Source organism: Synechococcus sp. CBW1002 (assembly GCF_015840915.1).
GTDB lineage: Bacteria > Cyanobacteriota > Cyanobacteriia > PCC-6307 > Cyanobiaceae > CBW1002.
The window spans coordinates 2,519,561-2,627,911 of sequence record NZ_CP060398.1 but is presented as its reverse complement, the minus strand read 5'-3'; the positions used below and the strand labels follow the sequence as shown (position 1 = coordinate 2,627,911).

Here is a 108,351-nt window from a genome sequence, read left to right as displayed (position 1 = left end):
ATTTTCCAGCAGTACGACGACCTCGATGCGCAATCACTCTTTGTCAAGCTCGGCATCAGCGATCGGCTCATCAATGAGTTCTTGCGTCCCACCTTGCTGGTTGGTTTGTTCAAGCCACCCGAAGAGCTTTCGGCCGCGGTCACCATGGAGCTCCTCTATTACTACGCCCTGGCCCATCAAGACTCCTTTGATGTCCGTTGGATCAAGTCGAAAAGCATCGCCGAACATCTGTTTGCGCCTCTGAGTCGAAGGCTGATCTCCCGCCATCATCTGCAGGTCCTTGGGGGAACGTTGGTGAGACGGGTGACGATGTCGTCTGACACGCGGCGTGTCAGCTCGGTTGAGGTTAAGAACGTGGCAACCAATACAGTTCGGGTGATTGACGAGGTGGATGCTGTGGTCTTGGCCGTTGGTGCAAAAGGGCTCAAGTCTCTGATGGCTCAATCTCCTGAACTCAGCAAGGCAGCACCAGAGCTTGTTAGCGCTGCTTCGCTTGGTTCCATCGATGTCGTGTCAGCACGTCTATGGCTGGATCGTTATGTTCCAATCGCTTACCCAGCCAACGTTTTTTCCCGCTTCGAATCACTGAAGGGCTCTGGGGGCACTTTTTTCATGCTGGATCAGCTGCACAAGGATGCGCAACAGGTTCTCTGGGGTGATGAGCAGCCCCAGGGCTCAGTGGTCGCCAGCGACTTTTACAACGCATCGGCTATCGCAGCGATGAGCGATCAAGAGATCATCGATCGGCTCACGCGTGACCTGCTCCCCATCGCTCATCCTGAATTCACCAATGCCAGGGTGGTTGATTCCGAGGTGCGGCGCTATCCGGGCTCGGTGTCGCTCTTTTCTCCGGGCAGTTTCAGAAAACGGCCACCCTTGGAAACCTCAGTGGAGTCGATCGTCTGTGCTGGCGACTGGGTGCGGATGGGCGACAAAGAACATGGAGCCAAGGGTCTGTGTCAGGAACGAGCCTATGTGTGCGGACTGGAGGCAGGGAACTCCCTGATCAGGCGCAAGATTGTCAATGGTGCCGATCACACGCATCCCGTTCTCCCTATTCGGGCAGACGAGCCACAAGTGGTTCTAGGCCGTGCTCTCAACAAGCTCGTGATGGATCCAATCGAAGCCCTTGGTCTGAAACTGCCGTGGTTCAACTCCTAACGAGTGCTGGACTGACGGCCGACCGCATTCAGGGCCCTCTCGCTGGGGGTGCCCCGCTCGTGCAGCATCGGCTCGATGCGGAAGTTGAGGTCACTCACAATCTTGTATTGCCGCCTGGGTTCCCGTGTCCACACCAGCACGGCGGCGGTCTCCAGGGAGCTCCAATGGGGCAAAACGTCTGAAATCGGGCCTTCTGAGTCGCTGAAACGCTGAAAACCAGTTCGAACGGAGCGCGATCAAGCTCTCTCAGGAAGACAAAACGCGGCATTTCAGCCGGTTTTTCCGCAAACTCTTGATCCGCCGACACCGTATTCAAGAAAGCGGCCGCTCCCCTGACTAAGGCGAGGCCTTGCGCTTGTGTCTCGCATGTCCCGCCTTCGTCTCGGGTGCTGGCGGCACGATGAGCATGCTCCCGGGGCGCCCCCGGCCCCGGCCGGCAGGGAGTCTGCCTGATTGGTGGCTCAGCCTTCGTCACCAACCAAGGGTCATTGTCGAAGGCCCCGTCGTCGTTGGGAACTCTGCGCAAGCCAGTTGGCATCCGCTGACCTGTGCAGGATTGAATCTTGCCACCACGCCACCCACTGGCCAGCGTGGCGACAGGCCAGTGGGTGCCTGGGTGCGATCACTTGGACCGGATATGCGACCCGGATGAGCAAAACATCCGCCGATGCCGGCAAGGGCCGTCAAGGCTCCCCGAGCGCATCGGCCACGGCCTGTTGGAACACCACTTCCTCGGGCGTGATGCCCGTCCAACGCTCAAAAATCTGCATGGCCAGCTGGACCAGCATCTCCACCCCGTCGACAATCGGACAGCCGCGCTCCCGGGCGGTGGCCAGGAAGGGAGTGAGACGCGGATTGGTGATCACATCCACCACTGTGCAGGAGCGATCGACCGAATCCCAGAGCAGCGGCACCGGCTCCCGCTGGGGCGCGCAACCGAGATGGGTGGCATTCATCAGCATGGTGGTGCCCGGCGGCAGGGCCACCTCGCCCTGCCAGGGCTGCCAGTCGGTGGGGACGCCGGAGGCCCTGCGCACCAGCTCAGCCACTTCACGCCCCTGTTCCTCACGGCGGGTGACCAGGGTGAGATGGGCTGCGCCAGCCCAGGCGAGTTCCACAGCCATCGCGCGACCAGCACCACCGGCTCCCAGCATCACCACCCGAGCTCCCTGCAGCGGAGAGACCTTCTCGATCGCCTTGACCAGCCCCTTGCCATCATTGTTATGGCCGATCAGACGGCCCGATTCGATGGTGAGGTAGTTGGCGGCACCGATGGCGCGCACATCGTCGTCGACCTCATCCAGCAGTGGAATCACCGCCACCTTGTAGGGAACCGTGATCCCGATACCCCGATAGCCCAGGGGGCGCAGCGCCGCCACCGCCAGGGCGAGATCCTGCACGTTGCCGATGTCACTCTTCAAAAACTGCCAGTTGAGGCCGTAGTGGGCGTAGACGGCATCGAACATCCGGTCGATCGGGTTTTCCGCCACCGGGTGGCCGAGCATCCCGGTGATCTGTTTCTGGGCTGGGATCATCAACCGCAGGCAAAGAATCCCATCTTGGCCGAACCTGGACATCGCGGCCTGGGCCCCTGCCGCATCATCCTGATGGCACGGCCACTCGGCGGCGGCATGATGCATCGGGCCGATCGGTTGATCAGCCCATCAAGGCAGATCCTGGATCATGCAATCGATGCCAAGTGTCTGCAATGGTTTGACGCGAGAACACGTTCAACGGATGGTCCAGGGATACATTCTTCGAGGCCCGATGGTGACCTCAGTCAACGTTTCTCTGGCCATGGACCCCGACCACGCGACCGTTCAGACTTCCCTGCCCTGGTTGGAGGACGACGACCGGGCCCGCATCGCCGCTGCCCTTCGCTACATGGGCAGGGATCTGCAGCATCGCTCCTACGCGGTGAACTCGGAGCGGCGTGAGCTGCTCTGGCAGGAGATGGACCGTTGCCTCGAACTGGCTGAGCGGATCGACCCTCAGCCCAAGTTGGCGGATCTGGCGAAACCTGGTGAACCGGCGGCTCAGAGACAGAAGGGCAGCAGGTTGGTGTGGCAGGCGGCATAGCCATCCACCAGGGGACCCAGACCGATCTGGTGAACGATGCTGAAGCCCGTGAGACCCTCCACCACCACACCGATCAACAGACCGAGCATGGCGGCGCGGCCGTTGAACAGCTCCACCTTCTTCAGCTGCTCGACGTGGGCCTCGCGGGTCGACTCGGACGAAGCCTAGGACACGGCGGCGGAGCTGTTCATGGCAAAAGGTTGCGTTCTGTAAAGAACCGTAACACGGTGGTTAAGGAAGCGGCGAGCACCTGGGTGGTCGTGTCGTGTGCGTGCTTGCTACCACTGCGGCAATCGCCCCGATCGGCCCTCCATGAATCGAACGCTTCGCTGGGTCGTGGCCGGCGTGCTCGCCGCCGCCCTGCTGCTGGTGGCGGTTGTGGCCCTTCCGTTCGCAGACTGGTTGCCTGGCGGCACCGTCGCCGATGTGCCGACATCGCAGGTGGTGAACGGTTCGGCCTTCAACCGCCTGTTCCCCGAACCGGAGACCGGGGAACAGTTGGTGTTCACGCAGGAGAAGCGAGGGTTCGCCCAGGCCCGTCTGCGCCAGGGAGATGAGCTCAGGGCCCTGCTCTCGATTTCCGATGTGATCACAGCCCCCGATGCCAGGGCCAAGTTCTCCGCCAGCCGTGCCGTGATCAAGGGCTGGCCACTTGTCGAGCAGGGTTCCCAGGCCAGTGCGCTGCTGGTGGCCGATCGCTTTCAGGTGAAGGTGATCGGCCAGGGGGTCGGCATGGATCCCCAGCAACGTCATGCGGTGCTTGAGGCCTTTGATCTGACCGGTCTTGCGGCCCTCAAGCCTGCCCTCACCGGCGCGGTTCCTCTGCGCCTGCTCCTCGCCAGGGCCGAGGTGAGCGCATGAGCGGCACGGTTCTGGAGCGGCTCGAGCGCCTGCCGCGCCGTGGTCTCACTGTGCTGGCCCTGAAGGGGGTCAGCACCCTGGTGCCGGGGACGTGGCACAACATCACCAGTGCCGATGCGCTGATTGCCGATGTGCTCGGCGATGACGACCCGGCGTTGATCGCGTCCGTGCGACGCCGCGCCGATGCGCTGAGCCGTGCCCGTCATGAGGGTTACGGACGTGCCCTCAGCCTCTACGACGCGGTGAACCGCTCCCAGAAGGCCGCCGGCGGGCTGCGCATCGCCGCCAATCTGGGTGGCGCCCTGCCACTGGTGAAACGGCTCGCGTCTCTGACTCCTCCTTCAGAGAAGCTGCAGGCGGTGGATCTGGCCCTCAAGGTCTCGGCAGAGATGCTCGCCTTCACCCAGGCAAATGGCCTGCCCGGCGACAGCTTTGCCGAATTCGCGGCGTCCCTGCGGGACTACGGCACTGAAGCGCGGGTCCGGATGGCCGCGATGATCTGCTTCGATGCCCTGCTTCCCCTCGGTGATCAGGCTCTCCAGGGGCTGGATGGTCTGTTGGGCCAGGTGGGATCCAGCGATCTCCGCCAGTGGCCGGCCTATCGGCGCATGGCCGCTCTGCTGCCCGGCCGGGGCGATCAGGCACACCTTGGTTTTCTACGTCGCGGCGTGGAGCCATGGCTCGACTGGTCCGAAGGGCTGGTCAGGCAGCTGGGGCTGACGGGACAGCGCGCCGTCCATGCCCTCGAGGGGGCGATCGGCCCCTGGCAAGGGGGCTTCGATCAGCTGGCCGTGTTCCTCGATGCCTTCACCGACACCTACTCGCACACCGGGGTGCAGGCGGTGGCCAGGCGCCTGGTGGAGCGGGCCGCCGCCGAAATCTGAGCTGGATGGAACTGATCTCCCGATGTCCGGTCGGTGCCAGCTGATCCGATGGCTCCCAGTCCAGACCCTGTGCCTGCTCCAGGACGGGGAGCCCGCGTCGATGGCGGGGCCAACTGCCTGGCCCCGCGCCCTGAGGATCAGTCGGTTCCGATCCTTGCCCAGGGCGACACCACCGACAAGCGCGAACGCACTGCCAGCGGGAACACCAGCAGCGCCCAGGCCCCCAGCAGGATCAGCTGGGCGGCGAGCGGGAGCGGCCGGGCGGTGATGGCCACCAAGCCACCGAGATAAAGGAACCACCACAGCCCCTGGAGCAGGTTGAGCGGGGCGTGGGGCTGCTCGTCGGTTTGTTCGCCGGTCTGCACAGCCCCATGGTGTTGCCCAGGCTGCCGGCCCTGGAGGGCCAGCCACACAAAGCCGATCGCCGGCAGCAGCACGATCAGCACGGCACCGCGCAGGGAGGTGGTGCCGCACCAGCTGATCGCCCAGGTAGCCAGCACGAAGGCCAGCGGGCACCAGAGCCCGGCGCAGGGAAGTCGGTAGGGCCGAAAGGTGGCCGGGAGCTGGATGCGCAGGGCGGCCAGGCTGACCGGGCCCATGGCCAGGGCAATCACCAGGGTGGCCGTGAGAAGACTCACCACGTTCTGCCACCCGGGCCCGATCAGCAGCATGCCGATGCCCAGGATGAGAGAGATCAGCAGAGCCACCGACGGCACGGCCTGGCGATTGATCCGGCCGAGCACGTTGGGCAGCAGACCGCAGCGCCCCATCATCCAGCCCACCCGAGAGGCGGCCCCCATGTAGGCCATGGCGGTGGCCGTGGGTGACACCACTGCATCCAGAAGCAGCAGTCGGCCGACCCAGCCCAGGCCCAAGCCAAGGGCCAGGGCCACCAGCGGTCCGCCGTGGGCGCTGAGGCGGAGCGCGGCCCAACCGGCGGAGAGCTGGTCGGGGGGCACCGCGACGAGAAAGGCCAGTTGCAGCATCAGGTAAATCAACAGGGAGATCCCCAGTCCCAGGGCCATCGCAACCGGCACGGTGCGCTGCGGTTGGCGGGCTTCTCCGGCCAGGTCCATGGCCGTGCGAAAGCCCAGCAATGAGAACAGAATCCCGCCGCTGCTGATCGCCCGCACCATGCCCTCCAGGGTGGCCCCCGCCGGCTGGGCCACGGGTACCAGGTTGGTCCAGTGGCCGGACCTCAGCATCAGGGTGATCGAGACGACCAGGGGGACCACCAGCTTCCAGCTGGTGAGGCCGTCGATCCAGCGGGCCAGCCAGCCCACTCCGGCCAGGTTGATCCAGGCCAGCACGACCAGGAGCAGGCTGGCCAGGGCCAGGCCGGCGCCGCTGAGCACCTGGCCGGCACCCTCGTCGGCGGTGAGCCAGGGAGCACTGCTGGCGAGGTACTGCATCACCGCCATCACCTCGATGCTGGGGAGAGCCAGATAGGAGACCCAGGCGCACCAGCCGCCGATGAAGCCGGCGGTGCGGCCGTGACTGAGCAAGGGGATCTGGGCGAGGGCCCCGGAACTGGTCACCAGGGCCCCGAGCTCTGCAAACACCAGGGCCAGGGCAAAGGCCAGGAGTCCCCCCAGCAGCCAGGCGCCGAGGGCGGCCGGTCCGGAGAAGCGCGCGGCATAGAACGGGGCGAACAGCCAGCCAGACCCAATGGTGCTGGTGACCACGGCCAGAGTCATCGAGCGGAGACCGAGCTGGCGGGAGAGGCCGGTATCGCTCATCGACGGGAGGGGAGCAGCTTGGCTGCGGTCATCCTGCAGGCGGACTGGACTCCACGCGGTTCAGATGTGGCCCCATGGACACAATCTCCACAGCCCCGAGAAGATCATCCGCAGATTGCACACATCAGAGCAGTTCCTCAACCAGAGTCAGTCCCTCAACGTTGGGCGATGGGATCAGAGTGATAGTCCGGTCTGCTTGATGCAACCGGTGATTCTTGTCTGAATCCATGCAGAGACCCAGCCGCAGAGCTTTCAGGCAAGCGTCCGGCAGCAGGTAACGCCTGGGAACGTCTCAGGTTGCGTTGTGTGGGTGACGATCGACACGGCCATGGACGTGCCCTGGAGAAGGAGATCTTCCCGGAAGACGACCCCGGTGATCAGAGCATGGAGGTGGGCTTCAGAGCCTTGAATGCGCCGATCCAGGCATCATGCAAGCGGTCGCGCTTCCCAGCGCCGGACAACGATCCGAGGATCCATGAAGTTAGGCTGAAGCATGGTTTGGCCACTGCCAGGTTGATGGCGAACCATCACAGCCGAGCTTCAACGCGTCCTCCGCACTCCGCAGGTTCTGATTGATCGATGACAAGCTTCCCTCTGGCGATGCAAGCGTTGGCTCTTTTGGGTTGCCTGGCACCCATCGCCCTGGCCACATCGGCGGCTGAAGCAGCGCCTGAGCCGCTTCGGTTCGTCTTGATTCCGAAAGTGACCCATCCCTGGTTTGAGGCCGTGCGAGAGGGTGCCGAAGCGGCCGCCCGCATGATCGAACAACAGACCGATACCACTGCGGTCATCGAGTATCGCCCCCCGCCAGGGCGGAGGTCGGCCTACAGGCCTCGATCCTCCAGGCGGCAATTCACTCCAAACCCAGCGGCATCACGATTGATCTGCTGGATGCAGATCGGCTCAGCTCCCTGCTGAAGCAAGCCCAGCTCCAGGGCATTCCTGTGACTGTGTTCGACTCGGAACTCCCGGCTGATCTGGGGATCACGAGCATTGGCAATGATTTCTGCGTGCAGGCGAGCATCGCTGCCGAGCGCCTGGTCAAGCTGCTCGGAGGTCAGGGGGAGGTGGCCATCATGCAAGGCGTGCCCACAGCGCCGAACCATGCCATCCGCGTCGAATGCCACCGGAAGGTGTTTGCGCGCCATCCCGGCATCACGGTTGTGGCATCACCCATCGATGGCGACAACATCGCCACCGCCGAACAGATGGCTACGGCAACGATGCGCCGTCACCCCCGCCTGAAGGGCTGGGTCGTGTCCGATGCCGGCGGCGGCATCGGCATCGGTCGTGCCATCCAGGCACTGGGCAAAACGGGCGAGGTCCGGGTGGTCGGTCTGGATGACCTGCCTGAACTTGTCCAGCTGATCAGGAGCGGGGTGGTGGATTCCACCGCTGCCACCAAACCCCGTTCGCAGGGTTACTGGTCGGTGCTTAGCCTCTGGCAGCAGGGTCTGGGTGCTCCACCGATCCAGCGGATCGACACCGGAATCGCCGTGCAGGGCTCGGCGACGAACCATCGATAGGAAGGATGATCTCCGTTTCAGGGGTCGTTGCCTTCCCCTGCCAGGAGGGTGAGCAGCAGCGATTGCCAGCGGCCAAGGCCGATCCTGCCCTCCACCACCGGCAGGAAGCTGATTGCCCAGCGTCAGGGCAATCAGGTGGACGTGGGAATTGCGCGGTTCATCCGACGGCATACCCGGGCGCAGGTGGAGATGGTTGTGGAGCCAGGGGCGCTCTGGTGCTGCCAGCTCAAGAGAGAAACGCTCGATGTCAGCCAGCAAGCGCTCCTCGTTCTCGTTGAGGGCCAGAGCAGTGGTGGTGTGCTGTCCCGTGGCGACCAGCAGGCCGTCGCTGATCCCACTGCGATCGATCAGAGCCTGCAGGTCCGTCGTGATGTCATGGCAGCAGAAGGAGCCGGCCGTCTGCAGATGGAGGCGGTGATGCAAGTGCTGGGCCATCGGCGAGGTGGGGCGGACATCGATGACCATCAAAACGACCGACGTGCAGACCGCCAGCTCCAACGTCCTGCCTGCTCTCAGCTGGCGTGACTTCCATCCTCCGGAGCCTCCATGGCTTCCTGTAGCGGCTCATTGATCAAAGCAATATAGAAGGAAGCTGATTGTTCCTCCCAGATGAGCGATCGGATGCTCCTTATGCTCCATCGAGCCTGGGGATGGGGTTCCCCATCCAGCGCGGGCTGGCCCTGGGTGGAACCGTGGCCCAGCCCCTGCTGGGAACTCAAGCGTTGGTGTTTCTCTCGCCCCGCCTGAGGCTGTTCGCTCGTGCCGACATCGGCGGTTTCGGAGTCAACAACGCCGTTGATGACTCCTGGAATGCCCAAGCCGGCTTCGGTTACGCCATCGGCAACCCGACCGAGCTGAATCTCTCCTGGCGCCATCTGGAGCTTGGCGGCAGCAACGATGGCCTTCAAGATAATTCCTACAATATCAACGAGAACGGCCTTGAAGTTGGCCTGAAGTTCTTCCTTTAGGCAGCCCTCACCCCTCGATCACAGACGGATCAGCCATGGCCTGAATCGAACGTCGCCAAACCAGATAGGGAAGGATGGTGATCATCATCAGCACTCCGTAGACCCCCGAGGGAAGGCTGTAGGCCGATAGCCCCATCTCCGGACCGGAGCCCCCCACCAACAGGGCTCCCACCGCGATCCCCACCGTGCCGTTCTGGAAGCCGCTTTCGATGGCAACAGCGCTCACCTGACTGGCGGGAAGGCGAAGGATCTGGGCCACTGCCGTACCGATGGCCAGCATCCCCAGGTTGAGCAACAGCAACACCGGACCAAGTGAAGTGAGGTTGGCGACCAGCGTCTGCCATTCGCTGAGAATCGTGATCGCCAGGATCAGCACAAACAGGCCGTTGGCCATCTGTTCGCAGGGGCGCTCCCAGCGCTGGGTCAGCGCCTGCCTCCGCTGACGCAGGAGCACCCCCAGCAGCACAGGCAGGGTGGTCATCACAAACATCTTCAGGCCCAGTCCGGTGATGCTCACGGCCGGGAGGGCCGTGCCCATCAGGGCACGCCCTCCCACCGTGAGGATGAGGGGCAGGGTGATGGTGGTGATCAGGCTGGCCAGGGCTGTGAAGGAGATCGACAGGGCCACATCACCTCGCGCCAGGCGGGTCATGACGTTGGACGTGATTCCCCCCGGACAACAGGCCAGCACGAGCACCCCCACGCCCAGTTCGCCTGGCAGGCTGAACAAACGGATCAGCAGAAAGGCCACCAACGGCAGCAGGACAACCTGACAAAGCACCCCCGCCAGCAGCGGATGGGGCCGACGCAGAGAAAAACCGAAGTCGGCTGGAGTCAGGGACATCCCCAGCGTCAACATGATGAAGGCAAGCGCCAGGGGAAGGGCAACTGTGAACATGCCGGCAACAGAAGTGGGGGCATTCTGATGTGGCCCCTCTCTCAGACCACACCTGTTCATTCCGGCAGCGAGCCGCTGAGGTGTGGCGACCGGCTCAGTTGTCGATGAACACCGAATGGGCCGTCCTCACGACCCGTGGATCGGGCTCACCGACGACGTCGTGATCTTTGTGCTCGTAGTCCAGGGCGTGGAGGACGCTGCGGATGGCGCCGAGACGGGCCCGGCGCTTCTCGTTCGAGTTGACGATCGTCCATGGCGCCACGAGGGTGTCGGTGGCGAGCAGCATCTCGTTGCGCGCTTCGGTGTACGCGTCGTACTTCTCCACACTGACCTCATCGATGGGCGAGATCTTCCACTGCTTGAGCGGATCTTCGCGCCGGTCGTCGAAACGCAGCTTCTACCTGGCCTGCGACACGGTGAACCACATCTTGAAGAGCAGAATCCCACTACTGACGAGTGACTGTTCAAAGGGAGGAACCTGGCGCAGAAACAGGGCGTGCTCCTGCGGTGTGCAGAAGCCCATCACCTTCTCGACGCCGGCCCGATTGTACCACGACCGGTCGAACATCGTGATGTCGCCGGCTGACGGCAGGTGCGGCACGTAGCGCTGGAAGTACCACTGGGTCAGTTCGGCATCGTTGGGCCTCGGCAGCGCCACATGTTCACTGCCGTGAGGATTCTGATGTTCGCGGAAGCGCTTGATCGATCCACCCTTGCCCGCCGCATCGCGACCTTCGAACAGGAGCACCACGCGCAGTCCGACAGCCTTGATGTGACGCTGCGCCTTGAGCAGTTCGATCTGGAGTGCTTCAAGGTCTCGTCTGTAGTACGTCTTGTCAATCGATTCGCCGTAGGGGCGATCGTTCTGCATCTCCTCGATCGTTGCGACGGGGGATGGGCGGTGCTTCTTGCTCATGGGCCTGCCTGAACCGGGCGGAGCGGTCTATGCCCACCACCAACGGTAGCTCCGACAAGCAAACATCACATCACTTCGCCTGTTCCCACGCACCCAGATGGGCCCGCATCGTTGAACAGGAGGCCCACTTGCGGCGCATCGGATGCATGCCGAGCCACACCACCTGCACATCCGGCTTCTGAGCCCATTCGCGCACACGGGCCTTGAAGGCCGCCTTAGCGTTGGTGGTCATCCAATCCGGTCCACCTTCTCCAGCTCATCGCACTCGACATCCATGGTGAAGGCGACCTGCTGGCGCAGCTCGTGCAGGGCGTTATCGCTTCGTTTCCGTTCAGGCAGGCGACAAGATCGTTCTTGATCCTGGTGCTCACGGCATCTGGATTGGTGACCTTTGCATCGAGCAGCGAGCGGCTTGCGCCATCGACGCGCGCGCCGGCAGCTCAAGTGCCACTCCGCCGAGGGCGGCGAAATAGGGGCTGGATGCGTGCGGCTGCCCAGGCAGTGTGGTCGATGCCATCATCGCGAGAGGCTGTTGCACTGCCCGACGCGCCAGGCTGGGGGAATCGCCTGCTGCCGGGGACAGCTCCACGCCGATGTGTTTCTCCAGCAGCGCCAGCTTTGTGGTGGCGGCCACCCTCTTGCCCCTGGGGGTGGCCTCCGTGCGCTACTGCCGGCGCCACCAGCGCGGCGATCTGATGCCCCTGGCCCTCTCGCCCCTGTTCTTCTCGACGCAACAGGCCCTCGAGGGTGTGGTCTGGCTTGGCCTGGCGCCCGGTGGCCCCGACGGTCTCGTGCACTCCGCCGCGCTCGCTTATCTGTTCTTCGCCTATGCCTTCTGGCTGGCCTGGTTTCCCTGGTGCGTGTTGCGTCTGAACCGGCAGGAGCCCCCTGGCCTGCGGCGACGCCTGCTGCAGATCCTTCTGATGCTGGGCCTGCTGCTGGGTGCAGGCCTCTGGTTGCCCCTGCTGCTGAATGGTTCCGTGTTCCAACCCGCCGTGGTGCACGGATCGCTCAACTACACCACCACTCTGTTGGCCAATGGCTGGATCAACCTGGGCTTCGGCAGCAGCGTGTATGGCCTGCTGATCACCGCACCGTTGCTGCTCAGCGGCTCGGGTCGGCTGCGCTGGTTCGCTGGCGGCATTCTCGGCGCCTTTCTGATCACCCACCTGGCCTACGGCTACGCCTTCACCTCGGTGTGGTGCTTCTTCAGCGCGGTGCTGTCAGGGTCGCTGCCCTGGATCCTCAGGGATCCGAAGCCCGTGGAGCATCCCAGCCACGCCTAGCTTGCAAGTTTCTGCGCGGCTGGGTAGCGGTTGGTGGGATCAGGCCTGGTCGCGGCGAGGCTCTGCCGAACCCATGGCGTGGAGCTCCATCACCTGCTCGGGTCTGAGGTTGAAATCCAGGGCACCGTTGCTGGTGGGGACCGCCAGATGGAGGGGCAGCGCCTCACTGGGCCGTGGCACCAAGGCATCCAGATCGAACTGGGCCGATCCGCTCGGAATCGTCGAGCCGTTCTTGGGAACCATCTCTTCGCTGCGATTGGGCAGGCTCCACTCCTGACCCATCGAATCGCTCAACACGAGTTCAGCCTTGTGATCCAGGCTCGTTTTGGCATCGAGAGCGCTGAAGCGGATGCGCATGCCGGAGGGGTACTCCGGGAAGGGCTGCTCAAAGACCTGGGCCGTGAGGCGATGGCCCGCCCGATCGCTGAGCGACCAGCTGCTGTCCGTCGCCAGTGCTGGGGCAGCTCCCACCATGAACGCCAGCAGCAGCGGCAGAACACTCAGCGCCCAACGGGCCAGACGGGCTCGAACACGGATCCTGGAAGACATGGCTTTAAAGGCATAAAGGCTTATTAACACTAATACAGCTGCGACGCCGAGTCGTCGCTTTCCGCAGAACGGCATGGGGGCGCCGCGCAAAGCCGGAGACCCCATCCAGGGCACCGCCGAGCTCGCATCGAGACAGCAGCGCCAGCCAGGCCGGCGCACCCGGGGCCGCAAGCGCCGTAATACCCACAGCCCAGGCCCAAAGAAAGGCTTGCCTCTTCCTCTTTATGCGGCTACTGTCATAGAAGTGAGCACCACACCGCCATGGCCGTCGCCACTGCCCCCTCCATCTCCCTGGTCGCCGCGGCCGGAGGTGGATCCCTGCTGTTCCGCCAGCTGTTCGATGCCGACACCGGCACCTTCACCTATCTGCTGGCGGATGTCCCCAGCCGCCAGGGGGTTCTGATCGATTCGGTCTACGAGCAGCACGCCCGTGATCTCTCCTTGATCCGCGAACTGGGCATCGAACTCGTCGCCTCGATCGATACCCACGCCCACGCCGACCACGTCACCGGCAGCTGGCTGATGCATGACGCCACCGGCTGCGCCATCGCCCTGTCCGCCGCGGCCCGTGCCGACAACGTCACCCTGCCGCTCAACCATGGCGACCGTGTGACCTTCGGGGGGCGTTCCGTCGAGATCCGCAGCACCCCCGGCCATACCAATGGCTGCATCACCGTGGTGCTCGACGACCACTCCATGGCGTTCACCGGCGATGCGCTGTTGGTGCGCGGCTGCGGCCGATGCGATTTCCAGCAGGGCAACGCCCATACCCTCTGGAACTCGATCAAAGAGCAGATTTTCACTCTGCCGGAGAGCTGCCTGCTCTATCCCGGCCACGATTACAACGGCCGCAGCGTCAGCTCGGTCGTGGAGGAGAAGGCCTTCAACGCACGGCTGGGTGGCGACGCCACCGAGCGGGATTTCGTGGGCCACATGGAGAACATGAAACTCCCCCATCCCCACAAGATCGCCGAGGCACTGCCGGGCAACATGCGCTCCGGCAAACCCCGCGAGACCAGCCCCAAGGCCACCTGGGCGCCCCTGGCCCGCAGCTATGCCGGGCTGCCCGAACTCACCCCCACCTGGGTGGTCGCCCACCAGAGCGATCTCACCCTGCTCGACGTGCGCTCCGCCGAGGAATTCAACGGCCCCGATGGTCGGGTGGCCGGCAGCCTGCTGATCCCCCTGCCGGATCTCGAAGCCCAGGCCTCCAGCATCCCCACCGATCGCCCCGTGGTGGTGGTCTGCCATTCGGGCAGCCGCTCCGCCCTGGCCACCCAGCAACTGCTCAAGGCCGGCCGCTGGCAGGTGGCCAACCTGCGCGGCGGCCTCAGTCGCTGGGCGGCTGAGGGCTACCCCCTGGAAGGCGTCAAAGCCTGAAGACGGATCCAGCGGCAACGGTCATCCGCTCAACACGCCTGTCCTCTCCCAGAAGCATGGCGTCGACCAAGACCATCACGACTCCCAAGACACCTAGTACCCGCAAAGCCACCACCACGATGACCACCACCAAGGCCATGTCCAGCCACAGCCCGATCACAGCCCATGAGCTGGCCGACCAACTGGCCGCCCGGGATGTCACGGTGATCGACGTGCGTGAACCGATGGAATACGTCGGCGGCCATATCGCCGGCAGCCTCAACATTCCCCTGTCGCGCATCACGGAGGCCGACCTGCCCCAGGGGCCGCTCGTGCTGGTCTGTCAGAGCGGAAACCGCAGTGCCAAGGCTCTGGCCCTGCTGCAGCAGCTGGGCCGGCAGCACCCCCTCACCGATCTGCCTGGCGGTGTGCCCGCCTGGCAGCAAGCCGGCTTCCCGGTGCGCAAGCTCAAGGGAGCGCCCCTGCCCCTGATGCGCCAGGTGCAGATCGCCGCAGGCACGCTGGTGCTGCTGGGGGTGATTCTGAGCCAGGCGGTGGCGCCGGGCTGGATCTGGCTGAGTGGCTTCGTGGGTGCCGGCCTCACCTTCGCGGGCATCAGCGGCTTCTGCGGCATGGCCCGCCTGCTGGCGGTGATGCCCTGGAACCGGGTCTCGATGTGATGGCCGCCACGATCCATGCGGCAACCGAGCTCTCTTTCACCATGGTGCTGATGCTGCTGGCAGGCGGGGCCCTGATCGGCTTCCTGCTGGCGGTGCTCGGGGCCGGCGGCTCGATCCTGCTGCTGCCCCTGCTGGTGAGTGGTGCGGCGCTGCCTACCAAGGCTGCCGTGCCGCTCTCCCTGCTGGTGGTCACCCTGCTGGCCCTCGGCAATGTGGGGCCCTACATCCGCCGCGGTCAGGTGGCGATCAGGCCCGGCCTGGTGCTGGGGGTTCCGGCCCTGGCCGGCAGCTGGATCGGCGGCTCCATGGTCAAGGCCGGCTGGATCGCCGAGATGGTGCAGCTGGGGATCTTCGCGGCAGCGGCTCTGGTGGCCTCCTGGCTGCTCACCCGCCGCAGTGCCCTCCAGGAAGCGGCCAACGGCGGCAACACAACCGGTTTTCCGCTGGCCCTGGCGGCGCAGGGAGTGCTGGTGGGCCTGCTCACCGGCATCGCCGGCGTGGGCGGCGGCTTCGCCATCGTTCCCGCCCTGGTGCTGCTGGCTGGACTGCCGATGGCGCTGGCCAGCGGCACCAGCCTGCTCCTGATCGCCACCAACTCACTGGTCGCCCTGGCGGCCCTGGGTCACTGGCCAGGCCCCGAGCTGCCCTTGATGCTGCCCCTGCTCGGCGGTGGCGCCATCGGTGCCGTGGCTGGGCAACGCCTCGCCCCCCACCTGCCGGACCGGATCCTGCGCCAGGGCTTTTCCGCCCTGCTGATCGGCTCGGCCCTGCTCACCGGTTTCGAGGCCTGGCGCCGCCAGCCGCAGGCCACCCCGACCATCCCAGATCCACCCACGCCTGCCCTGCCTGCCCAGCGATGAGCCCACAACGCACCTTCCAGTTCCGGCTGCGCAGCAGCCATGCCGCCCCCGATCGCGCCACCGAGGGGCTGGTGGTGGAGTTCCTCACCGACTCCGGCCAATGGGAACCGCAGCAGCTCAGCCTGACGATGCCGGGCTTCCGGATCTATCTGATCGCACTGCTGCTCTGTCAGCACGTCTATCTGGTGGCCAACGCCCGGGAAAAGGCGATCCCGTTGCAACAGGTGGAGGCCGATTTCGTTGTGACCACCAGCAGCGACTGGATCATCGACAGCGTCGACGGTGACTTCCGCATCCGGCTCGATGCCAACGCCAGCGCGCAGGAGCGCAATCTCGCCGATGCCGACGCGATCGCCTACATGCAGGAGCGCATGAAGCTCTGCCCGATCTCCCGCAACCTGCCGGAGAGTGTGCGCAAGCGCATCGACCTCACCGCCCTGAGCTGAACTCGGGACGATTGATCCAGCACCTGAGAGCCCGTGGAGCCGCCCGACACCCCCAGCGGCAAAGCCGCAGCAAGCAGCGTCGATGTGGCCCAACTACGCCGCGACTACCGCCGCGAGGGTCTGCGCCGCGCTGATCTCGATGCCGATCCCGTTGCCCAGTTCCGGCTGTGGTTCCAGCAGGCCACTGCGGCGGAACTGCTGGAGCCCAACGCCATGGTGCTCTCCACCACCGATGGCCACCGCCCCAGCTCACGCACCGTGCTGCTCAAGGCGTTCGATGATCGCGGCTTCGTGTTCTTCACCAACTACCAGAGCCGCAAGGCCAGCGAGATCGCCAGCGATCCCCAGGTGAGCCTGCTGTTCCCCTGGTACGGGCTGGTGCGTCAGGTGGCGATCCTGGGGCAGGCGGAGCGGATTTCGGCGGCGGAATCCCTGGCTTACTTCACCTCCAGGCCCTTCGGCAGCCGCCTCGGGGCCTGGGTGTCGCAGCAGAGCACGGTGATCAGCTCCCGCCAGATCCTGGAGATGACCTGGGAGGAGATGAAGCGGCGCTTCGCCGATGGAGAGGTGCCCCTGCCCTCCGCCTGGGGCGGCATTCGGGTGGTGCCGAACGAGTTCGAGTTCTGGCAGGGTCGCCAGAACCGTCTACACGATCGCTTCCGCTACAGGCTCCGGCCAGAGGGCGGCTGGGCGATCGAACGCCTGGCTCCCTGATCCTCTCGCCGTGTTGGGCCCCACGACAGGGGCGGCGGGCTTGCGCAGGCTCTCGATCCCCATCCAGATCACACTCAGACCGATCATCAGAAACGAGAGCGCTCCTACCCCCGCCAGGATCCGCAGACCCAGCGGCATGCCTGGCGAGGGCGGCAGATCGTCGTCGTCAGGGAGGCCCGGGCTGCCGGGTCGGGCCGGTGGGCGAGGAAGGTGCTGGGGACGCGCCGGTCGATGCGGCTGGCTCACGGACGGCCTGATTGGCTGGAAAGCCCATTGTGGAGCGCGATTCGCACCGGCTTTCGTCCAGGCTGGGCAGCGATTGTGCCCCAGTGGCTCCGTGTTCTTCCAGATCCGCCACGAACTCCACTACGCCTATGCCAGGCCCGTGTTCCTGGAACCGATGACCCTGCGGCTCACCCCGCGCCAGGACTGCACCCAGACCGTGCTCAGCCACCGCCTGCAGGTGCGTGATCCAGCCGACGGCGCAGCGGCGGTGCTCGAACCCGGCGGCGGCGACGGGCTGGTGCTCTGGTTCCACAAGGAACGCCAGACCCTGCATCTCCAGGTGGAGATGCAGGTGGAAACCCACCGCGACAATCCGTTCGACTGGATCGTGACCGAGCCGGCAGCCCGGCATCTGCCGCTCACCTACACACCGGCTCTGCGCGCAGCCCTGGCGCCCTGCCTGGGTGGGCCGCAGCATCCGCAGGTCAGCGCCTGGGCTGCCGAGCTGGCCGAATCCGTGCAGGGATCCACCACCGACTTTCTGATGGCCCTGGCCGATCAGATTCACCACGGCTTCCACCATGTGGGCCGGCCCGATGGGGCAGCGCTGCAACCGGAGCAGACCCTGCAGGAGCGCACCGGGGCCTGCCGCGACACGGCGGTGCTCTACGTGGCCGCCTGCCGCAGCCTCGGCCTGGCGGCCCGCTTCGTGAGCGGCTACTCGATGCACCATCCACCCGAGGTGAGCGAGCACGAGCTGCACGCCTGGGCGGAGGTGTATGTGCCCGGCGGTGGCTGGCGCGCCTACGACCCCAGCCTCGGGCTGGCCGTGGCCGATGGCCACGTGGTGCTGGCCGCCGCCGCGGATCCGGAGCTGGCGGCGGCGGTGTCCGGCACCTACCGGGGCACCGGCGTGACCTCCACGATGGAGTATCGGGTCGACCTGCGCGCCGCCGAGACCCGGAAAGCCCTCGGCTGAGGCAAGGAAACGCCCATGAAAAAACCGCCCCGTTACCAGGGCGGTCAGCTGTGATTGGAAGCAGGTATTGCCGTTCTGCAGGCCCGGAGATCGGGCAAGCAGGTCAGCAACAGATCAATCAGCAATCAGGCCGGTCAGAGATGATCGGCTCGGCTGTGATCACCAGCGGTTGCCGCCGCCACCACCACCGCCGTAGCCACCACCACCGCCGCTGGGACGGGGCTCGGCCTTGTTGACACGGATGGCACGACCCATCCACTCCACGTTCTGGAGATCATCGATGGCCTTGGCTTCATCAGCCTCGTTGGCCATCTCGACGAAGGCGAAACCGCGCTTGCGGCCGGTTTCACGATCGAGAGGAACGCTGCACTTGCGCACCTGTCCGTATTCGGCGAACAGCTGCTGGAGATCTTCCACTTCGGCATCGAAGGAAAGATTCCCGACGTAAATAGACATGAACTCGTTGAACTATGAACCGATCCGAAAACAGCCCCCAAGAAAGTTATGAGCTCGCTTAAGAGAAATCTTGAGATCGGCTTTTACCTTACAGCACCAGGGACAGCCCCCGGACCGTCCTGCGCGAAGACGGTGCAGCTGGCCAGCTCGCAGTACTGCGCCTCGGCCATCGAATCCAGAGAAAAACTGGTCCAGGTGGCGCAGGCTTCTGGAACCGCCGCCACCACGGGCCAATCAATCCGGCGACGGCCGTAGGTGAGGCCCACGCAGGTGAGGGAGCGGTCGTCCGCCATCAACGACCAGAGCACGTGCAGGTCGGGGCGTTGGTAGGGGATCGGCTGGGTCTGCAAAGGCTGCTCGGCCATCACACCCGGCAGGAGCTCGAGCCGGCGCTGGTTCTCCCAGCTGAGGTAAGCGCCATCTTCGGTGGGATAAAACCAGCAGGTTTCGTTTTCGGCATCGCGCAACGGGAAAGCATCGAGACGCTCGACGCCGCTGATCGACATGCGGCTGGCGGGATGGCCATCGCCAGGCACTGGCACGCTGGTGCTGACTTGGCGATCGCTGACTTCGTTGTCGCTGACTTCGTTGTCGCTGAATGCGCTGCCGCTGATCGCATAGACGCCGATCCAGAGGCTGCGGGGGTCGAAATGGGGCACCACGGCATCGCAGAGCCTGGAGCGGCGGCCGTCGACCGGCTCGATCGGATCGGAACCAGTCGCATCGGCCTTGCCGGAGTCAATCAGAGCCTGCAGGGACCCGGGCCAGTCATCCGGCAGGCGGAAGAGACGCAGGGCCACGCCACTGCCTACACCGCGGCGCTGGGCCTCCACCAGAGAGGGCCAGTCAGCGCCATCACCGGGCAGCAGAGCCTCGGGGGCCACAACAAAGACGAGCAGATGAGCCATGGCCCTCGCCGAGGCGACAGAAACTCCGGAGATAGCAAAGCCCGGCTGGCGCCTGCCAACCGGGCTGGAGATCACGGCCGTGAAGACCGCTGATCCAGAACTCAGCCGAGGCCGATCTGGCTCAGGATGCCCTGGCCGGTGAGCAGCTCGGTGGCAAGGCCGATCACGAAGCCCAGCATGGCCAGGCGACCGTTCCAGGTCTCAGCGAAGGCAACGAAACCGAAGCGGGAATCAGAGGTGGTCATCGGGTTGTAACGATGTGTTGCCACCACTGTAACAGGGTATGAAGAGTTATGGGCGCTTCTCGGCGCAGGGAAGCGGGTGATAGCCGTTGCCGTTCTCCTGCCAGCCCAGATAGGCCGTGCCCGGCAGGGCCTCCTGCAGCGGTTCCGCCGGAGGCGTGCTCGGATTGCGGGCATACGCGCTGCCGTCGTGGATGAGCAGGGCGTAAAAGCCATGGCCGGCATCGATCCGCACCCGGCTGATCAACTCCTTCCAGCCGCCCCGGAGCCGACTGGTCACGATCAGGGGGTCCTTGAACAGAGACATGCGGCTGATCGGCTCCAGTGTGCCGTGCTGGTTCTGGAAGATCAGCAGGGAGCAACCACCGGTGCCGCAGACCGTCGGGCCGATCACCGTGGCCACCACCTCCTCGCTGCCGTCGCCGTTGAGGTCGACCCGGTTGTAGGCGTAGCGCAGGTTGCCGGCGTTGAGACAGGCCTGCTGGCGGATGTGGCGGCGCGCCTGCTTCCACTCCTGGGTGCCGTGATCGGGACCATGGCCATCGGCATCCACCGCCGAGGCGGGAAACAGGGCATGCAGCAGGGCCTTCTCCACCGCCGCATCCGGCGTGGCCAGGGGAGGTACGGCGCGCAGCACCTGGGGCTCGGCGGGAGTCCTTGCCCGAGGTGCATCGCCAGACGCGGCGCCCATGCCTTCCGCCGCTGTTGCCGCGAGGGGTTGCAGCATCAGACTGGAGGCCACCACACCCAGCAGAATCGGCAGACCGGAAGCCCAGGATCGACGGCGCCCCGATTGATCGGTCCCGGGAGCCGAAGAGAAGCGGATACGGATCACAGGGAGTGAGCTCACGGATACACAGAGCACAGGACCAGATGTGTTCAATCAGCCAGGGTTCAGCCTGCCTGAGTTCAGCCTGCTTGTCCCGGCGCATCGGGTGACGACAGCACGGTGAGGGGCACCACCAGCTCCATCAGTTCCAGGGGAGCCTTCGGATCGGGCGGCACCATCACCAGCATGGTGTGGGCATTGGGGCGGGTGTCCGGCTGTTCTTCCAGGATCTCCACCGCCAGCAGGGTCTGGCGAAACAGGCGGCCCTTCGCCTCCAGCAACTGCACGAAAATGTCAGGGGTCCAGCGAGCGCCGGGGCCGCGGCAGGGATAGGCCTCCAGCAGATCAAGAATCTCCAGTTCCTCCAGCATCGGCGTGGTCTGCTCGTCCCAGACCAGCAGGGCCGCGCTATCGAGGGCATTGGTCTGCAACAGGTCAGATTCGGCCGTCAGCAGGGCTTCGAGCGACACCTCGGTGTCATCCCGTTCAATCGTCTGGAGCAGAGCTTCCAGCACCACCTGGGTGGAGTCATCGATCTGATCGCCATGGCAGGCGAGCAGATTGGTGATCGCCTGCTCGATCTCCTCGGCCGGCAACACCATCAGCAGGGCCTTGCTGATCGCTTCGAGCACGTCGACCGCCTCGATGCCGACGGCTGAATCGGGATCGTCGGTGCCATCGCCTTCTGAGTCGTCGTCAATGTCGACGCCGCCAAAGGCGAGCTCGGGATCGGCCAGAAAGCGATCGATCGCGGTGAGCACCAGGGCCTGCTCCGGGGATAGGGCGCTCATCGGTGGGGGCTGCGCAGTCACCGCAGCATGGCCAGGCCGGTCGCCGCCTGCCCGGCCTCACTCCACCTTCACCACATCGACCGGCCCTGCACCGAGGCGGTTGAGTTCCTCTGCGGCACGGATCGCCGCCTCATGGGTATGGAAGCGGTGGGCTTCGCCGGCCGTGGCGACATCGCTGAGGTGTTGATCCTCTCCCTGCACCGCCAGGAACATGCCGCGGCCGAGGTGCTTGATCACGTAGTGCTCAGCCTGGGTGCAGTCCATCGGGTGGGCTGGATCGATCTCAGGCGCCCAGAAGTGCATTGCAGGGGCTGGTGGGTGCGACCCAGGGTAGATCTGGCGAAGCGGTGATGGGTAAATCTGTGCTGGACAAGTTTCTAACTGACAAGATCTGCACGATCGGAAGCCGTCCAGACTCCCTCGATGGCCATCGTCAACGTCAGCGGGCTCAGCAAGACCTTCCGGGTGGCCGACAAGCAGCCCGGTCTTGGCGGCACCCTGCGCCACTTCCTCCAGCGACGCCATCGCCTCGTGACGGCTGTGCAGGACATCAACATCGCGATCGAACCCGGTGAAATGGTGGGGTTCCTCGGGCCGAATGGTGCCGGCAAGACCACCACCTTGAAGATGCTGACGGGCCTGATTCACCCCAGCGCCGGCACGGTGCGGGTGGCCGGCCATGAACCCTTCCGTAGGCAGGCGGACTTCCTGCGTCAGATCACGCTGGTGATGGGTCAGAAGCAGCAGCTGATCTGGGATCTGCCGCCACTCGATTCGTTGCGGGTCCATGCCGCCGTCTACGGCATCGGCGCGGCCGAGAGCAAGCGCCGGATCGCCGAGCTGGCCGACATGCTGGAACTGGATGAGGAACTGACCCGTCCGGTTCGCAAACTCTCCCTGGGGCAGCGCATGAAGGCCGAACTGATGGCGGCGTTGCTGCATCAGCCAGCGGTGCTGTTTCTCGATGAACCCACCCTGGGACTGGACGTGAACGCCCAGGTGCGGGTGCGTTCCTTTCTGGCCGACTACAACCGCCGCACCGGTGCCACGGTGCTGCTCACCAGCCACTACATGGGCGATATCACGGCCCTGTGTGAGCGGGTGCTGCTGATTCACCAGGGGCGACTCTTTTACGACGGCAGCCTTGAAGGGCTCACCGACCAGTTGGCGCCCTGCCGCCAGGTGCGGCTGGAGTTGCGCCATGTCTTGCCGGCCCGCATGTTCGAGAGCTACGGAACCCTGGAAAGCCAGAACGGCAACGAGGTGCGGCTGCTGATCGAAGGGGATCGACTGACGCAGCAGGTGGGTCGTCTTCTGGCCGATTTCGATGTCTGTGACCTGGAAGTGAACGATCCACCGGTGGAGGAGATCATCGGCCAACTGTTCCGCCAGAGGGACGACCGATGAGCAAGAAGCTGCAGCGGGGATTGCGCCTAGTGCGAGTGCTGCTGAGCAGCCAATACGCGTACATGCTGGAGTACCGCGCCGAGATTGCGCTATGGGCGCTCTCGGGCGTGCTGCCTTTCATCATGCTCGGCCTCTGGAGTGGGGCCAGCGGCAACAACGGCAACGCCCCCACCGCTGAACTCCCATCGCTGGGATTGGATCCCATCGCCCTGGCGCGGTATTTTCTGGCTGTGTTCATCGTGCGCCAGTTCACGCTGGTGTGGGTGATCTACACCTTTGAGGAAGACCATCTCCAGGGCCGGCTTTCGGGCTATCTGCTGCAACCACTGGCGCCGGTCTGGCGGTATGTGAGCGCCCACATCGCCGAACAGGCCACACGTCTGCCCTTCGTGATCGCCCTGGCAGCCCTGTTCTTCCTGCTCTATCCCGCCGCCTTCTGGCTGCCGTCTCCAGCGGCGCTTCTGCTGGCGGTCATGGCCATGCAGCTCGCCTTCGCCCTGCGCTTCCTGATCCAGTTCGCCCTCACCACGGTCTGCTTCTGGAGCGAGCGGGCCAGCGCCCTGGAGCGGCTGCTGTTCATTCCCTATCTCTATCTCTCAGGCCTGATCGCTCCGTTGCAGGTGTATCCCGAACCGGTGCGCCGCCTGGCGCTGTGGACTCCGTTTCCATACATGATTGCGATACCGGCCCAGCTGCTGGCCGGCGAGAAGGTGGATGTCGTCGCCAGCTTTGCCGTGGTGAGCCTCTGGATCGCGATCCTGCTGCCAATCACATGGGTGCTCTGGAAACGGGGATTGCGGCAGTACGGAGCGATGGGGGCATGACGCTCGGCAGCAAGATGAACGGCGGCACCGTGGGGCGCTACTGGCGCACCCTGCGCAGCTTCTGGGGAGCGGCCCTGGCGGCCGAGCTGGAATACCAGATCAACCTGCTGATTGAACTGCTGGCCACAGGTGGCAATCTGGCTGGCAGCCTGTTCGTGTTGTCGCTGTTCTTCCGCTCCGGCCATGGGCTGGGGGGCTGGAGCTGGGAGGCAGCGCTGGTGGTGCTGGGGATGTACACCGTGCTGGATGGCATCGCCAGCACCCTGCTGCAACCCAACCTCAGCACGATCGTGGGTCATGTCCAGAACGGCAGCCTGGATTATGTGTTGCTCAAGCCGATCGACAGCCAGTTCTGGCTGTCGTTGCGCACGGTTTCCCCCTGGGGTCTCCCTGGGATCGTGCTGGGTGTTGTGCTCATGGTTGTGGGAGCCGTCCGTACGGGAGCAACGCCGAGCCTGCAGGATCTCCTGCTGACGGGGCTGATGCTGATCTGCGGCAGCCTGATCCTGTACAGCCTCTGGTTCATCCTGGCGGCCACCAGCATCTGGTTCGTGAAGGTGTGGAACGCCACGGAGGTGCTACGCAGCTTTCTGGCCGCAGGCCGTTATCCCATCAGCGCCTATCCGATCGGCCTGCGGCTGTTCTTCACCGTAGTTGTACCAGTGGCTTTCCTTACCACGGTGCCCGCCGAAGCCCTGCTGGGTCGTGCAAATCTCAGCTGGCTCACGGCATCAGGAGTGGTCACGATCCTGTCCCTGCTGGCGAGCCGTTGGTTCTGGAAATATGCTCTGCGATTCTATACCTCAGCCTCCAGCTAAACAAGCCTGACTCGCAACAGACTAGACCCAACCAACGAGCTTACATCCTCTGGCTTTAGTCATCACCAGACATTCTCAATCACGTTCATTGCCTGCAGATAGGCGGGCACGTGATCCTGGCCCAGCTGGTCGTCCGAAAAGGTGTCATCGAGGGCAGCTTTACGGGCATTATCCGCAATCACGGCGGTGGCGAGAAGATCCAGTGCCTCGGGATTATCGAGACTCTGCAAAGCCTCAGCGTACTTGCGGCTATGGGTCGGCCGAACTGATTCCTGGCAGTAATTCGACATCTCCCGACTTTCGGTCATCACCGAAAAGGCGATGTCCTTGGTGCTCGGCTTGCCGTAGACCGCCATGTAGAGCAGATTCACCATCGAGGCATCGTGCACCAGGATGCCGTAGTTGCGCACGATCTGTGGCCAGCAGCTCAGGGCCTTGAGCCCTTCCAGGCCGCCACGGGGCAAGCCAGCCGCTTCACACCAATCCTGCAGTTCCTCCATCGTGTGCGGACAGCGCTGATGCGCCCGCATGCGCTCCGCCAGGATCTGGCCCACCTGGAAGTTCCGGGTCGGACTGCCCGAGACCGGCTGCATCATGCTGCCGCGCACGTCGGCCACCATGGCGGTGAGCTGGGCGAAGGTGTGATCCCGCACTTTTTCCATGTCACCACCGCGGTTGAGGGCCGCCTCGATGCGCTGCACGCCATAGCCCAGTTCGGTGAGGGCGATCGGCTGGCGGCCATAGAGCCGCTGACGATCCCGGCGCGCCATGGATACCGTGGCAGCCTGATCGATGCACTGATCGAGCAGCAGGGTAAGCAGGGTTGGGAGAATGCCAGTATTTTCACGGTGATAGGCGTGTCCGAAGCCGGCAAAGATGGAGGAGATATTCTTGGCCGCCTTGATATATTGCGCTTCAATATTGTGAATCCCAGGAGATACTTGAATATTAGGCGAGATCTTGTCCAACATCCGTGCCCCCAGCAGGGCCGTCAGTGCATTGGGGTGGCAGAAATTGGCGGTGAAGCTGTCGACCGGATTGCGGAGAGCACCGTGGCGATGAAAGCCGGAAAAGAAGGCCAGATTCGGATATCTCTCGCATAACACATAGGATTCGTTGCGAATGTGATCGTGGCTGAAAGAGCCGGCCAGACAGGCCAGCACCACCTGTTCACGTTTCAGCTCGGTTCGCAGGGCACAGGCATCCTGAAGGTCCTGGTCGATGTGATTGCTGTTGGCGCTCAGCACCACCAGATCGCAGTGCTGGATCAGATCAGCCAGGCCGTTGGTGGCCGCAGCTCCCTGCTGCGGATGGTGCGCCATGCGCTTCACGGTTTCGAGATGCTCCGGATCCATGCCGGCAATGGCATCGTCCGAGAAGGCACCCATCAGATCGCGGCCCGGCCTGGGGGCCAGCATCAGGCTGCTGCCATCGGTATGCATGGCGCAGTTGTAGGCGATCGAACCTGGATAAAGACCGATGCTGTAGAGACCGACCTTGCCTGCATCAATGGCCTGGATTCTGCGCTTGATCGCGTCTTTATCCAGCGAGTCATCGAAGAAGGCGTTTTGCATACTGGCTTTTGAAGGCGCGCGCGGTCTTGATTGATCGCAATTGTAAAGGAGCCCTGCCATGCCTGGCTCCGGAAGGACCAACACACTTCGTCATCCCTGGGCAATCTCGCCAGTTCCGGTGACTGAACCAGCCACAATCACCAGCCATTTGTCCTAGTCCACCCTCGCAACACCGTCGCCTTCAAACTGATTTCTTTCCTGCTGAACCAACCCAGACCCACACCATTCCTCGCCGTGATCAGACCACTTGCCTGGATCAGAGCACCGCCCCCCGCACCGACCTCCTGCCGTTGGTGGCGCGGGGTTGCCAGGATGCGATCTCTCTGCGTTGCCTTCTGCCGTGCCCCCAGCTGTGGACTGGCATCGACACTGGTATCCGGTGGCCCCTCTGGCGGATCTCGACCGCCGCCGCCCCCAGCCCTTCACCCTGCTGGAGCAGGATCTTGTGCTCTGGTGGGAGGAGGCAGCCCAGCAGTGGCGGGCCTTCGCGGACGTGTGCCCCCACCGGCTGGTGCCCCTCAGCGACGGGCGGATCAATGCCAGGGGCGAGTTGGAGTGCCCGTATCACGGCTGGAGCTTCGAGGGCAGTGGCCGCTGCACCCTCATCCCCCAGGCCGAATCCGACGCCGCCCTCGCCTCGCGGCGATCGACCTGCCGCACCTACGCCACGGCCGAAGCCCAGGGCCTGCTGTTCGTGTTCGCCGGCGATCCGAACGAGGCCGCCGCGGTGCCCTTGCCGCTGGTGCCGGCCCTGGAGGAACCCGGTGAGCCCTGGCTGGTGCAGGACACCTTCCGGGACCTGCCGATGGATGCCCTCACCCTGCTGGAGAACGTGCTCGATGTGAGCCATGTGCCCTTCACCCACCACAAGACCGTGGGCAACCGCGCCACCGCAGCACCGGTGCGGGCCGAACTCACCAGCTTCGGCGAGGAGGGATTCACGGGGCTGTGGCCGGAGGGTCCGCGCAAGGGAAGCCTCGGCAGCCAGCACACCACCTTTGCAGCACCGGCCCTGATGTGGCACGAGCTCGACGCCAAGGCGTTCGCCCGCATTCTCACCGTGGTCTATGCGGTGCCGATCCGCCGAGGCGAATGCCGGCTGCTGGCGAGGTTCCCGTTCCGCTTCCGTTCCCCCTGGCCGGCGCGCCTGCTGGGGCTGCGGCCCCGCTGGCTGCAGCACATCAGCAACCATCGGGTGCTGGAAGATGACCAGCTGTTTCTCCACTGGCAGGAGCGGGTACTGGAGACCCGGGGGAGAAGTGGCTCGGCCAGCCGCGCCTACAACCTGGCCACTGGCGCCGATCTCTACATCAAAGCCCTGCACGACTGGGTGAGCCGCTTCAGCGCCGATCCGTTCCCCGATCAAACCTTGCCGCCGCGACTGGAGCGTGACGCGCTGATGGAGCGCTTTCACGCCCATACCGAGCACTGCCAGTCCTGTGGCGGTGCCCTGGCCGGAATCCGCCGCTGGCGGCCGTGGCTACCACTGCCGCTCTGGGGCAGCCTGGCCGCAATCGCCTGGTTTCACACCTTGCCTGCCCTGGTGGCCGGGGGCACGGTGGCCCTGGCCAGCGCACTGGCTGATCGTCAGCTGGGCCGCTGGGAGCAGGGGCTGTTGCGCGGAACGGGAGAACCGCCGCGCAATCGCCTCTGAGATTCAGACGCTGGCCGTGGCCAGTTCCGGCATGGTGACCACACCCTGCTTGCGGATCACCACCTGCTTGTCGTCGTTCACATCGACCACAGCGGTATCGCCTTCGCCGATGCGGCCGGAGAGGAATTCCTCGGCCAGGGAATCCTCGAGCAGGCGCATCACGGCACGGCGCAGGGGCCGGGCACCGTAACTGGGGTTGTAACCCTCTTCCACCAGGCGCTCCTTGAATGCGTCGGTGACCGAAAGCTCGATCCCTTTCTCGCGCATGCGGCCGAACACCTCCTTGAGCAGGATTTCGGCGATTTCCTTCACCTCATCGCGGCTGAGCTGACGGAAGACGATGATCTCGTCGAGACGGTTGAGGAACTCAGGCCGGAAGTACTGCTTGAGTTCCTCGTTGACCAGCATGCGGATGCGGTTGTACTGGGTTTCCTCCACATCGCCGCCACCGAACTCGAAGCCGAGGCCGCCGCCGCCCTTCTCGATCACCTTCGAACCGATGTTCGAGGTCATGATGATCAGGGTGTTCTTGAAATCGACCGTGCGGCCCTTGGAATCGGTCAGACGACCGTCTTCCAGCAGCTGCAGCAGCAGGTTGAACACATCCGGGTGGGCCTTCTCGATCTCGTCGAACAGCACCACGGTGTAGGGCCGCCGGCGCACCGCTTCGGTGAGCTGCCCGCCTTCGTTGAAGCCCACATAGCCCGGAGGCGAGCCGATCAGCTTGCTGACCGTGTGGCGCTCCATGAACTCCGACATGTCGAGGCGGATCATCGCATCTTCGCTGCCGAAGAAATACGCCGCCAAAGACTTGGTGAGCTCGGTCTTGCCGACACCGGTGGGGCCGGAGAAGATGAAGCTGGCGATCGGACGGTTGGGGTTCTTGAGGCCAACCCGAGCCCGGCGGATCGCCTTCGAGACGGCCTTCACCGCTTCGTCCTGACCGATCAGGCGCTGATGGAGGGTCTCTTCCATGTTGAGCAGCTTCACCGATTCGCTCTCGGTGAGCTTCTGCACCGGCACACCGGTCCAGGAGGCCACGATCTGGGCGATGTCTTCCTCCGTGACCAACGGATGGCGTTCCCCGTCGATGCCGGCCACTTCGGATCTGTTGGCCTCGCTGGTGGCGAGAGCAACGGCGACACCACCAGCTTCAGCGGCCTCAGCGGCACCGGCCTCAGCGGCGGGATCCTCGTCCTTGCGGGCCTGCAGGATCGTGCGGATCTGCTCGCGCAGCTCCACTTCCTTATCGCGCAGTTCACCGGCCTTGGTGTAATCCTGCTCGCGCACCGCGTCTTCCTTGTCTTTCTGCACAGCCCGGAGCTGCTTATCCACCTCCTTGGCGGCGGGGGGCAGCTTGGAGTTGAGCAGGCGCACGCGGCTGCCGGCTTCATCGATCAGGTCGATCGCCTTATCGGGCAGGAAGCGATCGGAGATGTAGCGATCGCCGAGGGTGGCGGCGGCCACGAGGGCCTCATCGGAGATCTTGAGGCGGTGATGCTGCTCATAGCGCTCCCGCAGGCCGCGCAGGATCTCGATCGTGTCGACCACGGAGGGCTCGCCCACCATCACCGGCTGGAAGCGGCGCTCCAGGGCCGCATCCCGCTCGATGTGCTTGCGGTATTCATCCAGGGTGGTTGCACCGATGCACTGCAGCTCGCCGCGAGCCAGGGCCGGCTTGAGAATGTTGGCGGCATCGATGGCGCCCTCGGCCGCACCGGCACCGATCAGGGTGTGGACTTCGTCGATCACCAGGATCACGTTGCCGGCACCCCGGATCTCCTCCATGATCTTCTTGAGGCGCTCCTCGAATTCGCCCCGGTACTTGGTGCCGGCCACCAACAGGCCGATATCGAGGGTGAGAACGCGCTTGTCTTCCAGGATGTCCGGCACATCGCCGGTGACGATGCGCTGGGCCAGACCTTCGGCAATGGCGGTTTTACCGACACCGGGCTCGCCGATCAGCACCGGGTTGTTCTTGGTGCGACGGCCGAGGATCTGGATCACCCGCTCGATCTCGTGCTGGCGACCCACCACCGGATCGAGCTTGCCTTCAGCGGCCTGCTGGGTGAGGTTGGAACCGAATTCATCGAGGGTGGGGGTCTTGGTGGAGCCCTTGCCACCACTGCCGGCCGCCACTTCGGCGGTTTCGCCGAGCATGCGGATCACCTGGGTGCGCACCTTGGCCAGGTCGACGCCGAGGTTCTCCAGCACCCGCGCGGCGACACCTTCGCCTTCGCGGATCAGTCCGAGCAACAGATGCTCGGTGCCGATGTAGTTGTGACCCAGCTGGCGGGCCTCCTCCAGGGAGAGCTCCAGCACCCGCTTGGCCCGGGGGGTGAAGGGGATCTCCACCGCCACGAAGCCGGAGCCGCGGCCGATGATCTTCTCCACTTCCACCCGGGCATCCTTGAGGTTGACCCCCATGGACTTGAGCACCTTGGCGGCCACACCGGTGCCCTCACCGATCAGGCCCAGCAGGATCTGTTCGGTGCCCACGAAGTTGTGACCCAGGCGTCTGGCCTCTTCCTGGGCCAGCATGATCACCTTGATGGCCTTCTCGGTAAACCGCTCGAACATGGGGCGGGGCCTGCTGCACGTCTCACTAACCTATCAGGGGTGAGCGGAGAGTGCGGTGTTGCTGTGCCAGCGCGGCAGATCGCTGTTGACTCAAGGCTTCAGGCCTGTTCAAGACATAAGACAACCAGCACGATCTGACGGGCTTCGCAACAAGAAACGCCGGTAAACCGAACCGCTGGATCGGTGATCGGTTCGGGCGCCACCAGGGGTGGTCGATGCGCAGGCGAAGGGCGTGCTGCCCGCGGGCCGCGAGGACGCGTTCAGGTCCGAAGGTCGAGCCATTGGATCAGGGCGTCCTCGCCGCTGCGGTAATAACCACGACGGATGCCGGCATCGCGGAAGCCGAAGCGGGCGTAGAGGCCCCGCGCAGCGCCGTTGCCCGTCGCCACCTCAAGGGTGGCCCGGCTCGCGGCTCGTCCCCGGGCCTCCGCCAGCAGCGCGGCCAGCACCTGCTGCCCCAGGCCGAGGCGGCGCCACTGCGGATCCACCGCCACCACCGTGATGTGCAGCTCATCGAGGATCAGCCAGCCGCAGGCCATCGCCACCAGCGCCTCCCCCTGCCAGAGCCCCACACCCGGCCGGGAGGCTTCCTGCAACTCGGTGCGCCACTGGCTCTCCGTCCAGAGGCCCCCCAGGGCCTGCTGATCGAGCTGCAGGCAGGCGGCCAGATCGGAGAGGCTGAGCGGAGCCGGACCCGTCACCATCCCGACGGCTTCCGTACATTCACTGCACATCGTTTCCTCGCCGCCCGGGACCCGCGCTATGGTGTTGACAGCTTCCCAGCAGAGCGCCGGCCCGGAGGCGGGCTCGGCGGCCGCAACGCCCCAGCCCTATGAGGCCGGACGCGATCTGACCAGCCCCAACCGCAACCTCACGCCCCTCACCACCGAACGGGACGGCGAAGGGCGGCTGCAGGTGGGAGGCTGCGGCCTGAGCGACCTGGCCCGCACCTACGGCACACCGCTCTATGTGCTCGATGAGGCCACGCTGCGGGCCACCTGCCGCGCCTACCGCGACGCCCTGGCGGTGCATTACCCCGGTTCGGCTCTGGCGCTCTATGCCTCCAAGGCGAACAGCTCCCTGGCGATCACGGCCCTGGTGGCGACCGAGGGGCTGGGGCTGGATGCCGTGTCTGCCGGCGAACTGCTCACGGCGCTGCAGGGCGGCATGCCCAGCGACCGGATCGTGCTGCACGGCAACAACAAGTCGAAGGAGGAGCTGGAACTGGCCGTGAGCCGCGGCATCACCGTGGTGGTGGACAACTGGCTCGACCTGGAGCTGCTGGCCGAGCTGGCACCGGCCCAGGGGCAACCGGTGCGGCTGATGCTGCGCTTCACCCCGGGCATCGAGTGCCACACCCACGAGTACATCCGCACCGGCCACCTCGACAGCAAGTTCGGCTTCGATCCCGACCAGCTTGAAACGGTGCTGCGCCATCTCAAAGGTTGTCCCTGGGCCGAGCTCACCGGCCTGCATGCCCACATCGGCTCCCAGATCTTCGAACTGCAACCCCACCGGGACCTGGCGGGCGTGATGGCCGATGCCCTGGCCCTGGCCCGCTCCCTGGGCCACCCGGTGCAGGACCTGAACGTGGGCGGCGGCCTCGGCATCCGCTATGTTGCCTCGGATGATCCGCCGAGCATCGAGGAATGGGTGCGCGGCGTGGCGGTGGCGGTGGCCGAGGCCTGCCGCGAACGGAACCTGGAGCTGCCGCGGCTGCTGTGCGAACCGGGCCGCTCCCTGGTGGCCACCGCCGGCGTGACTCTCTACACGGTGGGCAGCCGCAAGGACATCCCCGGCATCCGCACCTATCTCTCGGTGGATGGCGGCATGAGCGACAACCCGCGGCCGATCACCTATCAATCGCAATACACCGCCGTACTGGCCGATCGCCCCCACGCAGGTCTGCCCGGCGGGGAGTCTCCTGAAGATCAGCCGCTCGAAACGGTCACCGTGGCGGGCAAGCACTGCGAATCGGGCGATGTGCTGCTCAAGGACATCGCCCTGCCGCCGGCCGGCCGGGGCGACGTTCTGGCGGTGTTCTCCACCGGCGCCTACAACGCCTCGATGGGTTCCAACTACAACCGCATTCCCCGACCGGCGGCGGTGCTGGTCCACGAGGGGATGGCGGAGCTGGTGCAACGGCGCGAACAGCCGGAAGACCTTCTGCGCTACGACGTGCTGCCAGCCAGGCTCCTGCCGGTACCCTGAGTCTCAGGAAACGCCCCTGCATGTGGCCTGGCTGAGGCTCGTCGATCCCCGCCTGCTGCTCGACCTGCTGTTCGCCACCGGTCTGGGAGTTGTGGTGCTCGGCCGGGTCACCGAATCCCGCACGCTGTGGCTGCTGCGGGGCTACCTGTTTCTGGTGGCGCTGGCCTGGGTGGTGCAGCGCTACGCCAACCTGCCGCTCACCACCAAGCTGGTGGATGCCCTGGTGCTGGCCTGCAGCCTGGCCCTGGCGATCCTGTGGCAAGGGGAGCTGCGCCGCCTGATGGAACTGCTCGGCACCGGACGGCTGGACGTGCTGTTCGGCAACAGCGGCCGCGATGGCCTGGCCTCCGGCTCGGTGGCGGTGCTGAGCGAGGCGGCCGGGCGCCTCTCCCAGAGCCGCAGGGGGGCGCTGGTGCTGGTGGATCTGGGCAGCGACCTGCGCCCCGAGGATTTTCTCAATCCCGGCATCCCGCTGGATGCGCAGCTGTCGGTGGATCTGCTGCTCAACCTGTTCGCGGCCGATACGCCTCTGCATGACGGTGCCGTGCTGGTGCGGGCCAACCGGATCATGGCGGCGGGGGTGATCCTGCCGCTCTCGCGCCAGGGCAGCAACCGCTACGGCACCCGTCACCTGGCAGCCCTGGGCATCACCGAGCGCTTCGATCGCTGCCTCTGCATCGTGGTGTCCGAGGAAACAGGCACCTTGTCATTGGCCTGCCAGGGGCGGCTGGAGCGGCCGATCACCAGCAGCCGCCTGCACGACCTGCTCAGCGATGCCCTGGCTTCATCGACGGGACGTAGCGTGGCGAAGGACACGCCGGATTCCCGCGGATGAGTCGCGCCCTGGCGACCACCACCCCCCACTCCCACGTGTCGCCATTGCCGGCGGCTCTTGATCCCGCTCGCCTGCCCACCCATGTGGCGGTGATCATGGATGGCAACGGCCGCTGGGCGCGGCAGCGCGGCCTGCCGCGGGTGATGGGGCACCGGGCCGGAGTGGAATCCCTCAAGCGCACCCTGCGCCTCTGCAGCGACTGGGGCATCGGCGCATTGACGGCCTATGCCTTCTCCACCGAGAACTGGAACCGGCCGGGGGAGGAGGTGAGCTTCCTGATGGCCCTGTTCGAGAAGGTGCTGGTGCGGGAACTGGAGGGGCTGGAGCGGGAGCAGGTACGGATTCGCTTCCTGGGCGACCTGGAGCCCCTGCCGGAGGGGCTGCGGCAACGGATCGCCGAAGCCACCGAGCGCACGGCGGGCAACAGCGGCATTCATTTCAACGTCTGCACCAACTACGGCGGCCGCAACGAGCTGGTGCGGGCGGCGCGCCAGCTGGCCCAGCGGGTGGCGGAGGGCACGCTCGATCCCGAGGCGATCGATGAAGCCCGCTTCGCCGCTGAGCTGCACACCGCCGGCGAACCGGATCCGGATCTGCTGATCCGCACCAGCGGCGAGCAGCGGCTGAGCAACTTCCTGCTCTGGCAGCTGGCCTACGCCGAGCTCCACATCACCGATGTGCTCTGGCCCGATTTCGATCAGGAGGCGCTGCTGCGCGCTCTGCTGGACTACCAGGGCCGGCAGCGCCGTTTCGGCGGCGTGGCCCCCGCGGCCTGAAGCCCAGAGGCCACAAGCCCAACAGCCTGTACGCCGATCCCAACGCCCCGCCTGAAGCCCCTGTGATCACCCGCCACGACTGGAGCCACGCCGAGATCCAGACGCTGCTGAATCTGCCGTTGATGGATCTGCTCTGGCAGGCCCAGCAGGTGCACCGGGCCGCCAATCCGGGCTACACGGTGCAGCTGGCCTCGCTGTTGAGCGTGAAGACCGGCGGCTGCGAGGAAGACTGCGCCTATTGCCCCCAGTCGATGCACCACAGCGCCGATGTGGCCGGCCGGCCGGAGCTGGCGGTGGCACCGGTGCTGGAGCGGGCCCGGGCGGCGAAGGCGGCCGGCGCGAACCGCTTCTGCATGGGCTGGGCCTGGCGCGAGATCCGCGACGGGGCGCCGTTCGAGGCGATGCTGGCGATGGTGCAAGGGGTGAGGGAGCTGGGACTGGAGGCCTGCGTGACCGCCGGCATGCTCACCGATCAGCAGGCCGAGCGCCTGGCGGAAGCGGGCCTCACCGCCTACAACCACAACCTCGACACCAGCCCGGAGCACTACGGCCGGATCATCACCACCCGCACCTATCAGGAGCGGCTGGAAACCCTGCAGCGGGTGCGCCGGGCCGGCGTGACCCTCTGCTGCGGCGGCATCATCGGTATGGGCGAAACGCCGGCGGATCGCGCCGGCCTGCTGCAGGTGCTGGCCAGCCTCGATCCCCATCCCGAGAGCGTGCCGATCAATGCCCTGGTGGCGGTGGAGGGCACGCCGCTGCAGGAGCAGCCGGCGGTGGATCCACTGGAACTGGTGCGGATGGTGGCGGTGGCACGGATCCTGATGCCCCACAGCCGGGTACGGCTGAGTGCCGGCCGCGACCAGATGAACCGCGAAGCCCAGATCCTCTGCCTGCTGGCGGGCGCCGATTCGATCTTCTACGGCGACACCCTGCTCACCACCGGTAACCCGGATGTGGCCGCAGACCAGGCCCTGCTGGCGGCAGCGGGGGTGCGGGTGGAAACCGCAGGGGCGCCGCCTGCCGCTGGCAAGGCCTGTGCCGCATCACCGGCCCCGGCTGTCGCCCATGCCTGACGCGCCAGCCCCAGCCGAAACCTCTGCCGCCACCGAGGTGCTGGTGGCGGCGTTCTATCGCTTCGCAGTCCTGGCTGCGGACGACCTGCCGGATCTGCAGCAACGCTGGCGGGCCGTGGGCGAGGCCGGCGGCGTGAAAGGGAGCCTGCTGCTGGCCACGGAAGGGGTGAACGGCACGGTGAGCGGCCCCAGCTCAGGCGTGGAGGCCTTGCTGGCGGCCCTGCAGAGCGATCCACGGCTGGCCGAGCTCACGGTGAAGCGCAGCACGGCGCCGCGACAGGCCTTCCGGCGCTGGAAGGTGCGGATCAAGCGGGAGATCGTGAGCCTGGGTTGCCCCACGGTGCAGCTGGACGCCACACCCGTGGGCACCTATGTGGATCCGCAGGAATGGAACGCCCTGATCCGCGATCCCGACACCCTGGTGATCGATACCCGCAATGACTACGAGGTGGCGATCGGCAGCTTCGAGGGAGCGATCGATCCCGGCACCGGCAGCTTCCGGGAGTTTCCCCGGTGGGTGGAGCAGGAGCTGAGGCCCCTGGTGGCCGAGCGGCAGCCGAAGCAGCTGGCGTTGTTCTGCACCGGAGGCATCCGCTGCGAGAAGGCCACCGCCTACCTGCTCCAGCAGGGTTTCGAGGGGGTGCATCACCTGCAGGGCGGCATTCTGCGGTATCTCGAGGAGATTCCCGAGCAGGCGAGCCGCTGGCAGGGCGAATGCTTCGTGTTCGACCAGCGGGTGGCGGTGAACCACCGCCTGGAGCCCGGCGAGCACAGCCTCTGCCACGCCTGCGGCCTGCCGCTCTCGCCGGCCGATCGAGCCCTGCCCAGCTACGTGGACGGGGTGAGCTGCCGCCACTGCCTGAGCCGCTACAGCGACGCCGACCGCGCCCGCTTCGCCGAGCGCCAACGGCAGATCGAGCGGGCCGCCGCGTGCGGTGCCAGCCACCTGGGCCCCGGCGCCGACCCACCAACCTGATCCGTGCCCGCTGCCCGCACCACCCTCAACGCCCGCAACCTCGAGGCCCTCGGGGCGGCCCGCCTGGCGGAGCTGCTGCTGGAGCTGAGCCAGGGCAATGCGGCGGCCAAGCGCCGGCTGCGGCTGGCGCTGGCGGAAGGGCGCAGCGCCGAGGAGGCGGCGCAGGAGGTGCGCAAGCGCCTGCGCACGATCGACCAGGCCAGCACGTTTCTCGATGCGGCCAAACGTCGAACCCTGCTCACCGAGCTGGAGGGGCACCTGGCCACGGTCACCGGATCGATCCGCACGGAGGCACCGGCCATTGCCCACGAGCTGCACTGGCAGTTGCTGGAGCTCTCGGAGGGCCTCTTCGATCGCAGCCACGACGGCAGCGGCAGCCTCAGCGACTTCTTCCAGCGGGTGCTCGAGGCCCTGCCGGCCACGATGTTGGCGGCCCGGCCGGCGCCGGAGGCGGCGGCGGAACGGATCGCCGAGGCGCTGATGGAATGCAACGGCTACCACCAGCTGGATCGGCTGGTGGGGCTGCTGGCGGAGCCGCTGGGGCGGGAGGGGCTGGAGGCCCTGCGGGGGGAATTCCGTGCCCGCGGCACGCCGGAACGTTCGGCGGTGATGCTGGCGATCGCCGATGCGATGGGCGATGTGGACGCCTTCGCCGGCAGCTTCAGCGCAGAGGATCTGCGGCGCCCGTCGGTGGCGGCGGCGGTGGCGGAGCGGCTGCTGGCGGCGGGCCGGGCCGAGGAGGCCCTGGCGACGCTGGAGGGGGTGGACGAGGAGGGGCTGCAGTGGCTGGGGGCGGTGGTGCGACGGCCGCGGATCGAGGCGCTTGAGGCCCTGGGCCGCCGCCAGGAGGCCCAGGGGGAGCGCTGGCAGGGGTTTCTGGAGGATCTCGATGCCGGCCTGCTGCGCGAGTACCTCCGCCGGCTGGATGATTTCGAGGATGTGCAGGCCGAGGAGGAGGCTCTCGATCGGGCGCTGGCCCACGAAGACCCCGCCGAAGCCCTGGATTTCCTGCTGGCCTGGCCGGATCTGCGCCGGGCGGCGGAGCTGGTGCTGCGCCAGCCCCACCGCTGGAATGGGGAGGCCTACGGGCTCTACGGTCCGGCGGCTGAGCAGCTGGAGGCCGGCCATCCGCTGGCCGCCACCGTGCTGCTGCGGGCGATGGTGAGCTTCGCCCTGGAACACTCCCGCCCGAAGCGCTACCCCTACGCGGCCCAGCACCTGCTGCGCTGCGCCCAACTCGCGCAGCGCATCGACCACTGGCACGACCTGCCCACCCACCAGGAGTTCGAAGACGACCTGCGGGTGCGCTTCTGGCGGCGGATCGGCTTCTGGCAGGAGGTGGATGGTCTTCAGATGCCGTCCCATGGGCCAGGCTGATGGGCATGGGCGCCAGCGTTGGAAGAAACGGGCCATTGACGACAGCGCCGATCGCATGTCCGATGCCGGTGCTCTACAGCTTCCGCCGCTGCCCCTACGCCATCCGCGCCCGGCTGGCCCTGGCCGCCGCCGGCTTTGCGCCGGGGCCAAACCTGGAGCTGCGGGAGGTGAGCCTGCGGGCCAAGCCGCCCGAGCTGCTGGAGGCCTCAGCCAAGGGCACGGTGCCGGTGCTGGTGGTGCCCGGAAAACGAACCGGGTCCGGCAAGGAGAACGGTTCCTCCTCCGAAGAGACGAAGCCTGCGCAAGTGCTGGAGGAAAGCCTGGAGATCATGCGGTGGGCCCTGGAGCACCGCGACCCGCAGGGCTGGTGGGTCGGCCGGAGCCCAGCGGCACTGGCGGAGATCACGGCGATGATCGCCGAAAACGACGGACCCTTCAAACACCACCTGGATCGCTTCAAGTACGCCGCCCGCCATGGTGCCGCGGGGGAGCAGGAGCGGCCGATGCACCGGGCCGCCGCCCTGGCGATCCTGGGGCGCTGGAACGAACGGCTGGCGAGAACACCGGAGGGCTGGCTCCCCCGGTTTCAGGAAAGATGTCACCCCTCTCATCCGTAGCTTGCGTCCCCTGTGTTGGTGTAAATCCCTGGGGACCTCAACCCCGGCGTAGCCGGGGTTGAGCGCGCACCTCAGACGTTCCGCTCAGCGGCCAGCGTTGCAAGGGGTGGGCAGGCCCGTGACCCTGGTTTGAGCACTACCTCAACCAGACGAACCATGTCGAGTCACCCCGGGGAACTTCCCCCCGAGGTGCTCACAGAACCGTACGTGACACTCTCGCGTCATACGGCTCCCATCATCCACATGCCACTTCACTGACTCGACGCCAGTGCGCGAACAGATCACGATGTCCAGACCTGATCCTGGCAAGTACTCGCCAGCTTTGGAGCCGACGACCCCGCAGCCTTTTGTACTTCTGCCGTAACCAGGCTGCAATTCTGTCATCCAGGTAGCGATACAACTTCCTGATCAGTTCTGTCCTATAGAAACGACCGTAGTACTGAATCCAGCCACGAATCACTGGATTCAGCACTTTAGCGATCTCCTCAAGCGACAGATACACGAGCGATGGAAGCCCTATCGACCTAATCCTCTCCCGCATACGCTGGAGAGCCTGCGGACTCACTGCCGGCAAAAAGCCTGTGTAGATGACTCCGCGAGAATTGCGAGACACACGTGGCCGAAACGCGAAACCAAGAAACGTGAACGTGACATCAGCAAACGGTGCCCGGCGGTTGCTATCCCTGCAGTAGACCACCTGGGTCTTCTGGGGATGAAGCTGGAGGCCACAGGACGCAAAGCGATCCTGCAATGCCTCCAGCAACCGCCGAGCTTCCTTCTCGCTGTGGCAATGACAGATCACATCATCTGCATAGCGCTCAAAGGCAATGGCCGGGTGGCTCCGGCGCATCCACACATCAAACGCATAGTGCAGGAACAGATTGGCCAGCAGTGGACTGATGACACCACCTTGCGGTGTGCCCCGGTCCCTGGGATGGAGCGTGCCATCCGGCAACAGAACCGGTGCCTGCAGCCATCGTTGCAGGTAGAGCACCACCCAGCGCTCGGAGGTATGGGCCTTGATCGCGCGCATCAACAGGTCGTGATCGATAGCATCGAAAAACCCCTTGATGTCGAGATCGAGAACCCAGTTGGACCTCCAGCAGCGCTGACGGCAGACCTCTACTGCCTGATGCGCTGACTTGCCCGGTCTGTAGCCGTAGGAATCCTGATCAAAGATCAGCTCCAGCTCTGGCTCCAGCACCTGCTTGACCACCATCTGTGCGATGCGATCAGCAACCGTCGGGATACCCAGCGGCCTGACGCCTCCACCGGATTTGGGAATCTCCACACGCCGAACTGGTGGCGGAAGATAACTTCCTGATGCCATCCGATTCCAGAGTTTGTAGAGATTATTCTCCAGATCCTTGTGGGCACCTCGAAAAATTCGGGATCTGCGGGATCCGGCAATTGAGACTCATTGCCACGTCAGGCCAGGCTTGAGGGCTCCGTCTTGGTGGAGGCAATTTTTCGAGGTGCCCTTGTTGAAGTCGTCCAGGCTTTGGCCATCCACACCGGCCGCCTGTCCGTTCCGTTTCACCTGTTGATAGGCCTTCCAGACCATCACCTTGGTAATCGGTAGCGGCTTGTCTGTTGTCATCCCATTCCTCCTGCCGTAGGCAGTTGATGGGAGACTCCAAACGGGATGATGCAACCCCTTGGCTCCGAGTCCGTTACAGACCCATCATCGCTACTACGGGTTGCTCCGCCCCTGCCACAGACATCGGTATTGACCCTCATGGTGGTGACCACTTGGGATGTTCCCTTGGCATTCCATGGCAGGTTCTCACGTTCCGCATCAGGGCCTGCGATGAGCTCGTGCCGTCTATACGCCGGCTGCCGTGTGGTCCATAGACAGGCTCTGTCCACACTGATCCAGGAGATTTGGGCCGCCTCCCGTTTTGGCAGCGTCTGAAATAGATATCGGCGCGTCATCAACGGTTCGCTTGCGCTCACCTTCTCGTCGCACACCTGACGGATCCAGTCCGCCGTTTCCCCGTCGCTCACCACCACGTCTTTTGAACGCAGCAGCACGGGGTGGTTTGGTACCAGCCCCTGCAGGCCGATCCCGGGAGGCCACACTCCCATCCCCGATGCAGTTTCATCAGCCTTGGCTTTCACCTGCTGACTCGTGACACACGCCCACGTCCAATCGTGCCGCAATTGAGCTGGCGCCGCTACTGGATGGCAGCAGCGCCGGTGAGCTGATCCCCGAGCTGGTGCGCCACGGCCTGCAGCAGCTGATCGAGCTGGAGGTCGCTGCCGTGCTCGGCGCAGAGCGCCATGAGCGCAGCGAGGAGCGGCTCGGCTACCGCAACGGCTACCGGCCGCGCACCCTGGCCACCCAGGTGGGGGACATCGATCTCCGCATCCCCAAACTGCGCTCCGGCAGCCACCTGCCCTCGATCCTGGAGCCGCGCCGCCGTGTGGACCAGGCCCTCTACGGCGTGGTGATGGAGGCCTATGTCGGCGGCATCTCAACGCGCAAGGTCGACGCCCTGGTGGCCGCCCTGGGAGTCCAGAGCGGCATCTCCAAATCTCAGGTGAGCCGCATCTGCGCTGACATCGACATCCAGGTGCAGGCCTTCCTGAACCGCCCCCTTGAGGCCACCGGCTACGCCTACCTGTACCTCGATGCCACCTATCTCCACGGGCGTCTCGGCAAGGCGATGCAGGTCTGCTCCAGGGCTGTGGTGGTGGCCATGGGCGTCAATGCCGATGGTCGCCGCGAGCTGCTCGGCATCAAGGTGGGCGACAGCGAAACCGAGAGCTTCTGGAGCGAGTTCATTGGCTCGCTCAAGGAGCGCGGCCTCACTGGGGTCAAGCTCGTGATCAGCGACGCGCACGTGGGCCTCACCAAGGCGATCCGGCGGATGCTGCAGGGCAGCTGCTGGCAGCGCTGCAGGGTCCATTTCGCCAGAAACCTGCTCCAACGGGTGCCCAAGGCCCACCAAGGCATGGTCACCGCTGCCTTGCGCTCGGTGTTCGCCCAGGAGAAAACGGACGAAATCGAGGCCCGCTGGGACGATCTGGCCAGCTCACTGGTGGATCGCTTCCCCAAGGCTGCTGAGCTCATGCTGCACGCCCGGGAAGACGTGCTCGCCTTCCGTCACTTCCCGCCTCAACACTGGAAAAAGACTTGGAGCACCAACCTGCTCGAGCGCCTCAATGAGGAGATCAAACGCCGCACTCGGGTGGTTGGCATCTTCCCGAATGACGCCTCGATCACCCGCTTGGTGGGGGCTGTGCTGCTGGAGCAGGACGAGCACTGGCAGCTGGAGGGCCGGCGCATGTTCTCCGCCGAGAGCATGGCCGCCATCCCCTCACTGGCGGAGCTGCCCACGCAGCCTTCCTTGCAAGAAGCAGCGGCCTGAGCCTCAGGCCCCAGGAGATCGCGCCGTAGCGCCCCCACAGGGCGCAGCGGCGGCGATCACCGCCCGGGGGCCGGCACCGCAGACGTCACGACCAAGATTGCAGGTGTAGCCCACAACCGATCGGCAATCCAGACGAAAGACTTGACAAGTCAATCGTCTGGATTCATCGTGAAATAACGAGGTGCACATGCGCCTCGAGAATGACAGCCCGTCATTCACCCCTGTTCTCCCTCAGTCCAGGGCAATCGGGCCTCGGGATTTACACCACGCCAAGGGACGCGGCCCATCCGTACATCCGGGGGCTTGAGGACATGACCAATGCGTCGTTACAGCGAGGCCGTCAAGGCTGATGTGAGAAGGCGGATGAGCCCGCCGCACAGGCAGAGCGTGGCCCGGATTTCAGAAGAGCTGGGCATCCACGTGATCACCCTCTACAAATGGAGGAAGACGTGGCGGTTGCAGGGAGAGGTGGTGCCGGCATCTCAGAAGGAACCAGATGGCTGGAGTGCTGCCGACAAGTTCACGGTGGTGCTGGAGACGGCCGGGTTGAACGCCACTGAGCTCAGTGCCTATTGCCGCGAGCGGGGGCTCTTTCCTGAGCAGGTGAGCCGCTGGCGTCAGACCGCTCAGGATGCCAACGCCAAGCCGGTGCTGACGATGGCCGAGCAAAAGGAGCTCGAAAGGCTCCGTGCCCAGGACCAGCGAGAGATCAAAGCACTCAAGAAGGAGCTGCAGCGCAAGGAGAAGGCCCTGGCGGAGGCGGCGGCCTTGCTGGTGCTGCGAAAAAAGTGGGATGCCTTCTGCTCGGAGGACGCGGAAGGTTGACCAGCGCCGCGCACCGGCGGAAGGTGATCGAGCTGATCGGCGAGGCGCATGCGGCTGGAGCCGGCCTGGTGAGCGCATGCGGTGAGATCGGCATCTGCCTGCGTACCCTCAAACGATGGCGGAAGGCCTTTCTGGGTGATGGGGACGGCGAGGACCGCCGTAAAGGAAGTCCTCGCCTGGTCGTTCACCGGCTGACGGAGGAGGAGCGCCAGCGGATCCTGCTGACGTGCAACCAACCGGAGTACGCCTCGCTTCCGCCCGGGCAGATCGTGCCAGCGCTGGCGGATCAGGGCCTCTATATCGCCTCCGAGAGCAGTTTCTACCGGGTGTTGCACCAGGCAGGGCAGTGTCACCGACGTGGGCGGGCCCGGTTGCCGCAGGAACCGCGCTCCGTGCCGCGCCTCAGGGCGGATGGCCCAAACCGGGTTTGGAGCTGGGACATCACCTATCTGCCGACCACAGTCCGGGGTGTGTGGCTTTACCTCTACCTAGTGGTCGACGTCTGGAGCCGCAAGGTGGTGGCCTGGGATATGGCTGAGGTGGAATCGGCTGAGATCGCGGCGGATCTGGTGCAGCGAGCCTGTCTCAAGGAGCGTTACCGCCGCCCAAGGGGATGTGGCGCCAACCAGTCCACCCCCCTGCCGCTGATCCTCCATGCCGACAACGGCAATGCCATGCGCGCCGCCACACTCGAGGCGCGGCTGGAGGAGTTGGGTGTCCTGCGGTCGTTCTCTCGGCCCAGGGTTTCGAATGACAATCCCTTCTCGGAAGCCTTGTTCCGCACGTTCAAGTACCGGCCCGACTACCCCAGTCGGCCGTTTACCAGCAAAGAAGAGGCGTGTGAGTGGGTGTCGGCGTTTGTCGACTGGTACAACCATCAACACCGCCACAGCGGCATCAAATTCGTGACGCCTCACCAGCGTCACAGCGGTGCCGCGAAGGCAATTTGCCAGCAGCGAGCCAATGTCTACGAGAAGGCCCGTCAGGCCCATCCAAGACGCTGGAGCCGAAGCACCCGCTGCTGGCGTCAACCCGAAGAAGTGTGGATCAACAAGCCACCAGAGGAACCCGATCCGATCCTCGCGCTACCCTTAACCGAGGCCGTCTAAATGGCAGCCAAGGAGTGACACCTTCCCTGAAAGTCACCGCCGCTCGTATGCATAGTCTTTATCAAGAAGAGATCAAGAGGATTCTCGCAAAACCGAGTCAGCCAGTCGGTTGAGAACAGATTTCTTGTTCTGAAGGTATGCGAATCATTGCCGCTAGCTCCAAAAGTACTCTTAACCCACTGACTTATGGGCACCTCGAAAAATCAGCAAGCTGGTTGATTACGATGAAATAGCGATAGAATCAGGAAGTCAGACTGTATGCCAGCGGTGGGCCAAAGAGGTTTTTGGGACGAACAGCAAAGGGTCGCAAAGCTCCAGGAGAAGAAGCCGGTTCTCAAGCGGCTGTCTGATTCGATCCCATGGGATAAATTCCAGCCGATACTTGACCAAGGATACGCGCAGGATCGCAAGAGCAATGCAGGGCGTAAGCGGATTGATCCGCTGATCCTTTTCAAGATGCTTGTTCTCCAGCAGCTATTTAACCTCAGCGATGACGAGCTTGAGTTCCAGGTGAATGACAGGCGTTCCTTTGAGGAGTTTGTGGGACTGGGTGTGATGAACAACATTCCTGACGCAACCACAGTCGCCTTGTTCAGGGAGAGGCTGCGCAAAGCAGGAGTGATTGGGGAGCTCTTCGAGATGTTCGAGGCATACCTCCGCTCACAGGGACTCCAAGCCCGTGGTGGTCAGATTATTGATGCGACTCTCGTACCTGTTCCCAAACAGCGCAACACCCGTGACGAGAACAAGGAAATCAAAGCTGGTAGGCTGCCGGAAGGCTGGGAAGAAAACCCAGATCGCCTGCGGCAGAAGGATCTAGACGCTCGCTGGGTTAAAAAGAACGGCATCAACTACTTCGGTTACAAGAACAGCATCTGCATTGACGTCGACCATGGCTTTATCCGCCGATATGCTATTACACCTGCCAATATTCATGACAGTCAGATGCTTCCACGGCTGCTGGATCCGGAGAATGAACATGATTATGTCTGGGCAGACTCAGCTTATTCAGGTGAGTGCTTTGAAGATCTGCTGAGCTTGGGGCGCTTCGAAAGCTTGATCCACGATAAGGGCGCTCGCAATCACCCGCTCAGCGCCGCCGCCAAGGACCTTAATCGCGTCAAGTCAGCCATTAGAGCTTGTGTGGAGCATGTCTTCGGCTGCATGACAATGTCAATGGGTGGGAAGCTGACGCGAAAGATTGGGCTGGCAAGGAACGAGGCATGGTGGGGGCTCAAGAATCTGGCCTTCAACTTCCTTCGCTATCTTCAGCGCATCAGCCATGCACCAGTGGTGGCATGAATCCTCGAAGGAGTATCCGATAGCGCAGTAAAAAGCTCAGTCGCCGATACAAAATTCTGCTGCCTGCCGCCATTGGCGGCTTTTTGCATGCCTGCAGAACACTGGGAAACAGCTAATTTTTCGAGGTGCCCTTATACAAATATTTCCTGAACCAAGGCGATTTAACCATATTTGCTGACTGGCGATCATTCGAGCACCCCAAGAATGCATTTACTCAAGAAAAGCGGGGAATAGCTCCCCGCAGTTGATGAGCGCAGCAAATGCATAAAATGGAAATGAATTCTCCCTAGTGATGGCAAGGGATTTTAAATGACTTTATGCAAAGCCTTAGGCAACCCGTTAACCACCACTAACTAATCACGCAAGACATTGCCCCATTGTCAGCAATAGTAACTGTTGCCGTAGTATTTGCAGCAGTAGATGTTTGATTTAAGCATCGGACACCAACAACACCTACCGGCCATGTTGCCGTGTATACACCACCATCAACAGTGCAAGCAGTGGTCGCCACAACAGAAGCACCCGCCGCCAAAGTGGGTGCTGCGCCAATGTCAGATGCTGCAAACGTTGCGCACTCCTTGGCTATGCCAATAGCCTCACCGATTGCAGATCCGGCTATAGCTGCATTCCGGGCTTGTAGGTATTGAGGCAATGCAACGGCAGAAAGAATGCCGATCACGGCCACCACAATCATCAGTTCCACCAAGGTGAAACCCTTGGCAAGGCCTTTTCGCTCTTTGCTGAGGGTGCGAAGCAAGGCGAGCTTTGATTTGGCGTTCATGGCTCAAAAATGACTGCTGTCAGCATAGGTGCCTTTGGGCTTCATGCCAAATATGTCAAATCTGAAGCAAACGGCATTAAGCCTGAAGTAATCATGACGTGGATGCCTTGCCGCGGAATCGATTTGGACTTAGCGAGGGATTGCTCCTAGTGGGAAGTCACTTAAAACATCGACTCCACACGACCATCCTCTAAGGGCATGTTTAGCGCTTTTGTGGCAATGGCTCACCATTCCTTAAGTTTCCAAGGGCTTTCTGCAGCGATTGATCAGGCGTGGCTTGGCCTACGTTTGTTTCTGGTTCCAGTTGAGTCTCCACCACGCCTTGGCCCTCGGGTCGCACACCAATTCAGAAGCCTGATGGCTCCCTGACCACCCATTGACCTGAGGGCCATCCTGTTGCCAAGATGCGACGTTTTGCGTCCGTCAGACAGGGTGCCGGGATCAGAGAAGGGTCCTGAGAGCTGGGGGGCCACCGACAAGTCACGGAGGTACTCACTACCGCTGGCATGAATGCCACCGAATTCAGTACCTACTGTCGAGAGCAAGGCCTGTACCCAGAGCAGCTGCAATTCTGTCAGCAGGCGGCTGTGGGTGAAGATACTCACCCCAGATGGGATGGAGTCGGCTGATCGCTGTTCAGCTTTCTCAAAATCCCTGCGGGCCAGCAGGATGCCCGGGCCGAGCACGCCATTGCCTGAATGATACTGCTTAATCACAATCAAGCCCCCCAAAGATCGCAGACCTCGCACGGTGAAACACCTGCATTCGCTCCGCAATCACGCCACCCATGAAAGCCTTCACCTATACCCACTACGGCCCACCCGAAGTCCTCCAGCTGCAGGAAGTCGACAAACCCACCCCCAAGTCCAACGAGATCCTGATCCGGATCCATGCCACAACCGTGAGCTCAGGCGACTGGAGAATGCGCAGCCTTGAGGTGCCGGCTGGCTTTGGCCTGATCATCCGCTTGGTGGCCGGCATCCGGCGGCCGCGGCAACCGATCCTGGGCACGGAACTGGCTGGGGTCGTGGAAGCCGTGGGCGCGGAGGTGAGCCGCTTCCAGGTTGGCGACTCCGTGGTTGGCTTCAGCGATACCACCATGGGCTGCCATGCGGAGTACCGCTGTTTTCCGGAGGATGGTGCTGTGGCAGCGAAACCCAGCACCCTCTCCTTCGAGGAGGCCGCTGCCCTCTGCTTCGGCGGCACCACGGCGCTGGATTTCCTTCGCCGGGCGAAGCTGCAGCGGGGCGAGCGGGTGCTGATCAATGGAGCGTCTGGCTCCGTTGGCACCGCAGCCGTGCAGCTGGCCAGGCACATCGGCGCCGAGGTGTCGGGGGTGTGCAGCACCGCCAATCTGGATCTGGTGCGCTCGCTCGGTGCCACGCACGTGATCGACTACACCCAGCAAGACTTCACCTAGAACGGCAACCGCTACGACGTGATCATGGACACCGTCGGCACGGCTCCATTCAAGCGTTGCCGGCGCTCGCTCAAGCCTGGCGGGCGTCTGCTGCTGCTGGTGGCGGATCTGCCCGCCATGCTGCTGAGCGGCTGGCAATCGCTGATCTCGGGCCGGCGGGTGATCGCCGGGCCCGCCACTGTGCGCCCGGAAGACGTAGCAACCCTGGCAGATCTGGCGGAGACGGGGGCCTACCGGCCCGTGATGGATCGCTGCTATCCGTTCGAGCAGATGGTGGCGGCGCATCGCTATGTCGACACCGGGCGCAAGCGGGGCAATGTCGTGGTCAGGCTCGATCCAGAGCCACGACTCGATCCCGCGCCACTACGGAATGTGATGGGCGCCTGACCCTCCAGGCAGGTGTGCATACGGTCGAGGGGAACGACTCCACCCCGTGGACGACTCCCTCCCGCTGCCGCACCGCGATGACTGAGCTTGGCCAGTGCCCGTTTGCGGGGCGCGCTGCGACCACCGCCGCATCCGGAGGGTCCGCGAACCAGGCCTGGTGGCCCCACCAGCTCAACCTGGCGATCCTGCACCAGCACAGCCCGGCCTCCAACCCTCTGGGCGAAGCGTTCGACTACCCCGAGGCCTTCAGCCAGCTGGATTTCGCTGCCCTCAAGCGCGATCTCCATGCCCTGATGACCGATTCGCAAGACTGGTGGCCGGCCGACTGGGGCCACTACGGCGGCCTGTTCATCCGCATGGCCTGGCACAGCGCCGGCACCTACCGCACCGCCGACGGTCGCGGTGGCGCCGGCACCGGCAACCAGCGCTTCGCGCCGATCAACAGCTGGCCCGATAACGGCAACCTCGACAAGGCTCGCCGTCTGCTCTGGCCGATCAAACAGAAATACGGCAACCGCATCTCCTGGGCCGATCTGATCATCCTCACGGGCAACTGTGCCCTCGAATCGATGGGCTTCCCCACCTACGGCTTCGGCGGCGGCCGGGTCGACATCTGGCAACCGGAAGACGACATCTACTGGGGCCGCGAAACCACCTGGCTCGGCGATGAGCGCTACAGCGGCGAGCGCGAGCTGGAGAACCCCCTGGCTGCCGTGCAGATGGGGCTGATCTATGTGAACCCCGAAGGCCCCAATGGCGAGCCCGATCCGGTGGGCTCCGGCCGGGATGTGCGCGAAACCTTCGCCCGCATGGCGATGAATGATGAGGAAACCGTGGCCCTGGTGGCCGGCGGCCATACCTTCGGCAAGGCCCATGGCGCCGGCAGTCCGGAGCTGATGGGGCCCGCCCCGGAAGGGGCCAGCCTCGAGGAGCAGGGGCTGGGCTGGAACAACCACTTCGGCAGCGGCAAGGGCGCCGATACCACCACCAGCGGCATCGAGGGCGCCTGGAAGCCCAACCCCACCACCTGGGATCGGGGCTATTTCGAGATGCTGTTCGGCTACGAGTGGGAGCTGGAGAAAAGCCCGGCCGGTGCCTGGCAGTGGCGGGCCAAAGATGTGCGCGAGGAGCACCTGATCCCCGACGCCCACGACCCCAGCAAGCGGCACCGGCCGATGATGACCACCGCCGATCTGTCGCTCCGCTTCGATCCGATCTACGAACCGATCGCCCGCCGCTTCCACCAGGATCAGCAGGCCTTCGCCGACGCCTTCGGCCGCGCCTGGTTCAAGCTCACCCACCGCGACATGGGGCCCAAGGCGCTCTACCTCGGCCCCGAAGTGCCCGCCGAAGACCTGATCTGGCAGGACCCGATTCCACCCATAGACCATCCCCTGATCGATGCCGCCGCCATCGCCGACCTGAAGGATCAGGTGCTGGCCTCGGGGCTGTCGGTGCCGGAACTGGTGGCCACCGCCTGGGCCTCGGCCTCCACCTACCGCGGCTCCGACAAGCGCGGCGGCGCCAACGGCGCCCGTATCCGCCTGGCCCCCCAGAACAACTGGGAGGTGAACCAGCCCGAGCAGCTGGCCAAGGTGCTGGCGGTGCTCGAAGGCATCCAGCAGCAGTTCAACGCCAGGCAGATCGCAGCCCAGAGCGCCACGCCAGCCCCTGGCACCCGCGTCTCCCTGGCGGATCTGATCGTGCTCGCGGGTTGCGCGGCCGTGGAGCAGGCTGCCCGGGCCGGCGGCCATGAAGTTTCCGTGCCCTTCAGGCCGGGCCGGGCCGATGCCTCCCAGGAGCAGACCGATGCCGCCTCCTTCGAGCCCCTGGAGCCCCAGGCCGACGGCTTCCGCAACTACCAGAAGCGCGCCTTCGCGATGCGGGCCGAAGAGCTGCTGATCGACCGGGCCCAGTTGCTCACCCTCAGCGCACCGGAGCTCACGGTGCTGGTGGGTGGCCTGCGGGTGCTGGGGGCCAACACTGGCGGCTCACCCCACGGCGTGTTCACCCAGCGGCTCGGCACCCTCAGCAACGACTTCTTCGTGAACCTGCTCGACATGGGCACGGTCTGGACGCCCATCGCCGAAACCGCCAAGGCCGGTGATGCCCAAACCTTCGAAGGCCGCGACCGCCACAGCGGTGCTCTGCGCTGGACCGGCACCCGGGTGGATCTGGTCTTCGGCTCCAACTCCCAGCTGCGGGCGATCGCGGAGGTCTATGCGCAGAACGATGGCGGCGAGAAGTTCGTGGCGGATTTCATTGCAGCCTGGGACAAAGTGATGAATCTTGATCGCATCAACTGATCGCATCAACCAGCTTCTGGAGTAAACTTGCCTGAGAAGCTTTGTGCTGGCGTTGACTAGCCAGCCAGTCGTGGTGCGCGTGCAGCAGCGGATCTAGGGTGAAGAGGCGGAAGGGGTCGGGTGAGTTCCATGAACCGGCAGCAACCAGGGTCGCCCACCTCCGAACAGGGCTTCTCGCTTGTGATTGTCTTCCTGCTCTCCCTCGGGGTGCTGCTGACCGGTGTGGCGACCATGGGCCGCATCAGCTTCGGCTGGATGGGTGCCGCCTGGCAGGCCCAGAGCCGCGAAGCCAGGGAGGCGGCCGAGATCGGGATGACGCGGATCGTGAGCGAGCTCAACCGGGAGCGAAACCGCAGGCTGCTGGTGAATGCCTCGGTGCTGAACACCCAGAACCGCACCTACATCGAGAGTTCAACCAACGAAGGGGTAGCCGGATCGTTTTGTACCACCGACTTGCCGCTGCTCAGTGGCGCCTTTCCTGCCAGTGCCGATCTCAAGGCACAGCAGATCATCGATACAGAGCGGCGCTTTCAGCTGGTGAGCGTGACCCAGCCAGCCGCGTCGAGCCAGATGGAGCCAGGTATGCCCACCACGCGGAATGATTCGGACGCCAACGGTACCGAGAGCTTCAAGGTCACCACCGGATACGACCCCGATGGGTTTGGCGGACCGGAGTTCCCCGGCCGTGCTGGAGAGATCACGATCACGGTGAGAGGGATGGCTTATCGCAATAACACCCTGATTGCCACCACAACCCTGCGCCGCACCTTCGAAGTCGTGCCGAAATGCTGCTGGGGATCTCTGGGGGGCTTTGGCGCTGCCTTTGGCAGTGACACCCGCCCCTGCCCCACCATCGGCATCGGCATCGTGGGAGGTGCGGCGGAAAACGAGACTGGAGAGATCACGATTTTAGGTTCTGCTGCGAGCATCCTCACAGGTGAGGGGAATCTGATTCCGTTCGTGTATTGCATTGCCTCCAGCACCTGCAGCGTGAATGTAAACCAGAATCTGGGCACGAGCGTAAAAATTGTGGATGCATCGATGCCAAGCATTCCAGCACCCCCGATTACGACGTGTTTAGATCAGAACACATCCACCTGCAATCTAGACCTTGATGACAATGGCCTCCCCGCCAGTGGCGGCAACCTGTTACTGGATACAGGGGTGGCACTATCCAGTTGGCCCGCAAATTTTCAAAGCGTCTGCATGCGCGATGCTGCTACACCGCCCGTCACCACTTGCTCGATCAATACGCTTGACTTCGGCGCCAATAACCGAACAATCACCTTTGATACCCGTGGAGGCCCCCTAAGAATCTACTTTCCCAATAGCCAGAGCGGCAGCACCGAGACAATTGACATGCGCAACAATGGGGGGTTTATCCATATCAACACCAACAACTCCGGCAGTGTTCCATCCTCCATTACAGACTTCACCCTGTTTGGCTGCCAGCCTTCCGCCAGCCGCACTTGCAGCCCTCACCAGATTGTAGAGATCGGAAATGGTAGCGCAGCGGCATTAAAGTTGTTTGCCTATTTCCCCAATGGTGATATCACGATTGGGGGCAATGGAGGCTTTGAGGGGGTGATGTGGATCGATCAGCTCGGCGCCAATGGAAATATCACCTTCACCATCCCTGGTTCTGGAATCTCCCAGGTTCTCGATCTGATGGGCATGGGTGGCACGGCCCCCACACAGGAATTTCCGATGATGGACTTTGTGACCCGCGCAACCAAGTCGCTTCAGTTCTTTTGAATGGCTTCCCAGTTGCATCGAGCCTATCTGTTAACGGCGACATGCCGTTCGGGCCACCGCTCTGGTGAGGCGGGCTTCAACCTGATTGAGCTTCTGATTTCCAGTGTGATTCTGCTGATCACTCTGGTTGGCGCAGTAACCATCTCTGTCACCAGCAGTATGAATAGCTTTCGCACTGGTCAGCGCTATGAGCAGGAGGGCGCGATTGACGCCGATCTCGCTTTAATCCAGCGCTACAACGATCGCTTCACCTGCCGCAGTGGCACCTGCGAAATCCATGAGAAAGACAACTCCTCGGCACCACCGATGACGAAGGACGACTTCTTTCCCGACGCCGCACCAAGCAGCACACAGCCCGACACCAATAATGACGGAATCGCCGATACGGCTGAAACCGCACTGGAAGCTGTGCAGGACCGATGCCGATATCTCAACAATCTCGACCTGGTTACGGAGCTCAAGGCCTTGATCGAAACCGATCTGCCGGTTCCCACCGGCCTGCAGCGCACCATCGCCGTGGATTCAGCGACCCAGGGCGGCGCGCACCGGTATACGGTGACTTATACCAATCTTGCCTCCAACGAGGTGATGCGCCAGATGACCCTCAGTCCTGCCACGGTGTCCTGGTGTCCACGCATCTGACCCGGCGGCAACCCAGGGCGTGGGGCAGGGGCTGTCGACGCCGCACAGGCGGTTTCACCCTCGCGGAGCTGCTGATCACGGTCGCGGTGATCGGCATTCTTTCCGCTGTGGCGGTGAATGTGCTCGGCGTGAGGGAGTGGCAGCGAAGCAGGGTGAATGCGGTGGCGATGGAATTGAACGGCTGGCTGGAGGCGGTGCGGCGCTCGGCGCTGAAGGGTACGGGCTGTCGTGTCACCATCCAGACTGCCAGCGCGGCCGCTGCTGGTGCGGTGATTGCATCGGCGGCGCCAGTGACCAATGCCGCTGTGACGGTGCCGAACACCTGCATGAGCCAACAACCGCTGCGGATTCTCTCCAATGCCGGCAATGACGTGTTTGCGATCAGCTCGGATCCGGCCACCTTCACCTTTACGCCACGGGGCACGGCGAGGGGTTTATCCAATGGAACCGAGAATGATCTGGAAATCAGGATCGCACTGAATGGTGGGTTGCCGATGCGCTGCGTGCAGCTCACGTCGCCTTTGGGGGTGGTGCGAATCGGCTACAACGATACTGCCGTGAATGGCACTTGTCTTTACCCCGGATCCTTCTGATGGAGCGTTCCTCCCAGCGTCGTTGCAGGCTTCCGGCGTCCGCTGCCGGCCTCACCTTGGTGGAGCTTCTGATTGCGTCTGCGATTGGGGCAGTGATCCTGGCCGCCGCCGCTCGAATCCTTACAGGTGATATCCGCTCCAACTCCAGCCAGGAGGCGATTCAACGGCTGCGTGATCACTGGGGGCGTGTGAACTATTTTGTGGATACGGAGGTGCGCGAAGGGCTGAGCGTCAGCCTCGCGAGTGGCACGGGGGCCTGCGCCTCTGTAGCTAGCCCCTATCTGGCGATTACGGTACCCAATCCAGCGGGTGGCACGGGTGGAATTTATTACTACAATAATAACGGGAATCTTTGGCGTTGCGGTCCAGATATCGCGGATGATGGCTCCTTGACTTTCAATACGGTGGTGAATGCCATGCTGGTGGAGCGTGCAACGTTAGAGGTCTCAATTGTGAACGCCACCAACATGACGTATACACTCACGATGAGCAGCCGATCTGATGGTAGCGGAGTCAGTTATTCGGCCAGCAGTGAAGCCCGCACCACCGCCCGCAACTGCGATGCCACGTCTGGCATTTGCTATTGAATTGCCATTGTTTTCTGAGCTGAGAACTCTTGCAGTACTCCTTCTGATGGCAGCGGGATTCACTGTGGGGTGTGTCCAACCCAAGCCACGGTTTCCGGAAGCTTCTGAAGCCGGACGCCGCGCCTGCATTGAAGAGGTACAGGCGAACTATGCCCCGCAGGGGCGGGTGGAGGCGATGCGGGTGTGTATGGCGTCGATTGATCGGCGGCTCGCGGCCCGGCGGAAACTGCAGCAGTCTGTGAACGAAGCAGCACGGCCATCCAGCAGTGCGTCGGCGTCCCAGACCGCCCCCTCCCAGGACCGCCTGATCCACTGCCGACTCCATCAGGAGGAGGTGCAAGCTGCCGAGCGGGAGCGGCAGAAGCGCCAAAGCCTCTGGATCAGTATTTCGAGCCAACAGCCCCCCGGGAGTGCGGCCTACGAGCAGGCAAAACAGAAGTTTGAAGCGGCCAGGGGCACGTTGGAGCGGCTGATCCCCGAGCGCTACCGCGGTGGTTTGCCGCTGGAGCCTGATGCGATTCGGCTGTTCAGCCGCTGCGACCCGGGTGATTTCTGATGGAGAGGATGCAGCGGGGGGAGGAGCTGTGACAGAGCAGATGTCAGCCTTAGTCCGTAATGAAAAGAGCTCTTGCTCGAAGAATATTGCAAGGGGGCTGATAGCTGGATGGTGTATCACTCAAAATTGGTTGGTAAGCAACCATTCTTGTATCCGTAGTACCGACAACAGTTGTCCCACAGGTATTGACAACTGTTAAACTCGCATTCTCAACTAAAAGGCTTTTTACAGGAGATGCAGAATCAAAATCCAGCGATCCATTCCTCTGAATCGGTGGACCACATCTCCAGATGCTAGTAACACCTGAAACTGTTTTATTGTAGAAGGTTATGGCTTTAGCATCAGCGACTGCATCATCCGAATCACCAGTGAGCGGCGGAACATTCAAGCCAAATCTTGATTAGGTAGCAAGCTCCGTCAGAGCCCTTCCAGCGCGTAGACTGATACACATGTACCCGTCGGGATCGCTATGGCCATGAATCGGATCCAGTTCCAGCCGAGTCTTTCTCTGCCTCAGTTCATAGAGCTCTACGGCACAGAGGAGAAGTGTGAGGCCGCACTTGAGCAAGCGCGCTGGCCAGATGGCTTTCGTTGCCCACGTTGTCACACTCAGGAGCATGGGATCATCCATGGCCGGCGCCACAAGCGCTACCAGTGCCGGAACTGCCGCCATCAGGCCACCCTCACGGCCGGTACCATCATGGAGGCGACCAAGTTACCCCTGACGACCTGGTTCCTCGCTTTCTATTTGGTGGGACAGGCCAAGACCGGCATTTCCTCCCTCGCCCTGATGCGCCATCTCGGAGTGAACTACCGCACCGCGTGGCTGGTTCACAACAAGATCATGCAGGCGATGAGCGAGCGGGAGGAGGCCTATGTCCTGCGGGGAAAGGTGCAAGTGGATGATGCCTACCTTGGGGGAGAACGACGTGGTGGCAAGACAGGTCGAGGATCGGAAAACAAGGTCCCCATCGTTGCCGCCGTCTCCCTTGATGACACTGGCTGCCCGGTTCATGTGAAGCTTTCAACAGTCCCGACGTTCTCGTTTGCAGCTATCGCTGACTGGGCCCAGGATTCATTGGCGATAGGGTGTGAAGTGGTATCTGATGGACTGGCTTGCTTCCGAGCCGTGGCAGAAGTCGGTTGCTTCCATCACCCTGTGGTAGTGAACGGACGCCATCCCAATGAGCTGCCTGAATTCCACTGGATCAACACGATACTCAGCAACCTGAAAACCAGCTTCAGCGGCACGTTTCACGCCTTGCGATTCGATAAGTACGCCGACCGCTACCTGGGCGCCTTCACTTACCGCTTCAACCGGCGCTTCAATCTTTCGGCGATGACGGACCGGGTGGTTCATGCCGTCTGTATCTGCACCGCACGTCCCGAGCGTCACCTCAGGAATGCGGAGCTTGCTACCTAATCAAGAGCCAAATTGAAATGCAGTAGTGCCCGATTCGCCACAATTGTTTGGAATACTTCCGCTTCGTGTAATGCTTATAGCTTCGCCGGCTTCTGTTTGAAGAAGGAAATTTAATCGATTTGCGTCATCTCTCACTCTTTGAGCCAATTCCGATACAATGTTGCTTCTGATTTGACTTGTGATTAAGCTGGCTGCGCCGGCCATAAGGAATGCACCAGCCGCGATTGTTACCAATAATTCGACAAGCGTAAAACCAGGCAAACAAAAGCTTTTGCGGCCAACGATTGAAAATTCATTGCGACTCGCCAACCTATTCCAATTTAAACAAACGAGAGGCTTCATGATGCTAAAACTTTATGTAATCAGTGCAAGATGCAGAAGTTTGCGTGGCTGAGTCATTTCTGCCGATGCGTATTAGCCCCAATCCCGCACTCACTCTCACACAGCGCAGAGGAGCGGTTCCTGACTGGACAATCTTGAAAGTTATATCTGACGTTTCTGCAATGGAACCGCGTGGAGTGAATGTTATTGTCTGATTTGCTGTTGCCCAAGAAAAAGTACTGGATCCTGCTGCAACATCAGTCAGAATAAAATTTGGACTTGGCGAGCATTCTGCCGGAGAAACAGTGGCCACAGTGCTGCCAGACCCTTGATTTGCAGATGGCGAACTAATCGTAACTTGACATCCGCCAGAAGTAGTGATTGTGCTTGTTCGCGCAAGCGAAGCACCACGAATAGCCTCAAGCCAACCAACAAACTCTTGGACTACCGTGTTCACTTTCTCACGTCTTAACTCATTTCCAATGATTGAGATTGTAATTCCTGAAACAATGCCAATGATCACTACTGTGATCATGAGCTCGACCAGCGTAAATGCATTCAGATTGGAATCTTGATCAGCTTTCATTTCAAGGGCACCATGCAGCCACTGCTGGAGACACCTTAAACACCCGGCTGCTGCCACCCGCTGAGTAAGTCACACTAATGCGATGAGCGGCTGAATCATCAATTGCCGATGTGCGCACGACACCTGAGACAGCAGGAGTATTATCTATCTCAGTTTTCAGAGGTGTCACAAGACTACGTGCATTGGTATTCGCACAACTCTCTTCGAAAAAGGTTACATCTGAAGTATTGGTTGGATCTGGATAATAGTAATCTGAGCTGCCCGGAGATCCAGTGCACTTTGCGCTTGCCCCTGGGTTCGAAGTGCACGTACCACTACAGCAAGTAAATCGCTCTGCAATCTGCCTAATCTCTGAAATATTCTTATCAATCGCCGATCCTGCATTTGCCAAGGCTTCTGATTGAGTTAGAGATCGATTAGAAACCATAACCAGACTTCCTGCCATACCAGCCACTATCGCCAATAAGACTGCACCAACAAGGATTTCAATCAAAGTGAATCCATCCGATTCAACTGGTTGAACTTTTTGGTCATAAGCAAAAGCATCTGTTCGACGGCTTAGAGAGTGCAATGTTGCCATAGATGTATTCTGAATGTGATAATCTAATAGTTTGAAGAGTATCGAATACCTCGGGCTGAGGTGGTCTGGCTTTTCTGGACAGGCCCCATCGTTAACCTCTGAGGCGGGGTACCGCCCCTGAAAGGGGCTCCCACCGATGAGCAAGCGCCGCACCCACAGCCCCGAGTTCAAGGCCAGGGTCGCCATGGAGGCGATCAGTGGCCGCAAGACGATCCAGGAGATCGCCGCCGACCACGCCATCCACCCGATCCAGGTGAGCCAGTGGAAGCGGCAGCTCCTGGACGGTGCCAGCGAGCTCTTCACCCGAGGCAAGAAGACCAAGGACAAGGAGGAGGGGCAGGCCAAGGAGGCGGAGCTGTTCCAGCAGATCGGACGGCTGCAGATGGAGCTGGAGTGGCTCAAAAAAAAGTCTCAACTGCTCTGATGCCCGTGAACTGCGCAAGCTGGTCGATCACGACCACCCCGAGCTCAGCATCAGCAGGCAGTGTGCGCTGCTGGGGCTGCCTCGATCCACGCTGTACTACCGGCCGACACCGGTCCGTGTATCGACGCTGCGGATCATGGCCAGGATCGATGCTCTCTACCTGGAGGATCCCTGCAGCGGCAGCCGCCGGATGGTGGACTATCTGGCCCAAGATGGTATCCCGATCAGCCGAGATCGAGTGCGAAACCTCATGCGGCGCATGGGATTACGGGCGATCTACCAGAAGCCCCGGACGACGGTTCCAGGTGATCCGTCCGTGCGGTTCCCCTGCCTGGTGGACCTCACGCAGGTCACGTCGGTGGATCAGGTCTGGGCGACCGACATCACCTACATCCCTCTGCAGAAAGGGTTCCTCTATCTGGTGGCGATCATGGATCTCCATTCCAGGTGTCCCGTGTCAATCAGGTTGATGGCTTGTGCCAATCAGGTTGACCGGTGAGCCGGTTGAATTTTGCTGCGGCACCAGGCCTGAAATCCTGATGGGGCCTCGATCGTGCCCATGGCTGTCGTGGCGCGTCAATCAAGTTGTGGTTCTGGCCTCAATCTCATGGCGAGAGGGCCAGTTTTCGTGTCGCCGCCTTGGTTTTGCCGGGCTGGGCCGGTGTTGCCGTTGATCGTGGCGGCCATGACGTCCGCGTCAATTACGTTGGCGGGTTGCTGGAATCCTTGGAAACCCTTGCGGCAGCTGCCTTCTGCCGGTAGCTCTCGCCCTTGATCCCGATGATGTGGCAGTGGTGCACCAACCGGTCCACCGCGGCCACGGTCATCGATCCGCTCGGGAAGATGTCGTCCCACTCCCGGAACGGCTGGTTGCTGGTCACCAGCAGGGATTTCCGCTCGTAGCGGTGGCAGATCAGCTCAAACTGAGGTGGTCTGGCTTTTCTGGACAGGCCCCATCGTTAACCTCTGAGGCGGGGTACCGCCCCTGAAAGGGGCTCCCACCGATGAGCAAGCGCCGCACCCACAGCCCCGAGTTCAAGGCCAGGGTCGCCATGGAGGCGATCAGTGGCCGCAAGACGATCCAGGAGATCGCCGCCGACCACGCCATCCACCCGATCCAGGTGAGCCAGTGGAAGCGGCAGCTCCTGGACGGTGCCAGCGAGCTCTTCACCCGAGGCAAGAAGACCAAGGACAAGGAGGAGGGGCAGGCCAAGGAGGCGGAGCTGTTCCAGCAGATCGGACGGCTGCAGATGGAGCTGGAGTGGCTCAAAAAAAAGTCTCAACTGCTCTGATGCCCGTGAACTGCGCAAGCTGGTCGATCACGACCACCCCGAGCTCAGCATCAGCAGGCAGTGTGCGCTGCTGGGGCTGCCTCGATCCACGCTGTACTACCGGCCGACACCGGTCCGTGTATCGACGCTGCGGATCATGGCCAGGATCGATGCTCTCTACCTGGAGGATCCCTGCAGCGGCAGCCGCCGGATGGTGGACTATCTGGCCCAAGATGGTATCCCGATCAGCCGAGATCGAGTGCGAAACCTCATGCGGCGCATGGGATTACGGGCGATCTACCAGAAGCCCCGGACGACGGTTCCAGGTGATCCGTCCGTGCGGTTCCCCTGCCTGGTGGACCTCACGCAGGTCACGTCGGTGGATCAGGTCTGGGCGACCGACATCACCTACATCCCTCTGCAGAAAGGGTTCCTCTATCTGGTGGCGATCATGGATCTCCATTCCAGGCATGTGCTCAGCTGGAGGCTCTCCAACAGCCTTGACACGAAGTTCTGTCTGGAGGCCCTGGAGATGGCCTTGGGAGGCGGCCGTAGGCCAGAGATCTTCCACTCCGATCAAGGCTGTCAGTTCACGTCCGCTGACTTTGTGGCCAGACTCAAAGGGGAGCGGATCCAGATCAGCTGGTCCGGCAGAAAGCGGTGCTACGACAACATCCTTGTTGAACGGCTGTGGAGGACTGTCAAGTACGAGGAGGTCTACCTACGGGCATACAGCGATGGCTGGGACGCTGAAATCAGCCTGGCCCGCTTCCTGTGGCGGTATTGCCATGTAAGACCTCACAGTTCCCTTGGAGGCAAAACTCCCCACGCGGTCTACACTGAGGCCGAACCATGTTCCACCCGTCCTGGGTTAACGATGTCAGGGGCCGGAACTGTCCAATAAAAGGCACCCACCTCAAACAGCACCGAGGTCTCCAGTTCGCTGCGGCGCACGTAGGAGATGTCGTCGATCACCAGCAGGGCATAGCGATCGAGCTTCTGGAGCATCGCCGGCAGGTCGTAGGCCGCCTTGGCCTTCTGCAGCAGCTGCACCAGCGTGGTGGCCGGGAAGAAGCGGCAGGCCTGGTCCTGCGCCGCCATCGCCATCGTGATGGCAATGGCCAGGTGGGTCTTGCCCACACCGCTGGGACCAAACAGCAGCAGGTTCTCCGCCTGCAGGAGCCAGGTGGTCTGCCGCGTCAGGCCTTGGAGCTCCTGCCAGTGGTGGGGCTCGAGGTGCTGGTGGTCAAAGCCATCGAGACCTTTCTGCCACGGGAGATGGGCACCGCGCAGCAGGCGTTGCTGGCGGGCAATCTGCCGTTGTTCCAGTTCCTGCTCACAGAGGGCGTAGAGGAACTGGCCCGGGCTCCAGCCCTGGGCATCAGCCTGATCGGCCAGCGGCTGCCAGTGACTGCGGAAGCGCGCCAGTTTCAGCTGTTTGAGCAGGAGCGGCAGCGCCGCTTCCACCGCCGCAGAGCGCGGGCATGGGGACGAGGTGGTCATAGGTAGCCAGCAGGTGTTGGGGGATGGCGGGATCGGGGAGGCTCTGGCAACGGGGAGGAACGCGGAATCGCTGCTGCAGAGCCGACAGCGAAAGGGTCTGGCGGCGTTGGGCCTGCTCCAGGAAGGCGAGCACCAGCGCATAGGAGGCCACCCGCACCGCCACATACAGGGCCTCGACCATCAGCCGGGCAGCGGCGTCACGGTCACCGCCGACCAGGAGTTGCTGCCAGAAGTCCCACCAGCGGGAATCAGGGAAGAGGTAGCGCTGGTAGCGGCAATGGAGCAGGGCCCGGGGCTTGGCCCGCAGGGCATCGATCAGGTGCTCCAGATCGATGCACCAGGCCCGCTTGCCACCAGAGGCGCCATAGAGGCGGGGGAGCTGGCAGACCCAGTCGCTGCCCAGGAACACCACCAGCCGGTCGTGGTGCAGCCGCACCATGACCTGGCGGCCGATCAGGGTGGGCGGCACTGAGTAGATCACCTGCCGCACCTCGATCGTGCTGGTGCTGCGCACCCGCACTGTGAGCAGCTCGTAGTCGGCAAAGCGGAAGGCCGGCAGGGGCCCCAGGTGCTCCAGCTCCTGCTCGTAACGCTGCTGCCGGGGGGCGTTGAGGGCACAGAACACCTCAGCGAGCAGCTGGGCGTATTCGGCGGGCTCCTCGAAATCGCAGCTGCCCCGCAGGATCAGCTTCTGCTCCAGCCGACGTTTCACATGGCCATGGGGAGCCTCGATGATGCCGTTCTCGTGAGCCACGCCGCGGTTATTGCGGCTGGCACTGAGGCCGTAGTGGGCGCAGAGCGCCTGGTGGCGGGGGGTGATGTCGAGGGCGTAGCTGCCATCCCGATTGCGGCTGGCGGCCGACAGTCGATCGGTGCGCAGCTCCTTGGGCACCCCACCGCAGGCGGCCAGGGCGTTCTGCAGCCCTTCTGAAAGGGCGACAAAGCTCTCGCCACCATGGATGAGTTGCCCATAAGCCCAGCCGCTCCAGGCCAGGCGGTAGTGGAACAGCAGGTGGGGAAATGGTTCGCCGCGCAGGGTGATCGCCACCCGTTTCAGCCGGGTGAAATCGCAGAAGCCGATCTCTCCAGGCTGGTAGGCCAGCGGGAACATCACCTCCGGCGCTGGACCGTGCAAGGCCTTCCACTGCTGCACCCGCCGCTGCAGGGTGCGTTTGAGCGAACTCCAGTCTTGATCTGGCTTCTGCTCCTGCAGGTGCTCCAGCAGGGTGGTGGGCGTCAGGGCTGGATGGCGCTCCAGAAGCGGCAGCAACAGGGGCTCCCAGACCTCAGCCAATGGATCGGGCCGCCGCCGGCCACGGGGCTTGGCGGCTTTGGGTTGGAGGCGGCCAGCATCAATGCGGTGGGCACTGCTCACCGAAATGCCCGCCGCTGCGGCAGCCACCTCCTGGCGGCTGCCGGCTCGTCGTTTGGACATGTACAGCGCAATCTGTTGAGCGGTGAGGGGAGCAGGCATGAGCCGGTGCCCTGCGCATGGCAACCGGATTCAGCAGAGCCCCTCAGGAGCGGTCAACCTGTTTGGCGCGCCCCTCAACCAGATTGTCGCCGGATACGGGTGGAACATGGTTCGGCCTCAGTGTAGACCGCGTGGGGAGTTTTGCCTCCAAGGGAACTGTGAGGTCTTACATGGCAATACCGCCACAGGAAGCGGGCCAGGCTGATTTCAGCGTCCCAGCCATCGCTGTATGCCCGTAGGTAGACCTCCTCGTACTTGACAGTCCTCCACAGCCGTTCAACAAGGATGTTGTCGTAGCACCGCTTTCTGCCGGACCAGCTGATCTGGATCCGCTCCCCTTTGAGTCTGGCCACAAAGTCAGCGGACGTGAACTGACAGCCTTGATCGGAGTGGAAGATCTCTGGCCTACGGCCGCCTCCCAAGGCCATCTCCAGGGCCTCCAGACAGAACTTCGTGTCAAGGCTGTTGGAGAGCCTCCAGCTGAGCACATGCCTGGAATGGAGATCCATGATCGCCACCAGATAGAGGAACCCTTTCTGCAGAGGGATGTAGGTGATGTCGGTCGCCCAGACCTGATCCACCGACGTGACCTGCGTGAGGTCCACCAGGCAGGGGAACCGCACGGACGGATCACCTGGAACCGTCGTCCGGGGCTTCTGGTAGATCGCCCGTAATCCCATGCGCCGCATGAGGTTTCGCACTCGATCTCGGCTGATCGGGATACCATCTTGGGCCAGATAGTCCACCATCCGGCGGCTGCCGCTGCAGGGATCCTCCAGGTAGAGAGCATCGATCCTGGCCATGATCCGCAGCGTCGATACACGGACCGGTGTCGGCCGGTAGTACAGCGTGGATCGAGGCAGCCCCAGCAGCGCACACTGCCTGCTGATGCTGAGCTCGGGGTGGTCGTGATCGACCAGCTTGCGCAGTTCACGGGCATCAGAGCAGTTGAGACTTTTTTTTGAGCCACTCCAGCTCCATCTGCAGCCGTCCGATCTGCTGGAACAGCTCCGCCTCCTTGGCCTGCCCCTCCTCCTTGTCCTTGGTCTTCTTGCCTCGGGTGAAGAGCTCGCTGGCACCGTCCAGGAGCTGCCGCTTCCACTGGCTCACCTGGATCGGGTGGATGGCGTGGTCGGCGGCGATCTCCTGGATCGTCTTGCGGCCACTGATCGCCTCCATGGCGACCCTGGCCTTGAACTCGGGGCTGTGGGTGCGGCGCTTGCTCATCGGTGGGAGCCCCTTTCAGGGGCGGTACCCCGCCTCAGAGGTTAACGATGGGGCCTGTCCAGAAAAGCCAGACCACCTCAATCGGGGTTGCCACCGTCAGCATTACCGGTGGGGGCACCGGTTTCATCGACATAGACCACCGACTGCTGACGGGCAAACGCAAGGGCCTCCTGCATGGGCTGCTCCAGTGCTGCACTCAAGCGCTGGCGGATAGTGGCCATCGCTCCCCGGCTGATCTGTACCCCCAGCAGCTGATCCAGCAGCGCCTGGGTCTTGCTGAAACTCAACGGGAAGGCACTACCCAGCAGACCCACCAGAGCACTGAGCCGGGGACCGTAATGGCTTACTTCCACCTCCGCCGGTAACGAGGCACAGGTGCTGGTGGTACAGCAGGGGCAGACCAGGCGGTGCAGCCGGTGCTCGATCACCAGAGGCGTGATCGGTGGAATCTCGATCACCTGGTGCCTCAAGGGCTCGGGATCCTGACCCTGTAGCAACGTGCCGCAGCGGCGGCAGGCCTGGGGGTGGTGCTCGACCACCTCATCCACCCGCTCGATCGGCAGCAGCTCCGGCCCAGATCCGGGATGGCCCGGCTGGCCGCCGCGCTTGCGGCCACTGCCCTTGCGTCGTTCGGGCGGCTTAAACCCCTGGCCATCACTGGAGGGAGGCTTGGAAGAATTGCGGGAGCTGCGGCCGATCCGCTCGCGCAGATGGGCCAGTTCGGTCGCCAGGGCGGTGAGCTGGATGCGGAGCTGCTCGATCTCCTGTTGCTGCCTCTGGCACTGACTGACCAGCTCAAGAAATCCAGCCTTCACTCCCACCGGGGTGGCGGCCCAATCGGCTTCTGAAATCCCGGCCGGTGGGGTGGTCATGGCAAGGAGTCTCTTACTGAGATGCAACCAGGAATCAAGCCACCGTCAAGGGTTCAGCAAGCCCGATGTTCGTTGCGAGCTGTCCCGACTCCTGAACGGGTACTCTTGGTAAGAGGCTGAGAAAGCCGAAGAGAACTCTGGATCAAACCGGTTCTCTGCCTTGCCTTTATCAATGGGTTGATGGCGAACTTCATGTAACCACTGCCTGCTTTTTCTATGCATTTTTACATCTAGCCTGAGCCAGGGACTTGCGTCTCCCTAAATCAGACGATAAGACCACTCCTATGCCTATTTTAGCGCGAGACGGATAACACTGTAAGATTTATTCATCTCTTCTGCTCATATACCGACAAAAACGTCCCCTTCAGCTCAATCGGCTTGTCATATTTGCAGCCGACAAAATACGCTGATCCCACATGATCCATCCACATCACGGTAGCGTTGCTCACCAGAGGATCACCCGGACTGGGATTGCGGATGAGCACCTGGCCATGATCCCCGGGCACAGGGGATCCCTCCTTGTCAGGAATGGCGATGCAGCAGCCTGAAAGGCTGACATCCCATAGGCGAGCTTTGTACTGCTGGCCATCGATCTCTAAAATCGCAGCAATCTGAACCGAGAACGCCGGCACACTGAAGCGGGGCTCCTTGCGTGGGGAAAAACCTTTCTTTTCGCTCCTGTTGGCCACGCCCGATCCTCTTGATTCAGCGCTCCTCCACATTGGCATTTCGCTGGTATCCCCCATCACGCTAGCGGGTTACCTCAGAGATGGAAGAGGGTCATCTGCTGATCCGGTCCAAGCGCCCGGCCCCTGGCAGGTCCAGGGTCCGCCTGCCACGAGTCGCCCTGCTCCACGGGCTCCAGAAGGGGTTCGAGGGCCCGCAGGGCAGCTCCATTCGCCGGCTGCAGCCAGGCGTCTTCCAGTCCGTCCGGCAGGATCACCGGCATGCGGGGGTGGAACGGAGCCACCAAGGCATTGGCGCGGGTGGTGAGCACGCAGCAACTCTCCACCTCACTGCCATCCGGGCCGATCCAGCGGTCCCACAGACCCGCCAGCCAGAAGGGCTGCCGGTCGCGGCGGCTCACCCACACACAGCGTGATCCGCGACCTTCGCGATAGGCAGTCGCCGGCAGCAGGCAGCGGCGATGGCGCCAGGCGCCTCGGAAACTCGCCTTCTCGGCCACGGTTTCACTGCGGGCATTGATCGGCCGGGGGGTACCCAGCGGTTGTTTCTGCCATTCCGGCAGCAGGCCCCACAGGGCCAGCCCCACCTGCAGCTGGCCATGCTCCTGCCGCTGAATCAGCACCGGCTCCCCTGCCACAATCTCCTGCCGCGGTGCGTAGTGGGCCGCCAGGCCTTGCGGCAGCGGACCCTGCAGACGCAGCAGCAGCTGGTCGATGGGGCTGGTGAGAGAATAACGACCACACATCGGTCAACTGTGGCAGTCAGCGTCGCCGGCAGCCGCTGGATCTCCCATTCTGGTGCGATTCTCCAAGCGGTAGCAGGTATCTCCTGAGTCATGGATTACCGCCAGGACCGACTGTACCCAGCTTTTGTGCACCGGGAACTGGCCGTCTCCTGGCTGGCAATCGCCAGCCTGCTTGGCGGTCGCCATCGCTGGGATCTGCGGCAGGGGCGTTTCACCGTTCTTGAGTTCGGCTGCGGCCACGGTCTGAACCTGATCTTCAACGCCGCCGCCCATCCCGATGCCCAGTTCTTCGGCATCGATTTCCATCCCAGCCATGTGGCGCGGGCCACCACACAGGCCAGGGAGCTGGGTCTGAGCAATGTGCAGTTCGCCGTGGCGGATCTGCGGGATTTCACCGAAGGACCGCCGGATCGCGGCCCCTGTCGCCTCTGGCCCGAGGCCTACGACCTGGTGCTGGCCCATGGCATTGCCAGCTGGGTGGACGCGGACACCCGCCAGGCCTTGCTGGAGGCGGCAAGCCACAACCTGCAGCCGGGTGGACTCTTCTACTGCTCCTACAACACCTATCCAGGTTGGTTGTCACGCAGCCCTCTGCAGATGCTGGCTCTGGAGCTGGGTCTGCTGAGTGGTCACAACACCAGCGAGGCCTCACTGCAGCAGGCCACGGCCTGGCTTCAAGAGCTGCTCGGGGATGGGGACACCCACACATCGCCCCTCGGCAGGTTCCATCCGGAATTACGCACTGCTCTGCAGGCGTTGAGCAAGGCACCGAGTGACTATCTGATGGGGGAATATCACGCCACCCATCAGCCGCTCTATGTGGGCCCCATGCACCGAGCCTGTGTTCAGACCGGTCTGACCCATGTGGGCTCGGCCTCTCTGCCGGAACTCTTTCCGCAGATGCTCGATGCCACCAGGGCCGCCTGGCTGGACCAAGCGCCGAATGCGGCGATGCGGGAGATTGCCTTCGACCTGGCCATCAATCAGTCATTTCGGCGCGATCTCTTTGCCCGTGGAGTCGTTCCTCCCAGTTCCGTTGAAACCCAGGCGGAATTGGCGTCTCTCCCCCTGATCCTGCGGCAGGATTCCCTCAAGACGCAGCAGGAGTTCCCGATCAGCATGGGAACCATGGCCATCGATGCCGCCATGCTCCAGTCTGTTCATCAGATCCTGGATGCTGGGCCCTGCTGTCTTGGTGAGCTGGCCCAAGCGTTGGGGAAGGTCCCCCGCGAACTGTTGCCCCAGCTAGCGCTGCTGCTCGACAAGAATCTGGTGGGATGCGATCCCTTCGCCGCCCTGGCGGCGGGGTCCCAACCGGGCCTCACGGCAGCCGGGTCGGCCGAGATCGCTGCATTCAATCACAAGGTGATGGAGCTCGCTTCGCTGGGGAAGGGAGCCGCAGGGCTGCTGGCCCCCAAGCTACGGCTGCCCATCCCTCTGGCCGATGCTCAGATCATGCTGGCCCAGGTGGAGGCGCTCGGGCTCGATGCTGCCGATCGGGTTCAGATGGTGTGGATGGGCATCCAGATGGCCGGGCTCACCCTGCACGATCCGCAGGGCCAGCCCATCCGAGATGAGCAAGCCGCCTTGGCTCAGTTGGAACAACTCTGGAACGCGTTCCAGGGCGCCGGCATGGAGGATCTCAGGCGGCTGGGGCTGGTCTGATCCACTCACCGCAGCCGGCCGTCTTCCATCGACACGGTGCGATCGGCCACGTCGAGGATGCGGCTGTCGTGGGTCACCAGCAGGATCGTGCAGCCCTGTTCGCGGGCCAGCCGCTGCATCAACGTCACCACCTCGCGGCCGGAGCGGCTGTCGAGGGCGGCCGTGGGTTCATCGGCCAGCAGCAGCGGCGGCTCGCCCACCAGTGCCCGGGCCACCGCCACCCGTTGCTTCTGGCCGCCCGAGAGCTGGTCGGGTTTCATCTCCAGGTGATCGCCCAGCCCCACGCTCTCCAGAATCCGACGGGCGCGGCGGTCCATCTCGGCGGTGCTCAGGGTGCCGCGCATCTCCAGCGCCATGCGCACGTTCTGGGTGGCGGTCAGGCTGCGGTGCAAGTTATGGGCCTGGAAGATGTAGCCGTGTTCGCGCCGCGCCAGGGTGAGGGCCCGGTCCGATCCGCCCATCAGCTCGCGGCCCAGCACCCGCAACGAGCCGCTCTGGGCCGCCCGCAGCCCGCCGATCAGGGTGAGCAGCGTCGTTTTGCCCGAACCGGAGGGTCCGGTGAGCAGCACGATCTCGCCCTTCTCCACCTCCAGCGCCACATCGAACAGCACCTGGCGCCGCACCGCTCCGCGGCCGAAGCTGTGGTTGAGCCCATGAATCGAGATCGCGCTGGCCATGGCGGGGCTCCTGCTCAGAACAACTCAGCCGGGTCGGCCGCCTGCAGCCGCCGCGTCGCGATCGCCCCCGAGGCCAGGCACATCACCAGCGTCAGCACAAACACCGTGATCGCCCGGCCAGCGGTCATGGCGATCGGCAGGCGCGTGGCATTGGCGGCCAGCGCATACAGCCCCACCGGCATCACCGCACCGGGGATGAAACCGAGCGCCGCCAGGATCAGGGCCTGCTCCATCACCACCAGCAGCAGATAGCGGTTGCGGAAGCCCATCGCCTTGAAGGTGGCGTATTCGCGCAGGTGGGCATTCACATCCGTCGACAGCACCTGATACACAATCACCACCCCCACCACAAACGCCATGGCCGTACCCAACCCGAAGATGAAGCCCACCGGGCTGGCCACCCGCCAGTAGTTCTCCTCGAACTGGATGAAATCGGCGTCACTGAGCACCTTCACATCATCGGGAAGATGGCGTTTCAGGGCCTCCACCACCGCGGCGGTGTCCTGATCCGGCGCCAGGGTGAGCAGCCCCACGCTCACACTGCCGGCGCTCACCCGCGGAAACATCCGCAGGAAGGTCTGGTCGCTGGCCATCAAGGTGCCATCGGCACCAAACGAGGCCCCCAGCCGGAACAGACCCGCCACCGTGATCGTGCGCCGCTCGATCTCCGTGGTGACCCGCTCACCCCGATCGATCCGATCGATCACCTCGGCGTACTGGCCCCGTGCGCCCCGGTCGAACAACACCGTATCGGGCAGTTTCAGCGCATCGGCCTGGGCCATCACCTCCGGCAGCCGCAGCACAGCAGCGTCGGGATTGAAGCCCAGCACCTGCACCGTGGCGCTGCGCAGGGTCTGGGGATTGCGCCAGGTCACGGTGCGGATGTACAGCCCCTGGGCATCCACCACCCCGGGCACATCCAGGGCCTGAAACAGGCGGCGGCGGGGAAAGGTGGAGAGGTTCTGCAGGTTCAGCGCCTTGGGGCTGATCAGCACCACATCGGCGTTGAAGGAACGATCCAGCCGGGTGTTGCTGTCGTACAGCGCCGCCTGGAAGCCCAGCTGCATGAACATCAGCAGATCGGCGAAGGCGATGCCGGCCAGCGCCACGAGGAAGCGGCCCAGTTCGTGGCGCAGCTGCAGCCAGCCGAGGGGGGTTCTCATGGGCCGATCACCGCGCGCACCTGCAGGTTGGTGAGGCCCGAGGCCCGCAGGTTGCTCTCCGGCGTCAGCGGCGCCCGCACCTCCACCACCCGGCTGTCGCTGTTGGCGCTGGGGTCGGTGTTGATCACGCTCTGGCGCAGCACGATCGCGCCGATCAGACCGACCCGCCCCTCCAGCGGACGCGGCAGGGCCGGGCTGCTGATCCGCACCGGCTGGCCCGGCTTGACCCGCGGCAGGTCGCTTTCATACACCTCCGCCACCACCTGCATGCGCCGGGTCTGGCCGATCTGAAGGATCCCGGCGTTGCCGGGCGATTCGCCGGCGCGGGCGAACACCCGCAGCACGCTGCCATCGATCGGGGAGCGGATCAGGTTGTCGTCGCGGGCGGCCTCGGCCTGTTGCAGGTTGGCCTGGGCCTGTTCAAGGCCGCGCTGGGCCGCTTCCACATCGAGATCGGTGCCGCCGGAGCCCGCCGTGCTGCGGGCCCGCTGCCGCTCCAGCAGCACCCGGGCTTCCTGCAGCGAGGCGCTCACGGTGTCGAGGGTGAGCTGGCGCGCGTCGCGCTCCTCGGCCGACACCGCACCGCTGGCGAACAGGGCCTGGTACCGGCGAGCTTCTGTGGCCGCCGTCCGTTGCTGGGCCTCAAGCGAGCGCACCTTGGCCAGCTGGCTGGCTTCGCCGCTGCCGGCATCGGCGCGGGCGATGGCCAGCCGCGAGCGCAGCAGGTTCACCTCCGCCCGGGCGGCGGCCACGGACGCCTCGAGCTGGGCCTGGTTGTCGAGCACCGCCAGCAGCTGACCGGCCTTCACCCCATCCCCCTGATCCACCAACAGCCGCTGCAGCCGGGGCTGGGCGCCGCTGGCCGTGGGCGGGGCAATCGTGCGCACCTCACCGATCGGCTCGAGCCGGCCGAGGGCCGTCACGGTGCGGATGGGTGGCTCGGCGGCAACCGGTGGGGGAGGCGCCGCCCGCCGCACCAGCACCTGCCGCCCCACCAGCACCGCCGCCAGGAGGCACGCCCCACCGCCGAGGAGCAGCAACTGGCCGCGGCGCGTGCGGAGCCAGGTGGCCTGCATGGATCCGTCGTCCAACTTCTATTACTATACGGTTTAGTTCAGTTTTTGGTTCTGGATTGGTGCCGTCTCCTCCCGCCAGTTCCGCCCGGCGTCAGCGCTCCCTGCGCAAGCGTGACGCCATCCTCGAGGGGGCCCGCGGCGAGTTCCTGCGCCACGGCTATGCCGCCGCCTCCATGGACCGGATCGCAGCAGCGGCAGCCGTGTCCAAGGCCACCGTCTACAGCTATTTCCTAGACAAAGAAACCCTCTTCCGTGCCCTCACCGAGCAGATGGTGGGCCATCGCCTCTCCAGCCTGTTCGGCGCTTCACCCCAGCAGGCCCTGCCCGCCGAGCCCGCCGCCGCCCTGCGCGAACTGGCCAACCGCTGCCTCGCCAGCCGCCATACCCATCCGGAGTTCCTCTCCTTCCTGCGCCTGGTGATCGGCGAATCGGAGCGGTTTCCCGAGCTGGCCAAGACCTTCGTGAGCCAGCTGGAACGCACCGGCGTGGGTCAGGTGGTGCAGTTGTTTTCTGCCACGCCCACCAGCCAGCCCGACCTGCGCGCCCGCATCTTCATGGGTGCCCTTGTGCATCTGATCCTCATGCAAGACCTCCTGCATGGCAGCGAGGTTGCCCCCGTCGACCGGGATCAGTTCGCCGACCTGCTGGTGCATCTGATGAGCGCGTCGGTCGGTGGGGAGGCCACGGCGGAGGGCACAGCAGAGGTCGATCGGGTGGCCAACGAGTGCTGAATGGAGCGACAAGCGCCTCGGCACATCGGTTGCTCAAGCCCAGGGCAACCTCACGAGCAGCAAGGGGATTGCGTCATCCTGGCGATCAATGCACCGGTGCCGTGACTCAGCTTCTGGCCCTGCTCCTGGCGGTGTTGCTCGCCGTGCCGGGCGCCCATGCCGCCGAACAGTTCAGCTGCGCAGGTGATCCGCTCAGCGCGGAGGTCTTTCAAGGAGCCGTGGATGCCACAGGCATCCCCAACAGCAATGGCGGCACTGTGCCTGGTGCGTTCATCGTGATCCGGTGGCGGGGCGTCAGCCTGCAGCTGCCACGCACCAATAACGCCGGTCCCCCCAGTTACACCGACGGGCGCTGGTGGTGGCAGGCGCTCGATCCCGACCGGCCTGAGTTCTCACAACGACGTGGAGACCTGGAGCGCTACAGCTGCGAGCGGCTGCCTCAGGCCATGGGCGCTGGCACGGGTGACGATGCTGAGGCTGTGTGAAATCGTGACCTCAGGCCCGAGATTGGACCTGTGTGTTCAAGAGAGAGCCGAACAACAGGGATCTGTCCAGCGATGGTGGCGACGGACCCAGAATGTTCAGGGCCTGGGGATACCGAGCAATTCAGCCCCATACTGCTCACTGAACATGGCCTGAAGCTGCCAAGCTCTCAGCAGTGATTTGGAAACCCTGCGGAGGTCTTCAAGTTCGGTGCAGCTGTCGATGGCTCGTGAATGAGCCTCGACAAAGAACTCTCTGTTGATGGAAAGAGACTCAGTCATGGCAATGGCGATGGGGTTGGGCAACCGAATCGGCTCAGCGTCAACCGATGCCCAGCAGGCCGCGGGTGAAGGCTTCGCCTCCCAGGGCGAATTCGGTGGCCAGCAGGGCGGTGAAGCCGAGCATGGCCATACGGCCATTCAGCTTTTCGGCGCGCTCGTGGAAGCCCCAGCCGCGCTCGGCGCTCACCACTTCCATGCGGGGTTCCGTGGCGAAGGCATTGAGGCGACCACCGTCTTCGGTGGTGACAGTGGCACCGCGGATGGCGGCGCGATCAAGGGCGCTGGGAGCAGAGATAGTGGCCTGGGTCATGGGTGGAGCGATCTGAATGAAAGAACTGTAACAGATTATTACGGGTTCCCATCGATCTGCCGTTTCGCGGGCGTCTGCTCGATCAGCGACAAGCCGCTAAGCGCTCGGCTTCTCGGCGACCACCGCAAAGAACGGATCCCCCTTGCCGCCCAGCCAGCCCAGCGGTCCTGCCGCCCGGGTGGCTTCGGCGATCAGCTTCGGCATGGGCCAGCCCTGCGCCACCAGCACCCGGGCGACGATCTCGAGATGGTCCCGGTCGTCGCCATCGGTCCAGATCCGCGTGGCCTTCTGAGCGAACATGCGGTTCGAGAAGGACACGATCAGCTGGCCGCCGGCTCGCACCACCCGCAGCAGTTCGGCCGCCACCTGCTCGGGCTGCTGCAGGTATTGCCAGCCGGCCACGATCAGGGCCGCATCAACGCTGCCTGACTCCAGGGGCAGGCGCTGATCGACGTTGAGGTTCTGCACCCAATGGCGGCTCAGCCGTGGGTTGGCCTCCAGCTCCCTGGCATTGAGGCCATGACCGATCACCTCGACGGCGCTCAGGGTTTCGGGCAGATGGCTGACCCAGCTGCTCATCAGATCCAGCACCACCGCCCCCGGCGGGATCCTCTCCTGGTAGAGCGCCGTGAGCCGGCTGCGAAACGCCCCATCGAGATGGTGCACAAAGCGGGGTTCGGCATAAAACAGGCCGTCATCGGAGCGATCCTGTTTCCAGCGGTCCTGCGCGCTCAGCACGGGATTGGCCATGGTTCACTCCACTCCAACGGGATCGGTACTGCAGGCCCTGGGACGCGGACAGACCAGCAGGCCGTCCTTGGGCGAGGGGCTGGGGATGATCGCCAGCGTCAGGTTCTGATCCGGCTCCAGCGCCAAGGTCAGCGGCTTCAGCAGCCCCACGATCAGCAGCCGGATCTCCAGCTCCGCCAGCGCCTTGCCGAGGCATACCCGCTCACCACCGCCAAACGGCAGCAGGGTGGCCGTGCAGGTTCCAGCCAGATGCCGCTGCGGCCGGAAGACCTCCAGATCCTCCGTGGCGGAGCCGTGGCGATGGCTGGCGACGATGCTCACCTGCACCACCCGATCCGCCGGCACCAGCACCCCATCCAGGGCAATGGGCTGCCGGGTCCGGCGAAAGAAGCCCCCCACCGGCGGGGTGAGCCGCATCACCTCCTGCACCACCGCATCGAGCCGCGGGGCCCGAAGGGCGTCGTAGGCGGTGGTGGCCTCCCCCGGTGGAGGGGGCCAGGGCAAGCTGTCGAGCTCCTGCTGCAGCCAGGCCAGCTCCGCTGGATGTTGCAGCAGGGTCAGCACCAGGCAACTCAGCGCCGAGGCGGTGGTTTCGTAGCCGGCGAACAGCAGCAGGAGCAGCTGCTCCGCCACGTCGTCGTCGCCCAGGGGCAGGCCGGCCTCATCCAGACCTCGCTGCCAGCAGATCGAGTCCGCCGGCAGCGAGGGGCGCTCCGGAGGCAGCGGCGGCCTGCGCCTTGTCGAGCACCGCGCCCAGGCGCCGCAGAAGCCGCTGCCGGGCCTGGCGGGCCCGGGCGAAGGGGCTGCCGGGCAGGGCGAACGGCAGAGAGAAGAGGCCCTGGCACCAGGTTTCGAAATCGACGAACAGGCCATCGCGATCGTTCGGATCGAGCCCCAGCACCGTGCTGGCGATCACATGGAAGGCAAACCGCCGCAGCCTGGGCACCAGGGCCACGGGGGCTGCGGCGCTGAGCAGCTCCTGGCTGAGCGCATCGACCAGCGCCACGATCGCGGGGCTGTAGCGCTTCAGGGCCGCGGAGGCGAACAGCTGACCCACCACCCGACGGCGGGCCTTGTGATCGGCCCCGTTGCGGTTGGCCAGCGACAGGGGCCCCAGCAGCTGCCGCACACTGTCCGGCCACCAGCCCTCGATGGATTCGCTCTGGGCGAACAGGTCGCTGATCGCCCGGTCCCCCCGGATGAAGACGGTGCGCTGCCCCAACAGGGTGGTTTCGTGGACATCGCCATAGCGCTCGAAGTTCGAGCGGGCGAAATCAGGGTCGCGAAAGAAGGCCAGGGTCTCCAGCACTCCGCTCACCGCTGGCGTGCGGGGCAGGGGCCGAAGGGTGTCGGGATCGGGGGGCAACCAGCGTCATCCGCAGTGGTTCCCAGGCTGGCAGCCAGCAGAGGGCATCGCGACGCCGGGGCCTGCAGACCAGGGGTTGATCGCTGGCACGGAAGCCTGTCAGGAACGCGCCACGATGGTCACTCCGTGATTGCGCTGTGACCTTGCCCGGCCCTGATCCCTCCACCACCGATTCCGCTGGCCCTGATCCAGTCGGCGCTGCTCCAGCTGGCAGCGAGGCGCGAGAGGCTGCACCCGCTGCCCTGCTCGAGCGGCTGGTGGGGGTGGCCGGAATGGAACGGGGACACCGCCGACTGGTGCTGCTGCTGCCCCAACTGGGGGATTTCGACAGCCTCGAATACGCCCAGGCCGTGGTGGCGGCCCTGCCGCAGCTGGAGTCTGCCGGCATCGCCGTCCTGGCGATCGGCATCGGCCATGAGGACAGCCGCCAGCGGTTCTGCTCCTTCACGGGGTTTCCGCTCGAACGACTCCAGGTCGATCCGGATCCCCAGCTGCATCGGGCCCTGGGGCTCTATGGGGGCTTACGGGGGATCGGCGGGCCCTGGCCGAACCTGCTGCTGATGTGCGCCGGCATCGGTTCGCCCGGCACCCTGGCCGAGGTGCTGCGCGGCTACACGGGCGATCGAGGAGCTCCCCAGCGGATCGCCGACGACGAGACGATCCGGGCAGGTCTTTTGCCGCCGATCAAGGGGTCGTTCTTTGCCAGAGCTGGTGGAACGGGATTCCAGCGACCCTTCGAGCTGGCCACGGTGCGCCTGCGCAACATGACCGAAGTGCTGGGCCACTGGCGCACCTACGTGCCCTCCGACGACCACCTGACCCAGAGGGGCGGCACCTTCCTGCTGGAGGCCGACGACACCCTGCTCTACAGCTACCGGGATCGCGGCATCCTTGGCTTCTCGGCAACCATGGCCAGGCCGCTCAGCTTCCTGGATCCTTTCCTCACGCCATCAGGCGGAGAACCTCAGCAGCCGTGAGATCCTGCGCGGCCCGAGGCGGTTCATCCCCTGCGAGGGATCAGAGCCGTGCCAGCAACTCGGCCTTCTTGCTGCTGAATTCCTCTTCGGTGAGGATTCCCTTGGCCTTGAGATCCCCGAGGCGCTCCAGGGCAGCGTAGGGATCATCAGAGCCGCCGGTTGTCGCGGTCGCGGCAGGGGCGGTGACGTTGGCGGGGGCAGTCGCGGCGGTGGTGTTGGGGTCCGTCGCGGCAGTGGCGGTGGTCTGCGCCGGGCCTTCGGGGGCCAGTTCGCTTGCCAGGCTGATCTCCGGGAACTGGGACAGGGGCCGATCGCCCTCCGGTGTGGAGAGGATCAGATCACCGGTGCCGCTCTGAAGGGAGACGCCGCGGATCGCCTGGCCGCCCACATCAAACACCCTGCAGTGGCCGCTGTGCTCCACCGCCAGCCGACCTGCAGCGGGGAACACGGCGTAGCGCAGCTCGTTCTGGGCACCGCTCGAAGCAGGAACGCCGAGCTCAGCCGGCCACCAGCTCGGCTGCTGCTGCATCATCGCCATCGGCTCCATGGAACCCATGGGCTGCATGGGGCTCATGGGTTGCATGGGGCTCATCGGTTGCATCTGCATGGGAGCCATCACCGCGGCCTGATGCTGTGAGCCCGAGCCACTGCTGCTCTGCTGTTGAAGGCCGCCAGCGTGGCTCTGCTGCTGCTGGCTGAAGCCGCCGGCGGGCGAGAAGCTGCTGAGACTGACGCTCCCAGCCGGGGTGGAAAACACCATCCCACCGCCACCTTGCTGCTGGGAGAAACCAGCGATCTGGTGGCTGCCGGTGTCGTAGACGCTGACCTGACCGTTGACGTCCACCGCAAGCCGCCCCGCACTGGGGAAGACGGCATAGCGTACGCTGTTCTGCTCACCGGTGGCTGAAGGGGCACCAAGCTCGGCGGGCCACCAGGACTCGCGGGGGTCGGGAACGAACAGTGGTGCTGCCGATGCCGCCGCTATGGGTTGAGACGCAATGGCCGCCGACACATCACGGCAGAGGCCATCAACCCGGGCCTTGAGTGCGTTGTTGAACATGTCGCCGATCATCAACATGCCACCTGGCATCCACTGACCGGAGCCACCGAACTCGGGGTGGTTGAACTGAGCCATGCCACCACGACTGCGGAGCATGGCCTGCATCATGTGGACGACGGCGGCATCGCTGAAGCCGTGACGCTCGCCGAGTCCCCGGGCGACCTGGACGCCTTCCTGGGTGATTTGTTCCATGGTGAACTTATTTGAGCCTCAATGTTCAGTGGTCGAGCCTCTGGTGCCAGAACTCTCTGCTGCCAGAACCCTGGATCGCCAGGGGGAAGTGCCAGGGAGTTGTGTCAGGGGCAGGAATGGCTGTCAGATCACCTTATGCAACCAGCGGCTTGGCCCTGCCAAGCCTGACCCGGTGCTGACTGACTGACATATCGGCGAGAACCTCTGCACCAGAAAGACTTTCAGCTCATGCCCCGGGCCAGAGGGGCTCCCGGAAGGGTCCGCGAATCCCATCCAATCGGGCAGGCATCCCAGGGCCCCGCTCCTTGCCGAGCGGCTCAGCCGGCTGCTCCCTGGCTGCGCGTCCAGCCATCTGCTGGTCTTGCCCTCATGGTCGCCATCGGCGTGCTGGTGGACAGACCCTGCCCGGGAGCCGGGTGCCGATGGGAGACGCGACAGCCGAAACAGCAAGATCAGGTGGCAATGGTGACCAACTGATAGATGGCAGCGTCGAGCTCTGGCGAGACAATCGTACCGTCATAAAGCTGAACAGATCCAATATAGGCCTCGCCATACACTGCTTTTTCGCCGGAGTCGTAAGACTTTTTGTAAGCATTCAGGGGTCGGGACAGCACGCGGCGAACATCGTCTCTGCTGAACCCTTGACGGCGTCCTGATTCCCGTTTGCATCTCAGGCAGAGACTGCTTGAGATGGGCGCCCCTCCTGCTGGCATTTCCGAGGTGGACTGGTTGTCGTGGCCAGCTGGTGCCAGGGAGTTCATCCTGGCTCAACAGGAGGAGATGGTGCAGCTCCGCGTCCAGCTCACCGCCCTGGCGACCGAACTGGCCCATCTGCGCGAGCGGATCGGCCGCAGCTCCCGCAATTCTTCCAAGCCTCCCTCCAGTGATGGCCAGGGGTTTAAGCCGCCCGAACGACGCAAGGGCAGTGGCCGCAAGCGCGGCGGCCAGCCGGGCCATCCCGGATCTGGGCCGGAGCTGCTGCCGATCGAGCGGGTGGATGAGGTGGTCGAGCACCACCCCCAGGCCTGCCGCCGCTGCGGCACGTTGCTACAGGGTCAGGATCCCGAGCCCTTGAGGCACCAGGTGATCGAGATTCCACCGATCACGCCTCTGGTGATCGAGCACCGGCTGCACCGCCTGGTCTGCCCCTGCTGTACCACCAGCACCTGTGCCTCGTTACCGGCGGAGGTGGAAGTAAGCCATTACGGTCCCCGGCTCAGTGCTCTGGTGGGTCTGCTGGGTAGTGCCTTCCCGTTGAGTTTCAGCAAGACCCAGGCGCTGCTGGATCAGCTGCTGGGGGTACAGATCAGCCGGGGAGCGATGGCCACTATCCGCCAGCGCTTGAGTGCAGCACTGGAGCAGCCCATGCAGGAGGCCCTTGCGTTTGCCCGTCAGCAGTCGGTGGTCTATGTCGATGAAACCGGTGCCCCCACCGGTAATGCCGATGGGGGCAACCCCGATGGCCGGCGCGGCTGGGAGTGGGTCATGGTGACCGCCATGGGGGTGACAGTGTTCTTGCAGAGCCTGAGCCGCTCGGCTGCCGCCGCGATCGACCTGCTCGGGAATGCCTTTGGCGGAATTGTGGTGAGCGATCGCTTCTCCGCCTACAACCATCTCCCGCTGGAGCAGCGCCAGCTGTGCTGGGCGCACGTGATCCGCGATCTCACCGCCATCGCTGACCGTCAGGGCGCCAGCGGTGAGATTGGAGCGGAGCTGCTGGGCCTGCAGCAGCAGCTGTTTGCCCAGTGGCACCGCTACAAAGACGGAACGATCGACTGGTCCACGTTGCAGCAGGGCTGTCGGCCGATCCGCCAGGCGTTTGTGGGCACGCTGCAGCGGGTTGTGGAGCTGGGCTGCCAGCGCGGCGAGCGAACGCCGTGGGCCAAGACGGTGCGTACCTGCCATCAGTTGCTGCAAGTGAGCGATGGCCTCTGGACCTTCCTGGAGATTGAAGGGATCGAGCCCACCAACAACGCAGCCGAGCGTGCCCTGCGCCATTCGGTGATTCAGCGCAAGATCAGCCATGGCGTCCAATCCCGCCAGGGTGCAATCTGCCGCAGCAGGTTGCTCACGGTCACCACCAGCCTGCGGCAACAGGGCCGTGATATCTGGCAGTTCCTGGAGCAGGCCTTGATCGCCCATCATCGCGGCGGTGAGATGCCATCGCTGTTGCCGAATCCCTGAGCCGGCCGTCATCGATCGTGGTGTCTGTGGTTGCTCGTTGATCAACGATCAGGGGTGGAATGCTGCGCTGCTGCGTCACGGCCCCTGAACGGATACGACTTTTTTATGACTTTGAGAGTGCCGATATCCAGCGACATGAACGTCCAGTATCCACGGCTTAGCTTATCCTTGGAAATTTCTGTGCCGGTGATTTCGTCCAGCTTGGCGATGAAATCATGATTGCTGCTTGCTTGGTCAGCACTGGATTCCTCGTCAGGGAATAATGTCTCCCCCTTTCAGATTGCTTGACCAGCAGCAGCACCCAAAGGGTCTGCCTCAGAGATAAAGCAGATCGTATCCGACGTGTGAGCTGGCAGGGCCTGGATCGCTGCTGGCCGCCATGGGGATCCTGAGTGATGTCCAGAGCAAGCGCTGGGAGCCTGGACAGGTCTCGCCCATGGTTCTGATCAACAGTACGCACAGTCCGCCCCGAACCCTTGCAGCACTGGGCCTTTCAGCAAGCCAAGCAACTCGCAGTGCACAGTCATGCGACGATCACCGGGCTGCGATTTCTTTCAGCGCCCGATAGATTGCCGAGTAGGCAACAGCATGGGACGCGCCTTCAAGATAGGTAAGATCGAGTTTATCGCCACCGATTCTCCTTGCGACCATCATGCCATGGTCATGGACTTCCACCAATCACAGTGTCTTATCGTCCGCCGAGAGTACACCGATGAGCGGCTCGGAAGCCTGAAGCACGCTCTCATCTTCGACATAACCGGGATTATCGGTCTTCGCTTTCCAGACATTGGAACCTTGAACGACCGAGCCCTGGACTGAATCGATGACGACCGAAAGGGAGCGCGGCACCTTGACGATCTTGCCATCCGACTCCAGGATGATCGTGGCCTGACCCGGCGGCAGGTTCTGAAATCTGGCGCAGCCTGCGAAAGACAAAAGCCCACCAGCCAGGCCCATTTCATTCATGCCATCAGGAACGACATCCTTCAGACCCAGGGCATTCAGTCCCACCACGCCATAGCGACTGGTCCACTGCAGGCCACCACCGGACTTGCCATCGGGACCATTGCCCTGGATCGCCGTCCCCCGCTGAATCAGTACCGCATTGCTGTTCAGCGGCTGACCGAACTCCATCGTGCGGCCATCAAGGCGACCGCCATCGTTTCCCTGCAGGGTCAACAGGCAACGCTCTCCCTGATTAGCTCAGGAGGAATTGGCAGAACCAATCAGAATCACGATGCAACAGAGGAAACGCATGAATCGAGGGATCTGCCCAACAGAGAAGAGCAGAGCGCGATCCCATTGCATCAAAACTGCATCAATGACCATTCTCAGCGCAATGTCCAACCATGAGAGCCATGGGCTACCGCCAGTCGAGACCTGGCAGAAAGGGAACAATCGCCGGGGTGGACGTCATGTAATCGGCGTAGCCACTGTGCATGGAACACAGACGCTGCTCTTCTCGCCGGGCCTTGAGGCTGAGCACGGTCGCCAGCGCCAGCAGCAGGCCCAGGTGCAGCAGGCTGCCGAGGGCCAGGGTCACCCCCAGGGAACAGAGCAGCAGCGACTGGTAGAGAGGATGGCGGCAACGGCCGTAAGCGCCCTCGGTGACCAGAGGCGCTCCGGCAATCGGCTCCGGCAGCGGACTGAGACTGTCCCCGAGGTTCAGGACTCCCTGGCCGCCGATGATCAGGCCGATCAGGACGATCAGCCCTCCGATCAGGCGCAGGATCAGAGGCCAGTGAATCCCCAGGTCCAAGGGGGCCGGCGTTGGTGGCAGCCAGTGGGCGGCGATCAGGCTCATCTGCGCCAGGACCCACCACTCCCCATGGCGGTTGTCCCGCAGCCCCTCCCAGGAGAAGCCCCACTTCTGCATGCGTTCGTTCAGTTGGCTCAGCATGATCCGATCTCTACAGGTGCAGGGGGTTGGCCTGGCTGGCGCCACAGGCCCAGCCATTCGTCGTTGCGCTTGTCCACCGAACCAGTGGCCGGCTGCCAGATTTCCGCCACCAGGCCCGCCTGGCGCAGCAGCGCTTCCACCAGCTGCGGGTCACTGCCCCAGGGAGGACCGCCTTGCCGGCCGTGGCACCAGAACAGGCCCAGCAGCCAGCCTCCAGGGGCCAGCAGTCGGCAGACGGTGGCGATGTAGTCCTGCCGCAGGCCGGGATCGATGGCGCAGAAGCAGGTGTGCTCCACGATCCCGCTGAGGCTGCCGGGAGCCAGGCCCGCCTCCGTCAGGGCCTGTTGGTCGAACAGATCGGCCTGCAGCCACTGCAACGTGGCCCGGGCCTCGCCATGGAGCCTGCGGGCCTCGCGCAAGGCCTCGCCACTGAAATCCAGGCCGATGGCGGCGAAACCGAGGTCTTCGAGCAGGGCGGCCTCATGGCCACGGCCGCAGCCGGGCACCAGCACCCTGCCCGGTGACTGGGGCGCCAACGGATGGGTTCTCAGGAACTGGGCCAGCGGTGGGGCGGCCTGGCCCAGTTCCCAGCCGTCACCGCCCTCTCGGTAGCGCTGATCCCAGCGGCTCGGATCAGCGATGGGGGCCGGCCTGGGGATGCTCATGATTCAAGTCTGCCTCGCCCAATCACGGCATGCGGTTAAGGGCATGGAGGCATTGCCGTACCTTGACCTTCTCACGCCCTGGTTCGCTGGGGGGCAGGGGTTTCCTGTTCCCCATCGCGAGACGGTATCGGAGCGATCGCTTCCGTCACCGCAGGCGTGGCTGTGGCTCAGGTGGGGCCCTGGGGGTTGATGCCTGAGCAGGGGATGGGCCAGTCCAGCTCGGCTCCGACAGACGATCCCGGCGTTCTGAAGAATCGGGTCTCCTGGCAGTGCGAGAGGCACCGCCAGGATGGATGGATGAACAACGAGGCCCCTGGCACCGCACCGCAGTTGATTGACGGTCCCGACGTGGCGGCAGCCACCGTGCTCCTGGCCGATCTGCAACCCCCCACCCTGATCCTGCAGGGGGAGCGCGACACGTTCGGCCGCCCGGAAGAGGTGGCGACCACAGCTTCAAGCCCACCCGCAGCTCCGGCCTCAGCGAGGAGCAGAACCTGGCCACGGCGGTGGCCTGTAGCCACGCCTTCCTGAGTGAGCGACTGGAGCGCCTCAGCCAGGCAGCCGATTGATGCCACTGCGTCACAACCCATCAGCACCGGATCCACCCATCCGGATCCACCCATGACGCATCAACCCCCAGCCCACAGCGAGCGCTACGACGAGGCCCTGCTCTGGGCCGCGCAGCTGCACCGCAACCAGACCCGTAAAGGCAAGGGGGTGCCCTACATCTCCCACCTGATCGCGGTGAGCAGCCTGGTCTGGGAAGACGGGGGCAGCGAAAACGAGGCGATCGCCGGCCTGCTGCACGACGCGATCGAAGACGCGGGCCAGACCCACGGCTCGATCGCCGAGCGCTTTGGCGAGGAGGTGGCCGGGATCGTGCGCGACTGCACCGACACCCAGTGGCCAGTGGCGCAAGGTGCCCCAAAGGAACCCTGGCTCTTGCGCAAGACCCGCTATGTGGCGGGCCTGGAGCACAAGAGCGATGGCTCCCTGCGGGTGACGGCGGCCGACAAGGCCCACAACGCCCGCGACATGGTGCTCGATGCCCGCCTCGATCCCCACAGCTGGGAACGTTTCAATGCCGGCCTCGATGGCAGTGCCTGGTATCTGCTGCGGATCCACCAGACCCTGAGCCACCGCCTGCCCGGCAGCCGCTCCAATGAACTGCTCGGGGAAGCGGTGAAGGAGATCCTGGCCAGCGAGGCCTACCGACGGCTGGTGCCGGCCGGCATTGCCCCGGCGGTGTGGGCAGCGGGGTATGAGGAAAGGGTGAAACGGCCATCCTTGGAGCCAACGGCACCCATTCCGGCGTCGGATTCCTGAACCGGAGAGCAGCCAACTCCCGACTATGGCGATTTCCTTCCGGAAGGGCCTACGCCAAATCCGTCAGGCTGACCGCCTCGCCAGACACGTCTCGAATTCCATGCTCCCTCAGTTCCTGGGCCAGGCCCTGCTGGCCTGCCTGACACCACTTCTCCTGCTGCTGGGATTCGTGGCCCCTGCCTGGGCTGCGTTCTCACTGCCGTCGCTCCCCTATCCCGTGGATGCCCTGGAGCCGGCGATCGACGCGACCACCATGACCATCCACCACGACCGCCATCACGCCGGATATGTGACCAACCTGAACGCGCAGATCAAGGCCAATCCGGCTCTGGCCAACCTCAGCCTGGATGAGCTGCAGGGGCAGATCTCGCGCTTTCCCGAGGCGGTGCGCAACAACGGCGGTGGGCACTGGAACCACAGCCTGTTCTGGGCCGTGATGGCACCGGAGGGCCAGGGAGGAGAGCCATCCGAGCAGCTGCTGACAGCGATCCAGGCCGGTTTCGGGTCGCTGGAGACCATGCAGGCCCAGTTCAACCAGGCGGCAGCAGGGCGCTTCGGCTCGGGCTGGGCCTGGTTGATCCGCAGGCCCGATGGCCGCCTGGCGATCACCAGCACCCCGAACCAGGACAACCCGTTGATGGATCTGCCCGGCATCGAACAGGGAACACCGTTGCTGGGGCTGGATGTGTGGGAGCACGCCTACTACCTCCACTATCAGAACCGCCGGCCCGACTACATCAAGGCCTGGTGGTCGCGGCTGAACTGGTCTGAGGTGAACCGCCGCTACGAAGAAGTATCGGCAGCCGGCCTGTGACCCTGCCTCCAGGCACGTTTCCAGGCCTCCACGACCTCACATTCATGACCGGCAATCTGCGGGCGGTCGGCACCATGGCAGCGTCCCATGGGCTGCTGGGTCTCGGCCAGTTCGCGGCCAGGGCGACACCACCTTGATGCTCACCCCTCGGGGCATCCCCAGCGCTGCGGCCCGCGTGAACGCGTCGAGGCCGGCGTTGACCATGCTGATCAAGCAGCTGTCTGGAACTGGATTCCGAACCAGCACACCGCTTGTCAGTGTGAGCGAGCCTGCATCTGAGAGCAAAGCCAGACCCAGACGGAGGAGATGGACCTGCCCCATCGACTTGCTGGTGAGAGCCAGTTGAAGGTCGTCATCGGACCAGTCTGCGAGCGTCGAACGTCGCCACCGCTTCGAACAACGCTCAGATGGAATCCGGCTGGGACCCATCCCCCTGACGATCACCGTTGGTTTGCCCGACGCCGGCGCGGCAGGGCGTCAGCATGAGCGGGTTCACCCGAGGCAGCTTCTCACCAGCCTCCAGCTAGGGATGGTGTTGCTCAGGGATGGCAGGACATGCGTGATCGACAGGCCGCCGGGCATCGGCCAGCGGCTCGCCTTCCATGGCTTCAGCGGCAACATCCCGGGCTTCCTCAGGGCTCTGATTGCTTGTGCCAACAAGTCGTTCACCACCCAGGTGGTGGTTCACCGCCTCTTCAAGGTGTTCGATGGCACGGTGGAAGTCCCAGCGCCGACGACGAGCCCTGGGTGGCTCTGCCGCCAGGATGGAGCGGCTGGCTGGGGCACCGTGCCGGCTTCACCACGATCATGGTCAGCCACAGGCCCATGTGACATTGCAGGACCCGACCTCGGATCTGATCCACACAGAAACCCTGGCTTCCGACCTCTTGCCGGCATGAGCGAACCCTTGAAACTGCCGGAGTCACCCCTGCCTGGAACAACGCCCGTGCCGGAGTTGCCGGTTGTGGCCACACGCCGCGGCGGCCTGGCGTCGCGGCCGCTGGATGCTGGCCTGGTGCTGCGGCAGACCACCAGCGAGGAGTTTCTGCCTTCGGTGCGGCCCTGGGTGCACAGTGCCGGCCTGGTCATGCTGGGCAGTTTCGCTGCCGGTGTGGCCTTGATGGCCGTCTGGCCCTACCGGGTTGTGGTGCGCGGTAGCGGTGTGGTGCGGCCCAGCGGTGAAACCAGCGTGATCAACGCCCCCTTTGCTGCGCGGGTGCGTCGGGTGCTGGTGCAGCCCAACGAGCGGGTGCAAACCGGCCAGGTGTTGGCGTTGCTCGATCCCACAGATCTGGAGGGCAAGCAGCAGCAGCTCAGCCAGAGCCGAAGGGCCCTGGCCCAGCAGAGCCAGGCACTGGTGAACCAGGGGCTGGCGGCCCTGCAGGCGGCCGAGCTGGAAGTGGAGAAATCCGAGGCAGGGCTGCGCTTTGCGGAAGCCGAATATCGCCGCTTCCAGCAGCTGGGCGGCACCGGCTCCATCACCGTCACCCAACTGGAGGAGAAGGAGGAGAGCTACAACGTGGCCCTCGCCCAGCTGGCCAAAGCCAGGCAGGCGGTGGCGGAGCAGCGCTCCCGTAACAGCAGTGATCAGGCGCAGCTGAAGAGGGAGCTGGTCACCAACAGCGCCGACAAGAGCCAGATTGCTCGGGATCTGGCCCAGACGTCGCTCACCGCACCGGTACCGGGGGTGCTGTTCTCACTCAAACTGCGCAATCCCGGCCAGATGCTGGCTGCCGGCGAGGAGCTGGCCCGCATTTCCCCCAGCCAGGCCGGTCTGCTGGTGAAGGTGCTGGTGCCCTCCGAGAACATCACCAAGGTGGAAGTGGATCAGCGAGCCGACCTGCGCATCACCGGCTGCCCCTATCCCGACTACGGCACGCTCAAGGCGAGGGTGGTGTCGATCGCGCCGGAAGCCAGCCTGCCTGGTTCAGCTGATCCTGAGGCGGGCCGAAACGGCACGGCACAGCCGGCCCCCATCCCTGGTGGGTATTACGAGGTGACGCTGCAACCCCCTCCCCCCTGCGCGGTCCTTCATGTGTGAGCTGCTCGCCCTCAACGCCAACACGCCCACCGACATGGGGTTTTCCTTTCGGGGCCTCAGTCGCCGCGGTGGTGCGACCGGCGAGCACGCCGATGGCTGGGGGCTGGCCAGCTTCACCCCCGGTGGCCATGGCCTCACCCTGCTGCGGGAGGAGGCTCCAGCGGCCTTTTCCGTCCTCGCCGATCAGCTGGCGGAGCGCTCACCCAAGGCGCTGGTGAGCATCGCCCATATCCGCAAAGCCACCCGCGGCGTGGTGGCGCTGGAGAACTGCCATCCCTTCTCCCGCTGCTGGGGCGGGCAGACCTGGGTGTTTGCCCACAACGGCGACCTCCAGGGCGCCATTCCTCTGGGGGATCACCACCGGCCATTCGGCAGCACCGACAGTGAAACGGCCTTCTGCTGGATTCTCGAGCAGCTGGAACAAGCTGGGGTGAATCCGCAGAATCCTGGCGCGCTGTTTGATCAGCTGCACCATTGCGCTGCCCAACTGGCGGAGCGGGGCACCTTCAATGCCCTGATCAGCAACGGCCAGTGGCTGTTTGCCACCGCCACCAGCAAGCTGCACTGGCTCACACGCCGGGCCCCCTTCTGCAAGGCCACCCTGGCTGATCTGCCGTTGCAGGTGGATTTCTCCGCAGTCACCACCGCAAACGATGTGGTGACCATCCTCAGTACCGAGCCGCTCACCACCGACGAGCACTGGCAACCGTTCCAGGCCGGTGAATCGCTGCTCTTTTGCGGGGGGCAGGTGATTCACCGCAGCCGTCATGGGGTCAGGCCAGTCCCAATCCCGGCGCGTTCCCAACCAGCACCAGCGCACGAAGTCCCCTGAAGTGAACCGGATGCAGGCCGCCTATCCCTCGCCCGAGTCAACTGGGAGACCCAGCTCCGTGAGCCTTGCTGAAGCCTCCTGCTTCCGGCTGCAGCGGGGTCTGGTGGAGCGGCGGCGTTGGAGCCTTCTGCCGCACAACAAAGCCCGGAGCCTGGGCCCCGGGCTTTTGTCTGCTCAGCCGTGGTGCCGACCCGAGGGGGTGGGGCGCAGCTGCGCGAGTTTTTTGCTTGGCAATCGCCGTGATCGTTGTCAGATCAGGGTGTTTTCAGTTGTGGTCGGAGCTGCGGGCGCTGGCACCTGGGGCCAGGGGTCGATCGGGACGTTCCGTTGGGTCCGGGGCACCTGAGGCGGTGCAATGGACGGCGCCAGGGTTGTTTCAGCAAAACAGCCGCGACACGCCAGGAACGTCAGTCATCCGTTGAGAGTGTTGGAGCAGGGGCCGGATCGTCAGCGCACTCCTGACGGTTGCTCAGGTGGGGTGTCTTCCATGTGCTGGAGCCTCCCGGGTGTCGATGCAGTCACGATCGGACGGCTGGCGGCTCAGGACAAGAGCTGGAGCGCGAACGAAACCGCTCTTCACCAAGGGCAATGGGGCTTCATGAAGGGGACTTCACGCTGCTGGCATCACCAGCAACAGCAACCGGTTGCCCTCCGGATCCAGCAGCCAGGCTTCTGCGCCAAAGGGTTCCAGGCGTGGCGGTTCCTGCAGCGAGGCGCCCAGGCCCAGCACCGCGGTGATCCAGGTGTTGAGCATGGCAACGGCGCCTGTGCCATCCGACTGGCGTTGCAGGCACAGAGCCAGCCGTGCCAGCTGCTGCGGCTGGGGACGGCTGCGCGATGGCGCGTAGATCTCCAGCCAACCTCCGGCCGGCCAGGCCACCCGCCAGTGGGTGGCACTCAGCCCCGGCTGCGGCTCCACCTGCAGCAGTGCGCCGTAGAAGCGGGCCAGGCCAGCCGGATCATCGGCGGCCAGCACGATCGAGGCGCTCATCGCCATGGCCGCCACCAGGGCCCGCGGGGCTGGGCGGTATGGCGGCCGTCGCAGAGGGGATAGCGGTGCGAACGGCCGCAGCGGCACAGCAGCATCGTGGCCGCCTCGCTCAGGCGCAGCTCGTAGGACACCCGGCCTGTTCCCAGATGGGCGCCATCGCAGAACCAGCCCTGACGGCTGCGACCACAACCGCACAGCTGATGCACCCCGGCGGGCAGTTCCAGCGGTTCCGGCCCTGGGGTGGCGGCAGTGGGCTCAGGCATCGGTTCCGCTCTCCCATTGAGGCCTGAGCCCAGTCTGGAGCAGCTGCATCCTTGGTCAGCAGGGGCGATCCTGCTGGTGTGGCTGGATACGGGGCACCAGCTCAATCCGCCACGCTCGCCGTGCCCAACCCCTGCATCTCCGGCGCGGACCGGACCTCTCGATGACCCAGACCTTCTCGGCCAGAACCCTGGCCCTGTTCGGCGGTGCCGCAGCCCTGGCGCTGCTGCTCGATCAACCCGCTCAGGCCCATGGCATCGCCCACGGCGGCATCGCTGCGGGCTTCCTGCACCCCATCAGCGGCGCCGATCACCTGCTGCTGCTGATCGGTGTGGGAGCCGCCGCCTCCTGCATCTCCTCCCAGCTGTTGCTCTGGGCCCTGGCTGGTGCGGTGGGCGGCGCCGTATTCGGGGCGATGGGCGGCACGTTGCCGGGCCAGGAGTTCCTGGCAGCCCTGGCGATCAGCGCCGTGGCAGTGCTGGTGCTGCGATGCCTCCGCTCGCAGCAGAGCCCCCAGTTGGGTGCCTGCGCCGCCCTGGTGGCCTCAGCGGTGGCTGTTCACGCCATGCTCCACGGCCTGGAGGCCCCGGTCGACGCGTCTGCCGCTCTCTGGTGGCTGGGGGCCTTTGCAGGTTCGGTGCTGGTGAGCGGCGGCAGCCTCCTGCTGTTGCGGCGCCTGCCCCTGGCCTGGACCCGAGGGGTGGCCCTGCTGCTCGCGCTCTGCGGTGGGGTGGCAGCCCTGGGGCCAATCGGGATGCTGATGCGCTGAGCCGGAAGCGGAGAGGCTTCGCCCGATGGGGGGAAGAGAATCACCACCATCCCCCCGATCCCCCTCGCCGCTGGTCGCGCCCACAACGCCACTGCAGATCCGGCCCTGCGAGCCGGCCCACTGTCCGGCAATGTCGGTGCTGCTGGAGCCGGTCTTCCGCTCTGGAGACACCTTCCCCCATGACCCGGCGATCGACCTGAGGCCACATTCCGTGGTGGCCGGGCACCGCCGCAGGCAGGGCATCGGCAGCCGCCTCTGCCAGCCCTCGCATCAGGCGGCCCGGCGGCTGGGCCTCCGGGCGATGCGGTTCAGCCTGGTGGTGAGCACCCTGCCGGGGGCATTCCGCCACCAGCGACTCGGGTACGTGGGTGCCCCGATGATGGTTCAGCAGCTGGTGGAGGAGCCGCGGCCGTGAGGGTGGTGCCGCTGCGGCTGCAGCCCGGAGACGACTTGCGCGCTGCCTTGGAAGCCTGGATGGGTGAGCAGGAGACGAAGGCGGGCTGTGTGATCAGCGCCATCGGCAGCCTGACGGTGGCGCAGCTGCGCTTCGCGGGAGCGGCCGAAGCCACGACGATCCGCTGCGATCTGGAGATCCTCAGCCTGGCCGGCACGCTCTCAAGCGATGGCGCCCACCTGCACATCACGCTCGCTGATTGCAGCGGAGTGGTGATCGGCAGTCACCTCTGCGTTGGCTCGCTGGTGCGCACCACCGCGGAGGTGGTGCTGGGGCTCCTGCCGGAGTGGGACTTTCGGCGGGAACTGGATCCGGCCACCGGCCACGCTGAGCTGCAGGTCATTCTTCGGAGTTCGGACTGAGGGGCGGCAGCCGCCGCTCCACCTGCAGGAAGACGAGCCAGGCCACGCCGGCGCTGATGCCGCCGGTCCAGTCGTTGCGCAGCAGTTCCACGATCGACACCGTGCTGGCACCGATGCGCAGGCCACGCAGCAGAAAGCGGCCCAGCTTCTCCATGTTCACCGCCATGGGCTGGAGCCAACGCAGAGGTGATTCAGTTTGGGGGAAGGGGAGGGGTCATGGACAATCCTGCCTCTCGCTGCACCCTGAGTCGGAACGAATCAAGGTGCAGAACGCTTCACTGTCTGCCTACACCTGCGGCAATGTCCCAGCAGCATTTGGCTTCGGGCAGGGCGCCAGGGGCGGAGCGAGTCCGTGAAGGTTCACAGACCCACACACCAACAACACCAACCCGTGGCCGATCCGCTTCCGTCCTGGTCGCTCACAATGCCGTCCGCCTCTGGCATCCCTTCTGAGGGTGCAGAGCCAAGGCCGAGGCCCGTGGCCAAGGCCACCGGGCCCACGGAGCGGATCAAACCCGAGCTTGAGGCCTACCACAAACAGCAGCACTGAGATCCCGATGCTGGAGAGCAACTTGAGCTCCCTGCCTCCGGAGGCCCAGCCGAGCACCGCGGGCCCTGCGACGATGCCGGTGGCGATGTAACTGATGATCAGTGGCTGGCGCAGCTTCAAGGCCAGCACACCGATCACACCGGCAAGCACCAGGATCGCGGCCAGCTCGTGAAACACGGTGCTGAAGGTCCTGCGGGGAATCAGCTCTGGGGCCCATTGGTTGTGGGGCTCAGTGACGTCACCATCCAACCCCTCTGATGTGTTGAGCGGGCTCAGGCGCTGGGAAATGCGCTAGGGCTTGATCCCAAGCACTGAGCCGCCCCATGCAGCCCTTGCCCGCACCAGCCCACGCCCGGCCAGCGGCCGATGTGGTGGCGGCCTTGCAGAGCGATGGCAGCTCCGGCCTGAGCGAGGCGGAAGCCAAGCGGCGGCTGCATGCCCATGGCACCAATACGCTCACGATCCGCGGCGGCAAGCCCGGCTGGCTGAAGTTTCTGCTCCAGTTCAACAATCCCCTGCTGATCACCCTGCTGGTGGTAGGGGCGGTGAAGGCGCTGCTGGGTCACCCCCGCGATGCCCTGGTGATCTGGAGCGTCACGGTGATCAATGCCGTGATCGGCTTCGTGCAGGAGAGCAGGGCCGAGAACGCCATCGCCGCCCTGGCGCGATCGGTGCGCACCGAGGTGGAGGTGGTGCGCGGTGGCACGCGCCAGCGCCTGGCCTCGGAGCAGCTCGTACCGGGCGATCTGGTGCAGCTGGAGGCTGGGGCGCGGGTGCCGGCCGACCTGCGGTTGCTGGAGGGGCGCCACCTGCAGACCGATGAATCGGCCCTCACCGGGGAATCGCTTCCGGTGCACAAGGGCACCACCGCCGTGGAGGCGTCCGCCCCCCTGGCCGAGCGCATCGGCATGGCCTATGCGGGCAGCTTCGTGACGAAGGGTCAGGGCCTGGGGCTGGTGGTGGCCACCGGGGATGACACCGAGGTGGGGAGCATCTCCAGCTCCCTGCAGGAGCAGGTGGATCTCACCACCCCGCTCACCCGCAAGTTCGGCCGCTTCAGTCGCCGCTTGCTGCAGGTGATTCTGGTGCTGGCCGGGCTCACGTTTCTGGTGGGGCTGGCGCGAGGGCGCGGCGCCGATGAGATGTTCGATGGGGCCGTGGCCCTGGCGGTGGGCGCGATCCCGGAAGAGTTGCCGGCGATCGTGACGATCACCCTGGCCATCGGCGTGAATCGCATGGCCAGGCGGCAGGCCATCATCCGCAAGCTGCCGGCCGTGGAAACCCTGGGCAGCACCACCGTCATCTGCTCCGACAAGACCGGCACCCTCACCCAGAACCGGATGACGGTGCAACACCTCTACGGCGGCGGCCAACTGGTGGCGATCGAGGATCTCTGGCCTGGGAATGGCCTGTCCGGGACATCGAATGCGGCCCTGCAGGAAACCCTGCTGGCCGGCCTGCTCTGCAACGACGCCCGACCCAGCAACCGTGAGGGGCTGGTGGGCGATCCCACTGAAACGGCCCTGCTGGTGGCCGCTGATGCGGCTGGAATCGACCGCCAGGAGGCTCTGGAGCGCCATCCCCGCCGCGATGCCATTCCTTTTGCTTCCGAACATCAGTTCATGGCCACGCTGCACGGCAGCGAGCGGATCCTGCTCAAGGGCTCGGTGGAAGCCATCCTGGATCGCTGCAGCCGGCAGCTGGATGCCCAGGGCCGGCCGCAGCCGCTCGACCGAGCGGCGATCGAAGCCGCGGTGGCGGCGATGGCGACCCGGGGCGAGCGGGTGCTGGCCTTTTCGATCGCGCAGGCCGAGGTCTTCCAGCAGCAGCTGGAGCACCACCATGTGGCGGCTGATCTCGACTTTCTCGGTCTGCAGGGGATGCTCGATCCACCACGACCAGAGGCGACCCGGGCGGTGGCGGCCTGCCAGGCGGCGGGCATCACGGTGAAGATGATCACCGGCGATCACCTGGAAACCGCCCGGGCCATCGCCCGCCAGATGGGCATCGGCAGACCGTCTGATGGGGGGGCGGGTGCAGAGGCGGTCGATGGCCGCCAGCTGGCGGAACTGAGCCCCGATGCGATCGCGGAGCTGGTGGATCACGTGGATGTGTTTGCCCGGGTGGCGCCGGCCCAGAAGTTGCAGCTGGTGCAGGCCCTGCAGGCCAACGGGGAGGTGGTGGCGATGACCGGCGACGGCGTCAACGACGCGCCCGCCCTCAAGCAGGCCGACATCGGCATCGCCATGGGGCAGGGCGGCACCGAAGTGGCGCGCCAGGCCGCCGACATGCTGCTCACCGACGACAACTTCGCCACCATCGAGGCGGCGGTGGAAGAGGGCCGCACGGTGTACCTCAACCTGCGCAAGACCCTGGCCTTCGTGCTGCCGGTGAACGGCGGCGCCTCGATGACGATCCTGCTGGGAGCGGTGCTGGGTACTCCCCTGCCCGTTACGGCCCTGCAGGTGCTCTGGCTCAACATGATCTGCTCGCTCACCATGTCGATCGCCCTGGCGTTCGAGCCGGTCGCCCCCTGGCTGATGCAGCAGCCGCCCCGGCCGCCGGAGCAGCCCCTGCTCACCGGCGGCCTGATCCGCCGGGTGCTGCTGGTGTCGCTGTTCAACTGGGCGGTGATTTTCGGGCTGTTCTTCTGGAGCGAGCAGCGACTGGGGGATCTGGCCCTGTCCCGCACCATGGCGGTACAAGGACTGGTGCTGGCCCATCTGGTGTATCTGGTGAGCATCAGCCAGTTGCGCACCGCTCTGATTTCCCTGCCGCGGCTGGGCTGGCGTGCTTTCACCCGGGCACCGGCGGTGCTGCTGGGCATCAGTGGCACGGTGGCGGTGCAGTGGATCTTCAGCCAGACGGCGGAGATGAACCGCTTCTTCGGCACCGCACCCCTCAACCTGGAGCAGCTGGGAGTGTGCGCCCTGCCGATGCTGCTGATGCTGCCGGTGGCCTGGCTGGGAGAGCGGCTCGATCCCACCGATGGCAGGTGAGCGCCAACTCCCGCTCGGCCAGTGGCGGGGGGTGCATGGACACATCACTGGTGCTGCGCACCGCCCACCTCTGCCGCCGCGTTTCAGCCTGGCCGATAGGGAAACAGGCGCTGGTTGCGGTTGGCGATCGCCCTGGCCCTGAGGAGATCCCTGGCCTGATCAGCGGAGAGGGGCTGCGCAAGTGGCGGCCCAGCGATCCTGGGACCATCGACCTTCGGGCCGTGGCGGGAGGCATGTGACCTGCAACACAAGATCCATCAATACTAGTTGATCTAAGGTTGGCGCGAACCCTGTGCCCTGAAGCGGGCTGCTGCAGCCATGAACATCGGCATCAACGGCTTCGGCCGCATCGGCCGCCTGGTGTTCCGCGCCCTCTGGGGGCGGCCCGGCATCGAGCTGGTGCACGTCAACGACAGCGGCGGCGATGCCCACACCGCCGCCCACCTGCTCGCCTTCGATTCCGTGCACGGCCGCTGGCAGCAGACGGTGCAGGGCAACACCTCGGGGTTCCTCGTGGGCGGCCGGGAGGTGCGTTACACCCAGGAGAAGGACCCCACCGCCGTTCCCTGGCGCGAAGCAGGCGTGGAGATGGTGCTGGAGTGCAGCGGCAAGATCAAGACACCGGAGACGCTGCAGCCCTATTTCGACCAGGTGGGCCTCAGACGCGTGGTGGTGGCCTGTCCCGTCAAAGGCGAAATCACTGGTGCCGAAGCGCTCAACATCGTCTTCGGCATCAACCACCACCTCTACGACCCCACACGCCACCGGCTGATCACCGCCGCCTCCTGCACAACCAACTGCCTGGCGCCGGTGGTGAAGGTGGTGCACGAGCGCTTCGGCATCCGCCACGGCTCGATCACCACCCTGCACGATGTGACCAACACCCAGGTGGTGATAGACGGTTTCAACAGCGATCTGCGCCGCGCCCGATCCTGTCTCCAGAACCTGATCCCCACCAGCACCGGCTCGGCCCGGGCGATCGGCCTGATCTTTCCCGACCTCCAGGGCCGCCTCAACGGCCACGCCATCCGGGTGCCTTTGCTCAATGCCTCGATCACCGACGCTGTGTTCGAGCTGGAGCGCATCGCCACGGCTGAGGAGGTGAACGGCGCCTTTGAGGCCGCCGCCAACGGTCCCCTGCAGGGCATCCTCGGCTACGAGAGCCGGCCGCTGGTGTCCAGCGATTTCCTCAATGACAGCCGCAGTTCGATCGTGGATGCTCTCTCCACCCTGGTGGTGAACGGCACCCAGCTGAAGGTATACGCCTGGTACGACAACGAGTGGGGGTACAGCTGCCGCATGGCCGATCTTGCCTGCCACGTGATTGCCCGGGAGGCAGGCTGATGCGCAACCTCACCGCCCTGCAGCAGTACGGCATCGTGACGGCCAACTACTGGGCCTTCACCCTCACCGACGGTGCCCTCCGCATGCTCGTGGTGTTCCACTTCCACCAGCTGGGTTACACCACCCTGGAGATCGCCTTTCTGTTTCTGTTCTACGAATTCTTCGGCATCGTCACCAACCTCTACGGCGGCTGGCTGGGGGCCCGCTTCGGGCTGCGGCTCACCCTCTGGGCGGGCACGTTGCTGCAGGTGGGTGCCCTGCTGATGCTGATCCCGGTGGCCGACAGCTGGCCCCGCTGGTGGAGCGTGGCCTACGTGATGGTGGCCCAGGCGATCAGTGGCATCGCCAAGGACCTCAACAAGATGAGCGCCAAGAGCGCCATCAAGACGGTGGTGCCCGAGACCCCCGACGACCACAGCCGCGGCGAGACCCAGTTGTTCCAGTGGGTGGCGATCCTCACCGGCTCCAAGAACGCCCTCAAGGGGGTGGGCTTCTTCCTGGGCGGGGTGTTGCTCACCAGCATCGGTTTCAACGCCGCCGTGGGCACCATGGCTGCCGCTCTGTTCCTGGCCTTTCTGATGACGCTGGTGCTGCCCGGAGACATCGGCCGCATGAAGGAGAAACCCGCCTTCACCGAGCTGTTCTCGAAATCCACAGGCATCAACATGCTCTCGCTGGCGCGCTTCTTCCTGTTCGGTGCCCGGGATGTGTGGTTCGTGGTGGCCCTGCCGGTGTTCCTGCAGGCCGCCCTGGGCTGGCAATACTGGGAGGTGGGCGGCTTCATGGGCCTGTGGGTGATCGGCTACGGGATCGTGCAGGGATTGGTGCCGGCCCTGCGCCGCAGCTGGGGAAAGAGCGCGCCACCCGGTGTGTCTGCGGTGCAGTTCTGGAGTGCGGTGCTCACCGCCATCCCGGGCCTGATCGCCATCAGCCTCTGGCGGCAAGTGGGCAATCCCGGCATCGCCGTGGTGGTGGGACTGGCGGCATTCGGGGTGGTGTTCGCCATGAATTCCTCGATCCACAGCTACATGATTCTGGCCTACACCGAAGCCGAAGATGTGAGCCTGAATGTGGGCTTCTATTACATGGCCAATGCCGCCGGCCGCCTCGTGGGCACCCTGCTCTCGGGCGCTCTTTTCCTGGTCGGCGGGCTGCAGGCCTGCCTGTGGGCTTCGTGCCTGCTGGTGGCGCTGGCCTTCCTCTCCGGCACGCGTCTGCCCACACCACCACGTCAGCTGCAGCCGGCATGAACCCGGACCAGGAGTTGTTTGCATCCGCTGTGAGGCATCTTTCGCCAGTTTTCCTGTCCACTGCTGGAAGCCCTTACCAAGGGCTTCCGCATGCGCTTCTCCATCCCTGATGCGGCCGCGACGATCGCCGATCGAATTGTGCAGAAGCGCCACCATGACTGGATCGAGGCGTTTTTCGCGTCGCACCGATACGTGTGCTCAGCCATTCGGCCCAGCCCATTCGGGCTGCTGGGCCCCTCACCTGCTGCATGATGGCCGGCATCTGAGGATCGCCTGGCCTGGCACATCCGTGGCATCACTGCCCTGGCGATCGGCTTGGTGGTGGTGGGTGCCCTGATCCGGCTGGGTGGGGTGCTCTGAACTCGCTCGATCCCCACAACAAAGCCCGCAGCCGTGATCGTTTTCAGATCAGCTGTTTTTCAGTCTCTCGCCTGCGGGGGATCTCCTTCTTTCCGGCTCCCTCCTTGGCCTGCCCAGTCGTTCTGGCGGGTGCGTGCGGATACGGGGGACCGGCCCTGCGGACACCTGCCTTGGCCCTGTCAGGAGAGCCAGGCCCCGCCCAGCGGCCAGTCGTGCCGCCTCCTGCACGGCCGTGATGCAGCGCTGGGCCCGGCGTTTGGCATCGTCCTGGCCCTGGGCGCGCAGCAGGTAACCCTTCAGCGCCTCCGGGGTTTCGATCAGTGCCAGCAGGCCAGCGGGGCGTGCAGAGAGGGAGCCATCCACAAGCAGGCGGCTCACCAGGCCGTGGGTGATCCCACAGCTGCTCCCCTGCGGAGCCGGCTGCCAACAGATCCTGGCGAAGCACTCCCAGCAGCGATTGCTTGAGGGCATCGAGCTGGCCCGGCCGCAGCCGGCGGCTGTTGGGCAGGCCCACGGTGGTGCGGGGACCGCCCCCGCGGTTTCACAGGGACATCGAACGCGGCGCCACGGCCGCCAACGGAGATCGAGCTCAACCCGCCCCTGGTGAAAGCGAAAGCCCATGGCGATCCGCGGCTGTTCTCGCGGGTGGTGCCGGAGCAGGTTTCAGGTTGCCCTGCTGATGCAGCAGTCCGCAAATCCATGCACCCCGCGCGTAGAACCGTTGGCTCTGCAGACTCCAGAGAAGGAGGGGTCCGCCTCAGAAGCAGCGTTGCGCTGTCTGGGTGGCAAAAGGTACGGGAACAGGTACTCCAGCAACCCCCCACAGCCGCAGAGAAGGCGTACTTTGAACTTGAGGGGAGGCCCGGTAGCCAACCCGACCCTCACCCTCCAACAGAGTCCGGCCAGGGATCACCCGAGCCGGTGTGCACAAAGGAGGTGCGCCAACGATGCGACACACAACAGGTGAACGTGATGGCGCGGCGCGAACGCCATCCCGTAACCGCAGAGAGCCATATGCCAGTTCTGATTCCCGCGTGATGAACCCCCGGGCTGCATAACCCGAGCCGGGATCACAGCCGAGAAGGTCAAGCCCCGAGCATCTCTTCTCCCAGACGTGATCTCCTTCCCTTCCCTGCCAGGCCCCAGACAGGACATGCGTGAACCACAGACACCCGATCGGCAGTTCCTGGTGTGAGGACGTGACCGCCGCAACCGGTGCTAAGGCGCCCCCCACGGGGCGCCTTCCTGTTGGGCATGGGGTCCTCACGCTTCAGCGGAGCGACAGGGCAAGTCCATGGCTCAGCGTTGCAGCCTGGAGCCCCCACAGTCCTGCCAGCTGCCGAGCAGACGAGCCAGTTCATCCTTCATGGCACTGAGCTCGGAGATCCGCTGGTCAATCGACGCCATCCTGGTCGCAATGCTGTCTTTCAGGACAGAGCAGTTGCAGACACCAGCTCGCCGGACCTCCAGGATCTTCGCCAGCTCGGGAATCGATACATCCATCGCTCGCAGCGCCCGAATGATCGTCAGCTCAGCGAGATTCTCCTGATCAAACAACCTGTATCCCGCTGCGGATCGAGCCTTGGGCTGGAGCAGTCCCTCGTCGCAGTAGTAGCGGATCGTCTTGACGGAGAGGCCTGTTCGCCTGGCCACCTCGCCGATGCGCAGGCCCGGCATGGGCACCGATGACAGCGATCCCCGCAAGGGCACAACCTGAACCCTCCAGTCCATGGAAGCTGCTCAAGCGTAGGCACCGGCAAGCGACAGCAGCCCTGCCAGCAACTGTCCACTGATCACGGATTACTGGAGACTTTCGCTAGGCTGCCGGTCCAGCAGGCGCTCTGCGCTCATCACCCGTCCCATGTCGCACCGTTTCAGTCCGTGGGGCGTGCAGGCGGCAGCCGCGATCGGAGCCAACCTCCTGTTCTCCGCCGCCGCTCTGGCCGCTCCAGCCGCAGGTTCGGGCGGCGTCCCGGCGATGTACGCCACTCAGGCAGAAGCGGAGAAAGCCGCCAAGCTGCACTTCAACTGCACGGGCGCCCACAGGATGGGCAACCAGTGGATGCCCTGTGCCGAGCACGGTGATGGCCAGGGCTCCGGGCCCTCCCACTGAGGATGAGCACTTCCATGGCCCAATGTGGGGACAAGCCCAAGCGGATCGCCTTCGGGGTAGCGCCCCTGGGCATCATCTCGATCGGCATCGTGCCGATGGGCGTGGTGAGCATCGGCGTGGTGCCGATGGGCGTCATCAGCATTGGCGTGGTGGGGATGGGTGTGCTGAACGCCTGTGTGGTGGGAATGGGCGTGCTGGTGGCGGGAGTGAATGTGATGGGGGTCTGGTGGGCAGGCCTGGAAGGCATGGGCCCGCAGCGCCTGGGGGCTCCTGCCGGTGCCCTGCATCAGCACCATCACGGCTCCGATAGCCAGTTGCCGGCCAACCTGTTGGCTTACCCCACCCGAGAGGAGGCCCTGGAGCAAGCCCGGAAACTCGGCTGCAGCGGCGTCCATGCCATGGGCTCCCTCTGGATGCCCTGCTCCCAGCACCCGCAGTAGGGGAAGTCCTCGGTGACCGTCAGCCGATTGAGGATGGAAGGCAACGGCCTGAGATCGATGGCGCGAACCACCTGGCCATGGGCCTGGCTGGCCGGGGTCGCCCTGGCCCTGGTGCCGATGTCTGTCTGGGCCCATGCCGATGCACACACCGGTGGTGGTTTCGTGGCCGGCTTGCTTCACCCCATCTCGGGCCTCGATCACGTGGTGGCGATGGTGGCCGTGGGCCTCTGGGGTGCGGTGCTCGGCCCACCGGCCCTGTGGGTGCTGCCGGTGGCCTTCCCCATGGTGATGGCCCTCGGGGGGCTGCTCGGTCTACTGGGCAATCCGATTCCGGGGGTGGAGATCGGCATCGCCGTCTCGGGTCTGGTGATGGGGCTGATGGTGCTGTTCGAGCTCCGACCGCCCCTGTGGCTGGCGGCGCTGATCGTTTCCGCCTTCGCGGTGTTTCACGGCCATGCCCATGGCGCGGAACTGCCGGCCGGCAGCAACGCCCTGCTCTACAGCCTGGCCTTTGTGATCGCCACGGGGCTGCTGCATCTGCTCGGGATCCTGCTGGGAGAAACGCGCCGCTGGCCCGGTGGTCGGCGCTTTGTGCAAGGGGCCGGTGGGGTGGTGGCGCTGGTGGGGCTGTGGTTCCTGGAGCAGGCCCTCACGTGATCGCGCTCCTCGCCCATCTCACCCCCACCGGCTTCGGGCCCTGGGGTGATGGCATGGCGCGGCTGTTTCTGGAGCCCACCGAGCTGCTGCTGGTGATCGCCCTGGTGCTGCTGGGCGTGCAGGCCCGCCAGCCCTGCAGCGATCGCCTGCCCTTGCTGCTGCCGCTGGCCTGGCTGCTGGGGGGCCTGATCGGCCTGCGCCTGCCATCGCCCCTGCTGCTGGCCGTCGTCTGCACAGGCCTGTTGGCGGCCCTGGGTTTGCTGGTGGCCCTCGGTCTGCGGCTGCGGCAGGCGCAGCTGCTGCCCCTCGCTGCTGGCCTGGCGGGGCTGTTCGCCCTGGTCGCGGGATCGGCCCTGGCCGGTCATTCAGGAGCGCTGGCGGCCCTGCTGGGGGAGACCGTGGCGATCGCGGTGTTGAGCCTTCTGCTTGCGCAGGCTCTGGCACCGCCGCATCCGCGCTGGCTGGCGATCGGCCTGCGGGTGGGCGGCAGCTGGATCACCGCCGCCTCGTTGCTGATGTTCGGTTGGCTGGTCCGCCACCCACAGTGATGCCTCTGCAGCCAGCCGGACCCACAATGGAGATCACGGTTCCAGTGGGTCACTCCCTGGAGGCAACGAGGAAAGTCCGGTGGGGCGCAGGGTTCTCCTGAGCCGAGTCCGGCGCTGTCCCGCAGCTGTGATGGGGGCCATGGCCCTCTCAGCCAGAACGCTCGCCGTGTTGAGCCCCTTCTTCGCCGGCGCGGACCGGATTCCATCATGACCCTTTCTGCTTCTGCCCGATCTCTGGCCCTGTTTGGCGCGGCCTCAGCACTGGCATTGCTGCTGGATCAGCCCGCCCAGGCCCATGGCATCGCCCACGGCGGCATCGCCGCCGGCTTCCTGCACCCGATCAGCGGTGTCGATCACCTGCTGCTGCTGGTCGGCGTCGGGGCCGCCGCCTCCTGCATTTCTGCGCAGCTGCTGCTCTGGGCTCTGGCTGGGGCGATCGGCGGTGGTGTGTTTGGAGCGATGGGCGGCACCCTGCCGGCCCAGGAATTCCTCGCAGCTCTGGCGATTACGGCGGTGGCCGTGCTGGTGCTGCGCAGTCTCCGCTCGCAGCAGAGCCCCCAGCTGGGTGCCTGCGCCGCCCTGGTGGCCGCAGCGGTGGCGGTACACGCCATGCTGCACGGCCTGGAAGCTCCGGCCGACGGCTCCGCCCTGCTCTGGTGGCTGGGGGCCTTCAGTGGCTCAGTGCTGGTGAGCGGCGGCAGCTTCCTGGCGCTGCGGCGTCTGCCCTTGGCCTGGACCCGTGGCGTGTGCGTGCTGCTGGCTGTCTGCGGCGGGGTGGCAGCCCTGGGGCCGATCGGCTTGCTGATGCGCTGATCGGAAAGGCGGGTTGGTTCACCAGCTGGAGGGGGACGAGGATCACCATCCCCTGGATCCCCCTTCCCTGGCTGCGCTCTCCTCGCCCCTGAAGATCCGCCCCTATGCGGCGGCCGACTGGCCTGGGGTGTGGGCCCTGCTGGAGCCGGTGTTCCGCGCTGGTGAAACCTTCCCCCACGACCCAGGCATCACAGAAGAAGAGGCCCAGGTGGCGTGGGTCGGGCAGAGCAAGGCGGTGATGGTGGCGGTGGATGTGGCCGGGGCCGTGCTGGGCACGTACTACCTCCGGCCCAACTCCCTGCGCCTCGGCGCCCATGTCGCCAACGCGGGCTACGTGGTGTCGGTGCACTGCCGCCGCCAGGGAATCGGCAGCCGCCTCTGCCAGCACTCCCTGCAGCTGGCTCGGCGGCTGGGGTTCCGGGCGATGCAGTTCAACCTGGTGGTGAGCACCAACAGCGCCGGCATCCGTTGCTGGCGGCGCAACGGCTTTCAGCTGGTGGGAACCCTGCCAGGGGCGTTTCGCCACAAGCAGTTGGGTTACGTCGATGCCTTGGTGATGTTCCAGGGGCTGGTCGAGGGGCCGAAGCCATGAAGGTGGTGCCTCTGCGGCACCCATTCATCTGATGGTGCCCACCTGCACATCGCCGTGGCAGGCAGCAGGCGTGCGGTGATCGGCGGGCACCTCTGCGCTGGGTCGCTGGTGCGCACCACCGCCGCATGGGTCTCCGAAGCCGTCAGGCCCAGCTCGGCGCCGAGGGCCGCATCGGTGGGCGCGGGGCCTGGATCCAGGGCCAGGCGCAGCAGCACCACCAGATCCTGCGGACGCAGCACAAGCTGGGGATTGGAGGGTGAGCGGGCCAAGGCCTCAGGGGCTATGTGGCATTCGCGAATAGCGAATCAAGCGCCCCCAGGCCCGCTGGGCTTCCTCGCTGTCTCAGGCTTCCGAAGCCGCCGGCGGCAACAGCCGCTCGATTGCCTCCGGGGGCACCCCTACCTGCTGGGCGATCAGCACCACCAGCTGCTCCAGCCGATCGAGTCGTTGCTCGAAGACCTGCAGCTCTGCGGAAGCTGCCTTGGTCCCCGGCTTGCCCGCACCGGCACCGCTCTTGCTGCCCTTGGCGGCCTTGACGGGGAGGGCGCTGCGCAGGGGCGGTCCATCGGGGTGACTGAGCAGGGCGTCCACCTGTTTCGACACCGGGCCCCTGCTGAGGCCCTTGATACCCCGCTGTTTGCACAGCTCCCAGAGCACCTTGATCGAGAGACGCTCCAGCTCCTCCCGACTGGCAGGGGCGTCCCCTTCCAGCACCGGTGGTGGCTGGCTGGTGGCCTGGGGTGTGTCGCCCAGCTCCTGCTGCAGCCCGCGGTAGAGGCGGGCGTCAGACTGGGCCAGGTCCCGCAACGTGGCCCGCAGGGTGTCAGTGAGTTGTCCCATCAGCCTTGGCCTCCCGGGCCTGCTGGGCCGCTGCGCTGTCCACGATCTCCACCTTGGCGAGTGGGGTCCGCTCCGGCTGATTCACGGGGCCGTTGTGGCCATTGCCTCCAAGGCTCAGCGGGGGTAGATCCTTGGTCTTCTCGATGAACTCCTGGCGCTTCTGATCCAGTTGCACCACCCGCTCCTTGGTGTGGGTCCAGCGGTTGATGAAGCGGATCACCGCCTGCACCAGGCCACCGAGAAAGGAACCGCCTTGAAAGTTCTTACGGCCGAGCTTGTAGCGGCCGAATTCATTGACGATGTCATCACCCGCATCTTCCAGATCTCCGGCAATCGCCGTGACGATTTCCAGCATCTGATAGATGTCGCTGCGCACGGAAGCTTCCCGGGCAGCGAGATCCAGCAAGTTCTGCCTGAGCGTGGCGGTTTCATCGCGCGCCTTGATCGAGCGGCTTCTGTACTGCCCGCGGCTGATCATCAAGCTCTTATAGGAGTTGCGCAGCTCGAGGTAGACGCTGTTGAGATCTTCCCGGCTCAGGGGCTCGGGATCAGGCGGGAAATCAGAGGTGGGGGGTAGGGAAACCATACGGCTGGCCAGTCAGGGTCAATCCTGCCTCCTGCGGCACCCAGCCCCAAAGCGAATCAGGCTGCAGAACTATGCGCATGCTGCATAATCCTGGCGTGAGGGCTTGGCATTCCTGGGTTCTTGGGCCGGAGGCTATGGGCTGCGCCTTCCCGGAAGGTTCACAGACCCACACACCGACAACGCCAGCGCGCCCCCCGTTTCGCTGCCGCCCTGGTCGCTCCCCATGCTGTACGCCTCTGGCATCCCTTCTGCGGACCAGGGTCTCGGCCGAACCCGCGGATGGTCTTGATGACGGATGTGCGCACCTCTACTGCTTCTTCGCAGGAGAAATGATCCAAATCTCGAGAGGCGGTTGAGGCTTGATCGGTTGTTCGCGGAGACCTTCTTTCCCATGGCCCAGATCGACCTGCTCCTGGCCGCTGAACTGGTGGTTGTCCTGCTGCTGCTGGCCACCCTCGACCGTCCGCAGCGCGGAACCTCGTTGCCTGAGTCGCCGCTGGATGCTCCACCGCAGACGGGATGGACGCCGGAGAACGACCTCCACGCCCAGCGCATCCTGCGGCTGGAGCGCCGTCGCGGTGTGCCTCCAGCACCCCTGTCCTGAGGGTACGGAGCGATGGGGCTACTTAGGATCGACGGATTAACGATCGTTCGTCAGGCAGGGCCGGTGATGTTCGGAGGTCAGGACCAGAAGGCCGAGTTTGACTACTGGTACGGCCAGGTTCACCTCAGGAACCTCCCGCTGATTGGTGCCCAGAACCATGTCCCCACCCAGGAGTTGCGGCACGAATGCACCAATTATGACGAGCTGAGGTGACTCAAGTCGGTTCAGGATCTCGATGAGCTGGAGCGCTGCCGTGTCATCACGATCATCAAGTATCAGTGCACCGCCAAGGTTCTGCAGCGGCGCACGGGCCTGCTGAGGGAATACGCCCGCCTCTGCGAAGACAACGTTCTCGATCAGGAGAAAGAATGCTCGCGTCTTGGTGCGCTCCTGCACAAGCTCAAGCAGGCCCTGCAGGGCAAGCAGGTTGAGGTCGATCGACTCAGCAATCGCATCAAGGTGTTGGAGGCGGAGGCCGTCGTGGCCCTGCGCTCCGAGCAGCAGCAATCCAAGGCGGAGCTGCAGTTGCAGAAAGAGCTGGATGCTCTTCGGCGTGCCTATGGGGCTGAGGTGGAGCGCCGCAAGCAACTGGCCAAGAACGACCAGAGCCTCGGCGGCCGTGTCGCCCACTCCAACCGCTATCGACGCGAGCGCGACGAGCTGCAAGAAGCCCTCAGAATCGAACGTCAGACCAGCCAGGCCCTGCGCCGGGAGCTGGAGCAGCTGCGGGGCGGTGAGCAGCTGGGCCTGGACCTCGTTGAGTGAGCACCATGGCCCGCAAGTCTTCCCCACGGCAGAAGCAACCGACGCTGGCCGACCTCAAGCGCCAGGTGTTTGCCCTGGCAACAGTCACCAGCACCAAGGAGCTCAAGCGAGCCAATGTGGATCTGCGCCATCTCGATTTCCGCTTCAAGGCCAGCTGGTCCTCAGCCCTGACGGTGTTGCAGCAGGCCGCTGCGGCCTATCCCGACTGGGACACCAATCCACCGGAGGAGTACAGGGAGTTGTTCGCCGAGATTGATCAGGCGGCTGCGGCCTACAGCGCCTCGATTGATCAGGGGCTCAAGCTGAGTGCCCAGCTGCGGCATGCCGCCGACGATCTCGAGGCCCTCTCCGGTGAGCTGCTGGAGGAGGCCGAGGAACTGAAGGCGATCGAGAAGGCCTCCCGCAAGCAGCGCCGGGCCCGCTCGCTCAACTGAGGTCGCCGCAGTGGTGCAGCGACAGCTCCAGCGCTCGCTGCGGCGCAGGGCGAGGCGATCAATCCGTTCGGTGCGAATCAAGCCCTCTTCTCGGCCCATGCTGTCTTCCTCATCGACGAGGGCGGTCCTCCAGGGCCTTGTGCTCAAGGGCTCTCGCTTTGGTGAGGGTCAAGTCACCCACCGCGAAATGGAGGACGGGCTTTCGCTGTTCCCAGTCGAGTCGTCGCGCAGGAGTCCTCAGCCTGCGCGACCGCGCAAGGGCTGGCCCAAGCCGGCCCGCCGCAGGAAATGAGACGCCTGGGGGCATTGGGTTCTGTGAGCGCTGCGGCCGGCCCTTGTCGCTGGCCGCGCTGGCGCTTGCGGTCCTGCGCTTGCCACCCGTGGCTGTTGCTTCCCCATCACGATCCACCTCCACACCGAAAGGCACGTCCGGCCCGAAGGTCTCGCCAGAGGAGAAGCTGGTCGCCTCCCTGCTCGCCCTGCTGGAGGCGGGCACCACTTCCTGGCGGCGCGAGTGGGATGCCGCCGCTGGCGGGCACCACGTGAATCTGCTCTCCGGCCGTCGCTACCGCGGTGCCAATCCGGCGCTGCTCACCCTGGGCATGCACCTACGGGGTTCAGCCCTGCCCTATTGGTGCGGCTTTGCCGAGGCCAAGGCGCTCGGGGTCTTCCCCCGCAAGGGCAGCAAAGCCGTGCACGTGCTGCGGCCCCAGGTGCATCAGCGCGGCGAAGGCCAGCTGGCCGAGGCTGTTCCAGTTGATGCGGCAGGCACGGGCGGAAGTGGGGGTGCTGGCCAGGAAGCCGCGGGGCCTGGGCGCAGCTGGGTGAGCTATCGGCCGGTGCCGGTCTTCAATGCCGCCGATCTGGAGGGCGAGGCCCTGGAAGGGCTCATCCTGAAGCGCCGCCAGGTCGAGGGAGTGATCCAGCGCCCCGAGCCTGAGCGGCTGGCGTCAGCTGAGGCCGTGCTCAGCAGCTGGCCGGTGCGGGTGCGCTTTGGCGGCGATCGGGCCTGCTACCTGCCGCTGCCGGATCGAATCCAGCTGCCGGAGCGCGTGGCCTTTCATTCAGCAGCGGCCCTCTATGCCACCTGGGCCCATGAGGCGATTCACTCCACCGGCCATGGCTCCCGGCTGGCCCGGGATCTCTCCGGCGGCATGGGCGCCGAAGGCGATGGCGGCAGGGCCTATGCCCGTGAGGAGCTCGTCGCCGAGCTGGGGGCGGTGCTGCTGGGCGATCGCCTGGAAATCGGCAGTGCCATGGCCAATCACGCCGCCTATCTGGGCCACTGGATCGAGCTGCTACGCGAATCGCCCCGGGTGTTGCTGCAGGTGCTCAGCGATGCCCGCAGGGCGGCTGATCTGATCTGCCCCGAGGCGCCAGAAGTGCTCAGGAGCTGAGGCCAGATGGGCAAGGCGGGCCTTTGGGCCGGCGATCACGCCACCCGGCCTGCCCCGGCTTGCGCACCGCGCAAGGGCTGACCCGAGTCGCTGCGCGACCCTTGCGCAGCGCAGGCGGCACCGGGGCTCAACGGCGGTGTCGTTCGGCTATCACCGCGACTGGTGTGCCATCGGGGTTGGTGCTGGTTCTGCGGAGCACCAAGTGGCTGCCTTACTGGCGGACATCTTCAAACCCCAGACGCCGCGGGACCGGCACCGGCTGATGCTGAGCCGCTACGACATCGTGCTGGTCGCCTTCCCATTCACGGATGGGCCTGCGGCCAAGCCTCGACCGGCCCTGGTGATCACAGCCCGTGAGCGCCATGGGGATGTGTTGCTGGCCTTGCAGACGGAATCCCAGCAGGTGCTGCAGCGGGTGATCTGCAGCCAAGGCTGAGCGTTCCCCTGTTGGCCATGGCAGCTGCAATGCACGGCAGCTAGACGAAGGGACCTGACTGGCACAGGAACCTGAGCTCAGCCCTCTGCATGAGCTGGGCGACACGGTGGCGGCCCACCGGATGGCCTGCTGCGCGCGCCTCCTGGTGGATCCGAGGGGAGCCGTATATCCGGCGACAATCTGGTTGAGGGGCGCGCCAAACAGGTTGACCGCTCCTGAGGGGCTCTGCTGAATCCGGTTGCCATGCGCAGGGCACCGGCTCATGCCTGCTCCCCTCACCGCTCAACAGATTGCGCTGTACATGTCCAAACGACGAGCCGGCAGCCGCCAGGAGGTGGCTGCCGCAGCGGCGGGCATTTCGGTGAGCAGTGCCCACCGCATTGATGCTGGCCGCCTCCAACCCAAAGCCGCCAAGCCCCGTGGCCGGCGGCGGCCCGATCCATTGGCTGAGGTCTGGGAGCCCCTGTTGCTGCCGCTTCTGGAGCGCCATCCAGCCCTGACGCCCACCACCCTGCTGGAGCACCTGCAGGAGCAGAAGCCAGATCAAGACTGGAGTTCGCTCAAACGCACCCTGCAGCGGCGGGTGCAGCAGTGGAAGGCCTTGCACGGTCCAGCGCCGGAGGTGATGTTCCCGCTGGCCTACCAGCCTGGAGAGATCGGCTTCTGCGATTTCACCCGGCTGAAACGGGTGGCGATCACCCTGCGCGGCGAACCATTTCCCCACCTGCTGTTCCACTACCGCCTGGCCTGGAGCGGCTGGGCTTATGGGCAACTCATCCATGGTGGCGAGAGCTTTGTCGCCCTTTCAGAAGGGCTGCAGAACGCCCTGGCCGCCTGCGGTGGGGTGCCCAAGGAGCTGCGCACCGATCGACTGTCGGCCGCCAGCCGCAATCGGGATGGCAGCTACGCCCTCGACATCACCCCCCGCCACCAGGCGCTCTGCGCCCACTACGGCCTCAGTGCCAGCCGCAATAACCGCGGCGTGGCTCACGAGAACGGCATCGTCGAGGCGCCCCACGGCCATGTGAAACGTCGGCTGGAGCAGAAGCTGATCCTGCGCGGCAGCTCCGATTTCGAGGAGCCCGCCGAATACGCCCAGCTGCTCGCTGAGGTGTTCCGTGCCCTCAACGCCCCCCGCCAGTGGCGTTACGAGCAGGAGCTGGAGCACCTGGGGCCCCTGCCGGCCTTCCGCTTTGCCGACTACGAGCTGCTCACAGTGCGGGTGCGCAGCACCAGCACGATCGAGGTGCGGCAGGTGATCTACTCCGTGCCGCCCACCCTGATCGGCCGCCAGGTCATGGTGCGGCTGCACCACGACCGGCTGGTGGTGTTCCTGGACAGCGACTGGGTCTGCCAGCTCCCCCGCCTCTATGGCGCCTCTGGTGGCAAGCGGGCCTGGTGCATCGATCTGGAGCACCTGATCGACGCCCTGCGGGCCAAGCCCCGGGCCCTGCTCCATTGCCGCTACCAGCGCTACCTCTTTCCTGATTCCCGCTGGTGGGACTTCTGGCAGCAACTCCTGGTCGGCGGTGACCGTGACGCCGCTGCCCGGCTGATGGTCGAGGCCCTGTATGTGGCGGTGCGGGTGGCCTCCTATGCGCTGGTGCTCGCCTTCCTGGAGCAGGCCCAACGCCGCCAGACCCTTTCGCTGTCGGCTCTGCAGCAGCGATTCCGCGTTCCTCCCCGTTGCCAGAGCCTCCCCGATCCCGCCATCCCCCAACACCTGCTGGCTACCTATGACCACCTCGTCCCCATGCCCGCGCTCTGCGGCGGTGGAAGCGGCGCTGCCGCTCCTGCTCAAACAGCTGAAACTGGCGCGCTTCCGCAGTCACTGGCAGCCGCTGGCCGATCAGGCTGATGCCCAGGGCTGGAGCCCGGGCCAGTTCCTCTACGCCCTCTGTGAGCAGGAACTGGAACAACGGCAGATTGCCCGCCAGCAACGCCTGCTGCGCGGTGCCCATCTCCCGTGGCAGAAAGGTCTCGATGGCTTTGACCACCAGCACCTCGAGCCCCACCACTGGCAGGAGCTCCAAGGCCTGACGCGGCAGACCACCTGGCTCCTGCAGGCGGAGAACCTGCTGCTGTTTGGTCCCAGCGGTGTGGGCAAGACCCACCTGGCCATTGCCATCACGATGGCAATGGCGGCGCAGGACCAGGCCTGCCGCTTCTTCCCGGCCACCACGCTGGTGCAGCTGCTGCAGAAGGCCAAGGCGGCCTACGACCTGCCGGCGATGCTCCAGAAGCTCGATCGCTATGCCCTGCTGGTGATCGACGACATCTCCTACGTGCGCCGCAGCGAACTGGAGACCTCGGTGCTGTTTGAGCTGATCTGCCACCGCTACGAGCGGAAATCCCTGCTGGTGACCAGCAACCAGCCGTTCCGGGAGTGGGACGACATCTTCCCGAGCGGATCGATGACCGTGGCCGCGGTGGACCGGTTGGTGCACCACTGCCACATCATCGGGATCAAGGGCGAGAGCTACCGGCAGAAGGCAGCTGCCGCAAGGGTTTCCAAGGATTCCAGCAACCCGCCAACGTAATTGACGCGGACGTCATGGCCGCCACGATCAACGGCAACACCGGCCCAGCCCGGCAAAACCAAGGCGGCGACACGAAAACTGGCCCTCTCGCCATGAGATTGAGGCCAGAACCACAACTTGATTGACGCGCCACGACAGCCATGGGCACGATCGAGGCCCCATCAGGATTTCAGGCCTGGTGCCGCAGCAAAATTCAACCGGCTCACCGGTCAACCTGATTGGCACAAGCCATCAACCTGATTGACACGGGACAGCCGTAGAAGCCGCGGTGCCCATGGAACACCGCCTGGATCTCAGCGGTGATCACGGCGTTCTCGGCCGCCCGCTTTCCCGGCGCCTCCTGCCGTTGTCGCCAGGCGTAGTCGCCGCTACGGGCCACTCCCAGCTGCCGGCACAGCCAGGCCACCGAGGGACGTGTGGCCAGCTGGTCGATCAGGCGAAACCCTTCGGCGGCAACTGCTCTCTGGCAATGTGCGCTGCCGCCAGCCTGAAAAAATCCTTCTCCCTCCTGAGCTCTCGCACCTCCTTGCGGAGCCGGTTGAGCTCGGTGCGCTCCTCACTGGTGAGCAGGCCTTAGTCACGGGTGCCAGCCTGGCCCCGATCAATGCGGGCCTGCCGCACCCAGCGAGCCAGGCTGCTGGTGGGACGGCCGAGCCGCTCGGCCACGGTGTTGCAGGAAAGGCTCTCTTGCAGGTAAAGCTCCACGGCCTCAGCCTTCTGTAGCGCCGTAAACCGACGTCTGGTTCTGGATGGATTGGTCATCGATGGACAGTCTGATGGTCATGGCGTGACCCTTATCGACTTGTCCTTGAAACCGGGGGAACCCCAGGCTGACGTTCAGATGGATCGCCACCATGATCCGCTTCAACCATTCAAGAACTCCAGGATCAATCCATAAAACATCTCAGGGCGCTCAATGAAG

At 64.6% G+C, this 108,351-nt stretch carries 121 protein-coding genes, 7 pseudogenes and 1 riboswitch (2 of these 129 only partly in view); of the genes and pseudogenes, 70 read left to right on the top strand and 58 right to left on the bottom strand.

Annotation, left to right across the window (positions count from 1 at the left end):
* A protein-coding gene (locus H8F24_RS13015; RefSeq protein WP_197169897.1) for an FAD-dependent oxidoreductase crosses the window boundary here: on the top strand, positions 1-1,161 show its 3' portion. It extends 462 nt beyond the left edge of the window; only the last 1,161 of its 1,623 coding nucleotides appear in the window; its start codon lies beyond the left edge, outside the window; it ends in the stop codon at positions 1,159-1,161.
* Here the strand turns inward: H8F24_RS13015 and H8F24_RS13010 are convergent.
* Positions 1,158-1,334, bottom strand: a complete 177-nt coding sequence (locus tag H8F24_RS13010; protein ID WP_197154405.1) for a hypothetical protein — start codon at positions 1,332-1,334, stop codon at positions 1,158-1,160. The two genes, H8F24_RS13015 and H8F24_RS13010, sit on opposite strands and share 4 nt — an antisense overlap.
* A gap of 510 nt (positions 1,335-1,844) precedes the next feature.
* Entirely contained in the window at positions 1,845-2,696 is an 852-nt protein-coding gene (locus H8F24_RS13005) for a shikimate dehydrogenase (RefSeq protein ID WP_231597819.1), read from the bottom strand.
* Between the two features lie 262 nt (positions 2,697-2,958).
* Here H8F24_RS13005 and H8F24_RS19545 point away from each other — a divergent pair, with 262 nt between their 5' ends.
* Positions 2,959-3,240: a hypothetical protein gene (locus H8F24_RS19545; protein WP_231597818.1), complete on the top strand. Its 282-nt coding sequence runs from the start codon at positions 2,959-2,961 to the stop codon at positions 3,238-3,240.
* Here H8F24_RS19545 and H8F24_RS12995 read toward each other — a convergent pair.
* Positions 3,198-3,380 (bottom strand): annotated as a pseudogene (locus tag H8F24_RS12995) (chlorophyll a/b-binding protein); the annotation flags it as partial. The gene H8F24_RS19545 and the pseudogene H8F24_RS12995 overlap by 43 nt on opposite strands.
* A 172-nt stretch (positions 3,381-3,552) precedes the next feature.
* Between H8F24_RS12995 and H8F24_RS12990 the strand changes: the two are divergent.
* Together H8F24_RS12990 and H8F24_RS12985 are read left to right on the top strand one after the other, a co-directional pair.
* Positions 3,553-4,101 (top strand): hypothetical protein, encoded by a 549-nt coding sequence (locus H8F24_RS12990; protein ID WP_197169896.1) that lies wholly within the window; start codon positions 3,553-3,555, stop codon positions 4,099-4,101.
* A complete protein-coding gene (locus H8F24_RS12985; protein ID WP_197169895.1) occupies positions 4,098-4,985 on the top strand; it encodes a hypothetical protein in 888 nt (295 codons plus the stop codon). The genes H8F24_RS12990 and H8F24_RS12985 overlap by 4 nt, the downstream gene beginning before the upstream one ends.
* Before the next feature lie 137 nt (positions 4,986-5,122).
* Here H8F24_RS12985 and H8F24_RS12980 read toward each other — a convergent pair whose 3' ends face one another.
* Complete coding sequence (locus tag H8F24_RS12980; protein WP_197169894.1) at positions 5,123-6,724, bottom strand: APC family permease; 1,602 nt, start codon at positions 6,722-6,724, stop codon at positions 5,123-5,125.
* Positions 6,725-7,560: 836 nt separating this feature from the next.
* Here H8F24_RS12980 and H8F24_RS12975 point away from each other — a divergent pair.
* Positions 7,561-8,250: a substrate-binding domain-containing protein gene (locus tag H8F24_RS12975; protein WP_197172329.1), complete on the top strand. Its 690-nt coding sequence runs from the start codon at positions 7,561-7,563 to the stop codon at positions 8,248-8,250.
* A gap of 165 nt (positions 8,251-8,415) precedes the next feature.
* Here the strand turns inward: H8F24_RS12975 and H8F24_RS20230 are convergent.
* A pseudogene (locus H8F24_RS20230) lies at positions 8,416-8,685 on the bottom strand (YjbQ family protein); the annotation flags it as partial.
* 257 nt (positions 8,686-8,942) lie between these two features.
* Between H8F24_RS20230 and H8F24_RS12965 the strand changes: the two are divergent.
* Positions 8,943-9,218, top strand: a complete 276-nt coding sequence (locus tag H8F24_RS12965) for a hypothetical protein (RefSeq protein WP_197169893.1) — start codon at positions 8,943-8,945, stop codon at positions 9,216-9,218.
* 7 nt (positions 9,219-9,225) lie between these two features.
* Here H8F24_RS12965 and H8F24_RS12960 read toward each other — a convergent pair whose 3' ends face one another.
* The 3 genes and pseudogenes from H8F24_RS12960 to H8F24_RS12945 form a co-directional block, all read right to left on the bottom strand.
* On the bottom strand, positions 9,226-10,116 hold the full coding sequence (locus H8F24_RS12960; protein ID WP_197169892.1) for a bile acid:sodium symporter family protein: 891 nt from the start codon (positions 10,114-10,116) through the stop codon (positions 9,226-9,228).
* Between the two features lie 94 nt (positions 10,117-10,210).
* Positions 10,211-10,987, bottom strand: a pseudogene (gene ppk2, locus H8F24_RS19540) (polyphosphate kinase 2).
* 115 nt (positions 10,988-11,102) lie between these two features.
* A complete protein-coding gene (locus H8F24_RS12945; RefSeq protein WP_197169890.1) occupies positions 11,103-11,264 on the bottom strand; it encodes a DUF45 domain-containing protein in 162 nt (53 codons plus the stop codon).
* 361 nt (positions 11,265-11,625) lie between these two features.
* Between H8F24_RS12945 and H8F24_RS12940 the strand changes: the two genes are divergently transcribed.
* A complete protein-coding gene (locus tag H8F24_RS12940) occupies positions 11,626-12,318 on the top strand; it encodes a DUF6629 family protein (RefSeq protein ID WP_197169889.1) in 693 nt (230 codons plus the stop codon).
* Positions 12,319-12,357: 39 nt separating this feature from the next.
* On the opposite strand, the gene H8F24_RS12935 is transcribed toward H8F24_RS12940, so the two are convergent.
* Positions 12,358-12,867, bottom strand: coding sequence for a DUF3122 domain-containing protein (locus H8F24_RS12935; RefSeq protein WP_197169888.1), 510 nt, complete (start codon positions 12,865-12,867; stop codon positions 12,358-12,360).
* A 261-nt stretch (positions 12,868-13,128) separates the two neighbouring features.
* On the opposite strand from H8F24_RS12935, the gene H8F24_RS12930 reads away from it, so the two are divergent.
* The 6 genes from H8F24_RS12930 (at position 13,129) to H8F24_RS12905 (ending at position 18,130) form a co-directional block, all read left to right on the top strand.
* On the top strand, positions 13,129-14,247 hold the full coding sequence (locus H8F24_RS12930; protein ID WP_197169887.1) for a rhodanese-like domain-containing protein: 1,119 nt from the start codon (positions 13,129-13,131) through the stop codon (positions 14,245-14,247).
* A gap of 137 nt (positions 14,248-14,384) precedes the next feature.
* The gene (locus H8F24_RS12925) at positions 14,385-14,906 is read left to right on the top strand and encodes a rhodanese-like domain-containing protein (RefSeq protein ID WP_197172322.1); all 522 of its coding nucleotides are present in this window, start codon (positions 14,385-14,387) and stop codon (positions 14,904-14,906) included.
* Positions 14,906-15,766, top strand: a complete 861-nt coding sequence (locus tag H8F24_RS12920) for a sulfite exporter TauE/SafE family protein (RefSeq protein WP_231597817.1) — start codon at positions 14,906-14,908, stop codon at positions 15,764-15,766. The genes H8F24_RS12925 and H8F24_RS12920 overlap by 1 nt, the downstream gene beginning before the upstream one ends.
* A complete protein-coding gene (locus H8F24_RS12915) occupies positions 15,763-16,212 on the top strand; it encodes a hypothetical protein (RefSeq protein WP_197154372.1) in 450 nt (149 codons plus the stop codon). The genes H8F24_RS12920 and H8F24_RS12915 overlap by 4 nt, the downstream gene beginning before the upstream one ends.
* Positions 16,213-16,296: 84 nt before the next feature.
* Positions 16,297-16,926: a pyridoxamine 5'-phosphate oxidase gene (pdxH, locus tag H8F24_RS12910; RefSeq protein ID WP_370594829.1), complete on the top strand. Its 630-nt coding sequence runs from the start codon at positions 16,297-16,299 to the stop codon at positions 16,924-16,926.
* A 319-nt stretch (positions 16,927-17,245) separates the two neighbouring features.
* The gene (locus H8F24_RS12905; protein WP_231597816.1) at positions 17,246-18,130 is read left to right on the top strand and encodes a transglutaminase family protein; all 885 of its coding nucleotides are present in this window, start codon (positions 17,246-17,248) and stop codon (positions 18,128-18,130) included.
* Between the two features lie 159 nt (positions 18,131-18,289).
* Here the strand turns inward: H8F24_RS12905 and H8F24_RS12900 are convergent, their stop codons facing one another.
* From H8F24_RS12900 to H8F24_RS12875, 6 genes are all read right to left on the bottom strand, one after another.
* Positions 18,290-18,586 (bottom strand): RNA-binding protein, encoded by a 297-nt coding sequence (locus tag H8F24_RS12900; protein ID WP_197154367.1) that lies wholly within the window; start codon positions 18,584-18,586, stop codon positions 18,290-18,292.
* Between the two features lie 83 nt (positions 18,587-18,669).
* Positions 18,670-19,494, bottom strand: coding sequence for a hypothetical protein (locus H8F24_RS12895; RefSeq protein ID WP_197169885.1), 825 nt, complete (start codon positions 19,492-19,494; stop codon positions 18,670-18,672).
* Positions 19,495-19,595: 101 nt separating this feature from the next.
* The gene (locus tag H8F24_RS12890) at positions 19,596-19,739 is read right to left on the bottom strand and encodes a chlorophyll a/b-binding protein (protein ID WP_197154363.1); all 144 of its coding nucleotides are present in this window, start codon (positions 19,737-19,739) and stop codon (positions 19,596-19,598) included.
* Between the two features lie 46 nt (positions 19,740-19,785).
* Positions 19,786-20,586, bottom strand: a complete 801-nt coding sequence (locus tag H8F24_RS12885; protein WP_197169884.1) for a hypothetical protein — start codon at positions 20,584-20,586, stop codon at positions 19,786-19,788.
* 59 nt (positions 20,587-20,645) lie between these two features.
* Positions 20,646-21,356, bottom strand: coding sequence for a hypothetical protein (locus H8F24_RS12880; protein ID WP_197169883.1), 711 nt, complete (start codon positions 21,354-21,356; stop codon positions 20,646-20,648).
* Between the two features lie 57 nt (positions 21,357-21,413).
* Positions 21,414-21,620 (bottom strand): hypothetical protein, encoded by a 207-nt coding sequence (locus tag H8F24_RS12875; RefSeq protein WP_197169882.1) that lies wholly within the window; start codon positions 21,618-21,620, stop codon positions 21,414-21,416.
* 159 nt (positions 21,621-21,779) lie between these two features.
* Here H8F24_RS12875 and H8F24_RS12870 point away from each other — a divergent pair, with 159 nt between their 5' ends.
* From H8F24_RS12870 to H8F24_RS12860, 3 genes are read left to right on the top strand one after another with little or no spacing between them, the layout of a single operon-like run.
* Positions 21,780-22,763, top strand: a complete 984-nt coding sequence (locus H8F24_RS12870; protein ID WP_197169881.1) for an ATP-binding cassette domain-containing protein — start codon at positions 21,780-21,782, stop codon at positions 22,761-22,763.
* Complete coding sequence (locus tag H8F24_RS12865; RefSeq protein WP_197154347.1) at positions 22,760-23,587, top strand: ABC-2 family transporter protein; 828 nt, start codon at positions 22,760-22,762, stop codon at positions 23,585-23,587. Before H8F24_RS12870 ends, H8F24_RS12865 begins: the two co-directional genes overlap by 4 nt.
* 29 nt (positions 23,588-23,616) lie before the next feature.
* Positions 23,617-24,405: an ABC transporter permease gene (locus H8F24_RS12860; protein WP_197172314.1), complete on the top strand. Its 789-nt coding sequence runs from the start codon at positions 23,617-23,619 to the stop codon at positions 24,403-24,405.
* A gap of 62 nt (positions 24,406-24,467) precedes the next feature.
* On the opposite strand, the gene H8F24_RS12855 is transcribed toward H8F24_RS12860, so the two are convergent.
* Positions 24,468-25,979, bottom strand: a complete 1,512-nt coding sequence (locus H8F24_RS12855; protein WP_197154339.1) for a hypothetical protein — start codon at positions 25,977-25,979, stop codon at positions 24,468-24,470.
* A 340-nt stretch (positions 25,980-26,319) separates the two neighbouring features.
* Here H8F24_RS12855 and H8F24_RS12850 point away from each other — a divergent pair, with 340 nt between their 5' ends.
* Positions 26,320-27,633, top strand: a complete 1,314-nt coding sequence (locus H8F24_RS12850; protein WP_231597815.1) for a Rieske 2Fe-2S domain-containing protein — start codon at positions 26,320-26,322, stop codon at positions 27,631-27,633.
* Positions 27,634-27,636: 3 nt separating this feature from the next.
* Here H8F24_RS12850 and H8F24_RS12845 read toward each other — a convergent pair whose 3' ends face one another.
* Together H8F24_RS12845 and rimI are read right to left on the bottom strand one after the other, a co-directional pair.
* Positions 27,637-30,213 carry an ATP-dependent Clp protease ATP-binding subunit gene (locus H8F24_RS12845; protein WP_197154337.1) on the bottom strand — a complete coding sequence of 859 codons (2,577 nt, stop codon included), beginning with the start codon at positions 30,211-30,213 and terminating at the stop codon, positions 27,637-27,639.
* 260 nt (positions 30,214-30,473) lie between these two features.
* A complete protein-coding gene (rimI, locus tag H8F24_RS12840) occupies positions 30,474-30,917 on the bottom strand; it encodes a ribosomal protein S18-alanine N-acetyltransferase (RefSeq protein ID WP_197169880.1) in 444 nt (147 codons plus the stop codon).
* A 58-nt stretch (positions 30,918-30,975) separates the two neighbouring features.
* Between rimI and lysA the strand changes: the two genes are divergently transcribed.
* From lysA to H8F24_RS12805, 7 genes are all read left to right on the top strand, one after another.
* Positions 30,976-32,424, top strand: a complete 1,449-nt coding sequence (lysA, locus tag H8F24_RS12835; protein ID WP_197169879.1) for a diaminopimelate decarboxylase — start codon at positions 30,976-30,978, stop codon at positions 32,422-32,424.
* A gap of 22 nt (positions 32,425-32,446) precedes the next feature.
* The gene (locus tag H8F24_RS12830) at positions 32,447-33,259 is read left to right on the top strand and encodes a diadenylate cyclase (protein ID WP_197154327.1); all 813 of its coding nucleotides are present in this window, start codon (positions 32,447-32,449) and stop codon (positions 33,257-33,259) included.
* Positions 33,256-34,035: an isoprenyl transferase gene (locus H8F24_RS12825; protein ID WP_197154325.1), complete on the top strand. Its 780-nt coding sequence runs from the start codon at positions 33,256-33,258 to the stop codon at positions 34,033-34,035. Before H8F24_RS12830 ends, H8F24_RS12825 begins: the two co-directional genes overlap by 4 nt.
* 122 nt (positions 34,036-34,157) lie before the next feature.
* A complete protein-coding gene (gene bioB / locus H8F24_RS12820) occupies positions 34,158-35,111 on the top strand; it encodes a biotin synthase BioB (protein ID WP_231598290.1) in 954 nt (317 codons plus the stop codon).
* Entirely contained in the window at positions 35,104-36,087 is a 984-nt protein-coding gene (locus H8F24_RS12815; protein WP_197169877.1) for a rhodanese-related sulfurtransferase, read from the top strand. The genes bioB and H8F24_RS12815 overlap by 8 nt, the downstream gene beginning before the upstream one ends.
* Before the next feature lie 3 nt (positions 36,088-36,090).
* On the top strand, positions 36,091-37,464 hold the full coding sequence (locus H8F24_RS12810) for a DUF6880 family protein (RefSeq protein WP_197169876.1): 1,374 nt from the start codon (positions 36,091-36,093) through the stop codon (positions 37,462-37,464).
* 62 nt (positions 37,465-37,526) lie between these two features.
* Positions 37,527-38,081: a glutathione S-transferase N-terminal domain-containing protein gene (locus H8F24_RS12805; RefSeq protein ID WP_197169875.1), complete on the top strand. Its 555-nt coding sequence runs from the start codon at positions 37,527-37,529 to the stop codon at positions 38,079-38,081.
* A gap of 235 nt (positions 38,082-38,316) precedes the next feature.
* Here the strand turns inward: H8F24_RS12805 and ltrA are convergent, their stop codons facing one another.
* Both ltrA and H8F24_RS12795 read right to left on the bottom strand, forming a co-directional pair.
* Positions 38,317-39,411 carry a group II intron reverse transcriptase/maturase gene (gene ltrA / locus H8F24_RS12800; protein ID WP_197172308.1) on the bottom strand — a complete coding sequence of 365 codons (1,095 nt, stop codon included), beginning with the start codon at positions 39,409-39,411 and terminating at the stop codon, positions 38,317-38,319.
* A gap of 87 nt (positions 39,412-39,498) precedes the next feature.
* Entirely contained in the window at positions 39,499-39,681 is a 183-nt protein-coding gene (locus H8F24_RS12795) for a hypothetical protein (RefSeq protein WP_197169874.1), read from the bottom strand.
* A 562-nt stretch (positions 39,682-40,243) separates the two neighbouring features.
* On the opposite strand from H8F24_RS12795, the gene H8F24_RS12790 reads away from it, so the two are divergent.
* The 3 genes and pseudogenes from H8F24_RS12790 to H8F24_RS12780 all read left to right on the top strand — a co-directional run bounded on the left by H8F24_RS12790 (position 40,244) and on the right by H8F24_RS12780 (position 44,691).
* Positions 40,244-41,455, top strand: a complete 1,212-nt coding sequence (locus H8F24_RS12790) for an IS256 family transposase (RefSeq protein ID WP_197158927.1) — start codon at positions 40,244-40,246, stop codon at positions 41,453-41,455.
* Between the two features lie 318 nt (positions 41,456-41,773).
* Positions 41,774-43,389: pseudogene (locus H8F24_RS12785) on the top strand (IS3 family transposase).
* 258 nt (positions 43,390-43,647) lie between these two features.
* Positions 43,648-44,691, top strand: a complete 1,044-nt coding sequence (locus H8F24_RS12780) for an IS5 family transposase (protein WP_231597813.1) — start codon at positions 43,648-43,650, stop codon at positions 44,689-44,691.
* Positions 44,692-45,040: 349 nt separating this feature from the next.
* On the opposite strand, the gene H8F24_RS20030 is transcribed toward H8F24_RS12780, so the two are convergent.
* A complete protein-coding gene (locus H8F24_RS20030) occupies positions 45,041-45,472 on the bottom strand; it encodes a prepilin-type N-terminal cleavage/methylation domain-containing protein (RefSeq protein WP_304623195.1) in 432 nt (143 codons plus the stop codon).
* A 787-nt stretch (positions 45,473-46,259) separates the two neighbouring features.
* Here H8F24_RS20030 and H8F24_RS19535 point away from each other — a divergent pair.
* From H8F24_RS19535 to H8F24_RS12730, 10 genes and pseudogenes are all read left to right on the top strand, one after another.
* A complete protein-coding gene (locus H8F24_RS19535) occupies positions 46,260-46,892 on the top strand; it encodes an NAD(P)-dependent alcohol dehydrogenase (protein WP_231597812.1) in 633 nt (210 codons plus the stop codon).
* Positions 46,893-46,916: 24 nt separating this feature from the next.
* Positions 46,917-47,279 (top strand): zinc-binding dehydrogenase, encoded by a 363-nt coding sequence (locus H8F24_RS19530; RefSeq protein WP_231597811.1) that lies wholly within the window; start codon positions 46,917-46,919, stop codon positions 47,277-47,279.
* Between the two features lie 77 nt (positions 47,280-47,356).
* Positions 47,357-49,585 carry a catalase/peroxidase HPI gene (gene katG / locus H8F24_RS12765; protein WP_197169873.1) on the top strand — a complete coding sequence of 743 codons (2,229 nt, stop codon included), beginning with the start codon at positions 47,357-47,359 and terminating at the stop codon, positions 49,583-49,585.
* Between the two features lie 129 nt (positions 49,586-49,714).
* On the top strand, positions 49,715-51,340 hold the full coding sequence (locus H8F24_RS12760) for a hypothetical protein (protein WP_197169872.1): 1,626 nt from the start codon (positions 49,715-49,717) through the stop codon (positions 51,338-51,340).
* Between the two features lie 12 nt (positions 51,341-51,352).
* Positions 51,353-51,982, top strand: coding sequence for a type II secretion system protein J (locus H8F24_RS12755; RefSeq protein ID WP_197154262.1), 630 nt, complete (start codon positions 51,353-51,355; stop codon positions 51,980-51,982).
* Positions 51,967-52,068: pseudogene (locus H8F24_RS20225) on the top strand (hypothetical protein); the annotation flags it as partial. The gene H8F24_RS12755 and the pseudogene H8F24_RS20225, both read left to right, overlap by 16 nt.
* The gene (locus H8F24_RS12750; RefSeq protein ID WP_231597810.1) at positions 52,069-52,575 is read left to right on the top strand and encodes a hypothetical protein; all 507 of its coding nucleotides are present in this window, start codon (positions 52,069-52,071) and stop codon (positions 52,573-52,575) included.
* The gene (locus tag H8F24_RS12745) at positions 52,575-53,162 is read left to right on the top strand and encodes a prepilin-type N-terminal cleavage/methylation domain-containing protein (RefSeq protein ID WP_197169871.1); all 588 of its coding nucleotides are present in this window, start codon (positions 52,575-52,577) and stop codon (positions 53,160-53,162) included. The genes H8F24_RS12750 and H8F24_RS12745 overlap by 1 nt, the downstream gene beginning before the upstream one ends.
* A gap of 187 nt (positions 53,163-53,349) precedes the next feature.
* On the top strand, positions 53,350-53,718 hold the full coding sequence (locus tag H8F24_RS12740; protein WP_197154256.1) for a hypothetical protein: 369 nt from the start codon (positions 53,350-53,352) through the stop codon (positions 53,716-53,718).
* Positions 53,719-54,187: 469 nt separating this feature from the next.
* The gene (locus H8F24_RS12730; RefSeq protein ID WP_197158697.1) at positions 54,188-55,141 is read left to right on the top strand and encodes an IS1595 family transposase; all 954 of its coding nucleotides are present in this window, start codon (positions 54,188-54,190) and stop codon (positions 55,139-55,141) included.
* Here the strand turns inward: H8F24_RS12730 and H8F24_RS12725 are convergent, their stop codons facing one another.
* Genes H8F24_RS12725 through H8F24_RS12715 form a run of 3 tightly spaced genes read right to left on the bottom strand, consistent with a single transcriptional unit; the run spans position 55,142 to position 56,628 of the window.
* Entirely contained in the window at positions 55,142-55,483 is a 342-nt protein-coding gene (locus H8F24_RS12725) for a type II secretion system protein J (RefSeq protein WP_197169869.1), read from the bottom strand.
* Between the two features lie 4 nt (positions 55,484-55,487).
* Positions 55,488-56,048, bottom strand: a complete 561-nt coding sequence (locus H8F24_RS12720) for a GspH/FimT family pseudopilin (RefSeq protein WP_197154252.1) — start codon at positions 56,046-56,048, stop codon at positions 55,488-55,490.
* A gap of 1 nt (position 56,049) precedes the next feature.
* Complete coding sequence (locus tag H8F24_RS12715) at positions 56,050-56,628, bottom strand: PilW family protein (protein ID WP_197169868.1); 579 nt, start codon at positions 56,626-56,628, stop codon at positions 56,050-56,052.
* A 136-nt stretch (positions 56,629-56,764) separates the two neighbouring features.
* Between H8F24_RS12715 and H8F24_RS19525 the strand changes: the two genes are divergently transcribed.
* A complete protein-coding gene (locus tag H8F24_RS19525; RefSeq protein WP_231597691.1) occupies positions 56,765-57,052 on the top strand; it encodes a transposase in 288 nt (95 codons plus the stop codon).
* Positions 57,053-57,188: 136 nt separating this feature from the next.
* On the top strand, positions 57,189-57,551 hold the full coding sequence (locus H8F24_RS19520) for an IS3 family transposase (protein ID WP_231597809.1): 363 nt from the start codon (positions 57,189-57,191) through the stop codon (positions 57,549-57,551).
* A gap of 202 nt (positions 57,552-57,753) precedes the next feature.
* On the opposite strand, the pseudogene H8F24_RS12705 reads toward H8F24_RS19520, so the two are convergent.
* Positions 57,754-57,975 (bottom strand): annotated as a pseudogene (locus H8F24_RS12705) (ATP-binding protein); the annotation flags it as partial.
* 81 nt (positions 57,976-58,056) lie between these two features.
* Between H8F24_RS12705 and H8F24_RS19515 the strand changes: the two are divergent.
* Positions 58,057-58,344 (top strand): transposase, encoded by a 288-nt coding sequence (locus H8F24_RS19515; protein WP_231597691.1) that lies wholly within the window; start codon positions 58,057-58,059, stop codon positions 58,342-58,344.
* A 10-nt stretch (positions 58,345-58,354) separates the two neighbouring features.
* Positions 58,355-59,227, top strand: coding sequence for an IS3 family transposase (locus tag H8F24_RS12700; RefSeq protein ID WP_231598222.1), 873 nt, complete (start codon positions 58,355-58,357; stop codon positions 59,225-59,227).
* Here H8F24_RS12700 and H8F24_RS12695 read toward each other — a convergent pair.
* From H8F24_RS12695 to H8F24_RS12670, 7 genes are all read right to left on the bottom strand, one after another.
* Entirely contained in the window at positions 59,158-59,790 is a 633-nt protein-coding gene (locus tag H8F24_RS12695) for an ATP-binding protein (RefSeq protein ID WP_231598288.1), read from the bottom strand. The genes H8F24_RS12700 and H8F24_RS12695 overlap by 70 nt on opposite strands.
* Positions 59,705-61,300 (bottom strand): IS21 family transposase, encoded by a 1,596-nt coding sequence (gene istA, locus H8F24_RS12690; RefSeq protein WP_197169867.1) that lies wholly within the window; start codon positions 61,298-61,300, stop codon positions 59,705-59,707. Before istA (H8F24_RS12690) ends, H8F24_RS12695 begins: the two co-directional genes overlap by 86 nt.
* Before the next feature lie 74 nt (positions 61,301-61,374).
* The gene (locus tag H8F24_RS12685) at positions 61,375-62,190 is read right to left on the bottom strand and encodes an IS3 family transposase (RefSeq protein WP_231598287.1); all 816 of its coding nucleotides are present in this window, start codon (positions 62,188-62,190) and stop codon (positions 61,375-61,377) included.
* A gap of 49 nt (positions 62,191-62,239) precedes the next feature.
* Positions 62,240-62,527 carry a transposase gene (locus H8F24_RS19510; protein WP_231597691.1) on the bottom strand — a complete coding sequence of 96 codons (288 nt, stop codon included), beginning with the start codon at positions 62,525-62,527 and terminating at the stop codon, positions 62,240-62,242.
* Between the two features lie 77 nt (positions 62,528-62,604).
* Positions 62,605-63,399: a DUF6444 domain-containing protein gene (locus H8F24_RS12680; RefSeq protein WP_197169866.1), complete on the bottom strand. Its 795-nt coding sequence runs from the start codon at positions 63,397-63,399 to the stop codon at positions 62,605-62,607.
* Positions 63,400-63,725: 326 nt separating this feature from the next.
* Positions 63,726-64,088 (bottom strand): PilZ domain-containing protein, encoded by a 363-nt coding sequence (locus tag H8F24_RS12675; protein WP_197154216.1) that lies wholly within the window; start codon positions 64,086-64,088, stop codon positions 63,726-63,728.
* A 74-nt stretch (positions 64,089-64,162) separates the two neighbouring features.
* Positions 64,163-64,831 (bottom strand): SOS response-associated peptidase, encoded by a 669-nt coding sequence (locus H8F24_RS12670; RefSeq protein ID WP_197169865.1) that lies wholly within the window; start codon positions 64,829-64,831, stop codon positions 64,163-64,165.
* A gap of 90 nt (positions 64,832-64,921) precedes the next feature.
* Here H8F24_RS12670 and H8F24_RS12665 point away from each other — a divergent pair, with 90 nt between their 5' ends.
* Entirely contained in the window at positions 64,922-66,496 is a 1,575-nt protein-coding gene (locus H8F24_RS12665) for a class I SAM-dependent methyltransferase (protein ID WP_197169864.1), read from the top strand.
* Positions 66,497-66,501: 5 nt separating this feature from the next.
* Here H8F24_RS12665 and H8F24_RS12660 read toward each other — a convergent pair whose 3' ends face one another.
* From H8F24_RS12660 to H8F24_RS12650, 3 genes are read right to left on the bottom strand one after another with little or no spacing between them, the layout of a single operon-like run.
* A complete protein-coding gene (locus tag H8F24_RS12660; RefSeq protein ID WP_197169863.1) occupies positions 66,502-67,173 on the bottom strand; it encodes an ATP-binding cassette domain-containing protein in 672 nt (223 codons plus the stop codon).
* A gap of 14 nt (positions 67,174-67,187) precedes the next feature.
* A complete protein-coding gene (devC, locus tag H8F24_RS12655; RefSeq protein ID WP_197169862.1) occupies positions 67,188-68,336 on the bottom strand; it encodes an ABC transporter permease DevC in 1,149 nt (382 codons plus the stop codon).
* Entirely contained in the window at positions 68,333-69,412 is a 1,080-nt protein-coding gene (locus H8F24_RS12650; protein ID WP_197169861.1) for an HlyD family efflux transporter periplasmic adaptor subunit, read from the bottom strand. Before H8F24_RS12650 ends, devC begins: the two co-directional genes overlap by 4 nt.
* 59 nt (positions 69,413-69,471) lie before the next feature.
* Here H8F24_RS12650 and H8F24_RS12645 point away from each other — a divergent pair, with 59 nt between their 5' ends.
* Together H8F24_RS12645 and H8F24_RS12640 are read left to right on the top strand one after the other, a co-directional pair.
* Positions 69,472-70,143, top strand: coding sequence for a TetR/AcrR family transcriptional regulator (locus H8F24_RS12645; RefSeq protein WP_304623194.1), 672 nt, complete (start codon positions 69,472-69,474; stop codon positions 70,141-70,143).
* Between the two features lie 101 nt (positions 70,144-70,244).
* Positions 70,245-70,628 carry a hypothetical protein gene (locus tag H8F24_RS12640; RefSeq protein ID WP_197169859.1) on the top strand — a complete coding sequence of 128 codons (384 nt, stop codon included), beginning with the start codon at positions 70,245-70,247 and terminating at the stop codon, positions 70,626-70,628.
* A 96-nt stretch (positions 70,629-70,724) separates the two neighbouring features.
* Here H8F24_RS12640 and H8F24_RS12635 read toward each other — a convergent pair whose 3' ends face one another.
* From H8F24_RS12635 to H8F24_RS12620, 4 genes and pseudogenes are all read right to left on the bottom strand, one after another.
* Positions 70,725-70,931, bottom strand: a complete 207-nt coding sequence (locus tag H8F24_RS12635) for a hypothetical protein (RefSeq protein WP_231597808.1) — start codon at positions 70,929-70,931, stop codon at positions 70,725-70,727.
* Between the two features lie 16 nt (positions 70,932-70,947).
* On the bottom strand, positions 70,948-71,217 hold the full coding sequence (locus H8F24_RS12630) for a high light inducible protein (RefSeq protein ID WP_197169858.1): 270 nt from the start codon (positions 71,215-71,217) through the stop codon (positions 70,948-70,950).
* 96 nt (positions 71,218-71,313) lie between these two features.
* Positions 71,314-71,967: a class I SAM-dependent methyltransferase gene (locus tag H8F24_RS12625; RefSeq protein WP_197154187.1), complete on the bottom strand. Its 654-nt coding sequence runs from the start codon at positions 71,965-71,967 to the stop codon at positions 71,314-71,316.
* Between the two features lie 3 nt (positions 71,968-71,970).
* Positions 71,971-73,285: pseudogene (locus tag H8F24_RS12620) on the bottom strand (cytochrome P450).
* A 320-nt stretch (positions 73,286-73,605) separates the two neighbouring features.
* On the opposite strand from H8F24_RS12620, the gene H8F24_RS12615 reads away from it, so the two are divergent.
* Positions 73,606-74,310, top strand: coding sequence for a peroxiredoxin-like family protein (locus H8F24_RS12615; protein ID WP_197159183.1), 705 nt, complete (start codon positions 73,606-73,608; stop codon positions 74,308-74,310).
* Between the two features lie 40 nt (positions 74,311-74,350).
* Here H8F24_RS12615 and H8F24_RS19500 read toward each other — a convergent pair whose 3' ends face one another.
* Both H8F24_RS19500 and H8F24_RS12605 read right to left on the bottom strand, forming a co-directional pair.
* Complete coding sequence (locus tag H8F24_RS19500; RefSeq protein ID WP_231597807.1) at positions 74,351-75,562, bottom strand: SHOCT domain-containing protein; 1,212 nt, start codon at positions 75,560-75,562, stop codon at positions 74,351-74,353.
* A 452-nt stretch (positions 75,563-76,014) separates the two neighbouring features.
* Entirely contained in the window at positions 76,015-76,176 is a 162-nt protein-coding gene (locus H8F24_RS12605) for a hypothetical protein (protein ID WP_197169857.1), read from the bottom strand.
* Between the two features lie 76 nt (positions 76,177-76,252).
* Here H8F24_RS12605 and H8F24_RS12600 point away from each other — a divergent pair, with 76 nt between their 5' ends.
* Entirely contained in the window at positions 76,253-77,746 is a 1,494-nt protein-coding gene (locus H8F24_RS12600; protein WP_197169856.1) for an IS66 family transposase, read from the top strand.
* A gap of 678 nt (positions 77,747-78,424) precedes the next feature.
* On the opposite strand, the gene H8F24_RS12595 is transcribed toward H8F24_RS12600, so the two are convergent.
* The 3 genes from H8F24_RS12595 to H8F24_RS12585 all read right to left on the bottom strand — a co-directional run bounded on the left by H8F24_RS12595 (position 78,425) and on the right by H8F24_RS12585 (position 80,311).
* Entirely contained in the window at positions 78,425-78,925 is a 501-nt protein-coding gene (locus H8F24_RS12595) for a linear amide C-N hydrolase (protein WP_231597806.1), read from the bottom strand.
* A 184-nt stretch (positions 78,926-79,109) separates the two neighbouring features.
* Positions 79,110-79,646, bottom strand: a complete 537-nt coding sequence (locus tag H8F24_RS12590) for an isoprenylcysteine carboxylmethyltransferase family protein (protein ID WP_197154183.1) — start codon at positions 79,644-79,646, stop codon at positions 79,110-79,112.
* A complete protein-coding gene (locus H8F24_RS12585) occupies positions 79,640-80,311 on the bottom strand; it encodes a methyltransferase domain-containing protein (protein WP_197154181.1) in 672 nt (223 codons plus the stop codon). The genes H8F24_RS12590 and H8F24_RS12585 overlap by 7 nt, the downstream gene beginning before the upstream one ends.
* Before the next feature lie 621 nt (positions 80,312-80,932).
* Between H8F24_RS12585 and H8F24_RS12580 the strand changes: the two genes are divergently transcribed.
* From H8F24_RS12580 to H8F24_RS12565, 4 genes are all read left to right on the top strand, one after another.
* Complete coding sequence (locus H8F24_RS12580) at positions 80,933-81,637, top strand: HD domain-containing protein (RefSeq protein ID WP_197154179.1); 705 nt, start codon at positions 80,933-80,935, stop codon at positions 81,635-81,637.
* A 100-nt stretch (positions 81,638-81,737) separates the two neighbouring features.
* Positions 81,738-82,451 carry a superoxide dismutase gene (locus tag H8F24_RS12575; protein WP_197154177.1) on the top strand — a complete coding sequence of 238 codons (714 nt, stop codon included), beginning with the start codon at positions 81,738-81,740 and terminating at the stop codon, positions 82,449-82,451.
* Between the two features lie 895 nt (positions 82,452-83,346).
* The gene (locus tag H8F24_RS12570; protein WP_197169855.1) at positions 83,347-84,492 is read left to right on the top strand and encodes an HlyD family secretion protein; all 1,146 of its coding nucleotides are present in this window, start codon (positions 83,347-83,349) and stop codon (positions 84,490-84,492) included.
* Positions 84,485-85,324: a class II glutamine amidotransferase gene (locus H8F24_RS12565; RefSeq protein WP_197169854.1), complete on the top strand. Its 840-nt coding sequence runs from the start codon at positions 84,485-84,487 to the stop codon at positions 85,322-85,324. The genes H8F24_RS12570 and H8F24_RS12565 overlap by 8 nt, the downstream gene beginning before the upstream one ends.
* Positions 85,325-85,934: 610 nt before the next feature.
* Here the strand turns inward: H8F24_RS12565 and H8F24_RS12560 are convergent.
* Both H8F24_RS12560 and H8F24_RS12555 read right to left on the bottom strand, forming a co-directional pair.
* Positions 85,935-86,315, bottom strand: coding sequence for a VOC family protein (locus tag H8F24_RS12560; RefSeq protein WP_231597805.1), 381 nt, complete (start codon positions 86,313-86,315; stop codon positions 85,935-85,937).
* Positions 86,312-86,578, bottom strand: a complete 267-nt coding sequence (locus tag H8F24_RS12555) for a CDGSH iron-sulfur domain-containing protein (protein ID WP_197154167.1) — start codon at positions 86,576-86,578, stop codon at positions 86,312-86,314. The genes H8F24_RS12560 and H8F24_RS12555 overlap by 4 nt, the downstream gene beginning before the upstream one ends.
* 161 nt (positions 86,579-86,739) lie before the next feature.
* Between H8F24_RS12555 and H8F24_RS12550 the strand changes: the two genes are divergently transcribed.
* The 3 genes from H8F24_RS12550 (at position 86,740) to H8F24_RS12540 (ending at position 88,161) form a co-directional block, all read left to right on the top strand.
* Entirely contained in the window at positions 86,740-87,345 is a 606-nt protein-coding gene (locus tag H8F24_RS12550; RefSeq protein ID WP_197169853.1) for a HupE/UreJ family protein, read from the top strand.
* A gap of 130 nt (positions 87,346-87,475) precedes the next feature.
* Positions 87,476-87,760, top strand: coding sequence for a hypothetical protein (locus tag H8F24_RS12545; protein ID WP_197154163.1), 285 nt, complete (start codon positions 87,476-87,478; stop codon positions 87,758-87,760).
* A complete protein-coding gene (locus tag H8F24_RS12540; protein ID WP_197169852.1) occupies positions 87,757-88,161 on the top strand; it encodes a PPC domain-containing DNA-binding protein in 405 nt (134 codons plus the stop codon). Before H8F24_RS12545 ends, H8F24_RS12540 begins: the two co-directional genes overlap by 4 nt.
* Here H8F24_RS12540 and H8F24_RS12535 read toward each other — a convergent pair.
* Positions 88,139-88,327 (bottom strand): hypothetical protein, encoded by a 189-nt coding sequence (locus H8F24_RS12535; RefSeq protein WP_197154160.1) that lies wholly within the window; start codon positions 88,325-88,327, stop codon positions 88,139-88,141. The two genes, H8F24_RS12540 and H8F24_RS12535, sit on opposite strands and share 23 nt — an antisense overlap.
* Positions 88,328-88,447: 120 nt before the next feature.
* A complete protein-coding gene (locus H8F24_RS20220) occupies positions 88,448-88,840 on the bottom strand; it encodes a cation:proton antiporter (protein WP_370594828.1) in 393 nt (130 codons plus the stop codon).
* Positions 88,841-89,034: 194 nt separating this feature from the next.
* Here H8F24_RS20220 and H8F24_RS12525 point away from each other — a divergent pair, with 194 nt between their 5' ends.
* The 4 genes from H8F24_RS12525 (at position 89,035) to arsJ (ending at position 94,304) form a co-directional block, all read left to right on the top strand.
* Complete coding sequence (locus tag H8F24_RS12525; protein ID WP_197169850.1) at positions 89,035-91,710, top strand: HAD-IC family P-type ATPase; 2,676 nt, start codon at positions 89,035-89,037, stop codon at positions 91,708-91,710.
* A 35-nt stretch (positions 91,711-91,745) separates the two neighbouring features.
* Positions 91,746-91,949 carry a hypothetical protein gene (locus H8F24_RS12520; RefSeq protein ID WP_197169849.1) on the top strand — a complete coding sequence of 68 codons (204 nt, stop codon included), beginning with the start codon at positions 91,746-91,748 and terminating at the stop codon, positions 91,947-91,949.
* A 79-nt stretch (positions 91,950-92,028) separates the two neighbouring features.
* Entirely contained in the window at positions 92,029-93,054 is a 1,026-nt protein-coding gene (locus H8F24_RS12515; protein ID WP_197169848.1) for an ArsJ-associated glyceraldehyde-3-phosphate dehydrogenase, read from the top strand.
* Positions 93,054-94,304 carry an organoarsenical effux MFS transporter ArsJ gene (gene arsJ / locus H8F24_RS12510; RefSeq protein WP_197169847.1) on the top strand — a complete coding sequence of 417 codons (1,251 nt, stop codon included), beginning with the start codon at positions 93,054-93,056 and terminating at the stop codon, positions 94,302-94,304. The genes H8F24_RS12515 and arsJ overlap by 1 nt, the downstream gene beginning before the upstream one ends.
* Before the next feature lie 1,659 nt (positions 94,305-95,963).
* On the opposite strand, the gene H8F24_RS12505 is transcribed toward arsJ, so the two are convergent.
* Positions 95,964-96,395, bottom strand: a complete 432-nt coding sequence (locus H8F24_RS12505) for a MerR family transcriptional regulator (RefSeq protein ID WP_231597804.1) — start codon at positions 96,393-96,395, stop codon at positions 95,964-95,966.
* Positions 96,396-96,525: 130 nt separating this feature from the next.
* On the opposite strand from H8F24_RS12505, the gene H8F24_RS12500 reads away from it, so the two are divergent.
* The 6 genes from H8F24_RS12500 to H8F24_RS12475 all read left to right on the top strand — a co-directional run bounded on the left by H8F24_RS12500 (position 96,526) and on the right by H8F24_RS12475 (position 99,827).
* Positions 96,526-96,777 (top strand): DUF3721 domain-containing protein, encoded by a 252-nt coding sequence (locus H8F24_RS12500; RefSeq protein ID WP_197154140.1) that lies wholly within the window; start codon positions 96,526-96,528, stop codon positions 96,775-96,777.
* Positions 96,778-96,791: 14 nt separating this feature from the next.
* Positions 96,792-97,217 carry a hypothetical protein gene (locus H8F24_RS12495; protein ID WP_197172301.1) on the top strand — a complete coding sequence of 142 codons (426 nt, stop codon included), beginning with the start codon at positions 96,792-96,794 and terminating at the stop codon, positions 97,215-97,217.
* Positions 97,218-97,274: 57 nt separating this feature from the next.
* A complete protein-coding gene (locus H8F24_RS12490) occupies positions 97,275-97,874 on the top strand; it encodes a HupE/UreJ family protein (protein ID WP_231597803.1) in 600 nt (199 codons plus the stop codon).
* Positions 97,871-98,422 carry a phosphoglycerate kinase gene (locus tag H8F24_RS12485; protein WP_197169845.1) on the top strand — a complete coding sequence of 184 codons (552 nt, stop codon included), beginning with the start codon at positions 97,871-97,873 and terminating at the stop codon, positions 98,420-98,422. The genes H8F24_RS12490 and H8F24_RS12485 overlap by 4 nt, the downstream gene beginning before the upstream one ends.
* A gap of 19 nt (positions 98,423-98,441) precedes the next feature.
* A riboswitch (cobalamin riboswitch) is annotated at positions 98,442-98,606 on the top strand.
* A gap of 23 nt (positions 98,607-98,629) precedes the next feature.
* On the top strand, positions 98,630-99,235 hold the full coding sequence (locus tag H8F24_RS12480; protein WP_197154137.1) for a HupE/UreJ family protein: 606 nt from the start codon (positions 98,630-98,632) through the stop codon (positions 99,233-99,235).
* Positions 99,236-99,248: 13 nt separating this feature from the next.
* A complete protein-coding gene (locus tag H8F24_RS12475; RefSeq protein WP_231597802.1) occupies positions 99,249-99,827 on the top strand; it encodes a GNAT family N-acetyltransferase in 579 nt (192 codons plus the stop codon).
* Here H8F24_RS12475 and H8F24_RS12470 read toward each other — a convergent pair.
* The 3 genes from H8F24_RS12470 to H8F24_RS12460 all read right to left on the bottom strand — a co-directional run bounded on the left by H8F24_RS12470 (position 99,773) and on the right by H8F24_RS12460 (position 101,253).
* Positions 99,773-100,096 (bottom strand): hypothetical protein, encoded by a 324-nt coding sequence (locus H8F24_RS12470; protein ID WP_197169844.1) that lies wholly within the window; start codon positions 100,094-100,096, stop codon positions 99,773-99,775. The two genes, H8F24_RS12475 and H8F24_RS12470, sit on opposite strands and share 55 nt — an antisense overlap.
* 73 nt (positions 100,097-100,169) lie before the next feature.
* Positions 100,170-100,667, bottom strand: a complete 498-nt coding sequence (locus tag H8F24_RS12465; protein WP_197169843.1) for a hypothetical protein — start codon at positions 100,665-100,667, stop codon at positions 100,170-100,172.
* Positions 100,651-101,253, bottom strand: coding sequence for a hypothetical protein (locus H8F24_RS12460; RefSeq protein ID WP_197169842.1), 603 nt, complete (start codon positions 101,251-101,253; stop codon positions 100,651-100,653). Before H8F24_RS12460 ends, H8F24_RS12465 begins: the two co-directional genes overlap by 17 nt.
* A gap of 391 nt (positions 101,254-101,644) precedes the next feature.
* Here H8F24_RS12460 and H8F24_RS12455 point away from each other — a divergent pair, with 391 nt between their 5' ends.
* A complete protein-coding gene (locus H8F24_RS12455; RefSeq protein WP_197169841.1) occupies positions 101,645-101,857 on the top strand; it encodes a hypothetical protein in 213 nt (70 codons plus the stop codon).
* A 36-nt stretch (positions 101,858-101,893) separates the two neighbouring features.
* Here H8F24_RS12455 and H8F24_RS12450 read toward each other — a convergent pair whose 3' ends face one another.
* Positions 101,894-102,364, bottom strand: a complete 471-nt coding sequence (locus H8F24_RS12450) for a hypothetical protein (protein ID WP_197169840.1) — start codon at positions 102,362-102,364, stop codon at positions 101,894-101,896.
* On the opposite strand from H8F24_RS12450, the gene H8F24_RS12445 reads away from it, so the two are divergent.
* The 4 genes from H8F24_RS12445 to H8F24_RS12430 all read left to right on the top strand — a co-directional run bounded on the left by H8F24_RS12445 (position 102,338) and on the right by H8F24_RS12430 (position 104,889).
* On the top strand, positions 102,338-102,622 hold the full coding sequence (locus tag H8F24_RS12445; RefSeq protein WP_197169839.1) for a hypothetical protein: 285 nt from the start codon (positions 102,338-102,340) through the stop codon (positions 102,620-102,622). The two genes, H8F24_RS12450 and H8F24_RS12445, sit on opposite strands and share 27 nt — an antisense overlap.
* A gap of 5 nt (positions 102,623-102,627) precedes the next feature.
* Entirely contained in the window at positions 102,628-103,056 is a 429-nt protein-coding gene (locus H8F24_RS12440) for a hypothetical protein (RefSeq protein WP_197169838.1), read from the top strand.
* 458 nt (positions 103,057-103,514) lie between these two features.
* Positions 103,515-104,453, top strand: a complete 939-nt coding sequence (locus H8F24_RS12435) for an ArdC family protein (protein ID WP_197172298.1) — start codon at positions 103,515-103,517, stop codon at positions 104,451-104,453.
* Positions 104,454-104,589: 136 nt separating this feature from the next.
* Positions 104,590-104,889, top strand: a complete 300-nt coding sequence (locus H8F24_RS12430) for a hypothetical protein (RefSeq protein ID WP_197169837.1) — start codon at positions 104,590-104,592, stop codon at positions 104,887-104,889.
* 40 nt (positions 104,890-104,929) lie between these two features.
* Here the strand turns inward: H8F24_RS12430 and H8F24_RS20215 are convergent, their stop codons facing one another.
* On the bottom strand, positions 104,930-105,145 hold the full coding sequence (locus H8F24_RS20215; protein WP_370594747.1) for an IS3 family transposase: 216 nt from the start codon (positions 105,143-105,145) through the stop codon (positions 104,930-104,932).
* A gap of 6 nt (positions 105,146-105,151) precedes the next feature.
* On the opposite strand from H8F24_RS20215, the gene istA (H8F24_RS19495) reads away from it, so the two are divergent.
* Together istA (H8F24_RS19495) and istB are read left to right on the top strand one after the other, a co-directional pair.
* Positions 105,152-106,747 (top strand): IS21 family transposase, encoded by a 1,596-nt coding sequence (istA, locus tag H8F24_RS19495; protein WP_231597800.1) that lies wholly within the window; start codon positions 105,152-105,154, stop codon positions 106,745-106,747.
* On the top strand, positions 106,662-107,429 hold the full coding sequence (istB, locus tag H8F24_RS12425; protein ID WP_231598236.1) for an IS21-like element helper ATPase IstB: 768 nt from the start codon (positions 106,662-106,664) through the stop codon (positions 107,427-107,429). Before istA (H8F24_RS19495) ends, istB begins: the two co-directional genes overlap by 86 nt.
* 202 nt (positions 107,430-107,631) lie before the next feature.
* On the opposite strand, the gene H8F24_RS12420 is transcribed toward istB, so the two are convergent.
* The 4 genes from H8F24_RS12420 to H8F24_RS12405 form a co-directional block, all read right to left on the bottom strand.
* Entirely contained in the window at positions 107,632-107,835 is a 204-nt protein-coding gene (locus tag H8F24_RS12420) for a hypothetical protein (RefSeq protein ID WP_197169836.1), read from the bottom strand.
* Between the two features lie 167 nt (positions 107,836-108,002).
* On the bottom strand, positions 108,003-108,134 hold the full coding sequence (locus H8F24_RS12415; protein WP_231597799.1) for a hypothetical protein: 132 nt from the start codon (positions 108,132-108,134) through the stop codon (positions 108,003-108,005).
* 4 nt (positions 108,135-108,138) lie between these two features.
* Positions 108,139-108,297 (bottom strand): hypothetical protein, encoded by a 159-nt coding sequence (locus H8F24_RS12410; RefSeq protein WP_197172568.1) that lies wholly within the window; start codon positions 108,295-108,297, stop codon positions 108,139-108,141.
* Positions 108,294-108,351, bottom strand: the 3' portion of a protein-coding gene (locus H8F24_RS12405; protein ID WP_197169834.1) for an alpha/beta fold hydrolase. Its footprint extends 662 nt past the window's final position; only the last 58 of its 720 coding nucleotides appear in the window; its start codon lies off the right edge, out of view; its stop codon occupies positions 108,294-108,296. Before H8F24_RS12405 ends, H8F24_RS12410 begins: the two co-directional genes overlap by 4 nt.

Bases quoted from the DNA above. Each gene is read 5' to 3' on its own strand.
- H8F24_RS13005 (WP_231597819.1), bottom strand. From the start codon at position 2,696: ATGATCCCAGCCCAGAAACAGATCACCGGGATGCTCGGCCACCCGGTG.
- H8F24_RS19545 (WP_231597818.1), top strand. From the start codon at position 2,959: ATGGACCCCGACCACGCGACCGTTCAGACTTCCCTGCCCTGGTTGGAG.
- H8F24_RS12990 (WP_197169896.1), top strand. From the start codon at position 3,553: ATGAATCGAACGCTTCGCTGGGTCGTGGCCGGCGTGCTCGCCGCCGCC.
- H8F24_RS12985 (WP_197169895.1), top strand. From the start codon at position 4,098: ATGAGCGGCACGGTTCTGGAGCGGCTCGAGCGCCTGCCGCGCCGTGGT.
- H8F24_RS12980 (WP_197169894.1), bottom strand. From the start codon at position 6,724: ATGAGCGATACCGGCCTCTCCCGCCAGCTCGGTCTCCGCTCGATGACT.
- H8F24_RS12960 (WP_197169892.1), bottom strand. From the start codon at position 10,116: ATGTTCACAGTTGCCCTTCCCCTGGCGCTTGCCTTCATCATGTTGACG.
- H8F24_RS12945 (WP_197169890.1), bottom strand. From the start codon at position 11,264: ATGACCACCAACGCTAAGGCGGCCTTCAAGGCCCGTGTGCGCGAATGG.
- H8F24_RS12940 (WP_197169889.1), top strand. From the start codon at position 11,626: ATGTGTTTCTCCAGCAGCGCCAGCTTTGTGGTGGCGGCCACCCTCTTG.
- H8F24_RS12935 (WP_197169888.1), bottom strand. From the start codon at position 12,867: ATGTCTTCCAGGATCCGTGTTCGAGCCCGTCTGGCCCGTTGGGCGCTG.
- H8F24_RS12930 (WP_197169887.1), top strand. From the start codon at position 13,129: ATGGCCGTCGCCACTGCCCCCTCCATCTCCCTGGTCGCCGCGGCCGGA.
- H8F24_RS12925 (WP_197172322.1), top strand. From the start codon at position 14,385: ATGTCCAGCCACAGCCCGATCACAGCCCATGAGCTGGCCGACCAACTG.
- H8F24_RS12920 (WP_231597817.1), top strand. From the start codon at position 14,906: ATGGCCGCCACGATCCATGCGGCAACCGAGCTCTCTTTCACCATGGTG.
- H8F24_RS12915 (WP_197154372.1), top strand. From the start codon at position 15,763: ATGAGCCCACAACGCACCTTCCAGTTCCGGCTGCGCAGCAGCCATGCC.
- H8F24_RS12900 (WP_197154367.1), bottom strand. From the start codon at position 18,586: ATGTCTATTTACGTCGGGAATCTTTCCTTCGATGCCGAAGTGGAAGAT.
- H8F24_RS12895 (WP_197169885.1), bottom strand. From the start codon at position 19,494: ATGGCTCATCTGCTCGTCTTTGTTGTGGCCCCCGAGGCTCTGCTGCCC.
- H8F24_RS12890 (WP_197154363.1), bottom strand. From the start codon at position 19,739: ATGACCACCTCTGATTCCCGCTTCGGTTTCGTTGCCTTCGCTGAGACC.
- H8F24_RS12880 (WP_197169883.1), bottom strand. From the start codon at position 21,356: ATGAGCGCCCTATCCCCGGAGCAGGCCCTGGTGCTCACCGCGATCGAT.
- H8F24_RS12875 (WP_197169882.1), bottom strand. From the start codon at position 21,620: ATGGACTGCACCCAGGCTGAGCACTACGTGATCAAGCACCTCGGCCGC.
- H8F24_RS12870 (WP_197169881.1), top strand. From the start codon at position 21,780: ATGGCCATCGTCAACGTCAGCGGGCTCAGCAAGACCTTCCGGGTGGCC.
- H8F24_RS12865 (WP_197154347.1), top strand. From the start codon at position 22,760: ATGAGCAAGAAGCTGCAGCGGGGATTGCGCCTAGTGCGAGTGCTGCTG.
- H8F24_RS12855 (WP_197154339.1), bottom strand. From the start codon at position 25,979: ATGCAAAACGCCTTCTTCGATGACTCGCTGGATAAAGACGCGATCAAG.
- H8F24_RS12845 (WP_197154337.1), bottom strand. From the start codon at position 30,213: ATGTTCGAGCGGTTTACCGAGAAGGCCATCAAGGTGATCATGCTGGCC.
- rimI (WP_197169880.1), bottom strand. From the start codon at position 30,917: ATGGTGACGGGTCCGGCTCCGCTCAGCCTCTCCGATCTGGCCGCCTGC.
- lysA (WP_197169879.1), top strand. From the start codon at position 30,976: ATGGTGTTGACAGCTTCCCAGCAGAGCGCCGGCCCGGAGGCGGGCTCG.
- H8F24_RS12825 (WP_197154325.1), top strand. From the start codon at position 33,256: ATGAGTCGCGCCCTGGCGACCACCACCCCCCACTCCCACGTGTCGCCA.
- bioB (WP_231598290.1), top strand. From the start codon at position 34,158: ATGGATCTGCTCTGGCAGGCCCAGCAGGTGCACCGGGCCGCCAATCCG.
- H8F24_RS12815 (WP_197169877.1), top strand. From the start codon at position 35,104: ATGCCTGACGCGCCAGCCCCAGCCGAAACCTCTGCCGCCACCGAGGTG.
- H8F24_RS12805 (WP_197169875.1), top strand. From the start codon at position 37,527: ATGCCGGTGCTCTACAGCTTCCGCCGCTGCCCCTACGCCATCCGCGCC.
- ltrA (WP_197172308.1), bottom strand. From the start codon at position 39,411: ATGGCATCAGGAAGTTATCTTCCGCCACCAGTTCGGCGTGTGGAGATT.
- H8F24_RS12795 (WP_197169874.1), bottom strand. From the start codon at position 39,681: ATGACAACAGACAAGCCGCTACCGATTACCAAGGTGATGGTCTGGAAG.
- H8F24_RS12780 (WP_231597813.1), top strand. From the start codon at position 43,648: ATGCCAGCGGTGGGCCAAAGAGGTTTTTGGGACGAACAGCAAAGGGTC.
- H8F24_RS20030 (WP_304623195.1), bottom strand. From the start codon at position 45,472: ATGAACGCCAAATCAAAGCTCGCCTTGCTTCGCACCCTCAGCAAAGAG.
- H8F24_RS19535 (WP_231597812.1), top strand. From the start codon at position 46,260: ATGAAAGCCTTCACCTATACCCACTACGGCCCACCCGAAGTCCTCCAG.
- H8F24_RS19530 (WP_231597811.1), top strand. From the start codon at position 46,917: ATGGACACCGTCGGCACGGCTCCATTCAAGCGTTGCCGGCGCTCGCTC.
- katG (WP_197169873.1), top strand. From the start codon at position 47,357: ATGACTGAGCTTGGCCAGTGCCCGTTTGCGGGGCGCGCTGCGACCACC.
- H8F24_RS12760 (WP_197169872.1), top strand. From the start codon at position 49,715: ATGAACCGGCAGCAACCAGGGTCGCCCACCTCCGAACAGGGCTTCTCG.
- H8F24_RS12745 (WP_197169871.1), top strand. From the start codon at position 52,575: ATGGAGCGTTCCTCCCAGCGTCGTTGCAGGCTTCCGGCGTCCGCTGCC.
- H8F24_RS12740 (WP_197154256.1), top strand. From the start codon at position 53,350: ATGGCGTCGATTGATCGGCGGCTCGCGGCCCGGCGGAAACTGCAGCAG.
- H8F24_RS12730 (WP_197158697.1), top strand. From the start codon at position 54,188: ATGGCCATGAATCGGATCCAGTTCCAGCCGAGTCTTTCTCTGCCTCAG.
- H8F24_RS12725 (WP_197169869.1), bottom strand. From the start codon at position 55,483: ATGAAGCCTCTCGTTTGTTTAAATTGGAATAGGTTGGCGAGTCGCAAT.
- H8F24_RS12720 (WP_197154252.1), bottom strand. From the start codon at position 56,048: ATGAAAGCTGATCAAGATTCCAATCTGAATGCATTTACGCTGGTCGAG.
- H8F24_RS12715 (WP_197169868.1), bottom strand. From the start codon at position 56,628: ATGGCAACATTGCACTCTCTAAGCCGTCGAACAGATGCTTTTGCTTAT.
- H8F24_RS19525 (WP_231597691.1), top strand. From the start codon at position 56,765: ATGAGCAAGCGCCGCACCCACAGCCCCGAGTTCAAGGCCAGGGTCGCC.
- H8F24_RS19520 (WP_231597809.1), top strand. From the start codon at position 57,189: ATGGCCAGGATCGATGCTCTCTACCTGGAGGATCCCTGCAGCGGCAGC.
- H8F24_RS19515 (WP_231597691.1), top strand. From the start codon at position 58,057: ATGAGCAAGCGCCGCACCCACAGCCCCGAGTTCAAGGCCAGGGTCGCC.
- istA (WP_197169867.1), bottom strand. From the start codon at position 61,300: ATGCCTGCTCCCCTCACCGCTCAACAGATTGCGCTGTACATGTCCAAA.
- H8F24_RS19510 (WP_231597691.1), bottom strand. From the start codon at position 62,527: ATGAGCAAGCGCCGCACCCACAGCCCCGAGTTCAAGGCCAGGGTCGCC.
- H8F24_RS12680 (WP_197169866.1), bottom strand. From the start codon at position 63,399: ATGACCACCCCACCGGCCGGGATTTCAGAAGCCGATTGGGCCGCCACC.
- H8F24_RS12670 (WP_197169865.1), bottom strand. From the start codon at position 64,831: ATGTGTGGTCGTTATTCTCTCACCAGCCCCATCGACCAGCTGCTGCTG.
- H8F24_RS12665 (WP_197169864.1), top strand. From the start codon at position 64,922: ATGGATTACCGCCAGGACCGACTGTACCCAGCTTTTGTGCACCGGGAA.
- H8F24_RS12660 (WP_197169863.1), bottom strand. From the start codon at position 67,173: ATGGCCAGCGCGATCTCGATTCATGGGCTCAACCACAGCTTCGGCCGC.
- devC (WP_197169862.1), bottom strand. From the start codon at position 68,336: ATGAGAACCCCCCTCGGCTGGCTGCAGCTGCGCCACGAACTGGGCCGC.
- H8F24_RS12650 (WP_197169861.1), bottom strand. From the start codon at position 69,412: ATGCAGGCCACCTGGCTCCGCACGCGCCGCGGCCAGTTGCTGCTCCTC.
- H8F24_RS12630 (WP_197169858.1), bottom strand. From the start codon at position 71,217: ATGACCCAGGCCACTATCTCTGCTCCCAGCGCCCTTGATCGCGCCGCC.
- H8F24_RS12625 (WP_197154187.1), bottom strand. From the start codon at position 71,967: ATGGCCAATCCCGTGCTGAGCGCGCAGGACCGCTGGAAACAGGATCGC.
- H8F24_RS12615 (WP_197159183.1), top strand. From the start codon at position 73,606: ATGGAACGGGGACACCGCCGACTGGTGCTGCTGCTGCCCCAACTGGGG.
- H8F24_RS19500 (WP_231597807.1), bottom strand. From the start codon at position 75,562: ATGGAACAAATCACCCAGGAAGGCGTCCAGGTCGCCCGGGGACTCGGC.
- H8F24_RS12600 (WP_197169856.1), top strand. From the start codon at position 76,253: ATGGGCGCCCCTCCTGCTGGCATTTCCGAGGTGGACTGGTTGTCGTGG.
- H8F24_RS12590 (WP_197154183.1), bottom strand. From the start codon at position 79,646: ATGCTGAGCCAACTGAACGAACGCATGCAGAAGTGGGGCTTCTCCTGG.
- H8F24_RS12585 (WP_197154181.1), bottom strand. From the start codon at position 80,311: ATGAGCATCCCCAGGCCGGCCCCCATCGCTGATCCGAGCCGCTGGGAT.
- H8F24_RS12580 (WP_197154179.1), top strand. From the start codon at position 80,933: ATGACGCATCAACCCCCAGCCCACAGCGAGCGCTACGACGAGGCCCTG.
- H8F24_RS12575 (WP_197154177.1), top strand. From the start codon at position 81,738: ATGCTCCCTCAGTTCCTGGGCCAGGCCCTGCTGGCCTGCCTGACACCA.
- H8F24_RS12570 (WP_197169855.1), top strand. From the start codon at position 83,347: ATGAGCGAACCCTTGAAACTGCCGGAGTCACCCCTGCCTGGAACAACG.
- H8F24_RS12565 (WP_197169854.1), top strand. From the start codon at position 84,485: ATGTGTGAGCTGCTCGCCCTCAACGCCAACACGCCCACCGACATGGGG.
- H8F24_RS12560 (WP_231597805.1), bottom strand. From the start codon at position 86,315: ATGAGCGCCTCGATCGTGCTGGCCGCCGATGATCCGGCTGGCCTGGCC.
- H8F24_RS12555 (WP_197154167.1), bottom strand. From the start codon at position 86,578: ATGCCTGAGCCCACTGCCGCCACCCCAGGGCCGGAACCGCTGGAACTG.
- H8F24_RS12550 (WP_197169853.1), top strand. From the start codon at position 86,740: ATGACCCAGACCTTCTCGGCCAGAACCCTGGCCCTGTTCGGCGGTGCC.
- H8F24_RS12545 (WP_197154163.1), top strand. From the start codon at position 87,476: ATGTCGGTGCTGCTGGAGCCGGTCTTCCGCTCTGGAGACACCTTCCCC.
- H8F24_RS12535 (WP_197154160.1), bottom strand. From the start codon at position 88,327: ATGGCGGTGAACATGGAGAAGCTGGGCCGCTTTCTGCTGCGTGGCCTG.
- H8F24_RS12525 (WP_197169850.1), top strand. From the start codon at position 89,035: ATGCAGCCCTTGCCCGCACCAGCCCACGCCCGGCCAGCGGCCGATGTG.
- H8F24_RS12520 (WP_197169849.1), top strand. From the start codon at position 91,746: ATGGACACATCACTGGTGCTGCGCACCGCCCACCTCTGCCGCCGCGTT.
- H8F24_RS12515 (WP_197169848.1), top strand. From the start codon at position 92,029: ATGAACATCGGCATCAACGGCTTCGGCCGCATCGGCCGCCTGGTGTTC.
- arsJ (WP_197169847.1), top strand. From the start codon at position 93,054: ATGCGCAACCTCACCGCCCTGCAGCAGTACGGCATCGTGACGGCCAAC.
- H8F24_RS12505 (WP_231597804.1), bottom strand. From the start codon at position 96,395: ATGGACTGGAGGGTTCAGGTTGTGCCCTTGCGGGGATCGCTGTCATCG.
- H8F24_RS12500 (WP_197154140.1), top strand. From the start codon at position 96,526: ATGTCGCACCGTTTCAGTCCGTGGGGCGTGCAGGCGGCAGCCGCGATC.
- H8F24_RS12495 (WP_197172301.1), top strand. From the start codon at position 96,792: ATGGCCCAATGTGGGGACAAGCCCAAGCGGATCGCCTTCGGGGTAGCG.
- H8F24_RS12490 (WP_231597803.1), top strand. From the start codon at position 97,275: ATGGCGCGAACCACCTGGCCATGGGCCTGGCTGGCCGGGGTCGCCCTG.
- H8F24_RS12480 (WP_197154137.1), top strand. From the start codon at position 98,630: ATGACCCTTTCTGCTTCTGCCCGATCTCTGGCCCTGTTTGGCGCGGCC.
- H8F24_RS12465 (WP_197169843.1), bottom strand. From the start codon at position 100,667: ATGGGACAACTCACTGACACCCTGCGGGCCACGTTGCGGGACCTGGCC.
- H8F24_RS12460 (WP_197169842.1), bottom strand. From the start codon at position 101,253: ATGGTTTCCCTACCCCCCACCTCTGATTTCCCGCCTGATCCCGAGCCC.
- H8F24_RS12455 (WP_197169841.1), top strand. From the start codon at position 101,645: ATGGCCCAGATCGACCTGCTCCTGGCCGCTGAACTGGTGGTTGTCCTG.
- H8F24_RS12440 (WP_197169838.1), top strand. From the start codon at position 102,628: ATGGCCCGCAAGTCTTCCCCACGGCAGAAGCAACCGACGCTGGCCGAC.
- istA (WP_231597800.1), top strand. From the start codon at position 105,152: ATGCCTGCTCCCCTCACCGCTCAACAGATTGCGCTGTACATGTCCAAA.